At 65.2% G+C, this 81,937-nt stretch carries 75 protein-coding genes and 4 tRNA genes (1 of these 79 only partly in view); 40 read left to right on the top strand and 39 right to left on the bottom strand.

Annotated elements, in window-relative coordinates:
• Positions 1-384: 384 nt before the first annotated feature.
• From J7355_RS07175 to J7355_RS07130, 10 genes are all read right to left on the bottom strand, one after another.
• A tRNA-Arg gene (locus J7355_RS07175) sits at positions 385-461 on the bottom strand.
• A 14-nt stretch (positions 462-475) separates the two neighbouring features.
• A tRNA-Ser gene (locus J7355_RS07170) sits at positions 476-568 on the bottom strand.
• A gap of 164 nt (positions 569-732) precedes the next feature.
• The gene (locus J7355_RS07165) at positions 733-918 is read right to left on the bottom strand and encodes a carbon storage regulator (protein ID WP_209061237.1); all 186 of its coding nucleotides are present in this window, start codon (positions 916-918) and stop codon (positions 733-735) included.
• Positions 919-927: 9 nt separating this feature from the next.
• A complete protein-coding gene (locus J7355_RS07160) occupies positions 928-2,202 on the bottom strand; it encodes an aspartate kinase (RefSeq protein WP_209061236.1) in 1,275 nt (424 codons plus the stop codon).
• 95 nt (positions 2,203-2,297) lie between these two features.
• Positions 2,298-4,898, bottom strand: a complete 2,601-nt coding sequence (alaS, locus tag J7355_RS07155; RefSeq protein ID WP_209061255.1) for an alanine--tRNA ligase — start codon at positions 4,896-4,898, stop codon at positions 2,298-2,300.
• 96 nt (positions 4,899-4,994) lie between these two features.
• Entirely contained in the window at positions 4,995-5,291 is a 297-nt protein-coding gene (locus J7355_RS07150; protein WP_209061234.1) for an MTH1187 family thiamine-binding protein, read from the bottom strand.
• A 54-nt stretch (positions 5,292-5,345) separates the two neighbouring features.
• The gene (locus J7355_RS07145; RefSeq protein WP_209061232.1) at positions 5,346-5,822 is read right to left on the bottom strand and encodes a regulatory protein RecX; all 477 of its coding nucleotides are present in this window, start codon (positions 5,820-5,822) and stop codon (positions 5,346-5,348) included.
• Between the two features lie 24 nt (positions 5,823-5,846).
• Positions 5,847-6,932 (bottom strand): recombinase RecA, encoded by a 1,086-nt coding sequence (gene recA / locus J7355_RS07140; protein ID WP_209061230.1) that lies wholly within the window; start codon positions 6,930-6,932, stop codon positions 5,847-5,849.
• 82 nt (positions 6,933-7,014) lie between these two features.
• Positions 7,015-7,566 carry an RNA 2',3'-cyclic phosphodiesterase gene (gene thpR / locus J7355_RS07135; RefSeq protein ID WP_209061228.1) on the bottom strand — a complete coding sequence of 184 codons (552 nt, stop codon included), beginning with the start codon at positions 7,564-7,566 and terminating at the stop codon, positions 7,015-7,017.
• A gap of 15 nt (positions 7,567-7,581) precedes the next feature.
• On the bottom strand, positions 7,582-8,091 hold the full coding sequence (locus J7355_RS07130) for a CinA family protein (protein ID WP_209061226.1): 510 nt from the start codon (positions 8,089-8,091) through the stop codon (positions 7,582-7,584).
• A 414-nt stretch (positions 8,092-8,505) separates the two neighbouring features.
• Between J7355_RS07130 and mutS the strand changes: the two genes are divergently transcribed.
• Positions 8,506-11,097 (top strand): DNA mismatch repair protein MutS, encoded by a 2,592-nt coding sequence (mutS, locus tag J7355_RS07125; protein WP_209061224.1) that lies wholly within the window; start codon positions 8,506-8,508, stop codon positions 11,095-11,097.
• A 197-nt stretch (positions 11,098-11,294) separates the two neighbouring features.
• On the opposite strand, the gene J7355_RS07120 is transcribed toward mutS, so the two are convergent.
• From J7355_RS07120 to J7355_RS07070, 11 genes are all read right to left on the bottom strand, one after another.
• Positions 11,295-11,537 (bottom strand): DUF2970 domain-containing protein, encoded by a 243-nt coding sequence (locus tag J7355_RS07120; protein WP_348523005.1) that lies wholly within the window; start codon positions 11,535-11,537, stop codon positions 11,295-11,297.
• A 2-nt stretch (positions 11,538-11,539) separates the two neighbouring features.
• Complete coding sequence (locus tag J7355_RS07115) at positions 11,540-12,043, bottom strand: DUF2505 domain-containing protein (protein ID WP_209061222.1); 504 nt, start codon at positions 12,041-12,043, stop codon at positions 11,540-11,542.
• 71 nt (positions 12,044-12,114) lie between these two features.
• Positions 12,115-13,521: an AarF/ABC1/UbiB kinase family protein gene (locus J7355_RS07110; protein ID WP_209061220.1), complete on the bottom strand. Its 1,407-nt coding sequence runs from the start codon at positions 13,519-13,521 to the stop codon at positions 12,115-12,117.
• 189 nt (positions 13,522-13,710) lie between these two features.
• Positions 13,711-13,786 (bottom strand) — tRNA-Met (locus J7355_RS07105).
• 84 nt (positions 13,787-13,870) lie between these two features.
• Complete coding sequence (gene ychF / locus J7355_RS07100; protein WP_209061218.1) at positions 13,871-14,962, bottom strand: redox-regulated ATPase YchF; 1,092 nt, start codon at positions 14,960-14,962, stop codon at positions 13,871-13,873.
• A 7-nt stretch (positions 14,963-14,969) separates the two neighbouring features.
• A complete protein-coding gene (gene pth, locus J7355_RS07095; RefSeq protein WP_209061217.1) occupies positions 14,970-15,554 on the bottom strand; it encodes an aminoacyl-tRNA hydrolase in 585 nt (194 codons plus the stop codon).
• 51 nt (positions 15,555-15,605) lie between these two features.
• Positions 15,606-16,343 (bottom strand): 50S ribosomal protein L25/general stress protein Ctc, encoded by a 738-nt coding sequence (locus tag J7355_RS07090; RefSeq protein WP_209061216.1) that lies wholly within the window; start codon positions 16,341-16,343, stop codon positions 15,606-15,608.
• A 155-nt stretch (positions 16,344-16,498) separates the two neighbouring features.
• A complete protein-coding gene (locus J7355_RS07085) occupies positions 16,499-17,452 on the bottom strand; it encodes a ribose-phosphate diphosphokinase (protein ID WP_209061215.1) in 954 nt (317 codons plus the stop codon).
• Between the two features lie 257 nt (positions 17,453-17,709).
• Positions 17,710-17,784, bottom strand: a tRNA-Gln gene (locus J7355_RS07080).
• 287 nt (positions 17,785-18,071) lie between these two features.
• Positions 18,072-18,698: a lipoprotein insertase outer membrane protein LolB gene (gene lolB / locus J7355_RS07075; protein ID WP_209061214.1), complete on the bottom strand. Its 627-nt coding sequence runs from the start codon at positions 18,696-18,698 to the stop codon at positions 18,072-18,074.
• Complete coding sequence (locus J7355_RS07070) at positions 18,695-20,455, bottom strand: tetratricopeptide repeat protein (protein WP_209061213.1); 1,761 nt, start codon at positions 20,453-20,455, stop codon at positions 18,695-18,697. Before J7355_RS07070 ends, lolB begins: the two co-directional genes overlap by 4 nt.
• 80 nt (positions 20,456-20,535) lie before the next feature.
• On the opposite strand from J7355_RS07070, the gene hemA reads away from it, so the two are divergent.
• From hemA to J7355_RS07050, 4 genes are read left to right on the top strand one after another with little or no spacing between them, the layout of a single operon-like run.
• Positions 20,536-21,825, top strand: coding sequence for a glutamyl-tRNA reductase (gene hemA / locus J7355_RS07065; protein ID WP_209061212.1), 1,290 nt, complete (start codon positions 20,536-20,538; stop codon positions 21,823-21,825).
• A complete protein-coding gene (prfA, locus tag J7355_RS07060; RefSeq protein WP_209061210.1) occupies positions 21,822-22,907 on the top strand; it encodes a peptide chain release factor 1 in 1,086 nt (361 codons plus the stop codon). Before hemA ends, prfA begins: the two co-directional genes overlap by 4 nt.
• 11 nt (positions 22,908-22,918) lie before the next feature.
• Entirely contained in the window at positions 22,919-23,770 is an 852-nt protein-coding gene (gene prmC / locus J7355_RS07055) for a peptide chain release factor N(5)-glutamine methyltransferase (RefSeq protein WP_209061208.1), read from the top strand.
• Positions 23,767-24,456, top strand: coding sequence for a DUF3047 domain-containing protein (locus J7355_RS07050; protein WP_209061206.1), 690 nt, complete (start codon positions 23,767-23,769; stop codon positions 24,454-24,456). Before prmC ends, J7355_RS07050 begins: the two co-directional genes overlap by 4 nt.
• Before the next feature lie 17 nt (positions 24,457-24,473).
• Here J7355_RS07050 and J7355_RS07045 read toward each other — a convergent pair whose 3' ends face one another.
• Entirely contained in the window at positions 24,474-25,487 is a 1,014-nt protein-coding gene (locus tag J7355_RS07045; protein WP_209061205.1) for an isocitrate dehydrogenase, read from the bottom strand.
• A 256-nt stretch (positions 25,488-25,743) separates the two neighbouring features.
• On the opposite strand from J7355_RS07045, the gene J7355_RS07040 reads away from it, so the two are divergent.
• From J7355_RS07040 to J7355_RS07005, 8 genes are all read left to right on the top strand, one after another.
• Positions 25,744-26,274 (top strand): L,D-transpeptidase family protein, encoded by a 531-nt coding sequence (locus tag J7355_RS07040; RefSeq protein ID WP_209061203.1) that lies wholly within the window; start codon positions 25,744-25,746, stop codon positions 26,272-26,274.
• A gap of 22 nt (positions 26,275-26,296) precedes the next feature.
• Positions 26,297-27,283 carry a cation transporter gene (locus J7355_RS07035; protein ID WP_209061202.1) on the top strand — a complete coding sequence of 329 codons (987 nt, stop codon included), beginning with the start codon at positions 26,297-26,299 and terminating at the stop codon, positions 27,281-27,283.
• Between the two features lie 92 nt (positions 27,284-27,375).
• Positions 27,376-27,771, top strand: coding sequence for a M67 family metallopeptidase (locus J7355_RS07030; RefSeq protein WP_247739841.1), 396 nt, complete (start codon positions 27,376-27,378; stop codon positions 27,769-27,771).
• Between the two features lie 97 nt (positions 27,772-27,868).
• Complete coding sequence (locus tag J7355_RS07025) at positions 27,869-29,572, top strand: proline--tRNA ligase (RefSeq protein ID WP_209061200.1); 1,704 nt, start codon at positions 27,869-27,871, stop codon at positions 29,570-29,572.
• 241 nt (positions 29,573-29,813) lie between these two features.
• Complete coding sequence (locus tag J7355_RS07020; protein ID WP_348523004.1) at positions 29,814-30,344, top strand: lytic transglycosylase domain-containing protein; 531 nt, start codon at positions 29,814-29,816, stop codon at positions 30,342-30,344.
• Positions 30,345-30,410: 66 nt separating this feature from the next.
• Entirely contained in the window at positions 30,411-30,791 is a 381-nt protein-coding gene (locus J7355_RS07015; RefSeq protein ID WP_247739822.1) for an ArsC/Spx/MgsR family protein, read from the top strand.
• Between the two features lie 13 nt (positions 30,792-30,804).
• Positions 30,805-31,446 carry an NAD(P)H:quinone oxidoreductase gene (wrbA, locus tag J7355_RS07010; RefSeq protein ID WP_209061199.1) on the top strand — a complete coding sequence of 214 codons (642 nt, stop codon included), beginning with the start codon at positions 30,805-30,807 and terminating at the stop codon, positions 31,444-31,446.
• Positions 31,446-31,817, top strand: coding sequence for a DUF2069 domain-containing protein (locus J7355_RS07005; protein WP_209061198.1), 372 nt, complete (start codon positions 31,446-31,448; stop codon positions 31,815-31,817). Before wrbA ends, J7355_RS07005 begins: the two co-directional genes overlap by 1 nt.
• Before the next feature lie 10 nt (positions 31,818-31,827).
• On the opposite strand, the gene J7355_RS07000 is transcribed toward J7355_RS07005, so the two are convergent.
• Entirely contained in the window at positions 31,828-33,408 is a 1,581-nt protein-coding gene (locus J7355_RS07000; protein ID WP_209061197.1) for an FAD-binding oxidoreductase, read from the bottom strand.
• Between the two features lie 221 nt (positions 33,409-33,629).
• On the opposite strand from J7355_RS07000, the gene J7355_RS06995 reads away from it, so the two are divergent.
• Positions 33,630-34,802, top strand: coding sequence for a serine hydrolase domain-containing protein (locus J7355_RS06995; protein WP_209061196.1), 1,173 nt, complete (start codon positions 33,630-33,632; stop codon positions 34,800-34,802).
• A gap of 38 nt (positions 34,803-34,840) precedes the next feature.
• On the opposite strand, the gene hda is transcribed toward J7355_RS06995, so the two are convergent.
• The gene (gene hda, locus J7355_RS06990) at positions 34,841-35,542 is read right to left on the bottom strand and encodes a DnaA regulatory inactivator Hda (protein WP_209061194.1); all 702 of its coding nucleotides are present in this window, start codon (positions 35,540-35,542) and stop codon (positions 34,841-34,843) included.
• A gap of 28 nt (positions 35,543-35,570) precedes the next feature.
• Positions 35,571-36,608: an AI-2E family transporter gene (locus J7355_RS06985; RefSeq protein ID WP_209061192.1), complete on the bottom strand. Its 1,038-nt coding sequence runs from the start codon at positions 36,606-36,608 to the stop codon at positions 35,571-35,573.
• Positions 36,609-36,966: 358 nt separating this feature from the next.
• Between J7355_RS06985 and purM the strand changes: the two genes are divergently transcribed.
• The 3 genes from purM to J7355_RS06970 are packed head-to-tail and all read left to right on the top strand — an operon-like array spanning position 36,967 to position 39,471.
• Positions 36,967-38,037, top strand: a complete 1,071-nt coding sequence (purM, locus tag J7355_RS06980) for a phosphoribosylformylglycinamidine cyclo-ligase (protein WP_209061191.1) — start codon at positions 36,967-36,969, stop codon at positions 38,035-38,037.
• Positions 38,034-38,726 carry a phosphoribosylglycinamide formyltransferase gene (gene purN / locus J7355_RS06975; protein WP_209061190.1) on the top strand — a complete coding sequence of 231 codons (693 nt, stop codon included), beginning with the start codon at positions 38,034-38,036 and terminating at the stop codon, positions 38,724-38,726. The genes purM and purN overlap by 4 nt, the downstream gene beginning before the upstream one ends.
• Positions 38,695-39,471, top strand: a complete 777-nt coding sequence (locus tag J7355_RS06970) for a DUF3108 domain-containing protein (protein ID WP_209061189.1) — start codon at positions 38,695-38,697, stop codon at positions 39,469-39,471. The genes purN and J7355_RS06970 overlap by 32 nt, the downstream gene beginning before the upstream one ends.
• Before the next feature lie 192 nt (positions 39,472-39,663).
• Here J7355_RS06970 and dcd read toward each other — a convergent pair whose 3' ends face one another.
• Entirely contained in the window at positions 39,664-40,230 is a 567-nt protein-coding gene (gene dcd / locus J7355_RS06965) for a dCTP deaminase (RefSeq protein ID WP_209061188.1), read from the bottom strand.
• Between the two features lie 139 nt (positions 40,231-40,369).
• Here dcd and J7355_RS06960 point away from each other — a divergent pair, with 139 nt between their 5' ends.
• Positions 40,370-41,377: a zinc-dependent alcohol dehydrogenase family protein gene (locus tag J7355_RS06960; RefSeq protein WP_209061187.1), complete on the top strand. Its 1,008-nt coding sequence runs from the start codon at positions 40,370-40,372 to the stop codon at positions 41,375-41,377.
• A gap of 80 nt (positions 41,378-41,457) precedes the next feature.
• On the opposite strand, the gene J7355_RS06955 is transcribed toward J7355_RS06960, so the two are convergent.
• The gene (locus tag J7355_RS06955; RefSeq protein WP_209061186.1) at positions 41,458-41,751 is read right to left on the bottom strand and encodes a hypothetical protein; all 294 of its coding nucleotides are present in this window, start codon (positions 41,749-41,751) and stop codon (positions 41,458-41,460) included.
• Between the two features lie 150 nt (positions 41,752-41,901).
• On the opposite strand from J7355_RS06955, the gene J7355_RS06950 reads away from it, so the two are divergent.
• The gene (locus J7355_RS06950) at positions 41,902-42,807 is read left to right on the top strand and encodes a LysR substrate-binding domain-containing protein (RefSeq protein ID WP_209061184.1); all 906 of its coding nucleotides are present in this window, start codon (positions 41,902-41,904) and stop codon (positions 42,805-42,807) included.
• A 9-nt stretch (positions 42,808-42,816) separates the two neighbouring features.
• Here J7355_RS06950 and apbC read toward each other — a convergent pair whose 3' ends face one another.
• Positions 42,817-43,908, bottom strand: coding sequence for an iron-sulfur cluster carrier protein ApbC (gene apbC / locus J7355_RS06945; RefSeq protein WP_209061183.1), 1,092 nt, complete (start codon positions 43,906-43,908; stop codon positions 42,817-42,819).
• Between the two features lie 78 nt (positions 43,909-43,986).
• On the opposite strand from apbC, the gene metG reads away from it, so the two are divergent.
• The 9 genes from metG to J7355_RS06900 all read left to right on the top strand — a co-directional run bounded on the left by metG (position 43,987) and on the right by J7355_RS06900 (position 54,367).
• The gene (metG, locus tag J7355_RS06940; protein ID WP_209061182.1) at positions 43,987-46,110 is read left to right on the top strand and encodes a methionine--tRNA ligase; all 2,124 of its coding nucleotides are present in this window, start codon (positions 43,987-43,989) and stop codon (positions 46,108-46,110) included.
• Positions 46,111-46,114: 4 nt separating this feature from the next.
• Positions 46,115-46,771, top strand: a complete 657-nt coding sequence (locus J7355_RS17875) for an RnfABCDGE type electron transport complex subunit B (RefSeq protein ID WP_209061181.1) — start codon at positions 46,115-46,117, stop codon at positions 46,769-46,771.
• 17 nt (positions 46,772-46,788) lie between these two features.
• Positions 46,789-47,436 carry an endonuclease III gene (gene nth, locus J7355_RS06930; RefSeq protein ID WP_209061180.1) on the top strand — a complete coding sequence of 216 codons (648 nt, stop codon included), beginning with the start codon at positions 46,789-46,791 and terminating at the stop codon, positions 47,434-47,436.
• Positions 47,436-48,101: a fumarylacetoacetate hydrolase family protein gene (locus J7355_RS06925; RefSeq protein WP_209061179.1), complete on the top strand. Its 666-nt coding sequence runs from the start codon at positions 47,436-47,438 to the stop codon at positions 48,099-48,101. The genes nth and J7355_RS06925 overlap by 1 nt, the downstream gene beginning before the upstream one ends.
• A 44-nt stretch (positions 48,102-48,145) precedes the next feature.
• Positions 48,146-48,832: a phosphoglycolate phosphatase gene (locus J7355_RS06920; protein ID WP_209061178.1), complete on the top strand. Its 687-nt coding sequence runs from the start codon at positions 48,146-48,148 to the stop codon at positions 48,830-48,832.
• Between the two features lie 92 nt (positions 48,833-48,924).
• The gene (locus J7355_RS06915; RefSeq protein ID WP_209061177.1) at positions 48,925-50,031 is read left to right on the top strand and encodes a hypothetical protein; all 1,107 of its coding nucleotides are present in this window, start codon (positions 48,925-48,927) and stop codon (positions 50,029-50,031) included.
• Complete coding sequence (locus J7355_RS06910) at positions 50,021-51,397, top strand: hypothetical protein (RefSeq protein ID WP_209061175.1); 1,377 nt, start codon at positions 50,021-50,023, stop codon at positions 51,395-51,397. The genes J7355_RS06915 and J7355_RS06910 overlap by 11 nt, the downstream gene beginning before the upstream one ends.
• A 111-nt stretch (positions 51,398-51,508) precedes the next feature.
• Complete coding sequence (locus J7355_RS06905; RefSeq protein ID WP_209061173.1) at positions 51,509-53,164, top strand: phosphoenolpyruvate carboxykinase (ATP); 1,656 nt, start codon at positions 51,509-51,511, stop codon at positions 53,162-53,164.
• A 174-nt stretch (positions 53,165-53,338) separates the two neighbouring features.
• Positions 53,339-54,367 (top strand): putative solute-binding protein, encoded by a 1,029-nt coding sequence (locus J7355_RS06900; protein ID WP_209061171.1) that lies wholly within the window; start codon positions 53,339-53,341, stop codon positions 54,365-54,367.
• 100 nt (positions 54,368-54,467) lie between these two features.
• On the opposite strand, the gene J7355_RS06895 is transcribed toward J7355_RS06900, so the two are convergent.
• The 3 genes from J7355_RS06895 to J7355_RS06885 all read right to left on the bottom strand — a co-directional run bounded on the left by J7355_RS06895 (position 54,468) and on the right by J7355_RS06885 (position 58,163).
• The gene (locus J7355_RS06895) at positions 54,468-55,310 is read right to left on the bottom strand and encodes an FKBP-type peptidyl-prolyl cis-trans isomerase (protein WP_209061169.1); all 843 of its coding nucleotides are present in this window, start codon (positions 55,308-55,310) and stop codon (positions 54,468-54,470) included.
• Positions 55,311-55,447: 137 nt separating this feature from the next.
• A complete protein-coding gene (locus tag J7355_RS06890; protein WP_209061167.1) occupies positions 55,448-56,764 on the bottom strand; it encodes an MFS transporter in 1,317 nt (438 codons plus the stop codon).
• A gap of 190 nt (positions 56,765-56,954) precedes the next feature.
• Positions 56,955-58,163, bottom strand: coding sequence for an argininosuccinate synthase (locus tag J7355_RS06885; protein ID WP_209061166.1), 1,209 nt, complete (start codon positions 58,161-58,163; stop codon positions 56,955-56,957).
• A 212-nt stretch (positions 58,164-58,375) separates the two neighbouring features.
• Here J7355_RS06885 and rnt point away from each other — a divergent pair, with 212 nt between their 5' ends.
• The 3 genes from rnt (at position 58,376) to J7355_RS06870 (ending at position 60,696) form a co-directional block, all read left to right on the top strand.
• Positions 58,376-59,044, top strand: coding sequence for a ribonuclease T (gene rnt, locus J7355_RS06880; RefSeq protein ID WP_247739820.1), 669 nt, complete (start codon positions 58,376-58,378; stop codon positions 59,042-59,044).
• Between the two features lie 109 nt (positions 59,045-59,153).
• Positions 59,154-59,945 carry a GNAT family N-acyltransferase gene (locus J7355_RS06875; RefSeq protein ID WP_209061164.1) on the top strand — a complete coding sequence of 264 codons (792 nt, stop codon included), beginning with the start codon at positions 59,154-59,156 and terminating at the stop codon, positions 59,943-59,945.
• Entirely contained in the window at positions 59,881-60,696 is an 816-nt protein-coding gene (locus J7355_RS06870) for a lysophospholipid acyltransferase family protein (protein WP_209061162.1), read from the top strand. The genes J7355_RS06875 and J7355_RS06870 overlap by 65 nt, the downstream gene beginning before the upstream one ends.
• Here J7355_RS06870 and phaZ read toward each other — a convergent pair.
• The 3 genes from phaZ to J7355_RS06855 all read right to left on the bottom strand — a co-directional run bounded on the left by phaZ (position 60,656) and on the right by J7355_RS06855 (position 64,416).
• A complete protein-coding gene (gene phaZ, locus J7355_RS06865; protein WP_209061160.1) occupies positions 60,656-61,642 on the bottom strand; it encodes a poly(3-hydroxyalkanoate) depolymerase in 987 nt (328 codons plus the stop codon). The genes J7355_RS06870 and phaZ overlap by 41 nt on opposite strands.
• A gap of 235 nt (positions 61,643-61,877) precedes the next feature.
• Positions 61,878-62,726, bottom strand: coding sequence for an alpha/beta fold hydrolase (locus J7355_RS06860; protein WP_209061158.1), 849 nt, complete (start codon positions 62,724-62,726; stop codon positions 61,878-61,880).
• Positions 62,710-64,416, bottom strand: a complete 1,707-nt coding sequence (locus J7355_RS06855) for an alpha/beta fold hydrolase (protein ID WP_209061156.1) — start codon at positions 64,414-64,416, stop codon at positions 62,710-62,712. Before J7355_RS06855 ends, J7355_RS06860 begins: the two co-directional genes overlap by 17 nt.
• A gap of 133 nt (positions 64,417-64,549) precedes the next feature.
• On the opposite strand from J7355_RS06855, the gene J7355_RS06850 reads away from it, so the two are divergent.
• The 3 genes from J7355_RS06850 to J7355_RS06840 all read left to right on the top strand — a co-directional run bounded on the left by J7355_RS06850 (position 64,550) and on the right by J7355_RS06840 (position 69,414).
• Complete coding sequence (locus J7355_RS06850; RefSeq protein WP_209061154.1) at positions 64,550-65,920, top strand: YihY/virulence factor BrkB family protein; 1,371 nt, start codon at positions 64,550-64,552, stop codon at positions 65,918-65,920.
• A gap of 44 nt (positions 65,921-65,964) precedes the next feature.
• Positions 65,965-67,620 (top strand): AMP-binding protein, encoded by a 1,656-nt coding sequence (locus tag J7355_RS06845; protein WP_209061152.1) that lies wholly within the window; start codon positions 65,965-65,967, stop codon positions 67,618-67,620.
• 132 nt (positions 67,621-67,752) lie between these two features.
• Positions 67,753-69,414 (top strand): AMP-binding protein, encoded by a 1,662-nt coding sequence (locus J7355_RS06840; RefSeq protein WP_209061150.1) that lies wholly within the window; start codon positions 67,753-67,755, stop codon positions 69,412-69,414.
• A 60-nt stretch (positions 69,415-69,474) separates the two neighbouring features.
• On the opposite strand, the gene J7355_RS06835 is transcribed toward J7355_RS06840, so the two are convergent.
• The 5 genes from J7355_RS06835 to minC all read right to left on the bottom strand — a co-directional run bounded on the left by J7355_RS06835 (position 69,475) and on the right by minC (position 74,348).
• Positions 69,475-70,752 (bottom strand): putative manganese transporter, encoded by a 1,278-nt coding sequence (locus tag J7355_RS06835; RefSeq protein WP_209061148.1) that lies wholly within the window; start codon positions 70,750-70,752, stop codon positions 69,475-69,477.
• Positions 70,753-70,836: 84 nt separating this feature from the next.
• Positions 70,837-72,465: a choline dehydrogenase gene (locus tag J7355_RS06830; protein WP_209061146.1), complete on the bottom strand. Its 1,629-nt coding sequence runs from the start codon at positions 72,463-72,465 to the stop codon at positions 70,837-70,839.
• A 35-nt stretch (positions 72,466-72,500) separates the two neighbouring features.
• Positions 72,501-72,767 (bottom strand): cell division topological specificity factor MinE, encoded by a 267-nt coding sequence (minE, locus tag J7355_RS06825; protein ID WP_209061145.1) that lies wholly within the window; start codon positions 72,765-72,767, stop codon positions 72,501-72,503.
• 3 nt (positions 72,768-72,770) lie between these two features.
• On the bottom strand, positions 72,771-73,577 hold the full coding sequence (minD, locus tag J7355_RS06820; protein WP_209061144.1) for a septum site-determining protein MinD: 807 nt from the start codon (positions 73,575-73,577) through the stop codon (positions 72,771-72,773).
• Between the two features lie 3 nt (positions 73,578-73,580).
• Entirely contained in the window at positions 73,581-74,348 is a 768-nt protein-coding gene (gene minC / locus J7355_RS06815; protein WP_209061143.1) for a septum site-determining protein MinC, read from the bottom strand.
• A gap of 118 nt (positions 74,349-74,466) precedes the next feature.
• Between minC and J7355_RS06810 the strand changes: the two genes are divergently transcribed.
• The 6 genes from J7355_RS06810 to J7355_RS06785 form a co-directional block, all read left to right on the top strand.
• Positions 74,467-75,936: a circularly permuted type 2 ATP-grasp protein gene (locus tag J7355_RS06810; protein WP_209061142.1), complete on the top strand. Its 1,470-nt coding sequence runs from the start codon at positions 74,467-74,469 to the stop codon at positions 75,934-75,936.
• 4 nt (positions 75,937-75,940) lie between these two features.
• Positions 75,941-76,867, top strand: coding sequence for an alpha-E domain-containing protein (locus J7355_RS06805; RefSeq protein ID WP_209061141.1), 927 nt, complete (start codon positions 75,941-75,943; stop codon positions 76,865-76,867).
• 51 nt (positions 76,868-76,918) lie between these two features.
• Entirely contained in the window at positions 76,919-77,980 is a 1,062-nt protein-coding gene (locus tag J7355_RS06800) for a putative zinc-binding peptidase (RefSeq protein ID WP_209061140.1), read from the top strand.
• A 49-nt stretch (positions 77,981-78,029) separates the two neighbouring features.
• Positions 78,030-78,899, top strand: coding sequence for a DMT family transporter (locus tag J7355_RS06795; RefSeq protein WP_209061139.1), 870 nt, complete (start codon positions 78,030-78,032; stop codon positions 78,897-78,899).
• Positions 78,896-79,789: an alpha/beta hydrolase gene (locus J7355_RS06790; RefSeq protein ID WP_209061137.1), complete on the top strand. Its 894-nt coding sequence runs from the start codon at positions 78,896-78,898 to the stop codon at positions 79,787-79,789. Before J7355_RS06795 ends, J7355_RS06790 begins: the two co-directional genes overlap by 4 nt.
• A gap of 111 nt (positions 79,790-79,900) precedes the next feature.
• Positions 79,901-81,937: the 5' portion of an acyl-CoA dehydrogenase gene (locus tag J7355_RS06785; RefSeq protein WP_209061135.1), read on the top strand. Its footprint extends 435 nt past the window's final position; 2,037 of the gene's 2,472 nt are visible here — the first part of the coding sequence; the start codon lies at positions 79,901-79,903; its stop codon lies off the right edge, out of view.

Genomic DNA, 81,937 nt, shown 5'->3' with positions numbered 1-81,937 from the left:
AGGCTCTCCGTGTTTGGAGAGCCTCTCTGCTATGGCGGGCCCGGGAAGATTACTCGCGGCTGCGCCGCTCGCCCTTCGGGCTCGTGCAGCTCGCGCTGCACGATTCAGCCGCTGCGCGGCTGTCGAACAACTTGTTTATTTGTCGGGAGTTCGAATTGTGTCGTCAGATACAAAAAAGGCTCTCCGTGTTTGGAGAGCCTCTCTGCTATGGCGGGCCCGGGAAGATTACTCGCGGCTGCGCCGCTCGCCCTTCGGGCTCGTGCAGCTCGCGCTGCACGATTCAGCCGCTGCGCGGCTGTCGAACAACTTGTTTATTTGTCGGGAGTTCGAATTGTGTCGTCAGATACAAAAAAGGCTCTCCGTGTTTGGAGAGCCTCTCTGCTATGGCGGGCCCGGGAAGATTCGAACTCCCGACCTTGCGGTTCGTAGCCGCACGCTCTATCCAACTGAGCTACGGGCCCTTGACTGGTTGTCATGGCGGAGAGGGAGGGATTCGAACCCTCGAAGAGGCTATAAACCCCTTACTCCCTTAGCAGGGGAGCGCCTTCAGCCACTCGGCCACCTCTCCTGAAATTCTTTGTCCTTCAGAACGCAACCGCTGTTCTTTGGAGCCGTTTGCGTCGACTGTTCGAACAAACCGACTTACTGGAGTAGCGGCCTTGCGAGAGCGAACTCTCATTCGTTCAAGGCCGCGAATAATACCGGTGGAACCGGCCCGGGTAAACCCCTTGTCTACTTTTGATTTGCCCCGGTGTCCGGATCCTCTTCGGCGGGCGCCGCATCCACAGCCTGTATACGCACGTCGCGCGGCGCCTCGACCCCGATGCGCACCGTCTGCCCATCGGTATCGAGCACGCGCACCTCGACCTCGTCGCCCAGCTGCAGCGCTTCGCCCGCGCGGCGCTCGAACACGAGCACGGCCTGTACTCAGCCCTGCTCGGCCGAAGGCGTGAGCTCGCTTTCCACCTTCTTCGGTTCTTCGTCGAGATCGAACTCGTCGTGCAGCGCGCGCACCGCCAGCTCGAGATACTTGGTTTCGATCACGATCGAGATCTTGATCTCGGTGGTCGAGATCATGCGCACGTTGATGTTCTCGTTCGCCAGCACCTTGAACATGCGCGCGGCGACGTTCGCATGCGAACGCATGCCCACACCCACGAGCGAGACCTTGGCGATGCCGGATTGCCCCGAGACATCGCGCGCACCGAGATCCTTCGCGGCCTTTTCCAGCAGGTCCTTGGCCGCGTCGAAATCACGGGTGTGCACGGTGAAGGTGAAGTCGGTCAGCGTGAAATCGCTGCTCGAATCGCCCGAGACGTTCTGCAGGATCATGTCGACTTCGATGTTGTTCTCGCCGATCGGGCCCAGCAGGGCGTAGGCGATACCGGGCCGGTCGGGCACGCCGAGCACGGTGAGCTGGGCTTCGTCCTTGGTGAAGGCGATGCCGGAAATGATCGGTTCTTCCACTTGATTCTCCAATGTGATGAGCGTGCCGGGGCCGTCGTCGAAGGTGGACAACACGCGCAGCGGCACGCCGTACTTGCCGGCGAATTCCACGGCGCGAATCTGCAGCACCTTGGAACCGAGACTGGCCATCTCGAGCATTTCCTCGAAGGTGATCTGTTCCAGACGACGCGCGCCGGACACCACGCGCGGGTCGGTGGTATAGACGCCGTCCACGTCGGTGTAGATCTGACATTCGTCGGCGCCCAGAGCCGCGGCGAGCGCGACCGCGGTCGTATCCGAACCGCCGCGGCCGAGCGTCGAGATCTCGTTGCTTTCGGTCACGCCCTGAAAACCGGCGACAACGGCCACGTTACCGTCGTCCAGCGCGCTGCGCAGATTGTCCGGCTCGATGCTTTGAATACGAGCCTTGGCGTGCGATTCGTCGGAGACGATGGGCACCTGCCAGCCGGTGAACGAACGCGCGGACACGCCGGCGTGGCGCAAGGCCATCGACAGCAGCGCGATCGTGACCTGCTCGCCCGTGGACAGCAGCACGTCCATCTCGCGGGCGACCGGACGACCCTCCAGTTCGTCGGCCAGGCCCTGCAGGCGGTCGGTTTCGCCGCCCATGGCGGACACCACGACGACCACCTCGTCGCCGTTGTCGCGATAGCCCTTGATCTTCTGGGCGATGCGCTTGATCTTGTCGACCGTGCCGACGGAAGACCCGCCGTATTTCTGGACAATCAATGCCATGGAATATCGTCTTCCTTGCCGGGCACGCGCCCGCGCCGATGTGAAAATTCGATTGTACTAAGGAAACTCAGCAAGAGTCCTGCCAGCGTGTCGCGCTAGCCGAGTCGCTGTTCTATCCAACCGTAAACGCTTTCGAGAGCGGCATCGAGCTTGCCGGCGTCGCTGCCCCCGGCCTGGGCCATGTCCGGCCGGCCGCCGCCCTTGCCGCCCACCTGCTCGGCAACGAAGTTCACCAGGTCGCCGGCCGGAGCCGCCTTGCTCTGGCTCTTGGCCACACCCGCGATCAGTGCGACCTTGCCGTCGGCCGCCGCGCCGAGCACGACCACCGCGTTGTCGAGCTTGTTCTTGAGCGCGTCGACCGTTTCGCGCAGGACCTTGCGATCGGCACCGTCCATGCGCCTTACCACGACCTGCGCACCGCCGATTTCGCGCGCGCTGTCGGCCAGATCGTCACCCTGGCTGGCGGCAAGTTTCTGGTTGGCCTGGTCGAGCTGTTTCTCCAGCCCGGCGACCCGTTCGAGCATGCGCTCGAGCTTGTCCTCGAGCTCTGCCGGGGCCGCCTTCAGACGCGACGCCACACGAATCTCGCGTGCCGACGCATCCTGCACCCATTTGAGTGCGTGGCCGCCGGTGACGGCCTCCAGGCGACGCACGCCCGCGGCAACACCGCGTTCCTCGGTGATCTTGACCAGGCCGATTGCGCCACTGGCGGGCACATGCGTGCCGCCGCACAGCTCGACCGAGTAGTCGCCGAAGCGCACCACGCGTACCTCGTCGCCGTACTTCTCGCCGAAAAACGCCAGCGCGCCCTCGGCGATCGCCTCGTCGTAGCTGCGTACGTAGAACTCGCCCGTGATGTTCTCGCGAACCCGCGCATTCACCTGGGCCTCGATATCGGCGAGCGCCTCGGCGGTGACCGATTCGTAATGGGCAAAGTCGAAACGCAGCCGATCCGGCGCAACCATCGAACCCTTCTGGCGCACGTGCGTGCCCAGGGTCTCGCGCAGCGCGGCATGCAGCAGATGGGTGGCGGTGTGATTGAGTTCGATCGCCTGCCGGCGCTCGACATCCACCCTGGCCTCCACGGCGAGATCGGCGGCGAACTCGCCCGACTCGACGCGCCCGAAGTGCAGGAACACGCCGTTCTGCTTCTGGGTATCGGTGACGACGAATTGCGCGCCGTCGGCCTCGATAACGCCCTGATCGCCCACCTGACCGCCCGACTCACCGTAGAACGGCGTGCGATCGAGTACCAGCACCCCTTCGTCGCCGGCTGCCAGTCGGTCCACCGGCTGTTCGTTCTGGATCGTACTGAGCAGGCGCGCGCTGCCCTGCGTTTCGGTATAGCCGATGAATTCGGTGGCGTCGCTGACGTCCAGCCTGGCGTGATAATCCGCGCCGAACTGGCTGGCCGCGCGGGCACGCTCGCGCTGGGCGCTCATCTCGGCATCGAAGCCGCGAGTGTCCAGCGTCAGGCCGCGCTCGCGGGCCACGTCGTTGGTCAGATCGACCGGAAAGCCGTAGGTGTCGTACAGCTTGAACACCGTCTCGCCGGGAATTTCGGTGCCGCTCATCGCGCCGATGGCATCCTCGAGAATGCGCAGCCCCTGGGCCAGCGTGAGCGCGAAGCGCTGTTCTTCCTGCTCGACGACGCGCTCGATCTGCGCCTGCGATTCGGCCAGCTCCGGAAACGCCTCGCCCATCAGCTCGACCAGCGGCGCGACCAGCTTGTAGAAGAACGTGCCGGTGGCGCCCAGCTTGTGGCCGTGGCGAATGGCGCGCCGCATGATCCGGCGCAGCACGTAGCCGCGACCTTCATTGGCCGGCATCACGCCGTCGGTGATCAGAAACGCAGTGGCGCGGATATGATCGGCCACGACCTTGAGCGAAGCGTGTCGGCTGTCCGGGGCCATGCCCACGGCGTCGGCCGCCGCGGCCATCAGCGTCTTGAAGACATCGATCTCGTAGTTGTCGTGCGTGCCCTGCAGGACCGCGGCGATGCGTTCCAGGCCCATGCCCGTGTCGATCGACGGCTTGGGCAGATCCAGCATCTCGCCATCGGGCTGGCGGTCGTACTGCATGAACACGAGGTTCCAGATCTCGACGAAGCGATCGCCGTCTTCTTCCGGCGTACCGGGCGGCCCGCCGTCGATATGATCACCGTGATCGTAGAAGATCTCGGAACACGGCCCGCAGGGGCCGGTGTCGCCCATCTGCCAGAAGTTGTCCTTGGCCCCGATGCGCGAAAAGCTGTCCTCGGACACGCCGATCTCGTCGAGCCAGATGCGCGCGGCTTCCTCGTCTTCTTCGTAGACCGTGACCCACAGCTTCTCGGCCGGCAGTTCGAGTTCGACGGTGAGAAATTCCCACGCGAAATGAATGGCTTCGCGCTTGAAGTAATCGCCGAAGCTGAAGTTGCCCAGCATCTCGAAGAAGGTGTGGTGGCGTGCGGTATAGCCGACGTTCTCGAGATCGTTGTGCTTGCCGCCGGCGCGCACGCAGCGCTGCGAGGACACCGCGCGGTTGTAGTCGCGCTTGTCCCGGCCGAGGAACACGTCCTTGAACGGGACCATGCCGGCATTGGTGAACAGCAGGGTGGGGTCCGAAGCCGGGACCAGGCTGCTGGAGGCAACGAATCGATGCTTGTGCCGTTCGAAATATTCGACGAAACGCGCGCGCAACGCGTTGGTGGACATCATGGGCAGGCGCCTCTTGAACGTAATCAGCGTGGGCCAAACAGCCCGCTAGTCTAGCAGAGCACCCGCAGCCGCCCTACCGCCATTCGACACCGATCAGCCACCGGCGTGAATGCTGTCGATCTTGTCCTGGTTGCTTTGCGGGCGATCGGTGCGGCTCCCGACCTTGATGGTCGTAAACACCCGTGGCGCGCCCAGATCGTGGATCGTCTGGTGGCATTCCTTGAATGCGGCGAACACGTCGTCCCATTCGCCTTCCACGTTGGTGCCGTAGGCATGCAGCACGGGATTGAGCCCGGCCGCTTCCAGTATCGGGCGGCATGCCGCCACGAAGCGCGACACCGACACGCCGGCGCCCATCGGTATGACACAGATTTCGGCCGTTATCTTCATCCAGAACCTCCGCGCAAGCGATTTCCGCCATCTTCCGCCGACGCCCGGCGGTGATCAATCGTCGAACGCGGCCTGCAGCTGGTCGCCATCGAAGCCGCGCCGCTGCAGAAAACGCATCTGCTTGGCCTTGGCGGGAAAGTCCTGGGGCATCTCGGCACCGAAACGCTTGCGGCGCACCTGCTCGGCCAGGGCATGCCAGTCGACTTCGGCGTCTTCGAGTGCGCGGTCGATCTCGAAATCCGACACGTGAACGGCCGCCAGTTCCGCGCGAATACGTACCGGCCCCGTGCCGCGCGACGCACGCGAGGAAACCAGGGCGTCCGCATACCGGCTTTCAGACAGCAGACCATCGTCGATGAGTTCGTCGAGCACGGCCGCGACGATATCCCGGTCGTGATCGCGCTTGGCCAGCTTGGCCGAGAGTTCGGCCGGCGCATGCTCACGCCGGGCCAGCAGATCCATCGCCCGCTTGCGCACCGCAAGCCGCTCGGCGTCGGGGTCGAGCGGCTCGTTATCGTCGGCGTAGCTCACGATCGCGGGGTGATGCCGACGGCGCTAGCTGCTCTGGCCGCCGCTCTGCGCGGAGCCGAGCAGATCCGGGTTCTCGTCTTCGCCGGCTGCGGCGCCCGTGTCTTCGTCCTTCTTGCGGCGCTTGGGCGCCAAGAGTTTCTCGCGCAGTGCGTCTTCGAGCTGCTGGGCGATGTCGGGGTTTTCCTTGAGGAAGTTGCGGGCATTGTCCTTGCCCTGCCCGACACGGTCGCCGTTGTAGGAGTACCAGGAACCGGCCTTTTCGATGAGATTGTTGGCCACGCCCAGGTCGATGATCTCGCCCTCGCGCGAGCTGCCCTCGCCATAGAGAATCTCGAACTCGGCCTTGCGAAACGGCGGCGCCATCTTGTTCTTGACCACCTTCACGCGCGTTTCGTTGCCGATCACCTCGTCGCCCTTCTTGATCGCGCCGATACGGCGGATATCCAGTCGCTGGGAGGCATAGAACTTGAGCGCGTTGCCACCGGTGGTGGTTTCCGGGCTGCCGAACATCACCCCGATCTTCATCCGGATCTGGTTGATGAACATCACCGTGGTGCCGGTGCGCTTGATATTGGCGGTGAGCTTGCGCAGCGCCTGGCTCATCAGGCGTGCCTGCAGGCCAACATGCGAATCGCCCATCTCGCCCTCTATCTCGGCCTTGGGCGTGAGCGCGGCAACCGAGTCGACAACCACGATATCCACCGCCGCAGAACGCACCAGCATGTCCGCGATCTCGAGTGCCTGTTCACCAGTATCGGGCTGCGAGATCAGCAGATTCTCGATATCCACGCCGAGCGCTTCGGCATAGGTCGGGTCGAGTGCGTGTTCGGCGTCGATGAAGGCCGCCGTTCCCCCGGCCTTCTGACATTCCGCGATGGCCTGCAGCGTGAGCGTGGTCTTGCCCGAGGACTCCGGGCCGTAGATCTCGATCACGCGCCCGCGCGGATAGCCGCCGATGCCGAGCGCGATATCCAGCGTCAGCGAGCCGCTCGAGATGGACGGAATGTTGGTGGTGTCCTGATCGCCCATGCGCATCACCGAGCCCTTGCCAAACTGGCGCTCGATCTGGCTCAGTGCGGCGGCCAGTGCCTTTTTACGATCTTCGTCCATAGTTTTCGTCACTTTTCATGAGGATACGATTGCGGCCCGCAGCCGCAGGGCGTATCGAATTCGTTCAGTCGGGGCCATTATTTCATAACCCGCGCAACCCCACCGAGGGCGTCGAAAGCGGCCACTGCCGCAGTTGTATGTACGTGCCCGGCGCGCCGTTGTCGCCACTGGCAACCAGCGAAAAGGCACGTACGGACCATTGAATCGGCGAAATGGGCTGCGCCTTCAGGGCGGGCGACCGTCGGCTGATCGTGACATGCGGCCGGAAAACGGTGTTATCAATATCGGCGCGTGTATTTTTATACAGTTTCGCCGACAAATCCAGCAGTTCGACCGGCGGCGCGCTGGGGGCGAGCCAGTTGATACCAGCGCGGCGAAATGTGCCGGCCTGATCCAGAACCAGATCGAAACAGGACAACTGCACCGAATCGGCCCGGGCGATGAGCGCATCGAGCGCGGCGCGGTCGACGTTGCCCATGAAGGCCAGCGTGAGATGCAGACGCTCGCGACTGACCGCGCGGCCACCCACATCGAGCGCGCGAGCCCGGTCGACGATCTGCCGTGCGACCGGCTCGGGCGGCATCAGCGCGAAGAACACCCGAAAGCGGCGCGCAACCGGGCCCTGCGCATCCACGACCGGCTGACTGCGCTACTGGGCGTCGGCGCGTTCGCGCAGGCCGACCAGCGCTGCCACAACGCTCTGCCGACGTACTTCGGCGCGCTCGCCTTCGAACTGATAACGCACCACATCGGGACGTTGTCCCCGCGCCATCCAGCCGATGAACACGGTGCCGACGGGCTTGTCGTCGCTGCCGCCGTCCGGCCCGGCGACGCCCGACACTGCAATGGCCCAGTCTGCCGGGCTGTGGGCGAGCGCGCCTTCGAGCATGGCCGCGACAACCGGCTCGCTGACCGCACCGTGTGCGGTCAGCAACGCCTCGGGCACATCCAGACATGCCTGCTTGGCGGCATTGGAATAGGTCACGAAGCCGCGCTCGAACCAGGCGGAGCTGCCCGCGCGGTCGGTACAGGCCGCCGCAATCATGCCGCCGGTGCAGGACTCGGCCGTGGCCAGCGTCTGGGCACGGCCCGGCAGCAGGGTCGCGAGCTGTTCGACGAGGTTGGCGATGGATTTCTGGGCATCGTAGGCAGCGATCATCCGACGTAGTATGCCAACTCGTGCCTGCGAAGAGAGGCCCCGGCGTCTACAATTGCGCCCCCGCCGGCCACAGCCGGCCCCATACCTGGCGTTTTGCACGGATCAACACAGCTTCATGAGCGCATCCCGCACCGGCGAACAACGCAACGAGATATCGCCCGAGAGAGGTCCTGTTTACGTTTCATACAGCGCCGCGTTGCGGCCCAAAATCGTGCCAGTCAAGGCGCAGGGCGCAGGCCGCAGCTATTCTGCGGTCAAGCGCTGCAACGCCGGATGGCGCGGTTTTGGGCCGCAACCCGAAGGGACGACGACTATTTTTCTGCAATACCGCGTTACAGCTCGCTCATGTAGCGGAGCTACACCGCGCTCGCTGCGCCTTGTCTTGCAAAAAAATAGTCGTCGGCGCGTCGCTGTATGAAACGTGAACAGGACCTGAGTCAGCACACGCCGATGATGCGCCAGTATCTCGGCATCAAGGCGGACTATCCGCACATGCTGCTGTTCTATCGCATGGGCGATTTCTACGAGCTGTTCTTCGACGATGCGCACCGCGCCGCGGAACTGCTCGACATCACCCTGACCGCGCGCGGCGAGTCGGCGGGCCGCTCCATCCCGATGGCCGGCGTGCCCTATCACGCGGCGGAAAACTATCTCGCGCGCCTGATTGCGAAGGGCGAGTCGATCGCCATCTGCGAACAGCTCGAAGCGCCGGGTGCCAGTAAAGGCCCGGTCAAGCGGGAAGTGGTACGCGTGGTCACCCCGGGCACGGTCACCGACGATGCGCTGCTCGAAGCCCGGCGCGCCAATCTCATCGTCGCCCTCGCGCCGGCCAAGCGGGCCATCGGCATTGCCGTGCTGGAGCTGGCACGCGGCGATTTCGCGGTGACCGAAGTGGCCGACGAAACCGCGCTCGCCGCCGAGCTGGCCCGGCTCGATCCGGCAGAGATCGTGGTCGGCGAACAATCCACCCTGGCGCTGCCGAGCGACGGCGTGGCGATCACGCGACGGCCGAGCTGGCTGTTCGACGCCGTGAGCGCGCGCCGACGCCTGGAAGGCTTCTTCGAAGTCGCGCAGCTGGATGCCTTCGGCTGTGCGGATCTGCCGCGCGCGATTGCCGCGGCCGGCGCGCTGGTCGACTACGTCGAAGCCACGCAACAGGCTGCGCTGTCGCATATCAAGAGCCTGCGCACCTACGCCGTCACCGACACGCTGGTGCTCGACGCGGCTACCCGTCGTAATCTCGAAATCGAACACAGCGCCTCGGGCGACACGCGACACAGCCTGGTGGGCCTTCTGGACCGCTGCGCCACGCCCATGGGCGCCCGTGCGCTGCGCCGCTGGCTGGCCGAGCCGCTACGCAACTTCGATATTCTGCGGCATCGCCATCTGGCGATCGAAACGCTGCTGTCGGGCAGTCATGCCGGGTTGTCGGAACGGCTCAAGGAAGTCCCGGATGTCGAACGTATCGCCACCCGCATCGCGCTCGCCTCCGCGCGCCCGCGCGATCTGTCCGGGCTGACCCGCGCGCTCGCCGCGCTGCCGGCGATCCGCAGGACGCTGGCAAGCCTGGACGCCCCGTTGCTGACTGCCCTGCACGAGCAGATCGACCCGGCCGAAGACGTCCACGCCCTGCTCGAGCGCGCGGTGATCGACAACCCGCCCGTGGTGATTCGCGACGGCGGCGTGATCGCGCCCGGCTACGACGACACGCTGGATGAACTGCGCGACCTGTCGGCCAATGCCGACGGTTTTCTTGCCGAGCTGGAGACGCGCGAGCGCGAACGTACGGGCGTGGAAACGCTCAAGGTCGGCTACAACCGCGTGCACGGCTATTACATCGAGATGGGCCGCGTGCATGCCGACAAGGCGCCGATGGATTACCAGCGTCGCCAGACCCTCAAGGCCGTCGAACGCTATATCACGCCGGAACTCAAGAAGTTCGAGGATCAGGTGCTCTCGGCCCGCGAGCGGGCGCTGGCCCGCGAAAAGGCACTCTACGCCGAACTCGTCGAGACGCTCTCCGCGCATCTGCCCAAACTGCAGGCCATCGCGGCCGGGCTGGCCAGTCTGGACGTGCTCTGCGCGCTCAGCCGCTGCGCGCTCGACTATCACTGGGTCGCGCCCACGCTGACCGACACGCCGGGCATCCAGATCACCGGCGGCCGGCATCCCGTCGTGGAGCGCTTTTCCGATACGCCGTTCGTCGCCAACGACACCGAACTGAACGACGACTGCCGCCTGCTGCTGATCACCGGCCCGAACATGGGCGGCAAGTCCACCTATATGCGCCAGACCGCGCTGATCGTGCTGCTCACGCATATCGGCAGCTTCGTGCCGGCCGAGGCCGCGCGCGTCGGCCCGCTGGATCGCATCTTCACGCGTATTGGCGCGGGCGACGATCTATCTGCCGGCCAGTCGACCTTCATGGTCGAGATGAGCGAGACCGCGCAGATCCTGCATCACGCCACCGATCGCTCGCTCGTCCTGCTCGACGAGATCGGGCGCGGCACCTCGACCTACGACGGCCTCGCACTGGCGCGCGCGGTGGCCGAGCGGCTCGCCCGGCACAATCAGGCCTATACCCTGTTCGCGACCCATTACTTCGAGCTCACGCAGCTTGCCGAGGACTGGCCGGCCAGCCGTAACGCGCATTTCGAGGTGGCCGATTACAACAGCGGCGGCGAGCAAAAACTGGTGTTCCTGCACGCGATCCGACCGGGGCCGGCCTCGCGCAGCTTCGGCCTGCAGGTCGCCGCACTCGCCGGCGTGCCGCGTACGGTGATTCGCCAGGCAGAGAAACACCTGGCCGAACTCGAAGCGCAGTCCCGAGCCGAGAGTGGCCCGCAGATGGGCCTGTTCGAACCGGCGCCGGAGGTGACGACACCCGCCGAGCCCGATCCGCTGCATGAGGCGATTATCGATCTCGACTGCGACGACATGACGCCGCGCGAGGCGCTCGATCTCCTTTACAAACTCAAACGGCTGGCTGCGCAGCCGGGTTCCTGACAGGTCTCACGCAAAGACGCCAAGACGCAAATTGAGCCGCGCCCGCGGTTTGCCAAAGAGTCGAGCGCGCGCGCCCCGAGACTTAATAGTCTTCGAATGCGCCCAAGGCCTACGCCCCACCGTAGTAACGCGCCACAGAAAATCTCTTTCTTTGCGTCTCTGCGCCTTTGCGCGAGGCACAACGAACAGCGCCCCACTCAGCCCAAGGACATGGCGAGCTTGACCAGGCCGATGATCACTGCGATCAGGACAACGGTCGCCAGCAACCCCAGCAGGATGAAGTGACTTGCCTTGCCGCGGGTGAAATCGCGTTCGCGGTTGGCACTGGACTGGACGCCGAAGAATGCGGCCATCACGCTCATCCAGCTCTGCCAGAGCGTGGGCGGGCCTTGGGTGTCGTCCTCGTGCGGCGCGGGTTCCTGCTGGCGATCGTCGGTCACGATCAGGCCGCGGCGTAGTCGCTCGCCATCTCGTTGGACAGCACCATGTCGCGATGGAAGCGATCGGTAATCGGGCCGGCGATCGCTTTCTCGATCTTGCCGCCGACCAGCGGGACCTGGGCATCGATATCGAAATTCAGGGTCAGGCGCGCCTTGCCGTCGTGCTCGCTCAGCCGCAGATCGATGGCGATATCCACCGGAGTCTTCTCGATATCGATATCGATACGCCCGCTCTGCTTGGCAATCTCCCAGACGTCGGTCTGGCGCAGCATGACGCGGTCACCGATGCGCTTGCGCACGATGTCCGGAAACGACAGCTTGTTGGCGTCGAGCGCGTGGCGGACCGTGATAGAGAAACGCGCGTCACTCTTCTGCGTATCGACGAGCTCGGGCTTGCGGCCGCCGCCCAGGCGCTCGTACTTGTGCAGAAAGTAATCCTGGTCGGTGAACATCCGCATCATGGTGGCGGCGGAATGATCGAAATCGAAGGTTTCCTCGAACTTCATCTACGGTTTTCCTCGTGAAATGAATCGCGGCGCGATGTCCGGGCCGGGGTCGCTTGCCGCGTCGTCTGGATTCAGGGCCGCTCGGCAGGCGCTTCGTCCGTTTCGCGATAGAGATATTCGGCCAGCATGTCGCGGGCGTCGACCTCGGCTTCGAGTACGGCAAGCAGCACGAACACGCCGCCCATGCGCCGATGCAGGAATACGATCTCGCGCGGCGGAATGCGGAACCACCGGGAAATTGCGGCATCCGATACGGCACGGGATACCCGAAACGGCAGATCCGACTCGCCCCAGCGATAGGCCCCGTCGGCAGTGGCGAGTTCGTCGGGCGGGTCGTCGGCGAACGGCTCGATCATGAGCATGCCCACACGCGCAAAGGCATCGAACACATGCTGCGGGGAATCGCGACGCAGCAGATTGATGCCGATGGCGCCGTCGATCAGTCGCTTGGCGTCTTTTTCGAAGGCCCCGGCGACCACGTCGTAATAGGAGCCCAGAAAGCGCGGAGCAAACTCGCGGGTGGCGCCGAAATCCAGCAGCACCATCTGATCCGGGCCATCATCCTGCAGCCGGATCTTGTAGTTGCCGAAATGCGGGTCGGTCTGGACGATGCCCCAGACGAAGAACTCGCGAAAGAACAGATCCAGGGCCTGCCGGCCGAGCGCATTGCGCCGCGATTGGTCGAGCTGCTGCACAGCCTCGCTCTGGACGTGATGCGCGGACTCGAAGGACGTCACCAGCACGGTCTCCGTGGAGTACTCCGGAAAGACCTGCGGCACCACATAGCGATCGTCGCCCTCGAGCCGACGCGCGAACTCGCGCGTCATGCGCAGTTCGCGGTCGTAATCCACCTCGCGGTAGATCATCTCGCGAACCTCTTCCATGATCGCGTTCAGCTCCATGCCCTTGGGCACGAGGCGCGCCAGGCGCACGATCTGCGTGAGCGTGCGGATATCGCTGTCGATAGCATCTGCCAGCCGCGGGTACTGGATCTTCACGCACAGCTCGAGGCCGTCCGACCGGCGTCGCGCACGGTGGACCTGACCCAGCGAAGCGGCGGCCAGCGGCTCGGGGTCGATATCCAGCTCGGACAGGCGCTTCTTGCCCAGACGCTGGACCACGACCGGCTCGAGCTCTTCCCACGCCACCGGCGGGCTGTCGTCCTGCAGGCTGCGCAGCACCTCGATAGCCTCGGGCGGCATGAAGTACTGGCCGTAGACAGACAGCATCTGCCCGACCTTCATCACGCTGCCCTTGAGCTGGCCGAGTTCGTCGGCGAGAAACTGGGCCTGCTTGACGTAGAAATCGCGGTTGCGGCGCTCCTTGCTTTCCTTGCTGCGGAACATGTTGCCGAGCGTGTGGCCGGCGAACGAGGCGCCGGCCATCACGCCCATGCGTGCCATCGCCGCATTGCGATCGAAGGAGCCTGTCTTGAGCTTGAGCGGTTTCCGGTCTCTACGGTCGGAAGAATTGGCCATACGTCGGGTGGACTGCCGCATAAAGGTTGAAGTCTATCAGGTCACCCCGGCTCGGCAGACCCGTGGAATCACGGTGCGCGCCGGATTGGGCGGCGCTGACAGCGCCTCGCGGGCATGAGCCAAAAAAAAAGGACCCGGCGCCTTGCCGGGTCCCTTTCAACCTCCGACGAATCGAAGGTGCACGTCGCCTGGTGGCTATGGGTGGATTTGAACCACCGACTCTCGCATTATGAATGCGATGCTCTAACCCCTGAGCTACATAGCCGGAAAGCCGCGTAGTTTCTTCGCCGACGGCCGCCGTGTCAACCCTTGCGGGACAACGGCTGGCACGTATTTCGCAGCGCCGGTTTCAGACGTTGAAACGGAAGTGCACGACGTCGCCTTCCGTCATCACGTATTCCTTGCCCTCGAGCCGCTGGCGGCCGGCTTCCTTGGCCCCCTTCTCGCCCTTGAGCTCGACATAATCGTCGTAGCCGATGACCTCGGCGCGGATGAAACCACGCTCGAAATCGGTATGAATCACGCCGGCGGCCTGTGGCGCCGTCGCGCCGCGGCGCACGGTCCATGCCCGCACCTCTTTCGGCCCCGCAGTGAAGAACGTCTGCAGGCCAAGCAGTTCGTAGGCCGCACGGATCACGCGATCCAGGCCCGGCTCGTCGAGGCCGAGATCGGCCAGGAACTCGTTCTTGTCGTCGCCGTCGAGCTGGGCAAGCTCGCCTTCTAGTGCGGCGCACACCGCGACCACCGGCGCATTCTGCGCGGCGGCGTGTTCGGAAACACGATCGAGCAGCGGGTTGTTCTCGAAGCCTTCCTCGTCGACGTTGGCCACGAACAGCGCGGGCTTCGCGGTGATCAGATGCAGCTCGCGCAGCGCGAGCCGGTCGTCGTCGCCCAGATTCATGGCCCGCACCGGCGCGCCCGTGTCGAGATGTTCGCGCACCCGCTCGAACAGCTCGGCGTTGCGCTTCGCGGTCTTGTCGCCGGATTTCGCTGCCTTGGCCGTGCGCTCGGCCGCGCGCGTGACCGTGGTCAGGTCGGCGAGCGCCAGTTCGGTATCGATGGTTTCGATATCGGCGATCGGATCGACCCGGCCCGAGACGTGCATGACGTCGTCGTCGTCGAAACAGCGGACCACGTGCAGGATGGCGTCGGTCTCGCGAATGTTGGCAAGAAACTGGTTGCCCAGGCCTTCGCCGGTGGAAGCGCCCGCCACGAGGCCGGCGATATCGACAAACTCGATGGTTGTCGGCAGCGTCTTCTCGGGGCTGGCGATTGCTGCCAGGGCGTTGAGCCGGGGATCCGGCACGGTCACAACACCCACGTTCGGGTCGATGGTACAGAACGGATAGTTCTCGGCCGGGATTTCGGCCGCGGTAAGCGCGTTGAAGAGCGTGGACTTGCCCACGTTGGGCAGTCCGACAATACCGACCTGAAGTGCCATAGCTGTCCTAGGAAGCCTTGCGGGAATTGAGTTGCTGGGCGCCGTGATCCCAGCCCTTGTCGAGCACGACTTCGAGCGCCGCGATACCGGCATTGATGGCGTTGTCGATCTCGATACGCTCGTCGGGCGCGGGCGTGCCCAGAACATGCGACAGCACGCGTGCGCTGTCGCCGGGGTGACCGATACCGAGACGCAGACGCCGGTACTGGCTCCCGATAACGCGGGTGATGTCGCGCAGGCCGTTGTGGCCGCCGTGGCCGCCGGATTGCTTCAGCCGCGCGGTGCCGGCCGGCAGATCCAGATCGTCGTGCACGACGAGTACGCTTTCAGGCGCGATCTTGTGGAATGCACAAAGCGGCTGCACCGCTTCGCCACTCTTGTTCATGAAGGTCAATGGTTTGAGCAGCCAGACCGTGGCGTCGCCCATGCCATGGCGTGCGAGTTCGCCCTTGAACTTGCGTTCTACCGCCGGTGAGACACGCCAGCGGTCGGCGAGTCGGTCAGCCAGCCGGAAACCGACATTGTGCCGGTCGCTGACGTGCTCGGCGCCGGGATTGCCCAGCGCCACGATGGCGCGAATCGGATCGCTCACGCTGCACCGTGGTGCCGGGCTCGCACGACGATAGTCAGCGAAGAACGAAGACTACTTGTCTTCGTCGTCGCTGTTGTCGTCGCCGGACTCGTCGGAATCGCCGTCGCTGGCGCCTTCCTCGGACTCGCCTTCTTCGCCTTCCTCGGCTTCGGCGGCGGCCGCTTCGGCTTCGGCCTCTTCCTCGGCTTCCAGCTCGATGGCGGCGCGCGGAACCTGCACGGAAACCACGGTGCGGTCGTGCTGGTCTTCCTCGTCGCCCATCAGTTCGACGATCTCGACGCCTTCGGGCAGCACGAGTTCGCTCAGGTGCACCGAGTCGTGCAGATGCAGCTTCGAGCAGTCGACCTCGATGTACTCCGGCAGGTTGCGCGGCAGACACTCGATCTCGATGTCGTTCATGTTGTGCTGAACGACGCCGTCTTCGTCGGCCACACCCGGGCATTCGTCTTCGCCGACGAAGTGCAGCGGCACACTCATGCGCAGCGCTTCACCCGCAACGATGCGCAGGAAATCGGCATGCTCGATGAAGGGCTTGGCCGGATGACGCTGCAGATCACGCAGTACGACTTCCTCGGTCTGGCCGCCGTTAACGTGAATCTTGATGATGTGCGAAAAGAATGCCTCGTTGTCCAGATGATGCTCGAGGTCGTTGTGCTCGAACGTCAGCATCACCGGCTCGCCGTTACCGCCGTAAATGATGGCCGGCACACGGCCTTCACGACGCAGGCGACGGTTCTCGGCGCGGCCCTTCGCGGTACGTTTTTCCGCATTCAGCTCGAAAGCTTCCATATCGATTCGCTCCAATAATAAGGACGGCCGCCGGGGTTCCCGCCGGTCGCTCGATCGTTGTTTTCATGGCGGGCCGCCGCCCACCGATCTCAAAAGACCGCGTAGTATACGCGCTTGAGCGTCAAATGCACGACCCGTAAGGCCGGAAATTCACGCTAGTCGACATAAAGCGTGGACACCGACTCCTCGTTGCTGACCCGGCGGATGGTTTCAGCAAGCAGCGCGGCGATATGCAGCTGGCGAATCTTGCCGCAGGCCGCGGCATCCGGCGAGAGCGGGATGGTGTCGGTGACCACCAGTTCGTCCAGGCGCGAGTTGCTGATGTTTTCGATCGCCTTGCCCGACAGCACCGGGTGCGTCACGTAGGCCTTGACCTTGGTCGCGCCCTGGTTCTTGAGCGCGTCGGCGGCCTGGCAGAGCGTGCCCGCCGTGTCCACCAGGTCGTCGACCATGATGCAGGTCTTGCCGCTGACGTCGCCGATGATGTTCATCACCTTGGCTTCGTTGGCCTTAGGCCGGCGCTTGTCGATGATCGCCAGATCCGCGTCCTCGAGACGCTTGGCAAGCGCGCGTGCACGCACCACGCCGCCGACGTCCGGCGAAACGACGATCAGCTTCTCGTCCTTCTGGCGCCAGATATCGCCGAGCAGCACCGGCGAGGCATAGACGTTGTCCACGGGCATGTCGAAAAAGCCCTGGATCTGGTCGGCATGCAGATCCACCGTGAGCACGCGATCGGTACCCACCGCGCCGAGCATGCTGGCGACCACCTTGGCCGAAATCGGTACGCGGGCGCTGCGCGGGCGCCGATCCTGGCGGGCATAGCCGAAATACGGGATCACCGCCGTGATGCGCCCTGCCGATGCACGATGCAGTGCATCGATGAGCATCAGCAGCTCCATGACGTTGTCGTTGGTCGGCCGGCAGGTGGGCTGGACCACGAACACGTCGCGACCGCGCACGTTTTCCTCGATCTCGACCGTGATTTCACCGTCGGAGAACTTGCCGACATTCGCCTTGCCCACGGGCAACTTGAGGTAACCGGCCACATCCTTGGCCAACGCCGGATTGGCGTTGCCGGTAAAGACCATCAACCTGGAATCCGCCATGGGTTCGTGCTGCCGTGCTGTCGATTGAAATGAGCAACGGCCGACGCCTGGCACGTCGGCCCCATGCACCGCGCTGCACGCGGGCATTCGATTGGCTGGGGCGGCAGAATGACTCGGCATCTTACGATGCCTCACCCTGCGGGCTCGTGCCGCTGCGCGTCACGATTCTTGCGCGCTTCGCGCGCGGCGTCGAACCTGCAGGTTCTCTTCCAGCCGCCCCCGGCTGTTTTCGTGTCCGCCTAGCGGACATCCAACTATGGCTGGGGCGGCAGGATTCGAACCTGCGGTACACGGGATCAAAACCCGATGCCTTACCACTTGGCTACGCCCCATTTAACTTGTCGTCTTCGTTCCTTCGAATCCTGCCGCTACACGCCAGGCTGCGAACCTGCGGTACACGGGATCTATTATCTTAAAAGGGCCGATGCCTTACCACTTGGCTACGCCCCATCTAACTTTTTCGCTATCGCTTGCAGCAATAATAGATGCGTACAGAACTGCAAACGCCGGCGCTTTGCCGCTCCATACAGGCCAAAGCGACGAGCCCACCGGGAAGAGACTCTACGAGCCGTGCCCCTCCAACGAAGGCCGCGTATTTTCTTGGCTGCCCGGGCCGCTGTCAATTCGCGCGCGATACACCGTCGACGTCGAACCAGCGATCGACGACCAGGCGAATTCGGGTTTCCCCGTTATCCAGCACGATACGTCGCGGCACGGGCGGCGCGCCCTCGGGCTCCACGTAATCCGGAAAGGACAGCGCCCAGCCCTGCTGCTCCAGCGCGATCATGCGCCCCTGGTCGTCCACGCTGATGCGTTCGTAGTCCCCCGGCGCGGGCACGCCACGCGCCCAGAAGCGCAACGGCTCCAACGGGAAGGTCCAGCCCAGTGTCTGCTCGACGAGCGCATCCGGCTCGGTCGTGACGAAGCGATCGTCGCGGGTCTGGATGATCACCTCGTCCTCGAGCGCACCCTGCGCGCGAAATCCGCCGGCGCCCAGCGGCCCCGACAGGCGCACGTCGAAGGTTTCGCCCTGCTGACGCCAGCTCAGATTGCCGGTCCAGCCCAGCAGTTGCCCCGTCGCCACACGCCCCTGCAGGGACCAGACATTGAAATCGGCGAGCGCCTCTTTATGCGCCGCCCAGGCCGATGCGTTCACGACCCCGGGTTCGGTTTCCGCCGGCTTGCGGATGATCGCGCAGCCGCTGAGTACGCCGAGCACGACGAGAGACAGAAGAAGTTTTTTCATGGATCGAGACGGTTCACGGTTTCGCGTAGAACCGGGTGGTCGGGGTTGTCGTCGAGCGCACCCTGCCAGAGCTGGCGGGCGGCTTCACGCTGGCCCTGTTGCCAGAGCACTTCGCCGAGATGGGCCGCGACTTCGGCGTCCTGGAAGTCCTGGTACGCCCGTTCGAGATACTGGCGCGCCTTGGCCAGGTGGCCGAGCCGATACTGCACCCAGCCCATGCTGTCGAGAATCGCCGGGTTTTCCGGATCGGCCTCGAGCGCGCGTTCGATATAGCCCAGCGCTTCCTCGTAGCGGTCGGAGTGGTTGGTGAGCAGATAGCCGAGCGCGTTGAGGGCGCGCACGTCATTGGGCTCGCGGGCGAGCACGTCCCGCAGGTCGGTCTGCGCCGCCTCGATGTTGCCAAGGCGTTCGTGGGCCATCGAGCGGCCATAGCGCAACTCGGTGCTGCTAGGTACCGCCTCCAGGCCGTGGTTGTAGATATCCAGCGCCGCGCGCGGCTCGTCGGCCTCGTAGAGCAGCTGCCCTTCGGCGGCATAGAGCTGGTCGACCAGTTCGGGGTAGACGTCGCGCAGTTCGGTAAGCCGCCGCTGCGCGCCGGGCAGATTGCCCTGCATGTAGATCATGCGCGCGGCGCGGACCTGTGCATCGAAGGCATGGCCGCCGTTCTCGACACGCTGGTACCAGCGCTGCGCCGCGACGAAATCCTCCCGCTGTTCAGCGACGGCGCCCAGATAGTAGGCGGCATCGTCAGCGCGATCGTTGTTCTCGTAGAGCCGGGTGAGCGCGATCTCGGCGCGGTCGAGATCGCCCACGCTCAGTGCCAGAATCGCCAGCCCATAGCGGGCGTCGGCATTGTCCGGCTGCAGCGCGATCGCGCGCTCGAATTCGGTGAGCGCCGCGTCGTCCTCGTCGGCTTCGATAAGCAGGCGGGCCAGCGCGAGATGATACTGGGCCCGACTTGCATCGTTGCCAGGCAAGCCATTGACCAGGGCCTGGGCACGCTCGGTCTCGCCGGAGCGGATCCACACCCCGGCCTGGAGCAGCACCGCGTCGTTCCAGTCCGGATCGAGCGCGAGCGCCCGCTCGGCCGCCCGGGCGGCGATCTCGTTGCGGTCGTAGCGCATCGCGATCACACCGAGCGCGTACTGGGCAGGGGCGCTGTCGCTGTCCTGCTGGGCCAGTGCGCTGGCCGCCTCGATAGCGATATCGGCGGATTCCGGCTCGCCACTGATCACGTCGGCCAGCAGCCGATAGCCCATGTCCGGCGAGGCGGCGGCTTCCACGAGGGCCGGCGCATAGACGCGAAGGCCCTCGGCGTCGCCGTTTGCGATCGCCATGCGCGTGGCGGTGCGCTGGGCATCGAGTGAGTCCGGGGCCGCTTCGGCCCAGATGCCGGCCGCGCGATAGGCCAGCGCGGGTTTGTCCGCGAACAGCGCAATACGGGTGGCGCGCTTGGCCAGCGACGGGTCGTTGGAATATTCGAGAGCGGCCACATATTCGCGAGCGGCGAGCGCGCGCTTGTTGCGCTGAATCGCCATTTCGCCGGCAAGGACATGATATTCGTACGCTTCGCGCCGACTGACCTGTGACGGCTTCACGGCATTCGCATCGATGCGCACATCGGACGCGGGCCGCTCGCCGATCGGCTGGCTCGCACAGCCGCTGGCCAGCAGCACGACGAACGCCGCCGCGAGCGCGGCACGCCCGAGCCGCCGCACCGTGGCCGGGCCGGCACAATTCACGTCGTTGATATGCATGACGCGATGATAGCGCGACGATCGAACCAGGGGCTATGCAAACGCCACGCGGTACGTGACGGGAACGGTAGAATGACGCCATGACGCTGCTGACCGTCGGCCTGAACCACATCACCGCCCCGCTATCGGTCCGCGAGACCGCGGCGTTCCCGCCCGAGCAGTTCGACTCGGCGCTGGACGACTTCCTGCGCCTGCCGCATGTGCATGAAGGCGCAATCCTGTCGACCTGCAATCGCACCGAGCTGTATGCGGTCACCGACGCGCCCGGCGACGCCGAGCTGCGCCACTGGCTGTGCGCCCAGCGCGGCCTCAACGACGACGCGATGGCGCGCTATTTCTATATTCATCGCGATCGCGACACCGTGCGCCACAGCCTGCGAGTGGCGGCCGGGCTGGATTCGATGATCCTCGGCGAGCCGCAGATCCTCGGCCAGATGAAAAACGCCTATCGCAGCGCGCGTGCGGCGCGCGGCGCCGGGCCCTTGCTGACAAGGCTATTCGAACACAGCTTTGCGGTCGCCAAGCAGATCCGCAGCCAGACCGAGATCGGCGCCAATCCCGTATCGGTCGCCTACGCCGGGGTCAGCCTGGCGCGCCAGATCTTTGCCGATCTGTCGGAAACCTGCGCGATGTTCATCGGCGCGGGCGAAACGGTGGACCTGGCCGCGCGTTATCTGGCCGAAGCCGGCGTACACCGCATGATCTTCGCCAATCGCAGCGTCGAACGCGCCCAGTCGCTGGCCACCCGCTATCACGGCTATGCCATCGCGCTCGACGACGTGGCCGCGCATCTCGCGGAAGCCGACATGCTCGTGTCTTCCACCGCCGCGCCGGGCTATCTCGTGCACTACGACCAGCTGCGTGGCGCCGTGAAGAAGCGTCGCCGCAAACCGATGTTCGTGCTCGACCTGGCCGTACCACGCGATATCGATCCGGCCGCCGGCGAGCTCGAGGACATCTATCTCTATTCGGTGGATGACCTGCAGAGCGTGATCGACGACAATCGGCGCTCGCGCGAAAAGGCCGCCGCGCTGGCCGATGGCATGCTCGATGTGCGCATCGAGGAATACATCGACTGGCTGGATTCACGCCAGGCCACCGATACCATCCGCCAGCTGCGCGACCGGGCACATGCCACGCGTGAGGATGTGCTGGCCAAGGCCCAGCGCCGGCTCGCGCGCGGCGAGAACGCCGAGGACGTGCTGACCTTCGTCGGACGCACGCTCACCAACAAGCTGATGCACGAGCCGAGTGCGGCGCTGCGCAAGGCGCGCGGCGCGCATCAGCAGGAACTGCTGACCAGTGCCCGTCATCTGTTCTCGCTCGATGACGGTGACTCTTCCAAAACGACTACAGAAGACAACGAATGAAAGATTCCCTGCGCGCCAAACTCGAGGAACTGGTCGAACGCCACGAGGACCTCGCGCATTCCCTGTCCGATCCGGAGGTGATCAACGATCAGGACAAGTTCCGGCGCATGTCCCAGGAATACGCCCAGCTGGAATCGCTGGCCGAGGACTATCGCGCCTGGCGTGCGCTGGTCGACGAGATCGCCGATCTGGAAGACATGGAAAGCGCAGACGAGACCGAGCTGCGCGAGATGGCCGAGGCCGAGCTGGGCGATGCCCGCGAGCGCCTGGTGGAACTCGAAGCTGCGCTGCGCAAGCACCTGATCCCGCGCGACCCCAACGACAACGCCAATCTCTACCTGGAGATCCGGGCCGGCACCGGCGGCGACGAAGCCGCCCTGTTCGCGGGCGATCTGCTGCGCATGTATTCCACCTATGCCGAAAAACAGGGCTGGCAGGTCGAGATCCTGTCGGCCAGCGAAGGCGAGCACGGCGGCTACAAGGAAGTGATCTCGCGGCTCATCGGCACCGGCGCGTTCTCGCGCCTGAAGTTTGAATCCGGCGCGCACCGCGTACAGCGCGTGCCCGCGACCGAGTCCCAGGGCCGTATCCACACGTCGGCGTGCACCGTCGCGGTGCTGCCCGAGCAGGACGAGGTCGAGGCGATCAAGATCGAGCCCAACGACCTGCGCGTGGATACCTTTCGCGCGGCCGGCGCGGGCGGCCAGCACGTCAACAAGACCGATTCGGCGATCCGCATCACCCATATCCCCACCGGCGTGGTGGTGGAATGCCAGCAGGAGCGTTCGCAGCACAAGAACCGGGCGCGGGCGATGAGCCTTTTGCAGACGAAGCTCATGACCGCCGAGCAGGACAAGCAGGACAGCGAACAGGCCGCCGCCCGCAAGAAGCTGGTCGGCAGTGGCGACCGCTCCGAGCGCATCCGCACCTACAACTTTCCCCAGGGCCGCGTGACCGATCACCGCATCAACCTCACGCTCTACAAGCTCGACGACGTGATGGCCGGCAACCTCGAGGAAATCGTCGACGCGCTTACCAGCGAGCACCAGGCCGACCTGCTCGCCGAAATGGGCGCGGCCTGACCGGGCGAACCATGCCGGCCACCATCGATGCGACGCTGCGCGACGCGCGGGTACGGCTGGCACAGACGAGCGACAGCCCGGACATCGATGCGCGGCGTCTGCTCGAGCACGTGCTCGAGCGCAGTGCGACCTGGCTGATCGTGCACGGTGGCGACCGTCTCGACGACGCACCACGGACACGCTTCGACGCCCTCCTCCAACGCCGCCTGGCTGGCGAACCGCTCGCCTATGTGATCGGACGCGCCGGCTTCTGGACGCTCGATCTCACCGTCACGCCGGACGTGCTCGTGCCCCGTCCGGATACCGAAACCCTGATCGAAACCGTACTTGCCCATCACGACAGCGCGCCGTTGCGGGTCGCTGACCTCGGCACCGGCAGCGGCGCCATCGCGCTCGCGCTGGCCAGCGAGCGTCCGCAATGGCGGCTCACCGGGACCGACGCCAGCACGGCCGCGCTCGCCTGTGCCGCGGCCAATGCCGAGCGCCTGGGCCTGGCCAACGTGAACTTCGCCGCCGGGCACTGGTATGCGCCGATCACAGGGCAGCGTTTCGACGTGATCGTGTCGAACCCGCCCTATGTCGCGCCCAACGACGTCCATCTCGACGCCCCGGCTTTGCGCCACGAACCACGAGCCGCGCTCGTTGCGTCGGCGCAGGGCCTCGCCGATATCCAGCAAATCACCCGCGATGCACCGGCCCACCTCACCGGCGGCGGTGCCCTCTATCTGGAACACGGCGCCGACCAGGGCGCCGCGGTACGCACATCGCTCATCGCCGCCGGCTTTTCAGGTGTGCTTACCCAGCGCGACCTCGGCGGCAACGATCGGGTCACCCACGGACGGCTCGGCGAGGACAGACAATGACCCGTATTCCGGCGCTCCGACAGGCGGCGCTTTCGACGACGCTGGGCCTTGCCCTGTCGACGGCCGCGCTCTCCTTCTCCGGCCAGGCTGCATCGGCCGCCGAACGCGTCGACGTGGGCTTATTCGCGCCGGGCGCGCTGTCGGCCTGGGAAAGCCGCGGCTTCGAGGGCGAAACCGCGTATCGCCTGACCGGCACGGGTGCGACGCGCGTGCTCGAAGCCCGCTGCGACGGCACCGCCTCCGCGATTGCCCGGCGGGTGCCGGTCGACTTGAATACGACCCCGGTACTGCACTGGCAATGGCGCGTCGCCGGCGTCCATCAGGGCCTCGACGAGCGCAGCAAGGGCGGCGACGACTTCGCCGCGCGGGTCTACGTGATTCACGACGGCGGACTGCTGAAATGGCGCACGCGGGCGATCAACTATGTGTGGGCCGGATCAAGCGAGGCCGGTACCCACTGGCCCAATCCGTTCACCGATCAGGCGATGATGGTGGCCGTACAGTCGGGCGCGCCGCGCGACGCGACCACCTGGGTGAGTGAATCACGCGATGTGCGCGCCGACTTCAAGCGCTTCTACGATCTCGACCTGGATGCCATCGACGCGGTCGCGATCATGACCGACTGCGACAACGCCGGCGGCCAGGCGACCGCCGCGTATCGCGATCTCCACTTCGCGCCCGAGTGAGCGCTAGCCACTAGCCACTAGCCCAGCCGTTCGATCACCGCGTCGGTGAAGCGTTCCGTCGTGGCGTTGCCGCCCAGATCGGGGGTGACGCGATCATGCTCGGCGACGACCGAGCGCACGGCGCGACGCAGGCGGTTGGCGTTCTCCACCTGGCCCACATGCTCGAGCATGAGCGCGGCAGCCAGGATCACCGACGTCGGGTTGGCAATGCCCTTGCCGGCGATATCCGGCGCGCTGCCGTGCACCGCCTCGAACATCGCGCAGCTCTCGCCGATGTTCGCACCGGGCGCCAGCCCCAGACCGCCGATCAGTCCCGCGCATAGGTCGGAAAGAATATCGCCGAACAGATTGGTGGTCACGATCACGTCGAAGCGCTCGGGATGCATGACGAGCTTCATCGCACAGGCATCGACGATCACCTCGTCGTGCTCGATGTCGTCGTATTCCTCGGAAATCTGGCGGCCCACTTCCAGAAACAGCCCGGAGGTGGATTTCATGATGTTGGCCTTGTGCGCCAGCGTGACCTTGCGCCGACCGCGCGCCCGCGCCATCTCGAAAGCGAAACGGATGATGCGCTCGCATTCGGAACGGGTAATCACCGACAGTGCCTCCGCGCGGTTGCCATCTTCCGAAACCTTCTGGCCCTGGCCGGAATACATGCCGCCGGTGTTCTCGCGCACGGTGATGATGTCGAGATTGTTGTAACGCGACTGCGTGCCCGGCATCGACAGCGTCGGCCGTACGTTGGCGTACAGATCGAAATGCTTGCGCATCGCCACGTTCACCGAGCGATAGCCCTTGCCCGACGGCGTGGTCACCGGCCCCTTGAGGACCAGCCCGGTCTTTTCGATCGACTTCAGCGCCGATTCCGGCATCACTTCCGATTCGCCGGCATCCAGAGCCGCCTGGCCGACGACGACTTCCTGGTAGTCGAGCCCGGTATCGAGACAATCGAGCACGCGCAGCGTGGCGTTGACGATATCCGGCCCGATGCCGTCGCCCTTGATGACTGTAACCGGCGTTTTGCTCATGACGATTCCTTCCACCTCGAAGTGTGTGGCCGCCTGCGCGCAGAGAAACGGCGGCGCTCGTGATTCCATTCGATATGGCCCTAATCCTAGCACCCGCCCGCTACCGCCATCCGTACGCCCATGGCAGGCTTGCAAATTGGCGCGGGCCGGCCCGGCACGGCAGAATTGCGGATCGCGGCGTTGCCGCCCTGACAACATGGCGTGCGATCGGCGCCGCCAGTCGCGTTATTCGATACCCACAACACCCGAGCCGGCCATGCGCTTGAAAGCCCTTTGTCCACGTCGCCCGCTTGTCCTCGGTCTGGTCGGCGCACTCCTGCTCGCGGTGTCCGCCACCGGGGTCGCACAGGATGTCCATGACGACGGCAGCCAGGCGCCGGTGGATCTGGTCGTGGTGATGAAGGCCAATCGCGTGCTGTATCTGTATGCCGATGGTGAGATGGTCGATCAGTTCCCCATCGCGCTCGGCAAGAACCCGATCGGCACCAAGCGCCAGCGCGGCGACAACCGCACCCCGGAAGGCCTTTACCGGCTCGACTGGCGTAATCCGGACAGCATTTTTCATCGATCCATCCACGTGTCGTATCCGAACGAGCAGGACCGCGCCCAGGCCGAGGCGCGCGGCGTCGACCCCGGCGATCTGATCATGATCCACGGCCAGCCGGACTATGACGATCGCGAACGCGAAGGCGACTGGACCAACGGCTGTATCGCCGTATCCAACGAAGCGATCAACGAGATATGGGATCGCGTCTCCGACGGCACGCGTATCCATATCTACCCCTAGCCGCGGGCCCGCGGCCGCCGGCATGACCCATCTCAAGCCGCGCAACCCCGACGCCCTGCCCGAGGACAAGCGGCTCGCGCTCCGCGACGCGCAGCGCCTGGAATGGCTCACGCTCGGCCTGCGTATGAGTGTTGCGGGCGCGCTGTATCTCGCGCTCGGCGGCACCCAGGCACTTACGGCGGTATGGCTCAAGAGCCTTTGGGCGTTGCTGCCCCCGGTGGCCTTTCTGGTCGCGTGTCGGGTAGAGCAACGCGCGCCTCGGCCACGCTTTCCCTACGGCTTCTACCGTGCCGGCACCATCGCCTTTCTCGCCGGCGCACTCGCGCTCGGCGCGATGGGCGTCTTCCTGTGCTACACCGGCCTGCATGGGCTCGTCACCGCTCGCACGTCCGCGCTGGCCACACTCTGGGCCAGCCCGTTCGCGCAATGGCACGGCTGGCTCGTGATCGCCGCCCTGGCCTACAGCATCGCCGTGCCGATGATCACCGGCGGCGCGCGGCAACGCCTGGCGATCGCCCTGCACGACAAGGGGCTGTACGCAGACGCCACGATGGGGCGAGCCAACTGGCTGGCCGGGACTGCGGCCATCGTCGGGGTACTCGGCATCGGCCTCGGGCTATGGTGGGTCGACTGGGTCGCCACGCTCGTCATTGGCGCCGATATTTTGCGCTACGGCGCGCGACATACCCGCACTGCGGTCTGCGATCTCATCGACGAAGTACCGCGCCGGCTCGATACCGGCGCCGTGGACCCGCTGGGCGCCAGGATCCACAGCCATCTGGTGGCGCTCGACTGGGTGGCCGACGCGCGGGTACGGCTGCGCGAGGAAGGCCGGCGACTGACCGGCATGGCTTTCGTGTGCCCCCAGGCGGACACCGCCGCCCTGCTGGATCGCCTGGCGCAGACACGGGAGGAGATCGAACGCCTCGACTGGCGGCTGCTGGACTTCGAACTCGTGCCGGTCGACGCCCGGCGCTGCGCCGCGCAGATGCACATACCGGGCGCCTGACTGCACCACGGCGCTCGTCGCCGGCCGCTTCGGACGCTATGATGCGCGTCGATTTTTCGAGGGCGGGAGCAACAGGCGTGACACCTTTGAAGATGAGTCGGCCGCTGGCCACCCGGCTGCTGTTCGAAGCACAGAAACAGCCAGACTTGGAAGTCTGCGGATTTCTCGGTGCGCGCGACGGCGAACCCTGCGAGATCTATCCGGTGACGAATGTCGCCGCCGACCCGGCCCGTCGCTTCGAAATGGACCCGCGCGACCAGATCGCCGCGATGAAGACCATGCGCGAGAACGGCGAAACCCTGTTCGCGATCTATCACTCGCATCCCAGCGCACCGCCCGAACCATCGATCCACGATCTCGAAGGGCTTGGCTATCCCGACGCGCTCTATCTGATCATTTCTCTCAACATCAAGGGCGTACTCGAGATGCGCGCCTGGCAGCGCGCCGATGGCGAAATGGCCGAACGCGTGCTCACGGTCATGGATTGAGCGCACGCACATCGCAGCGCCGGTCTTCTCGGCCGGGGCCTTTTCTTTTTTGTAGAATCGCGGCCTGATCCGTTCACCCGCTCAACCGGCCTAGCCCATGCGTCTATCCGCCTTCGCGCTGTCCACCACCAAGGAAACCCCGGCCGATGCCGAGATCGTGTCGCACCAGCTGATGCTGCGTGCCGGGATGATCCGCAAGCTGGGCGCCGGGCTCTACACCTGGGCGCCGCTGGGGATGCGCGTGCTGCGCAAGGTCGAACACATCATTCGCCAGGAAATGGACGCCGCCGGCGCGCTGGAAGTGCTCATGCCCGCCGTGCAGCCGGCCGAGCTCTGGCAGCAGTCCGGTCGCTGGGACGCCATGGGCGACCTTATGCTGCGCATGAACGACCGCCTCGGCCGCGAATACTGTTTCGGGCCCACGCACGAGGAAGTGATCACCGACTACGCCAAGCGCGACCTGTCCAGCTACAAGCAGCTGCCGGTGAACTACTATCAGATCCAGACCAAGTTCCGCGACGAGATCCGGCCGCGCTTCGGCCTGATGCGCGCACGCGAGTTCATCATGAAGGATGCCTACTCCTTCCACATGGATGACGCGGATCTGGATCGTGAATATCACGCCATGCGCGCCGCCTACACGGCGATTCTGGACCGCATCGGCCTGGATTATCGCGTCGTGGCCGCCGACTCGGGCGCCATCGGCGGCGCCAAATCCGAAGAGTTCCACGTCCTTGCCCACGCCGGTGAAGACGAACTCGCGGTCTCGGAAGACGGCCGCTATGCCGCCAACATCGAAGCCGCGATCACCACGGCGGGCGACGGCGAGCGCCCCGCCCCGTCCGGCGAGCTGCGCAAGGTGGAAACCCCCGGCGTGGCCACCATTGCCGACCTGTGCAAATCGCTCGATCTGCCGGTCGAGACCACCGCCAAGGCGATCGTGGTGATGGGCGACGACAACAAGCCGGTGCTGATGGTGCTGCGTGGTGACCACACGCTCAACGACATCAAGGCCGAGGCCATCGACGGCATCGCCACGCCGTTGCAGTTCGCCGAGGAAAACGTCATCCGCGAACACTTCGGCGCTGGGCCCGGTTCGCTCGGCCCGGTCAACGTCAATATCCGCGTGATCGCGGACTATGCCGTACAGAACGCCGCCAACATGGCCGTGGGCGCCAACTACGACGGTGCCCATTTCGTGAACTTCAACTGGGGCCGCGACGCCGTCGAGCCCGAGTTCGCCGATCTGCGCAACGTCGTCGCCGGCGACCCCAGCCCGGACGGCTCGCCGCTTTCGATTTTGCGCGGCATCGAGGTCGGCCACGTCTTCCAGCTCGGCGACAAGTACAGCACCGCACTCGATCTGACCGTGCTCGACGAGAACGGCAAGGCGGTGACGCCGCAGATGGGCTGCTACGGCTTCGGCGTGTCGCGCATCGTCGCGGCGGCCATCGAACAGTGCTACGACGACGCCGGCATCTGCTGGCCGACCGCGATCGCGCCGTTCGAGCTGGTGATCATCCCGATCAAGGCCGACAAGTCCGCGGCCGTGCGCGAGGCCTGCGAAAAACTCTATACCGAATGCCGCGAGGCCGGTATCGACGTGGCCTACGACGACCGCGGCCTGCGCCCCGGCCCGATGTTCGCCGATGCCGAGCTGATCGGCATCCCGCATCGCGTGGTGGTTTCCGATCGCGGCATCGAGGCCGGCACGCTGGAATACAAGGGCCGCCGCGACAGCGAGAACAGCCAGATCGAGTTCAGCTTCGAGGCCCTGCGTCAGAAACTCGCGCAGGGCTAGCGCGCCGCCCGTGAGGCCTGCGGGCTAAGCCTTCGCGGCCCGCGGCCGATATTGTCGATACGCCGTGGCCACGCGGGGCACGGTGTCTGAACGCTTGACGGTCGCCGGGCCGTCGGCTCAGATGGGGTTTCGGGGGCGACAGAATTTGTTCATCAAGGCTTCAAAACGGCGCGCGGCTTTTCGGCGCCTTGCACACGGCTTTTGCCTGCTTGTAGCGCTGGGCGTTGCCGCGGGTACCGGCGTGCAGGCCCATGCCGCGGCCGCGCAGCCTGCGACCGTCGATCCCGCGCTGCGCCGCGCGCTGGTGGCGGCCGTCCAGGAATCCGCCACGTTTTCGAATCGCTTCGAGGCGGAAGTCTGGCTCATGGACATGTCCACCCGGCTGGCGCGACAGGTGCCGGACGTGGGCCGGCGCATGGCGCTGCTCAAGACGGTGCACGCCGAAGCGACCCGTGCCGGGCTCGACCCGCAGATCGTGCTATCGCTGATTCAGGTGGAATCCGCATTCAAGCGCTTTGCCGTGTCCTCTGCCGGCGCCATGGGGCTGATGCAGGTGATGCCGTTCTGGATCGACGAGATCGGCCGCCCCGACGACAATCTCTTCGACATGCGTACCAACCTGCGATATGGCTGCACGATCCTGGCGCACTATCTCGACCGCGAAAACGGCGACCTCACCCGTGCCCTGGCGCGCTACAACGGCAGTCTGGGCCAGTACTGGTATCCCTCGCGCGTGGCCACCGCGCTGCAGACGCGCTGGTACGCGCGCTAGCGAAGAAATCCGTTCGACGATTGCGTCCGCGTGGTCCGGGCCGCAGGATATGCCGCCGGTTCACACTTGTCCGCTGCCATGCGCCTGTACTACAACCCGCGCTGTTCGAAGTCGCGTGCCGCCCGCCAGCTGCTCGAAGACGCGGGCCATGCGGTCGAGATCGTGGCCTATCTCGACACGCCGCCCGATACACCCGAACTCGCCGCGCTGATCGACCGCCTCGACGTCGAGCCGACCGCGTTGGTGCGTACCACCGACAAGGCATTCGATAGCGAGGCAGGGGCACCGCTCACCCGCGAGGCGGTGATCGATGTGTTGCAGCGCACGCCGGCGTTGATGCAGCGGCCGGTGCTCGACACCGGCGAGCGCGCGCTCATCGCCCGGCCGCCCGAACGCGTATTCGAACTCGTCGACCGTCCCGCGAATCACCATCCCGCGAATCACTAGAGAAGCGCAGCGCATGAGCGATCAGCCCGCGACCGACCGTCCAGCGTCCGGTGAACACCGCGACATCCTGGTGCTCTACTACAGCCGCAACGGAGCGACAGCCGCGCTCGCCAACGAGGTCGCGCGGGGCGTGGCCCGCGCGCGGCCGATGCAGGCCCGGGTGCGTACCGTGCCCGAGGTTTCGCCGGACACCGAGGCCAGCGCAGCGCCGGTACCGGACAGCGGCGCGCCCTATGTCAGTCACGACGATCTCGAGGAATGCGCCGGGCTGATCATCGGCTCGCCGACGCGTTTCGGCAACATGGCCGCGCCCCTGAAATACTTCATCGACACGCTGTCGGGCCAGTGGTTGTCGGGCACGCTGGCCGACAAGCCGGGCGCGGTGTTCACCTCCACCGGCAGTCTGCACGGCGGCCAGGAGACCACGCTCACGAGCATGATGCTGCCGCTAATCCACCACGGCATGCTGCTGGTCGGCCTCACCTATACCGCCGATAATCTCCTGGCGGAGACCGACAGCGGCGGCACACCCTACGGCGCCAGCCACGTATCCGGCGTGTTGGGCGACAAGGGGCTCACCGATATCGAAAAGCAACTGGCGCGCAATCTCGGCGAACGCGTTGCGCGTACCGCGCTCAAACTGGGAAGCCACTGATGCGCTGGTCTCGCTATGCACTCGGCCTCGCCGTTGCCGGCAATCTGGCGCTGATCGCCAGCCTGTTCCTGCTGGCCGGCACGGATACCGGCGCGCGACTCATTCTGGCGGTCGTATTCAGCCTGCCGCTGCTCGCGTCGCTCAACGGGCTCTGCCGGGCCCGTGTATACACCGCAGCCTGGGCCTCGATGGCCGCGCTGTTCTACATGGCCTATGCGATGGTCGAATACATCGCCGGCGCCGGCACGCTGGCCGTCGATATCTGTCTTGCCGGCAGTATCGCGATGTTCGTGGGCACGGTCGTGTTCGCGAAGTGGGATGCCCGCGAGCGCGAGGCCGGCGCCGAAACGGACACGCCCCCCACCGACTGACCGCGCCGCGTCAATCGTCGAACCAGAGCCCGGGATTGAGCATGCCGCTCGGATCGAGCGCTGACTTGGCGCCGCGAATCGCACTGCGAAAGGCGGCCGGTATTTCGGTGCGCGCATGGTCACGATGATCGCGCCCCATGGCGTGGTGATGGCTCATCGTGCCGCCGCCGTCGACGACCGCTTCCGACACCGCGGCCTTGAGTTGCTGCCACTGAGTCAGTAGCGCGGCGTGTTCGCCGGGGGCGTAGAACGAGAAATACAGCGCCACGCCGTCGGGGTAGGCATGGGTGACGCGGCAGGCCACGCCGCCGTGCCCGCAGACGTCTTCCAGGGCATCGCCGGTCGCTTCCATGACGCTGTGATAGAACGCCGGCACCGCGGACCAGGGCAAGGCAGTCTCGAAGGTGTCGACGATCACGGCGTGATCCAGCAGCGCGTCGCGCAGGTAGGGCTGGCGAAAGAAGGCGTCGCGCCAGTTGCCCGCGCCCTGGTCGCCCGACGCCCGCGGGGTGCCGCCATGAGCGCGCGCGATGTCGACCGCGGCATCACGCGCGTGGGACACGTCGTACTCACCCTCGAAGCCGAGAATCATCAGCGCGCCCTCGCCTGCGCTGCCGGCCAGCGCGGTAGAGACCATATGCTCGAAGGGGTCTAGCACGCGCATCTGGGCCGGCCAGATCTCGGCCTGGGCGATCGCGCGGGTGGCTTCCAGCGCACTCTCGAAATCGTCGAAACCGATCGCAGCCGACAGCTTGTGCGCCGGATTCGCGACCAGACGCAGGCGCACATCGGTGATCACGCCCAGCGCGCCTTCGCTGCCGCACCAGAGCCGGTTCGGGTCGGGCCCGATGCTCGAGGCCGGCAGGGCACGCGTCGTAGCCGTGCGCCCGTCGGGCAGCATCACCGACAAGGCCTGTACGCGATCCTCGATCTTGGCCCGCAGGGTGGAGAAATGCCCTGCCCCGCGGGTGGCGACCCAGCCGCCGAGCGTGGAATGAAAATACGACTGCGGGTAATGGCGTACGGCCAGCCCTGTACCCACGAGTGCGTCCTCCAGCGCGGGGCCGAGAATGCCGGCCTGGGCATGAACCACGCGATCGCGCTCGTTGATTTCGATGACCTGATCGAGACCTTGAAGATCGATCGTCACCGCGCCTGGCCAGTCATCCATATCTTCGGGATTGATGCCGCCGACCACGCTGGAGCCGCCGCCGAAAGGGATCGCGGCCAGTCCGCGATCGGATGCCCAGGCCAGCGTATCCGCGAGTTCGTCCGTGCTGCGCGGCGTGGCTACCGCGGCCGGTGCGGGTAACGCCGCGCCGGCGCGCAGGTTGGCGAGATCGCGAAAACTGCGCCCCGCGGCGTGCAGCAGGCGGGTTTCATGATTGGTGGACACGAACGCCGCCAGCGAGGCCGGTGGTTCGATCGCCGGCGTGGCCAATCTGACGTCGGACGGCTTCGGCGACGGGCGCGCCTCGGCAGGGGCACCACCGAGCAGCGGTGCCATGACGTCCAGAATCGGCCGCAGCTCGGCGCGATCGATCGCGTCTTCGCTATAGCCCCAGCCCATGGGGTTGCGGGTCTTGTTCAAGCGCTTCTCCTCCGAGGCCGCCGCACGGCGGCGCCGACTCGATTTTCGATTTTGTTATCGTTGTTTTTCGTTTTCGGGCGCTGCGGTTCGCGCATCCGGCGGGCGCGCTAGCCGCCGGGGCTTTCCGGAGTGTACAAAAACCAAAGGCGGATCGAACGCGCCGCGCTTCGCGCCCCAGGCGCGACGGATATAAAGACAATTACAACAACGAGGAGAACGACATGACGTCCCTACACGACACCACAGCGATCGACCGGGTACTGCAACAGGCCGTGGACGCCGGCGACGTGCCGCACGTCGTGGCCCTGGCCGCGGACGAGAACGGACCGATCTATGAAGGCGCGGCCGGGCCGCAGGCTGTCGGCAGCAATGAGCCGATCAGCGCCGACACGATGTTTCGAATCGCCTCGATGACCAAGATGGTCGCCACCGTCGGCGCGCTCCAGCAGGTCGAGCGCGGCAATCTGGATCTCGACACGCCGGTCGAGGAGCTGCTGCCCGAATTCGCCGATCTGCAGGTGCTCGACGGCTTCGAGGGCAAGGCGCCGATCCTGCGCCCGCCGGCGAGCAAGGCCACGGTCCGGCAGCTGATCACGCATACCGCCGGGCTCGGTTACTGGTTCTTCAACGAAGACCTCAAGCGCTGGGAGGAAGCGACCGGCAACCCCAACGTGCTCAGCGGCAGCAACGAGGCCTTCAAGGCGCCCCTGGTCGCGGACCCGGGCACGCGCTTCGAATACGGCATCAATACCGACTGGCTCGGCCGCGTTGTGGAAGTCGCCGCCGGCGAATCGCTGGACCGCTACCTGCACGACAACGTGCTCCAGCCCTTGGGTATGGACAATACCGTGTTCCTGATGGACGACGCCCAGCGGGCCCGTTCGACCCCGATCCATGTCCGCGACGACGACGGCCAGTGGGTGCCTACCGAGGTGGACTGGTCCCAGCAGCCCGAGTGGTGGGCCGGCGGCCACGGCCTGTATGCCACCCCGCGCGACTACCTGGCGTTTCAGCGCATGCTGCTCAACAACGGCCAACTCGACGGCGAACGGATTCTGTCGGCCGAGAGCGTACGTGCCGCTTTCACCAACCAGATCGGCGATCTCGATTTCCCCGAGACCATCCCTACCGCCGAACCGCAGACCACCGCGGCCTTTCATGGCGGGCCGGGGCTCAAATGGGGCTTCGGCCTGCTGCTCAACACCCGCCAGGCGCCCGGCATGCGGGCGGCAGGCAGCGGCGCCTGGGCCGGACTGTTCAATACCCATTTCTGGGTCGACCAGGCCAGCGGCGTGACCGGCGCGATCTATACCCAGACGCTGCCGTTCGTGGAGCCGCGGGTGTTCGCGGTCTATACCGACTTCGAAGAGGCGCTGTATTCAGCGCTGAGCTGAAGTCACGGGCGTCGGCACGCCGCGGCGTGCCGGCGTCTTCAGCCGTCGGCGGCCGCGCCCAGCGTCTGCTTGACGAAGGGAATGGTCAGACGGCGGTGGGCCGCAAGCGATGCATGGTCGAGCGTATCGAGTGCGCGCATCAGTGCCGGCACGTCGCGCTCGCCGTGCCGTAGCAGCCAGCGGGCTGTCGCATCGGGCATTTCCATACCGCGCTGGGCGGCACGCTCGACGAGCAATGCATGCTTGTCGGCATCATCGAGTTCGGCGGTCGCGATCACCCCGCCCCAGACCAGTCGGCTGGCCAGATCGGGTAGCGCCAGACCCAGTTCCGCCGGCGGCTGTCGATCGGCTGCCAGCAAACGTCCGCCGCGCGCGCGCAGTCCGTCTGTGAGACTCAATAGCGCGATTTCAGCGTCGCGGTCGCCTGCGATCGCCGCTACATCGTCGATACAGACACAGTCCATATCCTGTAACCCGGCCAGTAGCGACTCGGCTTGATCGGCGACCTGATCCAGCGGCACATAGACACTGCGATCGCCGGCATCGCCGGCTGCACGACACACCGCCTGGAGCAAATGCGTCTTGCCGCTGGCTTCGGGGCCGTGCACGAACAGGCGCTCGCTGCGGCCATCGGCAATCTGGGTCACGGCTGCGCGTACGGGCGCGTTCGTTTCGCCCACGAATGCGTCGAGCGTCGCGCTCTGCGGCAGCTGAACCCCCAGAATGAGCTGTGTCGCCATTATCGCGACCTCGTCGAACACACAGACATCAATGGTCGAGATAGGCTCGGCTGGAGCGCCATTGTCGACCACCGTAGCGCACGATCACAGCCACGGCCGCGGCCACCGGCAAGGCAATGAGCACACCGACGAAGCCCAGGATCTGACCGCCGGCCAGTACCGCGAAAATGACCCACACCGGATGCAGGCCGATGGCATCACCCAGCAGCAGCGGCTGCAGAATCACCTGTTCGAGCACCTGACCGATACCGAAGACGATGAAAACCCAGACCAGCTGGAACGGGTCGCCGGTCTGTACGAGCATCGCAATGCTCGATACCAGCAAGCCGCTGATCACGCCAACATAAGGCACGAAGCTCACCAGCCCCGCGCCCAGACCGATCACCAGCGCCAGATCGAGGCCCGCCAGCCACAGACCGACGATATAAATCGAGCCGAGCACGGTCATCACCAGAAGCTGGCCACGGATGAACTGGCCCAATACCTGGTCGGTTTCCTCGGCGAGTTCGGTGATCGTGCCGACGTAACGACGCGGCAGCTGCGACTTGATCCAGGCCACCATGTGGTCCCAGTCGCGCAGCAGGTAGAACATGATCACCGGAATCAGCAGCACGTTCATGGCGATCGCCATGAGCGCGGTGCCCGAGGAAAAAGCCTGCTTGGCCACCGAGGAGGCAAAACCGCCGGCCGTGCCCCAGTTCTCGGCGATCAGCGTCTTGATGGATTCGATATCCAGCGCGCGCCCGCCCAGATAGGGGGCCGTGGCGCGCTGGATCCAGTCCACATAACGCGGCAGGTTCTGAACCAGCGTATTGGCCTGCTGTTGCAGCTGCGGCAATAACAGCAACAGCAACAGCGTGAACACCACGACGACCACCGCGAACACGACCACGACGCCGCCCGTACGGGACAAACGCAGCCTTTCGAGACGATCGACGATGGGATCACAGACATAGGCCAGACCCGCGCCGATCAGAAACGGCGTGAGCACGGAACCGAGCAGCCACACCGAGACGAATACGAACACGAGCGCGCCGATCGCCAGATTGCGCTGACGCTTCGTCATGGCGAGACGACCTCCGCCCGGCGCGCGGCCACAGGCAAGGGCGCGCCTTCAACAACGAACGCGCTGACGCGGGCGGGGCGCGGTGAAAAAGACATGCAGCGGCTGCCTTCGGCGTCTGTTGTCATGAACGTCCTCGTTGCCGCACGCGCCTGCCCCTGTTGCCGGATCGCCGAACGGGTCTGTCGCTTTCGCACCCGCGACGCGCCGCGGGCGGCGTGGTTGCGGCGCGAGCCCGGCCGGAAAATCGCGCCCGAAACACTTGAAATCACGGCGTGCCGGCACTCGGATGGCAACGAATCGCGGCAGACCCCGACTGCCGCGTTACAATAACACGCGCTCCTGCCGTTCGGCGGGGCTAATGCTTTCAAACACGAGCGATTTCGACGTGAGTCAACGCCCTTCTCTGACCTATGCCGATGCCGGCGTGGATATCGACGCCGGCAACCGCCTGGTCGACGAAATTCGCGAGCCGGTCGAGGCCACGCGCCGTCCGGAAGTGATCGGCGGTCTCGGCGGCTTCGGCGGCCTGTTCGAACTGCCGGTCGATCGCTATCGCCGTCCGGTTCTGGTGTCCGGCACCGACGGGGTCGGCACCAAGCTGCGTCTGGCGATCGACGCGCAGCGGTATGACGGCATCGGCATCGACCTGGTCGCCATGTGCGTGAACGATGTACTGGTCACGGGCGCCGAGCCGCTGTTCTTTCTCGACTATTACGCCACCGCACATCTCGATGCCGCGGTGGCCGCCCCGGTGATCAAGAGCATCGCCGAAGGCTGTCGGCAGTCCGGCGCCGCGCTCATCGGCGGTGAAACCGCGGAAATGCCCGGCATGTATGCCAGCGGCGATTTCGACCTCGCCGGCTTCTGCGTGGGCGTTGTGGAATACGACCGCCGTATCGACGGCAGCCGGATGACCGAGGACAGCGTGGTGCTCGGCCTTGGCTCCTCGGGCCCGCACTCGAACGGCTACTCGCTCGTGCGCCGGATTCTCGATGTGGCCGGCGCCACCCTGGATACGCGGCTCGGCGACCAGAGCCTGGGCGACGCCCTGCTCGCGCCCACACGAATCTATGTGAAGGCCATCCAGCAGCTGCTCGAGGTGGTGGATGTCCAGGGCATGGCGCATGTCACCGGCGGCGGGCTGGCCGAGAATTTCGCGCGCGTCATGCCCGAGCATCTGGCGGCCACGCTGGAGCACAGCGCCTGGCAGCGCCCGGCAATCTTCGACTGGCTGGCCGAGGCCGGCAACGTGACTGACGCCGAGATGGCGCGCACCTTCAACGGCGGCATCGGCTTCTGCGTGGTCGTGCCGGCCGATCAGGTCGCGCAGGCGATCGACGTTCTCAGCGGTGCCGGCGAACAGGTCTTCACGCTCGGCCATATCCACGCGCGCGAAAGCGCGAGCGACGACGCCGTTCGCCTGGTTTGATCGGGCCGAACGAAGGCGCCCGCGATACGGCGCCACGTCTTGTCGTTGTCATCTCCGGGCGCGGACGCAACCTGCAGGCGATCATCCGCGCTATCGAAACCGGCGATCTGAACGCGCAGATCGCGCTGGTGATCAGCAACCGCAGCGATGCGCCGGGCATGCAGATCGCCCGCCTGGCGGGGCTGAACTGTGTCTGCATCGAACCCAAAGGGTTCAAGCGCCGCGATGACTTCGACCGTGCCCTGGGTGCGCGTATCGCGGCCGCTCGGCCGGACTGGGTGGTGCTGGCCGGCTACATGCGCATCCTGAGTTCAGCGTTCGTCCAGCGTTTCGAGTCCAAGCTGGTGAATATCCATCCCTCGCTGCTACCGCGCTACAAGGGACTGAACACCCACGAGCGAGCGCTGTCGAACGGCGATGCGCGTCACGGGGCCAGCGTTCATTTCGTGACCCCGGATCTCGACGACGGGCCGCTGATTCGTCAGGCCAGCATCGCGATCGCCCACGACGACACGCCCGAAACGCTGGCCGACCGGCTCATGGCCGACGTCGAGCAGCGGCTCTACCCGGCGGCGCTTGCGGAGTTGATCGCCGGCACGGTGCGGTTCTACGACGGTGTCGTGTGGCGCGATGGCCAGATACAGGAGCAGTGCCCGCATGACGACTACGACTCGATCGCCACGACCTGATACCCGCCGGGGGCTCGCGGGCGCGGCCCTATTGGTCGGCGCCCTGTTCAGCAGTAGCGCCGGCGCGGCGGTCACCGATCCGTTCACGGCCCATTTCAAGGTCAACCGCGGCTCGATCGGACTCGGCACCACGACCTTCAGCCTCGCCCGTGCGCAGACCGCCGACTGCTATGTCTATTCCGGGCGCGCCAACCCGAACGCGCTCGTGCGGGTGTTCATCGGCGATGTCAGCGACGAGAGCCGGTTCTGTATCGAGGACGACGCGCTGCGCCCGAGCCGCTTCTCGCATCACATGCAGGGCGACGCCGAGGACAGCTATACGCTCGATTACGACTGGGACACACGCCAGGTCGTATATCGCAGCGAAGCCGGCCGACAGGAAACGATGGCGCTGGGCGAACAGGGCCTCGATCCGCTTTCGATCCAGATCGCGGCGCGGCGCTGGGTCGCGGCCGCCGCCGATCCCGACAACCTCGGCACGGCAGATTTCACCCTCGTCGACGAAGACGAAACCAAGACCTACACCCTGCGCGCCCGCGACGGCGGCACCATCGACACACCGGCCGGGCGTTACGACACCCTGCTGGTCGAACGCGTGGACGACGACAAGCGCCACCTGCGCTTCTGGCTGGCGCGCAACGCCGACTGGATTCCGGTGCGCGTCGAACACCAGAAAGGCGACGACGGCATATTCCGCATGTCGCTGACCAGCCTCGACCGGCCGGGCGCGCGGACTGCGCAGTAGCCCCGCGTCAGACCTCGCGGATAAAGTCTTGTCGCCCGGCCGTCCTGCAACACACAGACCGGTCGCACGCAAAGCCGCCCGGGCGCGACCAACATATGCCTTCTTTCAGGCCCGCGCCCTGGCGTGATCCTTGTTCGGGCGATTCCGGGCCGCGCATTCAAGCCGGCGTTGTCGCGCTAGTGAATCCGGGTTCTAGGTACGCGGCAGCGTGACCCCGCGCTGGCCCTGGTATTTGCCGCCGCGATCCTTGTACGAGGTCTCGCAGATTTCGTCCGACTCCAGGAACAGCATCTGCGCCACGCCTTCGTTGGCGTAGATCTTGGCCGGCAGCGTGGTGGTGTTGGAGAACTCCAGCGTCACGTGGCCTTCCCATTCCGGCTCCAGCGGCGTCACGTTCACGATGATGCCGCAGCGCGCATAGGTCGACTTGCCCAGACAGATCGTGAGCACGCTGCGCGGAATGCGAAAGTATTCCACCGTCGAGGCGAGCGCGAACGAGTTGGGGGGAATGATGCAGGTCTCGCCCTCGAAGTCCTGAAAGCTCTTTTCGTCGAAGGCCTTGGGGTCCACCACCGCGGTGTTGATGTTGGTGAAAATCTTGAAATGCGGCGAGCAGCGCACGTCGTAGCCGTAGCTCGACACACCGTACGACACGATGCGCCCTTTCTCGTTTTCCTTGATCTGGCCGGGCTCGAACGGCTCGATCATGCCGTGGTCGGTGGCCATGCGGCGGATCCACTTGTCGGACTTGATGCTCATCGGGGTCGGCTCTGCGCGGCGGGCAAAGCGCGCAGTTTAGCGTCTCGAAGCGCTGTGCGCCTACGCCGGGGCTGAGCCATGCGACGCGATGGCGTATCGTTGCCACATCAATGCTTCAACCGTTTCCAGGAGCCCAGCCATGAAGGTTCAACTTATCCGCGAATTCGGCACGCCCGATGTCTTCGAGGCCGCCGATATCGATACGCCCTCCCCCGGCGCCGGCCAGGTTCTGGTGCGCCAGATCGCGTCGAGCGTGAACCCGGTCGATACCAAGCTGCGCGCGGCCGGTCCCCCCATCGCGCCCGAGCTGCCGGGGGTGCTCGGCTGCGACGTGGCCGGCGTGGTCGAAGCGGTCGGCGAAGGCGTCACGCGGCTGAAGAAAGGCGACGCGGTCTATGGCTGCGCCGGCGGGCTGCGCGGACGCGGCGGGGCCTACGGCGAATACATCGTGGTCGACGCCGCCTTCATGGCCTTCAAGCCGGAGGCGCTCGACTGGCGCGAAACCGCCGCCCTGCCGCTGGTCACGATCACGGCCTGGGAAGCGATGGTGGATCGCACGCGCGTGATGCCGGGCGATCATGTGCTCATCCACGGCGGCGCCGGCGGCGTAGGTCATATCGCCATCCAGCTGGCCAAGGCCCAGGGGGCGCGCGTTGCGGCCACGATATCGTCGGCCGCGAAAGCCGATATCGCGCGGCGCATGGGTGCCGACGACATCATCAACTATCGCGAGGAAAGCGTCGAAGACTATGTCGAACGTCTGACCGGCGGGCGCGGTTTCGACGTGGTCTTCGATGCGACCGGCGGTTCGGATATCGCCACCTCGTTCGCCGGCGCGCGGGTCAATGGCCAGGTCGCGACCATCGTGTCGCAGTACGAGGCCGATCTCACGCCCATGCATACCAAGAGCCTGACGCTGCACACGATCTTCATGCTCACCAGCATGCTCCACGGCATCCACCCGCAGCACCACGGCGAAATTCTCACCAAGGCCGGTCAGCTCGCCGCGACGAACCAGCTCAAGCCACTGCTCGACGAGCGCCGCTTCACCCTCGACGACATCGCAGCTGCGCATTCGCACCTGGAAGCGGGTGCCGCGGTCGGCAAGATCGTGATCGATATCGGCAACGAGGCCCGCAACGCCTGAGACGGGCGCCTGGCGGCCCGGCGCGTGCCCGGGCCGCCATGATGTCGATCCAGCGACCGAGAATTCCGGCAGCAACGATTCTAGGGGCCGCTGCGTGCCGCATGGTCGCGAAGACGGGCATCGTGCGGCCCGGGCTCGTGCAGGCGTTGGCGCAGCCGGGCCCGGCTATGGCCGAGATCGCACAGGATATGGTCGTCGCGTTTCAACAGCGCCTTGATCGCCCGGCGTTCGCGCCAGCGCTGTACAACGCGCCCGATCAGCGCGAATAGCCAGAGCGGCGGCATGGCCGGCATGTACAGCCGCTCGAGCGCGGCATGTTGCCGTTCGACCTGCTGCGCAGTCGGCGGTGTGGATCGGCTGGAATAGTCACGCATAGCTGCTCTCCATATGGCGTGCCGTCGAAGGCCGCCGAGGTACATCGCGTGCCCCGTTATTCGAGGCACGGGATCAGCCTGCGCTTGCCCAACTGTTCAATCCAGCGAAAAGATTTATACTATGCGTTCACTATTTCTTAACGAAAGCTCATGACCCAAGCCCCCGCACCGCGGGCATCGAGCACTCAGCCACTGCTGGATACCGATGTGCTGCGTAGCTTCGTCGCCATCGCTGAGTACGGCAGCTTCACGCACGCGGCAAAGGCCGTGTTTCGCACGCCATCGGCGTTGAGCATGCAGATCAAGCGACTGGAGACCACGCTGGACAAGAGCCTGTTCGTGCGCGAAGCGCGACGCGTGCAGCTCACCGAGCACGGCGAGCTGCTGCTGCGCTACGCGCGCCAGCTTCTCCAGCTCAACGCCGAGACGGTCAACGCGTTTCTTGCACCGACGCTGGAAGGCACGGTACGCATCGGCACACCGGACGACGTGGGCACACGCATCCTGCCGCGGGTGCTGGCGGCGTTCGCACGCTCGCATCCCGCGGTCCAGGTCGACGTGATGACCGGCGCGAGCCGCGACATTCTGGCCCGTCTCGACGCCGGCGAGATCGACCTCGCCCTGATCACCGCCGGCAACCGCGACGTACAGAGCGAGCGCGGCGAGATCGTGCATACCGAGCCACTGGTGTGGGTCGGGCGCGCCGACGGCACGGCGCGTCTGCGCGAACCATTACCCGTGGCGTTGGCGGATCACGGTTGCGCGTGGCGCGCCAGCGCGGTCGACGCGCTCGATCGTGCCGGGCGTACCTATCGCGTGGCGTACAGCAGCGAACACAGCGCGGGACAACGCGCGGCGGTACAGGCCGATCTCGCGGTGGCGCCGCTGCCGCGATCGCTTGCCGGCTCGCCGCTGCTGGAGCTCATCGACGAACCGAAGATGCCGGCACTGCCCGACACGCATGTCGCGCTCGTGGTCGGCGCCCAGTGCGCCGAAGCCGGCAAGGCGCTCACGCAGCATGTGCGCGCCGCATTCCAGGCGCTGCGACCGCGCTGAGCGGCCGGATCAGCTGTTCTCGACCTTGATGTTCGGGAACTTGCTGGCGTAGTCCTTCTTCTGGCGCGCCAGCCGTGCGGCGGTCTTGCGCGACATGTCGAAATAGGCGCTGGCGATATTGCCGTCGGGCTCGGCGACCACGCTCGGGTGGCCTGCATCCGCGTTCTCGCGGATGGAAATATCCAGCGGCAGTTCGCCGAGCAGATCCACGCCGTATTGCTCGGCCAGCTGGCGCCCGCCGTGGGCGCCGAAGATCGCCTCTTCGTGGCCGCAGTTCGAGCAGATATGGGTGCTCATGTTCTCCACGATGCCCAGCACCGGCACGTTGACCTTCTTGAACATCTCCACGCCCTTGCGCGCGTCGAGCAGGGCCAGATCCTGGGGCGTGGTCACCACCACCGCGCCGGAAACCGGCACCTTCTGCGACAGCGTCAGCTGAATATCGCCGGTGCCCGGCGGCAGGTCGATGATCAGATAATCCAGGTCGTCCCAGGCGGTCTGAAACAGCATCTGCTGCAGCGCGGAGGTCACCATCGGCCCGCGCAGGATCGCCGGGGACTCCTTGTCGATGAGGTAACCGATCGACATGGTCTGCATGCCGTGGGCTTCCATCGGGATCAGTGTCTTGCCGTCCTTGGCCTGGGCGCGGCCCTCGATACCCATCAGGCGCGGCTGGCTTGGGCCGTAGATATCGGCGTCCAGCAAGCCCACCGACGCGCCGTCCCCCTTGAGCGCGAGCGCCAGATTGGCAGCGACCGTGGACTTGCCGACCCCGCCCTTGGCCGAGGCCACGGCGATGATGTTGCGTACGCCCTCGACCCGCTTGAGCGAGGGCTGGACCGCACGGGCGGCGACCGAGAAACCCACCGTCACGTCGGCGCGCTCGATGCCGTCGACGGCTTCGAGCATGGCGCGGACCTGCTCGGCGAGCTTCTGGCCGTAGTTTCCGCAGGGAAAGCCGAGATCCAGTTCGAGCGTAACGCGCTCGCCGGTCACCTCCAGCGACCGGACCGCGCGTGCGCTCATCAGATCGGTATCGAGATAGGGTTCGTTGAAGCGGCCGAGTTCGGTCTCGACGGTCTTTTTCAGGGAATCGCTCATGGCGTGCACCCGGTGATTGTCTGCGCAAATTGAAACGGTGGCGATGATAGCAAGTACAAGCGGGCCACCGGGGTGCGTATGGCATACTGGCCGGCTTCCAAAAGCCACGAACACGCTCGGGAAAACCTAGCCATGGCGCGCGATATTCTTGTCACCTCCGCCCTGCCCTACGCCAACGGGTCGATCCATCTCGGCCATCTGGTGGAGTACATCCAGACCGACGTGTGGGTGCGCTTCCAGAAGCTGCGCGGCCACAACTGCGTCTATGTCTGCGCGGACGACGCGCACGGCACGCCGATCATGCTCAAGGCGCGCGACATGGGCATCGAACCCGAGCAGCTCATTGCCGACGTCGGCGCCGAGCACAAGCAGGATTTCGATGACTTCCTGATCGGCTTCGACAACTACCACTCGACCCATTCGGACGAAAACCGCGAGCTGGCCGCCGAGATCTACACGCGCCTGGAAAAGGCCGGTCATATCGCCCGTCGCACCATCTCGCAGGCGTACGACGAAGAAAAACAGATGTTCCTGCCGGATCGCTTCATCCGCGGCGAATGCCCGAAATGTGGCACGGCAGAGCAGTATGGCGATGCCTGCGAAGTCTGCGGCGCGACCTACCAGCCGACGGAACTGATCAATCCGGTCTCGGTGCTCTCCGGCGCCACGCCCGTCGAGCGCGACTCCGAACACTATTTCTTCCAGCTCGCCGATTTCGAGGCCTTCCTGCACGACTGGACCCGCAGCGATCATCTGCAGGAAGCCGTGACCCGCAAGCTCGACGAATGGTTCGAGGCCGGACTCAAGGACTGGGACATCTCCCGTGACGCGCCCTATTTCGGCTTCAAGATCCCGGGCACCGAAGACAAGTATTTCTATGTCTGGCTGGATGCGCCGATCGGCTATATGGCGAGCTTTGCCAACCTGTGCAAGCGGCGCCAGGCCGAGGGCAAGGCGCTCGACTTCGACCATTTCTGGAAGGCCGATTCCGACGCCGAGCTGTACCACTTCATCGGCAAGGACATCGTCTATTTCCATGCCCTGTTCTGGCCGGCGATGCTGGAAGGCGCCGGCTATCGCACGCCCACGGCGATCCATGCGCACGGCTTTCTCACCGTCAACGGCGAGAAGATGTCCAAGTCGCGCGGCACCTTCATCAAGGCGCGCACCTGGCTGAAACATCTGCCGGCGGAATTCCTGCGCTACTACTTCACCGCCAAGCTGTCGGGCAAGGTCGAGGATCTCGACTTGAACCTCGACGACTTCATGGCCCGGATCAATTCGGACCTGGTGGGCAAGTACGTCAACATCGCCAGCCGCTGCGCGAACTTCATCACCAAGCGTTTCGACGGCCAGCTGGCGGATACGCTGGACAAGCCCGAGCTGTTCGAGCGCTTCGCCGCGGCCGCCGACGAAATCGCCGAGCACTACGAGCAGCGCCGCTTTGCCCAGGCGGTTCGTCAGATCATGGCGCTGGCCGACGAAGCCAACGCCTATGTCGCCGAGCGCGCCCCCTGGCAGCTGGCCAAGGAAGAGGGCCGCGAGGACGAGCTGCAGCAGATCTGCACGACCGCGCTCAACCTGTTCGCCCAGCTCACGATCTATCTCAAGCCGGTGCTGCCGGAGACGGCCGAGCGCGCCGAAGCGTTCCTGCAGGTCGGCGATCTGACCTGGGCCGATCTGGCCACGCCGCTGACCGGCCACGAGATCGCCAAGTTCAAACCGCTGCTGCGCCGTGTCGAACAGCCGGCCATCGACAAGATGATCGAAGCCAGCCAGGAAGACCTGGCGGCCAAGGCCGCGCCGCAGGCCGAAGCGGAGGCGCCAAAGAAAGCCGCCACGAAGCCGGCAGATAAAAAGCCGGATACGGCCGATGGCGACGACAAGATCGAAATCGGCGATTTCGCCAAGGTCGACCTCCGCGTGGCACGTATCGCCGCCGCCGAACATGTGGAAGGCGCAGACAAGCTGCTCAAACTCACGCTCGACGTGGGCGCATTGGGCACCAAACAAGTCTTTGCCGGCATCAAGTCCGCCTATGCCCCCGAGACACTGGAAGGCCGGCTGACCGTCATGGTCGCCAACCTCGCCCCACGCAAGATGCGCTTCGGCCTGTCCGAGGGCATGGTGCTTGCCGCCGGTGACTCACCGCATATCCTGTCGCCCGACGACGGCGCCCAGCCCGGCGACAAGATCAAATAGCCCCATGAGCGCGCCGTCTGTCGACGCCATCGACGCCCTCCTGCCGCAGACGCAGTGTCGGCGCTGCGGCTATGACGGCTGTCGGCCCTATGCCGAAGCGATCGCCGCGGGCGAGACGGATATCAACCGCTGCCCGCCCGGCGGCGACGCCACCGTCGAGCGGCTCGCCACGCTGACGGGCGCGTCGATCAAACCCATCGATCCGGAGTGCGGCGATGCGAGCGTGGCCAAGGTCGCGTTCATTCGTGAAGACGAATGCATCGGCTGTACGCGCTGTATCCAGGTCTGTCCGACCGACGCGATTATTGGTGCGGCCAAGCAGATGCATACGGTGATCGAGTACGACTGCACCGGCTGCGAGCTGTGCGTGCCGGCCTGCCCGGTCGACTGTATCGACATGCCCGAATCGGATGCCGAGAGCGGGCAGCCGCTATGGCCGCCCGAGCGCGACGTCGACGCCGAACGCGCCGCACGGGCGCGCGAGCTGTTCGAGGCCCGCCAGAAACGCCTGAACCGCCAGACCACAAGACGGCGCCGCGCGAACCGACACGACGCCACCGTCGATGCCCGCGAGGACGCCGCGGCGGGTGCCGAAGCCAAGAAATCGACCATTGCCGATGCCATCGCCCGGGCCAAGGCAAAACGCGAACAGCGCGACTGACCGATGTCCCCACGTCCATGAACAAGGCCAAGCGAACCGAAATCTTCACGCGTTTGCGCGATGCGAACCCCAGCCCGAAAACCGAGCTGCAATACGACTCCTCGTTCGAGCTGCTGGTCGCGGTGATCCTGTCGGCCCAGGCGACCGACGTCGGCGTGAACAAGGCCACCGCCAAGCTCTTTCCGGTAGCGAACACGCCGCAGGCGATTCTCGATCTCGGCGAGGACGGCCTGAAGTCGTATGTGAAGACGATCGGCCTCTACAACAGCAAGGCCGCGAACATCATGAAGACCTGCCGCGCACTGGTCGACGAACACGAGGGCCGTGTACCGGACACGCGCGAAGCACTGGTCGCCCTGCCCGGCGTGGGTCGCAAAACGGCGAACGTGGTACTCAACACCGCCTTCGGCAAGCCGGCCATGGCGGTGGACACGCATATCTATCGGGTCTCGAACCGCACCGGCATCGCGCCGGGCAAGACCGTGCGCGCGGTCGAGGACCGGCTCATGCGGCTGGTGCCCAAGGAATTCCTGCTCGACGCGCACCACTGGCTGATCCTGCACGGACGCTACACCTGCCGTGCCCGCAAGCCATTGTGCGACGACTGCATCATCGTCGACCTGTGCGAGTATCGGCACAAGAATCTCACCGAGGAATCCGTCTGATGGCCACCCACTCCGCCCGTCCCGCCGACGCCTTCGCCGCGCGCAACACGCCGCGCATCTTCTGCATCGGCCGCAACTACGCCAAGCACATCGAAGAACTCGGCAACACGCTCAGCGGGCAGGAATCTGTGGTCTTCATGAAGCCGGCCAGCGCGCTGATCGCGCCAGGCGAAGCCATCACCCTAGCCGACGATGTCGGCGCGATCCATTACGAGACCGAGCTGGTAATCGAGATCGGCAGTGGCGGCCGCGACATCGCCCCCGAACGGGCACGCGAACATATCGCCGGTATCGGCCTCGGCCTGGATCTGACCCTGCGCGACGTCCAGACCGATCTGAAAAACACCGGCGAGCCGTGGGAAAAGGCCAAGGCGTTCGATCACAGCGCGCCGCTCGGCCCGCTCATTGCACTGACCGACGATATCGACCTGGCCGATCTGCATTTCGAGCTCACCGTCGACGGTGAAACCCGCCAGCGCGGCCACACCGCCCACATGCTGGTCGGCGTGGCCGATCTCATCGCCATGCTCAGCCACCACTGGCTGCTGCTGCCCGGCGACCTCATCTTTACCGGCACGCCCGAGGGCGTGGGCCCGGTGCATCCGGGCATGCATCTGGCACTGTCGTCCCCGCAGCTCGCGCCGGCTGAATGGACGATTGCCTGAGCGAAGCGGCAAGGCGCAGCCCCTCACAAGAAAAAGGACAGGCCATGCATCCGGCTCTTACCGATATCGCCCTCGTGGTGTTCGACCTCGACGGCACACTGATCGATTCGGCGCCGGATCTGGCCACCGCGGTCGACGCCACGCTCGGCGACCGCAACCTGCCGCCCGCCGGCGTGGACAAGGTACGCCGCTGGGTGGGCAACGGCTCGTACAAGCTGGTCGAGCGCGCGCTTGCAGACGCCCGTGATGTGGCGGGCGATACGCTGGACAAGGCCGAGGTCGACGCGGCGCACGAGCGCTTTCTCATCCACTACGCGGCCGCGCCCTGCGACCGCACGCTGCTCTACGACGGTGTGCGCGAGTGCCTCGAGGCCATGCAGGCACGCCACATCGCCTGTGTACTGGTGACCAACAAGCCGTCGGCGTTTCTGCCGGCGATCCTGGAACGCTTCGAGCTTGGGCCCTTCTTTGCGCTCACGCTCGGCGGCGACAGTCTTCGCGAAAAGAAGCCACACCCGGCACCGCTACTGCATGCGGCCGAACACACCGGCATCGTCCCGGCGCGGGCATTGATGGTGGGCGACTCGCGCCATGACGTGCAGGCCGGCAAGGCCGCCGGATTCAGAACACTGGCGGTGACTTACGGCTACAACCACGGCGAACCGATCGCCGATAGCGCGCCCGATCACGTGACGGATTCACTCGCCGTTCTGGCGTCGAACGCGCCCTGAGCACCGCAACGCCAAATCTAAAAAGACCTGTTGTCATTTATGCGGCGTTACGGGAGGATGCGCTGAATTGACGACGTGCGCGGAGGACGTCGATGGCAAAAAAGAAAAAGGCCCTGTTTACGGGTGGCGGCATTATGCTGCTGCTCATCGTGGCGTTGGTCGCGATGCGGCTCGCGCAAAGCGTCGACGACTCGCCCCCGCCGATGATCGCCGAGAAACAGGCCCAGCTCGCCGCGCTCGACGAACTCACGCAGGCCCACGAAAACTACGCCGGCGAGTTCAACCCCCGTGAACGCGAGCCCACGCTGCGCGATTCGGGCCGCGCCGCCGTCGGCCTGTTTATTCACAACACCTATTTCCGTATCGCCGGCGATATCGCCTTCGATACCGAGCACCTGTCGGCCCTGCTCGTACCCAAGGACGCTTCGCAGCCGGTCATCCTCGACGATCCCGGCTCTTTCGTGTTCCATCCGCTCAATGGTTCGGTGACCATGCCGCCGAAGGCCTTGGCGGCGCTGTTCAATCAGTATCTGACCGATTACGACGGGACCCAGCTGCGCAATACCACGGTACGGACGACGCCGGGCAAGCTGATCGTCGAAGGCGAGACCGCCAAGGTGCCCGGCCTGTGGCTGCCCTTTCACATGGAGGGCAGCGTACGCGTCGAACAGGGCCATCTGTTCGTGTACGAGCCGAGCAAGATCGAGGTCGCCAAGATCGAAGCCAAGGGGCTGCTCGAAAGCATCCGGCTGCAACTGTCGAGCCTGCTCGATATCGAGACACAGGGCGCCGAATTCTCGGGCAACAACGTCGTGCTCGATCTCAATCATTCGCTGCCGCCGCCCGCGCAGGACGTGAACGTCGCGAACATGTCGATCGACGAGGCCGGCGTGCATCTGACGTTCTCCAGCGATTTCAATCCCGAGTTCCCGCCCACGATCGTGGATTCCGACAGCTACGTCATGATCCAGGGCGGCGATATCAAGACGTTTCGCGCGGTAATCACCGAAGCGCGCCTGCAGATGGTGGCCCAGGACGGCGGCAAGCTCGACGCCTCGCTCTACAGCTATCGCGAACAGATTCTGGCCGGCCTGTTCGATGCCACCCCGGCCGGCGAACTGGTGGCCTATCTGGGCCCCTACCAGCCGGCGGACTACCTGCCGCCTGCCCAGCCGGAGGATGACGACGATGCGTCCTGATTTCATGCGCCTGTCGGGCGCGGCCGTCGATCGCAACAGGGCGAACAAAGGCGGACCGGCTTGCGCACTGGCCGTACTGCTTTTCGGTCTGGTCGCGGCAACCGCCAACCCGGCGCTCGCCCAGGGCCAGATGCGTCAAACCGAAGGGCCTTCTTCAGCGGCCAGCGAAACCGCCGAGCCCGCCGGGTCGACCGAGGCCGAAGATGAAACGCAGGCCGACGAACAAGACGACGACGAAGCCTCGGATAACGAAGAGGCCGCGGAAACCGACGGCGGCCCGCCGAGTACCGGCGGGCCGGACAATCAGCTCGACCCGGACGATCGCATCGTGCCCTCGATCGTGCGCGAGCAGCGACAGCAGTACCAGGCGCTCGAGAAGGTCTGGGGTCAGCGCCGGGTCCCATCCGGTCTGGCCGGCGATATCGGCGCCGCCCGGCCCAGCAATTCCGGCGTGAGCTCGGTCGCGCTCGAGGCCCGCAACGTCGATTTCTATCTCGACGACGAGGTCGGCTACCACGTCAAGCATCTTAAGGCGGCACTGGAGCCGGTCGAGCCCGGGGAACCGGTCGATTTCGACGATCCGGAGCAGTACGTCATCCATATCCTGTCGGGCGAGGTGCTCATCCGGCCCCAGGATCTGGACGCGCTGTTCAACAACTACGTACTCACCTACGAACCGCGCGCCCTGTCGTCGGTCGAGAACCACACCCGCAAGGACACACTGGAAGTCACTGTCGGCGCGCGGCTGTTCCGTTTCATCCCGCCGGTCGGCGGATTGCCCACCACGCTCAGTGGTCCGATCAAGGTCGCCGAGGACAACTGGCTCGTCTATACGCCCGACTCCGTCAGCCAGTTCGGCATGCCGGTTAAAGGCCTGATCGACACGGCACAGCTGTCGCTGGCGGCTTTGACCCCCTTCGACCGGACGGGCGTGAAGCTGGAGGGCAACCAGCTGTTGATGAATCCGGAAACACTGTTCCCGCCGCCCCGGCTCAAGATCGACCGGATCACCGACGCGCAACTCGGCGACGAGGGGCTGACCCTGACCTTTGGCAGCGATACCAGCGACGCCGGCTATGTGGACCCGCCGGAACCGGCCGACAGCTATATCTGGCTGCAGTCCGGCGATGCGCGCTTCTATTCCACGCTCCTGGTCAACGCCAATCTGCAGCTGATGAGCGATAGCGACGAGCCGCTGGACTTCCATCTCTACCACTACCGCGCCCAGAGCGCGGCCGGCACGATCCGCTCGAAGCGCGATGGCGCTTTGATAGTTCGTGTTCCCAACACGTTCGAAGAGGATGATGTCGATCCGCAGCAGAACAGCGGATTGACGCCGCGCTCGTCAGACAGCAACGGCGGCTAGCACGGCGCCTGCCGGTCTCGCGCGCGCCCGTATGTTGCCACGGTATGGCCTTATCGGTAATCTGCGCGTTTTTGCCGGCCCGGCAGGCCCGCCAGTCCAGGACGAGTGCACATGAGTTTGAATGCCGAGTTGAATACGACACTGGGCCTGGACGGCCTCGAGTATCGCCATAATCTCAGCAAGGACGATCTCTTCCGCGAAGCGCTCGCCAATGACCGCGGCCGTATCCGGGCCGACGGGCCGGACGACGAACCCAAGGCCTATGAAACCGCGCTCGGTCTTGAAGGGCCGCTGGTCTACTACTCGGACCCGAGCTGCACCGGCCGTCCCGTCCAGGACACCTTCGCCGTGGCCTGGCCCGAAGTACAGGACAAGGTCTGGTGGAAGTCCGACTTCCAGCAATTCGATCCGGCCCATTTCGGCCCGCTGCTCGAGCGCGTCGCACAGCACCTGAACGAACGCGGTCGCCATCTCTACGTACAGGACGTCTACTGCGGCTGGGATCCGTCCTATGCCGTGCCGTATCGCTTCGTGGGCGAATTCGCCACCCACGCCCTGTTCGCGACCAACATGTTCGCCGACGGCGTGGACGTCGCGAACCCGGACGACAAACGCTGGACGCTGCTCAACGTCCCCAGTTTCCACTGCGACCCGGAACGCGACGGCACCAAATCCGGCCGCGCGGTCATCGTCGACATGCGCAACCGCATCGGCCTGGTTCTCGGCCGCGCGGATTATTGCGGCGTGGTCAAGAAGACCATGTTCACGGTAATGAACTACATGCTGCCGGAAATGGGCGAGATGCCCATGCACTGCTCGGCAAACGTCGGCGCGCGCGGTGATGGCGCCATCCTGTTCGGCCTGTCCGGTACCGGCAAGACGACCCTGTCGGCCGATCCCGCCCGCGAACTGATCGGCGACGACGAACACGCCTGGACCACCGACGGCGTCTCCAATTTCGAGGGCGGCTGCTATGCCAAGCTCATCGATCTGGACAAGGAGGCCGAGCCGGTGATCGCAGCGGCCCTGTCCACCCCCGGCTGCGTGATCGAGAACGTGCCGCCGCTGCCCGGCAAGGCCATGGCCGAAACCGATCCGCAGGATCTCGATCTGACCGACGGATCGATTACCGAAAACACGCGCCTGTCCTATCCGTTGTCGGCGAACCCCAACGTGGCCGACGGCGCCTGCGGACCGCATCCGGAAACCATCGTACTGCTCACCGCCGATGCCTTCGGCGTGCTGCCGCCGGTCTCGCTGCTGGACACCAAGGACGTGATGTATCACTTCGTGTCCGGCTTTACGGCGAAGCTCGCCGGCACCGAAGTCGGCGTGACCGAGCCCAAGGCCGCTTTTTCGGCCTGCTTCGGCGCACCGTTCATGGCGCAGAAGCCTTCGGTCTACGCCGAAATCCTGGCCGAGAAGATGAAGACGCACCAGGCGCGCTGCATCCTGCTCAACACCGGCTGGTCGGGCGGGCCGCACGGTGTCGGCAAGCGTATCTCGATCAAGCACACGCGCGCGTTGCTCAACGCCGCGCTGGCTGGTGATCTGGACCCGGGCAAGGTCGAGTACGAAAACCATCCGATCTTCAATCTCGCCATGCCCACCAGCTGCCCTGGTGTGCCGAGCGAGATCCTGAACCCGCGCAACACCTGGGACGACAAGGCCGCCTACGACAAACAGGCGGAAATGCTGCGCGACATGTTCCGCGACAACTATGCGGCCAAGGGCTTCGACCAGCTGGGTATCGAAGCCGTCATGTAACGCTCGCCCCGGCCGTCGGCCGAGGCCGCGCCTAAGCACTTTCGGCGACGATCGAAGCGGTATCGCGAAGCATCGGAGCCGGCGTTTCAGGCGCGATGTGAACAAGTGTTGACTTGATGACGAGGCGGCCCTAATGTGTACAACTGTTCACATTAGGGAATGGTACTCGCCGTCATGACACACCTGATCCGTTCCGGCCTCGCGCTGCTGATCGCCCTAGCCGCGACCACCGCGCCGGCCGCTTCCGACGACACTCGCCAGGCCTGCGTTTTCGACCCGGTCGGCGCCGATGGTTTCGTCTACGACCTGTTCCGCGATTACGCCGTTCAGGCACGCGAATGGGGCTATGATCTCGACATCCGCGCCTACACGGACGAAGCCGTCGCGGCCAACGACCTGAAGGCCGGCAAGTGCGACATGGCCGTTCTGTCGGGCGTGCGCACCCGTCAGTTCGTGAAGTTCGCCGGCAGCCTCGACATGGCGGGCGGCCTGCAACACTACGCGGATATGCGCAAGGCGATCGGTGCAATGTCGGGTCCGAAGGCGGCGCCGCTGATGCGCGCGAACGGCTATGAAGTCGCCGGCGTCGTACCGCTGGGCAAAGTGTTTCTGTTCGCGCGCGACCGCGCGCACCTCGCCAGCCTCGACAAGCTGGCCGGCAAACGTATCGCGATTCTCGAGTACGACCGCGCATCGCGTCTGATCACCGAAGAAGCCGGGGCCTCGCCCGTGCCCGCGAGCATTGCCTCGCTGGGGCCGCTGTTCAACAACGGCAGCGCCGATCTGACCTATGCGCCGGCTATCGCTTATGCGCCGCTCGAACTCGGCCAGGGCGTGACGCCCGATGGCGGCATGGCTAACTTCGTGCTCGCCATGCTCTCGGGCCAGATCGTTATCCATCGCGATCGCTTCGATGCCGACTTCGGCGCACGTTCGCGTGCCTGGGTGTTCGATACGCTGTTCGACACCACGCTGGCACGTGCCCGAAAGGCCGAAAACGCGTTGGACGACGACCTTTGGGTGGCCGTCAGCGAACAGCAGACCACCCAGTACCGCGCGATGTTTCGCCGCGTACGCGAACAGCTCTGGCGCGAAGAGTGGTACAGCCACCGCATGCAGCGCCTGCTCAAGAAAATCCGCTGTGCCGGAGATGCCGGGCTTGCCGAATGCAGCCAAGAGTCGGAAGGCGGCACGGTCTACTGAGGGCCGCGCATCATGCAGCCCGCACGAAAAAGGCCGCCGGCGTTCGCGCCGGCGGCCTTTTTCATCGCGATGATCGACCGGGGCCGATCATCCAGCAGCGCTACTCGCTGGCGTTACCGCCCTGCTCGCCCTGCGACGTGGCGTCGTCGCCGCTGGCGCCATCGCTCTTGTCGACGCTGATGAGCTCGACGTCGAAGATCAGCGTTTCGTTCGGGCCGATCTGGGCACCGGCACCACGCTCGCCGTAGGCGAGATCGGCCGGAATATAGAGCTCGTACTTGGCGCCCTGCTTCATCAGCTGCAGCGCTTCCGTCCAGCCGGGGATCACGGCGTCGACCGGGAAGGTGACCGGCTCGCCACGTTTGCGCGAGCTGTCGAAGACGGTACCGTCGATAAGCTTGCCGGTGTAATGCACAGTCACGCTGTCACCGGCGTCCGGGCTCGGCCCGTCCCCTTCCTCGACGACCTTGTACTGCAGGCCGCTATCGGTGGTTTCGACGCCGTCCTTGCCCTTGTTCTCTTCAAGAAACTGCTTGCCCTTGTCGAGATTGGTCTGCGCCTGCTCGTCGACCTTCTTCTGCTGGGCCGCTTCCATGTCCTGCACGAAGCCCTGCATCACGCCGTCGAGTTCCTTCTGGCTAAGCCGGGTTTCGTCGCCGTTGACGGTGTCACGCACGCCCTCGGCCAGCGAATCGACGTCGATGTCGACCGGCAGCTCCTTCAGCGAATTGCCGATATCCATGCCCAGCGCATAGCTGCGACGCGCTTCCGGGCTGTCGAAATCGCCGCTCTTGTCACCGCTGCCGGCCTGGCCGTCGGCCTGGGCGCTGCTGTCGCTGCCGTTCGAGGCCGACGCATCGCTCGAGGCATCGCCGGAATCAGACTGGTTACCGCATGCCGTGAGCGCGAACAGGCACGCCAAAAGAGCAACATATCGTTTCATTGAAATCATCCATGTCCATTTCTTGGAACCCGCAAGCCTACGCTAAAGCCCGAGGGAGAAAAAGGCGCTTTCACGATCCCGAAATGCCCGGCCGGCCGGCGCTCGCGTCGTCCGAAGACGACGTTGCCGGCGCCCGCTCAGCGGGCGGCGTCACCACCCCCGGCATCGGCCGTTCGGGTACCGGCAGCGACCGACTCGTCGAGAAAATGCGGGGTCTCGATATACACGTCGTGGCGCGGATCGAGTTCCAGGATGGCGGGGCTGGTGTTCGCCGCCACGATCGTGACGTAGCGGCCCTGTTCTCCCACGGGTACGGCCGGCGTGGTGAAGCCCCGCCAGAACACGTAGAGCGAATAGCAACCGAACACGGCCGCAAGGAACACGAACAGCCCCGCCGGGCCGAGCAGTTCCATGGCATAGGCGCCGGCCACCGGGCCGATACAGGTTCCCAGGCCGTAGGCCAGCAACAGGCCCGCGCTCGCGGCGATGGGGTCGCCGGTTTCCATGTAATCGTTGATCATCGCCAGGCTGATCGGATACAGGCAGGCCGCCAGCCCGAACAACGGTGCCGTCGCGACATACAGTACGCGCACATCCAGCGCACCACCCCAGGCCGCGGCCACTGCGGCGAGTGTGGCCACCGTGCTGATCACAGCGATCGTCAGACGACGGTCGAAGTGATCGGATAACCGTCCCACCGGCCACTGCACCGCCATGGTGGCCAGCACCGCGAAGGCCATGTAGCGCGAGACTTCGCCGAGACTCATGCCGATTTCGCTGGCGTAGACGGGCGCGAGGCTGCTGAACCCCGCCACGAGCGCCCCGCCGGCGATCCCGCCAAACAGACCACTGGGCGAGAGTGCATAGATCTGGCGAAACCGCAGCCGCTGTGCGGCACCGGGCGCCGGCGCCTCAGAGCGCGTCAGCGCGAGCGGCACCAGCGACAGGACGATCAGCATCGCCACCACGCTGTATATCGGATAGTCGTCGGTATCACCCAGCGCGACCAGATACTGACCGAGCGCCGCGGCGAAGAAGAAAACCACCTGGTAGACCCCCAGCAACGCGCCACGAATCGCGGGCGTGGCCCGGCCCGATATCCAGCTCTCGAGAACCATGATCAATCCAGCCGCGCAGAAGCCCACGAGCACGCGCAGCACCGCCCAGAGACCGCCGTCGAAAAGCATGGGGTGTATCAGCGAGGCCGCGCAGGCCACCGCGGCAAAGGCAGCGAACGAGCGAATCTGGCCGACCCGCCGCACCACGCGCGTCGCGAACAGCGAGCCGAACACGAAACCGACGCTGTGACAGCCCAGAATGAGGCCGACCTGGGTCGTGGTCAGGCCGTCCGAGGCCAGTTCCACGGCGACGACGGTCGTCAGCAGCGCGGTGCCCGCAATGAACAGCGTGAGGCTTGCGAACATCGCAGCCAGCGATATGACGACCTGACCCATGGGCTGCACCTCCAGCGTGTGACGCTGGCAGAGGCGAAAGCCGCGCGCAAGCGTGTTTAGGGCGCGATATTCTATGCCTGCTCAACGCATTGCGACAGTGTTTCTTCGCACAAAAAAGCGCGTGCCGCGACGGCGACACGCGCTTTGTTTGCTTCGCCTGCCGCGCAGGCAGGCCCGGCGCTAGCAGGCCCTAGCGCTGGCGATGCCCAAGACGTAGCCGCAGCGCGTTCAGGCGAATGAAGCCGGCCGCGTCCTTCTGGTCGTAGGCGCCGCGATCGTCCTCGAAGGTGGCGATCGCCTCGTCGAACAGGCTGTCCTTCTCCGAGGCCCGGCCGACCACGCTCACGCTGCCCTTGTAGAGCTTTACGCGCACGGTGCCGTTGACATGCGTCTGCGAGCGGTCGATCGCGGCCTGGAGCATCTCGCGCTCGGGCGAGAACCAGTAGCCGTTGTAGATGAGCTTGGCGTAGCGCGGCATCAGCTCGTCTTTCAGATGCGCGGCCTCGCGATCGAGCGTGATGGATTCGATGGCCCGATGCGCGCGCAGCATCACCGTGCCGCCGGGCGTTTCGTAGCAGCCACGCGACTTCATGCCCACATAGCGGTTTTCGACGATATCGATCCGGCCGATGCCGTGCGCGCCAGCCAGTTCGTTGAGTTTGGCCAGCACCTGATACGGCGTCATCGGGTTGCCGTCGATCGCGACGATATCGCCTTTCTCGAAGGTGAGGTCGATTTCCTGCGGGGTGTCCGGCGCGGCTTCCGGGGCCACGCTCCATTCCCACATCGCCTCTTCGGCCGGTGTCCACGGGTCTTCCAGCACGCCGCCTTCATAAGAGATATGCAGCGCGTTGGCGTCGGTGGAATACGGCGAGCCGCCGTCGGCCTTCTTGCGGATATCGATGCCGTTTTCCTCGGCATAGGCGAGCAGCTTCTCGCGCGAGTTAAGATCCCATTCGCGCCACGGGGCGATCACCTGGATGCCCGGCATCAGCGCATAGGCGGACAGCTCGAAGCGCACCTGGTCGTTACCCTTGCCGGTAGCGCCGTGGGCGATCGCGTCGGCGCCGGTTTCCTGGGCGATCTCGACCAGGCGCTTGGAGATCAGCGGACGCGCGATCGAGGTACCGAGCAGATACTCGCCCTCGTAGATCGCGTTCGCGCGAAACATCGGGTAGACGAAATCGCGCACGAACTCCTCGCGCAGATCGTCGATGAAGACTTCCTTCACACCGAGCGCCTCGGCCTTCGGTCGGACTTCGTCGAGCTCCTCGCCCTGGCCGATATCGGCGGTGAACGTGACCACCTCGCAGTTATAAGTGTCCTGCAGCCACTTGAGGATGACCGAAGTATCCAGGCCGCCCGAATAGGCCAGCACCACTTTGTTGACGTCGCTCATAGGCTTCGATTTCTAACGGTTGCGAGATGAATGGCTGAAACAGCCAGGCATTATACGCACGGGCCTGCCGCGCAGCACGATGGACGGGCGTGCGCCGTACCGCGTCTCGGGCTGCTCAGGGTCATCGACGGCGCATCGCGCGGCGGCACACAGCGCGTATGCAGGCATAGCCGCTCCGCCACGCCTGTTCGGCAGGCTGCTAGTATCGCGCCATGACAGAACTCGAACACCCCAACGACGGGGCCGAAACCGGCCTGCCTGCCATCGCCCAGCGCTTCCGAGGCTTTCTGCCTGTCGTCATCGACGTGGAGACCGGCGGTTTCAACAACGCGACCGACGCATTGCTCGAAATCGCGGCCGTCACGGTCGACTTCGATGCCGAAGGCGATCTCGAGCTGCGTGAATCGGTGTCGTACCACGTCGAACCCTTTGAAGGCGCGAACATCGAACCGGCCTCGCTCGAAGTCAACGGTATCGACCCGCACCATCCGTTGCGCCCGGCGCTGCCGGAGCGCGAGGCGCTTGCCCGCGTATTCAAGGTGGTACGCGCCATGCTCAAGGAAACCGGCTGCAAGCGCGCCGTCCTGGTGGGCCACAACGCGCATTTCGATCTCGGTTTCTTGAACGCCGCGATTGCCCGTACCGGCATCAAGCGCAGCCCCTTCCACCCCTTTTCCTGTTTCGATACGGCCACCCTGGCCGGCGTGGCACTCGGACAGACCGTACTCCGGCGCGCCGCCACAGCCGCCGGCATGAGCTGGGACAACGACGCCGCTCACTCGGCGCGCTACGACACCGAACAGACCGCGCGGCTGTTCTGCACCATCGTCAACCGCTTTCGCCCGGTCTACGAGAACATTCCGCCGCTGCCGCAGGAATAGGTAAAGACGCCGACGACCGCGCTGTCATCGGGCGGTCACCGAAACATCATCGTTCCTCAATTTGGCCTGCCTAGCCTGCGCATGACATCTACCGGCGAAAGGTCATGCCATGGCAGTTGCTGTACGCGCATTGCGCCTCCCCCAGACGGCGCGCACACCACAGGTTCGTCTTGCCCGTTCGACGGCCGATATCGAGGCCAGCCTGCGACTGCGCTATCGCGTGTTCGTCGAGGAAATGGGCGCCGACATCCCCCTGCAATCCGGCGGTCTGGAAAGCGACGCGTTCGATCGGCATTGCCAGCATCTGCTGGTGCATGACGGCGCCAGCGGCGAGCTGCTCGCCAGTACACGGCTTCTCGACAGCGCCACGGCCGCACGCCTGGGCGGCTTCTACTCCGAGTCCGAGTTCGAAATGGGCGCCGTGCTCGATCGCCCCGGCCGTTTCCTCGAACTCGGGCGCACCTGTGTGGCCCCGGCCGCGCGCCAGGGCGCGGTGATCGCCGCGCTCTGGTCAGGCGTGGGCGCCTTTGTGCGTGAAGGCGGCTATGCCCACCTGATCGGCTGCGCGAGTATCGACGCGCGCGACGGCAGCGACCGCGCCCACAGTCTGTACGCGGGCCTGCGCGGCGACGAACGCTCCGACGCTAACGCATGCGTGCGCCCGCGCCGGCCACTGCCGCCGGCGAGCGCGGCGAAAGCGCACTTCACGCGCCCGCCGCTGCTCAAGGCATATCTCCGGCTTGGCGCAACGGTCGGCGGCGCACCGTACTGGGACGCCGATTTTCATGTCGCGGACTTGTTCATGCATCTGCAAGTCGCTAACTTGTGCCCGCGATATGCCCGACACTTCCTTCACCGCCCCGCCGCGGCCGCTGATCGGTCGTCTTTCGCTGTGCCTTAAAGGCCTGCGCCTCGTCGCGCTACTGCTGCTCGGCGTGCTGCTGCTGCCGGTCGTGCCGTTGATCGGCAACCGATCCTGGAAGCTGGTGCGCTGGTGGCACGGGCGCATGCTGCGTGTGCTCAACGTCGAGATCGAGATCGACGGCGAGGTTCCGGTCGGCCCGACGCTTATCGTGGCCAATCACTGCTCCTGGCTCGATATCGTCGTGCTCGGCCACGCGTTCAACGCGTCGTTCGTCTCCAAGGCCGAAATCGGCGGCTGGCCGCTGGTCGGCTCCTTCGCCCGCGCGGCCGGCACGCTGTTTCTGGCCCGCGGAGCCGGCAAAACCTCGGAGACATCGGAAAAGATCCGTTCGGTGCTGGCGGCCGGGCGCTCGGTGCTGTTCTTTCCCGAGGGCACGACCACCACCGACCCGCAGCCGAAGCGCTTTCACGCGCGTCTGTTCGCGGCGGCCATCGACGGCGGTTATCCGGTGCTACCCGTGGCGCTGCGCTACTGCGACGACACCACACCGGCCGAGATGCACCATGCTCTCGCGCCCTGGGTGAACGAAGCGGCCCTGTGGCCGCACTTCCGGGACCTGTTTCGCGTGCACGACATGCGCGCCCAGTTGCGGTTGTGTGCACCCATCGACCCGCGCGGGTTCGATCGTCGCAGCCTGGCCGAAGCCAGCTACATGGCGATCAGCCACCGGCAATCGATGGCCGCGATCAAGTCCCGGCGGGCGGCAGCGAGTCGGCCGCCGCGGTGAGCGGCCTGAGAACGCCGTCCGGCGGCAGATTCTGCGCCGCGTAGTAATCCTGGCCATCGGTGCCGTCGTAGCGGCGCTCATTGATGAAGCGCTTGATCACCGCCGCACTCTCGTTCGCGCGCACCAGCAGGAACAGATGCCCGCCCCCGCGCACGATGTGCAGATAGGATTTCGGGATCAGCCAGTACAGCAGACGAATATTGACCAGCGGCATGACCGGGTCGTCGTCGCCCCCCATGATCAGCGTCGGACATCGCAGGCGATGCAGCCGATGCACGCTGGTCCAGCCCAGCCCGGCCAGCAGCTGGTTGATATAGCCACGGGTCGACGGGTCGGGCGAGAAATGCCCGTTGCGCTCCAGCAGCTCCGGACGACGACGCATGAGGCCCCCGTAGAGCGCCGGCGCAAGCTGGGCCAGCGTTTCGTTTTTCTGGAATCGGCGTGCGTTGGTCAGGCGCTTGAGCACGTTCGAGCGGGCCGGCAGCGCCAGCATGCCCGTCGAAGTGGCGGCCAGAACGAGGCGATTGGTGCGCTCGGGAAAATCCAGCGCGAACTGCTGCGCGAGTGCGCCCCCCCAGGACACGCCCGCCACGTTCACCGGCATGTCGTAGCCAAGCCGATCCAGCAATCGGGCCGACAGTTTCGCCAGCCAGCCAAAACGATGTGGCATGTTCAACGCCGGCGAATCCCCGGCCCCGGGTACGTCGAAAACGATGACTTCCACATCGTCGAGCGCGTTGACCAGCGGCAGCGTCATGTCGAGATTGGCCCCGATGCCGTTGAACAACAGCATCGGCCGCCCGCGGCCCCGCCGCACGCCGACACGTACCCGCACGCCGTCCACGTCGACGAATTCGACGTGCATGCGCGTGCGCTTGCGCAGCACGCTCAGGCTCGGCGGCAGGTTGCGACGTGGCGCCGGTTTTTCAGCGATAACTGCGCTCACCGTGGTCTTCGTCCTCCAATCCCCGACTTCGAGTATGCCGCAGCGGCACGCTCATGCAGATACGACCTTTGCCGCACTGCAATATAGCGAGTCTTTCACACGGTCACTGACCGCGTCCAGGGTCTCGTGCCGTCTCGTACGAGCCCCCGCCAAAAGCTTCCGGAAATGTTCGTTGGCGGAACACAAGGCGTCGCCCGTCTTGATCGCGGCGCGCGGTCGAGGTGGCAAAAGCCCTCTAGAACGTACTGTCCTGATCGGCTGCGCTGGGGGCAAACCTGGATTCGAGAAACTCGTCGAGAATCCGGACCACTTCATCGGTGCGTTCGAGCACGAACCAGTGGCCGCCGCCACGAATGATCTTGAGCTTCGCCTGCGGCAGCAGAAGCGCGAGCACGCGGGCGTTGACCATGGGCACGATGGCGTCGTCGTCGCCCGCCATGATCAGCGTGGGCACGTTCAGCCGGTGTAGCCACGGCAGGCTGCTGTAACCGGCCAACGCATAGAGCTGGGCCGCATAGCCGCGATTGGTTGGCGCGGTTGCGCGCGCCATGGCCTGCGCGATCGCGCCGCATTCGTCGTTGCGCCGACCACCGAAGACGCTTCGGGCATTCTGGCCATCCGGCGCGATCGCGCCCAGTGCGCCCGGACGCGCGAGCCGCATGAGGCTCGCTAGCCGGCCCGGAAACATAAGCTGCCCGCTCGAGGTTCCCGCAAGCACCAGGCGCCGCACCCGATCGCGATGCCCGTGCGCGAACTGCTGGGCGAGCAGCCCGCCCCAGCCGATACCCATGACGTCCACCGGCGTGTCGAGCCGATAATGATCGAGCAGCCTCGCCAGCAGACGGGTAAGAGCGGACATGCGCCGAAAGCGGCTGACATCCGCCGACGTGCCGATACCGGGCAGATCGAAACACAGCACCGGCCGATCGAGCGCGGCGACGAACTCGTCGAGCACGTCGAGATTGGCGATGAAGTCGTTGCACAGCAGCAGCGGCGTGCCGCGACCGGGCGTGAACACCGTATGCAGACGCTCGCCGTCGAGCGCCACGTGCTCGAGCAGACGCGGCTCAGATCTGGCGGACATAGCGCCCGGGGGCCGGTTCGACGGGACCGTAGTCATCGTTGCCGTAGACCTCGGGCGCCGGGATACGTTCGCCGCCGTGGCTTTCGCACCAGCGGACCCACGCCGGCCACCAGGATCCCCGCTGCTCGCGCGCGCCACGGCGCCAGGCCGCCGGATCGAGGCTGTAGTCGTCGTTCACGTAAAAACGTGCGCTGTCGTCATCCGGCGGACACAGGATCGACTGCACATGGCCTGCCGCACCGAGCACGAACCGCATGTTCGCGCGAAACATCTGCATCGAGCGGTAACACGCCTGCCAGGGCGTGATGTGATCGCGCGCGCCGGCAACCACGAACACGTCACGGTCGATACGACGGATATCGATTTCCACCCCGTCGATGGCGAAGTCGCCCCCGCTGCGCAGCCGATTGTTGCGATAGATCATCAGCAGATCGGCGTGCAGCGCGGCCGGCAGGCGGGTCGTGTCGCTGTTCCAGTAAAGCACGTCGAAGGCAGGCGGTTCGTTGCCCAGCACGTAATTGTTGACCACGAAATGCCAGATCAGCTCGTTGGGCCGCAGCCAAGCGAAGGTGCGCGCCATGTCGCCCCCGTCGAGCACGCCGGAGAACTGGGAGCGCGCGAGCGCGGCGGTCACGGCCGTGTCGTCGGCCACCCGCGCCAGCCGGCGGCTGCGCGGCGAGTCGAGCATGGTCACCAGAAGCGACAGGCACGACAGTTTCGATTGCTCGCCGCGACCGGCCAGCCAGGCCGCGGTGACCGCCGCGGTAAGACCACCCGCGCAGGCGCCGAGCAGTTTCACCGGCTGGTCGCCGCTGATATCGCGCACGACGTCGATCGCCCGCGCGGTGGAACGCACATAGGTCGCCAGATCCCAGTCGCGCTTGGTCGCGGTGGGGTTGCGCCAGGAAATCGCGAAAACCTGCTGGCCGGCCTCCAGGGCGTGGCGTATGAAACTCTTTTCCGGCGACAGATCGAGCACGTAATACTTGTTGATCTGTGGCGGACACACCAGCACCGGCTGCGCATCCACGGTCGCGGTGCGCGGGCTGTACTGGATGAGCTCGAACACCTCGTTGCGAAAAATCACCGCCCCTTCGGTCGTGGCCAGATTACGGCCGACCCGAAAAGCGCTCTTGTCCACCTGCCGCGGCAATCCGCGGTTGTGACGCAGATCCTCGATCAGATGACGCACGCCGGCCAGAATCGAACCGCCGCGCGAGCGCGCGGCCGCATCGTAAAAACCGGGATGGGTCACGAACAGATTGGTCGGTGCGCCCGCGGCCACCAGATGTTCGGCCACGAACAACAGCCGCCGGCGCTGATCGGCGCCGATACGCAGGCCATGCACCAGCTCGAGCAGCGCGCTCGACCAGGCCAGATAACCCTGCAAAAGCCGGCGAAATACCGGATTGTCGCGCCAGGCGGGGTCGGTGAAGCGGCGGTCCTCCGGGTCCGGACGCAGACGTGAGCGCCCGAGGGTGATGCGCGTCATCTCCAGCGACAGACTGGCCTGGGCCCGTGCCAGCGCCACCGGATGCGAGGCCAGCACCTTGAGCAACTCGCCCCCGGAGGAAAGCGCCTCGCCCCAGCGCGAACCCACGAACGCGTAGGCGCCGGTGAGATCGCGCAGCGCGCGCGGCGAGCTGTCACCGCTGCGGGTAATATCCTGATCCGAAGCGACTGCATTCATGGCGGGTCGGGTATCCAGTGGCCGCCGGGCGGTCTCGGCGACGGCGAAGCGAAATCCGGGCGTGGACCATACGAAATGGTATGGCAGACATGGTTACAATGCCGCTTGACCGACTTCAAGGGCAACTCGACGCATGCTCAGTGGGATAAGCACCCGTTTCAACGCCGCCATCTGGGAGCCCGAGCTCGAGAACATGAAGGCGCCCAGGCGCTGGGGCGTGACGGCCGTGCGTCTTGGCCAGGTCCTGCTGCGCGATATCCAGAACGGCGAGATTACCATGCGGGCTATGGGGCTGGTTTACACCACCCTGCTGTCGCTGGTGCCGCTGCTCGCTCTTGCCTTTTCCATGCTCAAGGCGTTCGGCGTCGACAACGCGCTGCGCCCGGTGCTGCATCGGTTTCTCGCGCCGCTCGGGCCGCAGGCCGACGACATCATCGACAAGGTGGTCGGCTTCGTCGAGAACGTGCAGGTCGGCGTGCTTGGGGCCATCGGCGTTGTACTGCTGATGTATTCCGTGATTTCGCTGATCCAGAAGGTGGAGAACGGCTGCAACTACATCTGGCAGGTCCGCAAGCCGCGTTCGCTCGGACGTCGTTTCACTGAATATCTGAGTGTGCTCATCGTGGGGCCGATCGTCGTGCTCGCAGCCAGCAGCATGACCGCCTCGCTGTCGAGCAACACGGTGGTGTCGTATCTGAGCACCATCGAGCCGTTCGGTACGTCGTTGTACGTGGCCGGGCGGCTCGTGCCCTATTTCCTCTACAGCATCGGCTTCACGTTCCTGTTCGCGTTCATGCCGAACACGCGCGTGAACCTGCTGCCCGCAATCGGCGGCGGGGTGTTCGCCGGCGTGCTCTGGCAGACCGCCAGCCTCGGGTTCGCCGTGTTCGCGGCCAATTCGAGCAACTACAACGCCATCTACTCGAGTTTCGCCATCATCATCCTGCTGCTGGTCTGGCTGTATGTCTCGTGGCTGATCATGCTCACCGGCTGTCGCGTGTCGTTTCTGCTTCAACACACCGAACAGCTGACCCGCAAACCCTACCCGCCACGCCTCGGTGCGGCCGATCGCGAGCAGATCGCGCTTCTGATGATGGGCCTGATCGGCTATAACTTCATGCAGGGCAATCCGCCGTGGCAGGTGGCGCGGCTGTCGCGCTACCTGCGCACGGCACCGGACCATGTCTACGCGATTGTCGACCAGCTTGTCGCGAAGAACATGCTGATAGAAAGTGGGGACACGAGCGTGACGTTGCTGCCGCGCCAGGACATTGAATGCCTGAAGGTCAGGGACATCATCGAAGCGGTACGCAGCGGCGACGCCGCCGCGGCGCCAGGCCCGCGCGATGACCGGCTCCACCGCGAAGTGGGTCGGTGGGTCGAGCGCAATGCGCAGGCGCGGGCCCAGACATTCGGGACGCTGTCGCTCAGGGAACTGGTGATCGAGACCATGCGCGACGGCGAGATTGACGATGCAGCCAAGGGGGCACAGCCGGTGCGCTGACGGGGATCCGTATCCGGCTGAACCAGATGCCGAAGGGAGGGCACATGGAAAAGAACTGGTTCGAAAACTATCCGATTGGGGTTCGGAACACTATCGATACCGAGGCTTTCGCGTCGGTGGCGGAAATTATCGACAAAAGCTGTCGCGAGTACGCCGATCGCAATGCGTTCTCGAACATGGGCACCACGCTGACTTACGCCGAGATTGCGGCCGAGTCGGAGGCGTTCGCGGCCTACCTGCAGCAGACGCTGGGCATGCGCAAGGGCGAGCGCATCGCGATCATGATGCCCAACTGCCTGCAGTACGCGACCGCCCTGTTCGGCGCCCTGCGCGCCGGGCTGATCGTGGTCAACGTCAACCCGCTCTACACCGCGCGCGAACTCGAACACCAGCTGTCGGATGCCGAGGTCAAGACGCTGGTCGTGATGGAAAACTTCGCGGCCACTCTGGAAAAGATCTACGACAACGTCCCGGTCGAGACGGTCATCACCACCCAGCTGGGCGACATGCTGTCGCCGATCAAGCGGTTACTGACCAATTTCGTGGTCAAGCGCGTCAAGAAGATGGTGCCGAGCTGGAATCTGCCGGGCGCGACCGATTTCAACACCGCCTTGGCCAGCGGCCGGCGCCAGCAGTTCGAGCCGGTGGACATCAACCGGGACGATCTCGCCTTCCTGCAGTACACCGGGGGCACCACGGGCCCGGCCAAGGGCGCGATGCTCAGCCACGGCAACGTGGTCGCCAACGTGCTCCAGTGCCAGGAATGGTTCAAGCCCGAAATGAGTGCCGAGGGCGAGCTGATCATCACGGCGCTGCCGATGTATCACATCTTCGCGCTCACGGTGAACACGCTGGTCTATTTCTCGGTCGGCGGCCACAACGTGATGATCACCAACCCGCGGGACATGCCGGCGTTCGTGAAGACGCTCAGCCAGTACCCCTTCTCGGCGATCACCGGCGTGAACACGCTCTATAACGGGCTGATGAACACCGACGGTTTCGCCGACCTGGATTTTTCCACGCTGAAGTTCTCGATGTCGGGTGGCATGGCCACCCAGCAGCCGGTCGCCGAGCGCTGGGCGCAGACGACCGGCAAGCCGATCATCGAAGGGTACGGTCTGTCCGAAACCTCGCCGGTGGCCACCTGCAACGCGCTCAGTATCAAGAGTTTCAACCACTCGATCGGCATGCCCATGCCTTCCACGGATGTCGATATCCGCGACGACGACGGCAATTCGCTGGCCCTTGGCGAGCCGGGCGAGCTGTGCGTGCGCGGCCCGCAAGTCATGCAGGGCTACTGGAACAAGCCCGATGTCAACGCGGAAGCCTTCACCGACGACGGCTTCTTTCGCACCGGCGACGTCGCGCGCCAGGACGAGAACGGGCTGTTCTATATCGTCGACCGCAAGAAGGACATGATCCTTGTGTCCGGCTTCAACGTGTATCCGAACGAGATCGAGGACGTCGTCGCCGGCCATCCCGACATTCTTGAGGCCGCCGCCGTGGGCGTACCGGACGAGAAATCGGGCGAAGCGGTGAAGCTGTTCGTGGTGAAGAAAAACCCCGGTCTCACCGCCGATACGGTGCGCGACTACTGTCGTGAAAATCTCACCGGCTACAAGGTGCCCAAACACTACGAGTTCATCGACGAAGTGCCGAAATCCAATGTCGGCAAGATTCTTCGCAAGGAACTGCGTTAACCGGCTGCCATTGGCAGCGAACAGGCCGCGATCCCGCTGCTGCGGCGGGATCGCGTGTGTGGCTGATATACTTTTCCCAAGCGTTCGCACCCAAGTCGTGCGGACCAATCTTGCCGATCATGAGGAGAATTCGTGGATAAAATCTGGCTAGACCGTTACCCCAAGGGCGTCGCCGCCGAAATCGATGCAAACGCGAGCGAGACGCTCGTCGACATCATCGAGGACGGTTGCCGGAACTTCAGCGACCAGGTCGCGTTCAGCAACATGGACTGCGACATCACCTACGCCGAACTGGAACGGCGCAGCCGCGATTTCGCCGCCTATCTCCAGAACGATCTCGGCTTCGCCAAGGGCGATCGTGTCGCGATCATGATGCCCAACCTGCTGCAATACCCCATTGCGCTGTTCGGCATTCTGCGGGCCGGCATGGTCGCGGTGAACGTCAACCCGCTCTATACCGCTCGCGAACTCGAGCACCAGCTCACCGACGCCGGCGCCCGCGCGATCGTGATCGTCGAGAACTTCGCCGCCACCCTCGAGCAGGTGGCGGACAAGGTCGCCCTCGAGGCGATCATCACCACGCAGATTGGCGATTGCCTGCCCACGGTCAAGCGCACGCTGGTCAACTTCGTGGTCAAGCGCGTCAAGCGGATGGTGCCAAGCTTCAACCTGCCCGGCGCCACGACGTTCAACGATGCGCTCAAGAAAGGCGCGAGCCAGACGTTCAAGCCGGCGGACGTCAAGCCCGACGACATCGCCTTCCTGCAGTACACCGGCGGCACCACGGGCCTCGCCAAGGGCGCGACCCTGCTGCACCGGAACATGGTGGCCAATATCGCCCAGGCCAGCACATGGCTGGACCCGTGGACCGAGCGTGGTAAGGAGCTGATCATCACGCCGCTGCCGCTCTATCACGTGTTCGCGTTGACCGCGAACTGCCTGGTGTTCTTGCAGCAAGGCGGCAAGAACGTGCTGATCACCAACCCGCGTGACATCCCGGCGCTGGCCAAGGAATTCGAAAAGCACCAGCCGACCGCCTTCACCGGCGTGAACACGCTGTTCAACGCGCTGGTCAACGACGAACACTTCGCCAAGCTCGACTTTTCGCGTCTCAAGCTCACCCTCGGCGGCGGGGCCGCCGTGCAGAAGGCGGTGGCCGAGAAGTGGAAGAAGATCACCGGCATCCCGTTGATCGAGGCCTACGGTCTGACCGAGACATCGCCCGCGGCCTGCATCAATCCGCTGGATCTCGAGGATTACAACGGTTCGATCGGCCTGCCGATTCCCTCCACGGAAGTCGTCATCCGCGACGACGAGGGCAATGACCTGCCCCTCGGCGAACCCGGCGAGCTGTGCATCCGTGGGCCGCAGGTCATGCATGGTTACTGGAACAAGCCCGAAGAGAACGAAAAGACCTTCTTCCCGGACGGCTTCCTGCGCACCGGCGACGTCGCGAAAATGGACGACAAGGGCTTCTGCTACATCGTCGACCGCAAGAAGGACATGATCCTGGTGTCCGGCTTCAACGTGTACCCGAACGAGATCGAGGACGTTGTTGCCCAGCACCCGAAGGTGCTCGAAGCGGCCTGTATCGGCGTCGACGACGAAAAATCCGGCGAGGCCGTGAAGATCTTCGTGGTCAAGAAGGACGACAGCCTGACCGACAAGGAGCTCATCGACTTCTGCCGCGAGCAGTTGACCGGCTACAAGGTGCCCAAGCAGGTGGCCTTCATCGATGAACTGCCGAAATCCAACGTCGGCAAGATTCTGCGCAAGGATCTGCGCGGCAAGTAAAGCCGCCTTCGTGGCGACAAAGCCGCCGGTCCGCACGGGCCGGCGGCTTTTTTTGGGGGGCTAGTAGCCGAGCGCGAAGGCGGTGTAGCCGACCAGCAACGCCGGAACGGCCGAGTAAGCGGTCGCGAGGATGGCGGCCTTCGGCGTCAGTGCGATCGCCGGGAACAGCGCGTCGCCGTCGTTGCTGATGGCGTTGGCAAGCAGCGCCGACATCGGCACTGCACCGCTCAGATAGAGCGTGGTCAACAGGATCTGCGGCCCGCAGCCCGGAATGAATCCAACCAGGACGCCGGCGAGCGGCATCAAGGGGCCCGCAATATTGAACCAGCTTTCCGGCTCAGCGCCCGTCAGCGCGACACCAAGCTCGAATACCAGAAAAGCCGCGATCACCCACACGGTCACGAAATTGGTGTCGGTGCGCGCGCGTCGCCCCCAGGCCATGAGACCACCGGCGGGCTTGTCGTCGCGCGTATCGTGGCCTGGGTTGGTCAGCGCCGAGACCTTGAACGCCGAATCGTGGATATCGCCCGGGCCGTTGCCGCCGATCCGCGCGGCCCACATGCCCATGGCCAGCATGGCGCCGCCAAAGCCCAGCCAGGTCACCGGCTCGTAGCCGGCCCACGTACCAAACCAGTCGTTCGGTTCCTGCTGGAAGGCAATCGCCAGCGCGAAGGGCACGCCCATCGCCCACACCAGCATCCAGCCGCGATCCAGCCAGGCCGGCGCCTCTCGTCCCGAAGCGAGCGCATCCGGCCCACGCGTTGCGGGCTGGCCCGACGGCGCGGCCTCGTGACGCATGAAGCCAGGACCATGTACGGCGTCGACCACCCAGCCACAAACGATTGCGGCCACAAGACTGATACCCAGCACCACGCCCGCCGTTTGCGGCGCCGCCGCGATCAGCAGAAACGCCGCATCGCCCATGGTCGCGACCAGCACGGCCACCAGCGCGCCAAAACCAATACGCCCGTTGACGAACTGGGTCACCACCACGATAGCGCCGCCGCAACCCGGCAGCATGCCGAGCAACGCCGCGATCGGCACCTGGGCGCGCCCGGCGTTGGCCAGCCGGGTGTCGAGATCGATGGCGAAGCGCTGTTCCAGCGCGTAGAGCAGGATCAGCGTCGCGGCCACGAAGACGCTGACCTGGAGATAGGCCTCGGCCAGGGTGTCGCGCACGAGGAGCCCGATATCGCTGCCACTGAATACGACGGCCAGGATGAGCACCGGCACGCCCCAGCGCAGACCATCACGGCCGAACAGCGCCGGCAGGCGTCGGCGCGCGGTGAATATGGCAGCCTGCGTCATTTCTTTCATGGGCGGCTCAAGTTTAGCCATGGCTAATTCCTGAAGCCAAAGCTATACGATCGCCCAGCGCCTGACAAGCGCCGCGCCGATTTTTTTCGACCGAGAAAAACGCCGCTAGGCGGCGGCGTCTTCCAGAATCATGTCCGCTGCCTTTTCGGCGATCGCGGTGGTGGGCGCATTGGTGTTGCCGCCCACGAGCGTGGGCATGATCGATGCATCGACCACGCGCAGCCCCTGCATGCCGTGAACCCGCAGCCGGTCGTCCACGACGGCCTCGTCGTCGTGTCCCATACGGCAGGTGCCTACCGGATGATAGATGGTTTCGGCACGCTCACGGATGAAGGCTTCGATGGCTGCATCGTCGTCGACGCCCTCCCCCGGCTCGAACTCCCGCTCACGATGTCGCGCCAGGGGCTCGGCCCGCATGATCTGGCGACCGACCTTCACGGCTTTCACCAGCTGGGCGAGGTCGTCCGGATGGTCGAGATAGTTGGGATCGATCAACGCATCGGCCATGGGATCTGCGCTCTTCAGGCCGATATGCCCGCGGGATTTCGGCCGCAGATCACAGACACGCAGCGTGTAACCGTGATGCTTGATCGTGTTCCAGAGGTTGTGGCCGTGATCCTGCTCGATCGTCGCAATGAAATGCAGCTGCAGATCGGCCAGCGCGTTCGAGGGGTCACTCTTGGCGAAACCGCCCGCCTCGGCGACGTTGCTGACCAGCTGGCCACGGCCGTGCACGAAATACTCGTAGGCCGCCTTGGGCGCATCGATGAGCAGGAATTTCGGGCTCAGGCGCAGGCTGATCTTCGTTTTTTCCAGTTCGATAACGCTGACATCGAGATGGTCCTGGAGATTGCGCCCCACGCCCTTGAGCTCGTGGATCAGCGGAATGCCGTGCGGCTCGATCTCTGCGGCCGGGCCAATGCCCGACAGCAGCAAAAGCTGCGGCGAATTGATCGCTCCGCCAGACAGCAGCACCTCGCGCCGTGCGGTCAGTGTGCGATCGCCGCCGAACCACCCTTTTTTGTAGGTCACGCCGGTCGCGCGCTTGCCTTCGACGAGGATTTTCTTGGCGCGCGCACGGGTAATGACCGTCAGGTTGTCGCGGTGGCGTACCGGGTGCAGGAAAGCGTCGGCGTTGCTGCAGCGACGGCCGTTGTCTTGGGCGACACTGTAGAGACCGAAACCTTCCTCGGTGGCGCCGCCGAAGTCATCGTTGCGCGGATAGCCGCAGCCGACGGCGGCATCGACAAAGGCATGGCTGAGCGGGTTAACGTGGCGCAGCGCACTGACGCAATAGCCGCCACTGGCGCCGTGGTACTCGCTCTCGCCGCCCTCGTGCTTTTCCGACTTGCGGAAATAGCCCAGCATGTCGCGAAACCCCCAGCCGCGGTTGCCGAGCTCGGCCCAGTGATCGTAATCCCAGGCGTTGCCACGGGTGTAGCACTGGGCATTGATCGAGCTGGAGCCGCCCAGCGTCTTGCCGCGCGGCCAGAACATCTCACGCCCGTTCATGTGCTTCTGCGGCGCGGTGTAGTACGCCCAGTTGAACATCTTCGACCACATCAGGCCGATGATGCCGATCGGGATATGGATCAGCGGATTCCAGTCACCGGGCCCGGCTTCGAGCAGACACACGGACACGTTCGGATCCGCGCTCAGCCGGTTGGCCAGTACACAACCAGCGGAGCCGCCCCCCACGATGATGTAGTCGAACGTCTGCTCTTCCGTGGGCATCGCGGCTCCTCCTGGTTCGTGTTGTCTTTTATGTTTTAGTGACGGGCGTCTTCAGGCAGCGTGATATTGAGTTCCAGCACCTCGAGATCGCCCTCGCGCTCGATCTCCATCTGCACGGCATCGTCGCCGACCTGCACATACTTGCGCAGCACGGCCAGCAGATCCTGTTGCAGCTGCGGGAAGTACGCCGGATGATCGCCACCCCCGGTACGACGGTGGGCCACCACGACCTGAAGCCGTTCCTTGGCCATCTGGGCCGAGGTCTTCTTCTCGTTGTTACGAAATACGTCGAGCCAACCCATGGTTTACCTCCCCATCAGCCGGTCGAGAAACTTCTTCTTGGCCTCGGTGAACCGCATCGGCCGGTTCTCGCCGAGAAAACGCGCCACCAGATCCAGATACGCCTGGCCCGCGTCCGCGTTCTCTTCCATGGCAACCGGCATGCCCGAGTTGGACGCGTTGAGCACCTTCTCGGACTCCGGAATCACGCCGAGCAGTGGAATGCCGAGAATGTCGTTGATGTCGTCCAGCGACAGCATCTCGCCCTTGCCCACACGGTTTGGCGCGTAGCGCGTGACCACGAGATGCTCCTTGACCGGCTCGCCGCCTTCCTTGGCGCGCTTGGTCTTGCTCGACAGCATGCCGAGCACGCGGTCGGAGTCGCGCACCGAGGACACCTCGGGATTGGTGACCACCAGTGCCTCGTCGGCGTAGTACATCGCCATGATCGCGCCGGTTTCGATGCCGGCCGGCGAATCACAGATGATGTAGTCGAAATCCTCGGCGAGCTTGTTGAGCGTGCGCTCGACACCTTCCTGGTTGAGCGCGTCCTTGTCGCGTGTCTGCGAGGCGGCGAGGATATAAAGATTCTCGTGCCGCTTGTCGCGGATAAGGGCCTGCTTGAGGTTGGCCTCGCCGCTGATCACGTTGATGAAGTCGAACACCACCCGGCGCTCGCACCCCATGATCAGGTCGAGGTTACGCAGACCGACATCGAAATCGATGACGACGGTCTTGTGCCCCCGCATGGCAAGCCCGGCTGCGAAAGAGGCGGCGGTCGTGGTCTTGCCGACCCCACCCTTGCCGGACGTGACGACGATGATCTTTGCCACTCTTTACTCCTGCAATTCGATGCTCAAGTTATCGTTGTCCAGGCGAACCGCAACGGCCCTGGAACGTACCCCCTCTTCTATCGCATCGGCCACCTTGTAGCAGCCCGCGATCGCGACCAGATCGGGTTCGAAACGGCGGCAGTAGATCCGCGCTTCGGTGTCTCCGGTGGCGCCCGCCAGCGCGCGCCCTCGCAGTGCACCATAAATATGTATGTGGCCGTCCGCCAGTACTTCCGCACCTTCGCTCACCGACGTGGCGATAACGAGGTCGCCGCCGCGCGCGTAAATCTGCTGGCCGGAACGTACGGGCTTGGTCACGAGCCGGGTCGGCGTACGCGGCGGCTCTTCGCGCGCGACCGGGGCGGCCTGTGCCTCCGCAGACGCCTTTTTGTCGGCATCGGCGCTGGCCGCTTCCGGCTCGCGCGTCTTCGCGGCATCTGCGCCGCTACCGCCACGGGCCGGCGAGGCCATGACGCCCAGACCGGCGGCCTCGGCCGCCGTGCGCGCCTGCGGACCGGGATCGAGAATACCCACCGGAACCATGCCCGCCTGGCGCACGATCTCGCTGACTTCGGCCAGATCCGGCACCGCGTCCGGAATCGACAGCAGCACCGGCATCTGCTCGAAGAAACCGGGGGCGCGTGCGAGCTGCGCCTCGATCTGACTGGCGATGCGGCTGCCGTCTGTTTCACGGACTTCGAGTACTGTAAGGGTCATCATGCGACCCTTGAACACGACGCCGGTACCGGCCGCGGTGGTTGTGTCCGCCATGCCCGAACTACTCTGAAAACAAGCCGGCGAGTCTAGCATGCTGCTTGCGCATTACGGTCTGCCTCTTGCATAGAAATAGGCGCCAAACCGCCCTCTCAACGATTGGAAGAAGCTATTCATGAATCAACTCTGGCAGGACTATCGCAGTCCCGGCTTCTTCGACGAAGTCTTCGACGACTCGGGGCAACCGCGGCCCGCCGCCAACGCACTCGTGCGCTACCTCGGCGAGTTCAGTACACAGGAGATCGACAGTCGCCGGATGGCGGCCGATCTGTCGATCAAGTCGATGGGCATCACCTTCACCGTCTACTCCGACGCCGGGATGATCGACCGCGCCTGGCCGTTCGACGTGCTCCCACGCACGATCGGGCGCCGCGAGTGGGATCGCGTTCGCGAGGGGCTGCAACAGCGGGTGACTGCGCTCAATCTGTTCATCGCCGATCTCTATGGTAAACAGCAGATCATCAAGGACGGCGTGTTCCCGCGCGAAGTGCTCGCGCAGTCGGTGAACTTTCGGCCCGAATGTGTCGGCGTGCGTCCGCCCGGCGATATCTGGGCGCATATCTGCGGCTCGGACCTGGTGCGCGATGGCGCCGGCGATTTCTATGTGCTCGAGGACAACCTGCGCGTGCCCTCCGGCGTGTCGTACATGGTCGAGAACCGACTGGTGTCCAAGCGCGTGTTCCCCGAGCTGTTCGCGCAGAGCGATATCCTGCCGGTGGATGACTACGCCAGTGAATTGCTGGATTCGCTCAACGCCCTGTCGCCGCGCCAGGACGTCACGCCCAACGTCGCGCTGCTCACGCCGGGCGTGTTCAATTCCGCTTTTTTCGAGCACGTCTGGCTGGCCGGCCAGATGGGCGCCGAGCTGGTCCAGGGCAGCGATCTCTACGTGGACAGCGACGACTGCGTGTATTCGCGCACCATCTTCGGCCCGCAGCGGGTCGACGTGATCTATCGGCGCGTGGACGACGCATTCATCGACCCGGAGGTCTTTCGTGCCGACTCGGTGCTCGGCACGCCCGGGCTCATGCGGGCCTGGCGCGCCGGCAATGTGGCCATCGCCAATGCGCCCGGGGCGGGCGTGGCGGACGACAAGGTGGTCTACGCTTTCGTGCCACAGATCATCCGCTACTATCTGGATCAGGACGCGAAACTCCCGAACGTGCCCTCCTGGCTGTGCATGGAGGACACGCAGCGCGATCACGTGCTCGCCAATCTGGATTCGCTGGTGGTCAAACCCGCCAACGAATCCGGCGGCTACGGCATGCTCATCGGCCCGCGCGCCACGCCAGGCGAGCGCGACCAGTTCGCCCAGCTCATTCGCCGCAACCCGCGCAACTACATCGCCCAACCCACCCTGGCGCTGTCCACCGCACCGACACTGATCGAGAACACGGCACGGCCACGGCATGTCGATCTACGGCCGTTCATCGTCTCGCGTCCGCACAACGACGCCTTCGTGACCATGGGCGGGCTGACCCGCGTCGCGTTGCGCGAGGGCTCGCTGGTGGTGAACAGCTCCCAGGGCGGCGGCAGCAAGGACACCTGGATCGTCGAGGACGATCTCGGCGGCAACGAGGGCTAGGACGATGCTTTCAAGACTCGCACAGAACCTGTTCTGGACCGGCCGTTATTTAGAGCGCGCCGAATCGACCGCCCGGCTCATCAACGCGACCACGCTGTTGCTGCTCGACATGCCGCGTCAGACCGAATTCGACTGGCGTGCGCTGGTCGAGATCGTCGGCGCGGACGATGCGTTCGCGCAGCGCTATCCGGACGACAGCGAAGCCAGCGTGATGCGGTTTCTCGTCGCCGATCGCATGCACCCCAGCTCGATCGCCAGCGCGCTGGCGATGGCCCGCGAAAACCTGCGCAGCGCGCGTGACCTGGTCCCGCGCGAGGTGTGGGAAGAAATCAACGGCCTGCACCTGTTCATTGCCGATGAAGGCCAGCACATCGAACGGCGACTGGCCCGATCGCGGGTCATGGAGCGCGTGGTCCACAGCGCGCGCCAGATCGCGGGCATGATCGAATCCGGCATGAGCCGGGATGCGGCCTACGACATGCTCACGCTGGGGCTGTCGCTGGAGCGGGCGGACATGACCACCCGCATCATCGACGTGCGCAGCAGCGACCTGCTGGTCGACGAAAACAGCGATCTGCGTCCGTACCAGACGGTGCAATGGATCAGCGTGCTCAAGTCGCTCAGCGCGTTCCAGATGTATCGGCGGCACGTGCGGGTACGCGTCACCGGCCCCGGCGTGGTGCGTTTTCTTCTCGCCGACACCGCCTTTCCGCGCTCGGTGCGCTTCTGTCTGCAACGGGCGAGCCAGCGTCTGTCGCGCCTGCCGGCACCCGGGCGTTGCAGTGCGTCGATCGACGCGGCCATGCACGTGCTTGGCGATGCCGACCTGAGCACGCTCAAGGGCCACCGGCTGAGCGAGTTTCTCGACCGCATTCAGATCGAGCTCAACGGCATCAACAACGCCATTCAGGATCGCTACTTCCAGCATTGAACCCGACCATCATCACGATCCGCTCGAATTCAGGGGCTTCGAACACACGCCATGCGCGACTTCTATTGCCAATGCGGCAACTCGATCTTCTTTCGCAATACCCAGTGCCTGGTGTGTCGCCGCAGACTCGGCTTCGCGCCGGAGGCCGGCATCATGACCGCGCTCGACGCACTCGACGACGCGCGGTGGCAGGTGCCCGCCTCGGGTCGAATCGAGGGCCGCATCTATCGTCGCTGTCGGAACGACACCCAGTACGATGTCTGTAACTGGCTCATCCCGGCCGAGTCGACGCACCATTTCTGCCCGTCGTGCCGATTGACCCGCACCATTCCGGACCTTGATGCACCAAGACACATCGAACTCTGGAGCCGACTCGAGAACGCCAAGCGGCACCTGATCTTCAATCTGCATCAGCTGAGGCTGCCGATCGTGGGCCGTGACGCAGACCCCGATTTCGGCCTGGCTTTCGATTTCCTTGCCGACGCGGACGCCGAGACCGAGTTCACCGAGCCGCTGGCCGGGCGCGCGCAGGTCACCACCGGCCACGCCAATGGCGTGATCACGATCAACATCGCCGAAGCCGACGACGTGGCGCGGGCGCGCATGCGCGAGCAGATGGGCGAGCACTACCGCACCCTGATCGGTCATTTCCGTCACGAAATCGGGCACTACTACTGGGCACGGCTGATCGACGGCCGCGCCTGGATCGACGAATACCGCACGATGTTCGGCGACGAGCGCGCCGATTACAGCGCGTCTCTGCAGGCCCACTACGCCAACGGCGCGCCGCCCGACTGGCAGGATCGCTTCGTCACCCCCTATGCTTCGGCCCACCCTTGGGAGGACTGGGCCGAATCGTGGGCACACTATCTGCACATACGCGACACGCTGGACACCGCAACCGAGTACCAGCTCGTACGCTCACCGCCGTGGCAGCAGAATCCGCGCGACTTCGACGCCCTCATGCACCGATGGACACATCTGGCGATCGGCATGAACGCGGTCAACCGCAGCATGGGCCTGGCCGACGCCTACCCGTTCGTGCTCAATGCCGGCGCCCGCGCCAAGCTCGAGTTCATTCACCGCGTGATCGAGCCCTTCGAGACCGCCTGACCGACCGCGCCGACACCACGCGGGCAACACTGCATTCGGGCGCGCTGTCTTGAGCCCGCGCATTGTCGGCATGGCGCTGACCGGCACGGGCGTGCTCGTCCTCAGCCCGGACTCCATCCTGATCCGGCTGCTCGATGCCGACGTGGCGACGACGCTGTTCTGGCGCGGCATCGCCATGGCTATCGGCCTGGGCGGATTTCTTCTCGTGCGCGAGCGCGGGCGCACGTGCGCCATTGCCGCGCAGATACGCAGCCCACTCGGCTGCGGGCTGGCCTTGCTGTTCGCGATGAGCAATATCCTGTTCGTTTTCACCGTCGAGCACACGACCATTGCAGATACGCTCGGCTGCCTGGCCACCGCGTCGATCTTCGCTGCGCTGTTCAGCGTGATCTTTCTCGGCGAGCGCGCACCGCGGCGTACATGGATCGCGGCCGCCGCCATTGCCGGCGGCCTGCTCCTGATCGCACTCGACGGTGCCGGCAGCGCGATCGGGCGTGTCAGCGGCATCGCGACGGCGATCGTGTTCGGGGCCACCTTCGTGGTCATGCGCGCCACCGGACACGGCGACACCCTGCCGGGCCTGGCCCTGGGCGGCGCGCTGATCGCGGCGACCACGGCCGTATTCGCCACGCCATTCTCACTTTCCGCATCGGGATTCGCCGCGCTCGCCGGCCTCGCCCTCGTGCTGCCCACCGCGTTCGCCCTGATCGGCCAGGGCCCGCGCTATCTGCCAGCGCCGGAGGTCAGTCTGCTGATGTTGCTGGAAACGGTGTTCGGCACGATCTGGGCCTGGCTTTGGCTGGCGGAAGTGCCGAGCCGGCCGACGCTGTTCGCCGTGGCCATCATTCTCGTCGCACTCACATTATTCTACTGGCGCGAGGCGGTTGCCGCGCGTCGCCCGCAGGGAATCGCCCCATGAGCCTGATCGACAACATCACCTTTCACACGCTCGGCCCGCTGCATTATGCGGTACGCGAGGCCGGCAATCCCGAGGGCGAACCGGTCCTGCTGTTGCACGGCCTCATGGATACGGGCGCCGGGTTCGACGCCCTGGTGGCCGCGATCGAGAAGCGATCGCCCGAACGCTATCGTTTCATCGCGCCGGACTGGCGCGGTCACGGCGCCACCGAGGCGATACACGACAGCTACTGGTTTCCCGACTATCTGCTGGATCTCGAACGCCTGCTCGACAAGCTGACCGGCCGCGGCAGCGCCAACCCGGTCACGCTCGTTGCACACAGCATGGGCGGACAGATCGCAAGCCTCTATGCCGGCACCCGGCCCGAACGCGTGGCACGCCTGATCACGCTCGATAGCCTGAACGTGCCCGACAGCGACCCGGCGAACGTGCCCGACCGCTATCGCGGCTGGCTCGACGCCCATGCCAACCCGCCAATCACGAAGGTCTACGAGGATCTCGAAACCGCGATCTCGCGCATCGGCCGTCGCTACCCCGAACTCAGCGCCGAACAGACCGATTTTCTCGCACGCCAATGGACGGCCGAGGAGAACGAGACGGGACGCCGGCAGATGCGTGTCGATCCCTGGCACCGGGTCGCATTGCCCTACGCGTTTCGCGCCAGCGAGGCGATGGCGCTCTGGCGTGAAGTCACGGCGGCGGTGCTGTGTATCGACGGGGGCGACTCGCCGGCACGCTATTTCTGCGACGACGCGGAAATGCAGCGCCGCCGCGCCTGTTTCGCGAATGTCACGCGCGTGGTGGTCGACGGATGCGGCCATATGCTGCACCTTCAGAAACCCGAGGCCGTGGCCGCGGAAATCTGCGCGTTTGTCGACGCACATCCCTGAGCGGCCGCGCCGCCGCCCCAGCACAGCGCAGTTTGCCGGGGCTCCGCGCTTGGCCTAGGCTGCGGTTAAAGTCCGATGCAGGCCGGTTTGGCCCGGCCCTGGAGCCTTGTCATGACCGCAATCGTCTGGATCGTCGTGTTCCTTGGCGCATTCGTCGCGCTGGCCTACAACCGCGTGGGGCTCAAGACCGCCACGGCCGTAACCGCCCTGCTGCTGGCCGCCTGCACGCTCACCAGCACCGGCTGGGCCGGAGGCCTCGTGCTCTGGCTGGTGTTTCTCGCCGTCGCGGTTCCGCTCAACGTGACCGCAATACGCCGGCCCTACATCACACGTCCGGTGCTCGATATCTTTCGCAAGGTACTGCCGACGCTCTCGGCCACCGAACGCACCGCGCTGGATGCCGGCACCGTCTGGTGGGAAGGCGAGATGTTCTCCGGCGCGCCGAACTGGCGTCGGCTCGAGCGCCTGCCCGCGGCCGAACTTTCCGCAGAAGAACAGGCGTTTCTCGACGGCCCGGTCCAGCAGCTGCTGGACCTGTGCGACGAATGGCAGATCACGCACGAAGACGCCGATCTTTCGCCCGAGGCCTGGCAGTTCATCAAGGAAAACCGGTTCTGGGGCATGATCATCCCCAAGCGCTATGGCGGTCTGGAATTCTCGGCGTATGCGCATTCCTGCGTGCTGGCCAAGGTCGGTAGCGGTCCGGCCGGCGGCACCGTCGGGCCGATCGTGGCAGTACCCAACTCGCTGGGGCCGGCCGAACTGCTGATGCACTACGGCACCGAATCGCAGAAAGACCACTACCTGCCGCGACTCGCCGTGGGCGACGAAATTCCCTGTTTCGGCTTGACCAGCCCCCATGCGGGCTCCGACGCGGGCGCGATTCCCGACCGGGGCGTCGTCTGCAAGGGCGAATGGAACGGCGAAGAGATCCTGGGCATGAAACTCACCTGGGAGAAACGCTATATCACGCTCGCGCCGGTAGCGACCGTGCTCGGGCTGGCCTTCAAGATGTACGACCCGGACGGACTGCTCGGCGGCGAGACCGAACTCGGGGTGACCTGTGCACTGGTTCCAACCGACACCCCCGGCGTGCATAGCGGGCGCCGGCATTTCCCCGCCAGCGCGCCGTTCCAGAACGGCCCGACCTGGGGTACCGACGTGTTCGTGCCGCTCGACACCATCATCGGCGGCCCGGACATGATCGGCCAGGGCTGGCGGATGCTCATGGAGTGCCTGTCGGTCGGCCGTTCCATCTCGTTGCCGTCCGGCTCGACCGGCGATGCGATCTCCAACGCGCGCCTGACCGGCGCCTACGCGGTCGTGCGCCGCCAGTTCAATGTCTCCATCGGCGCGTTCGAGGGCATTCAGGAAGCACTCGCACGGATCGGCGGCAAGACCTATGCCTGCGAATCCGTGCGCCGGTTCACGTCGAACGCGGTCGATCTGGGCGAGAAACCGTCCGTGGCCTCCGCGATCGCCAAATATCACGTGACCACTATGGCCCAGGACGTCGCCAAGGATGCGATGGATGTCCACGCCGGCAAGGCCGTCATGCTCGGGCCCGGCAATCCGGTAGCACGCAGCTTCCAGGCCGCGCCGGTCAACATCACCGTCGAAGGCGCCAACATCCTCACGCGCAGCATGATGATCTACGGCCAGGGCGCGATCCGCTGTCATCCCTACGTGCTCGACGAGATCGAGGCCGCCAACAACCCGGATCGCGACGCCGCACTCGCCGATTTCGACGACATCTTCTACAGCCACATCGGCCATGACCTTGCCGCCGCGGCACGATCGCTCGTCATGGGGTTCACCGGCGGTCGCGGCACGACCGCGGGCAAGGTCGCCGAACTCGCGCCCTATTACCGGGCCATGAATCGCTACTCGGCCAACCTCGCCCTGCTTTCGGATATCGCGATGGCCACGCTGGGCGGCAGCCTGAAGTTTCGGGAAGCGTTGTCCGCACGTCTGGGCGACGTGCTGTCACAACTGTATATCGCCAGCGCCACACTCAAACGGTACGCCGAAGACGGCGCCCACGCCGAGGACCTGGCGCTGGTGCAATGGGTGTGCGAAGACGCCTTTGCCACCATCGAATCACGCATGGCGGGCGTGATACGGCATCTGCCGAACCGGCCCGCCGCC

Origin of the sequence: Endozoicomonas sp. G2_2, from assembly GCF_017744135.1 — a bacterium.
Classification (GTDB): Bacteria; Pseudomonadota; Gammaproteobacteria; order Nevskiales; family Salinisphaeraceae; genus Salinisphaera.
The sequence above is the reverse complement of the archived record's forward strand: the minus strand, read 5'-3'. Positions and strand labels throughout refer to the sequence as shown.

Bases quoted from the DNA above. Each gene is read 5' to 3' on its own strand.
- prfA (WP_209061210.1), top strand. From the start codon at position 21,822: ATGAAAGATTCCCTGCGCGCCAAACTCGAGGAACTGGTCGAACGCCAC.
- minC (WP_209061143.1), bottom strand. From the start codon at position 74,348: ATGGCGGACACAACCACCGCGGCCGGTACCGGCGTCGTGTTCAAGGGT.
- J7355_RS07025 (WP_209061200.1), top strand. From the start codon at position 27,869: ATGCGTCTATCCGCCTTCGCGCTGTCCACCACCAAGGAAACCCCGGCC.
- alaS (WP_209061255.1), bottom strand. From the start codon at position 4,898: ATGTCCACCAACGCGTTGCGCGCGCGTTTCGTCGAATATTTCGAACGG.
- J7355_RS06970 (WP_209061189.1), top strand. From the start codon at position 38,695: ATGACGACTACGACTCGATCGCCACGACCTGATACCCGCCGGGGGCTC.
- J7355_RS07045 (WP_209061205.1), bottom strand. From the start codon at position 25,487: ATGAGCAAAACGCCGGTTACAGTCATCAAGGGCGACGGCATCGGGCCG.
- J7355_RS06915 (WP_209061177.1), top strand. From the start codon at position 48,925: ATGGCAAAAAAGAAAAAGGCCCTGTTTACGGGTGGCGGCATTATGCTG.
- lolB (WP_209061214.1), bottom strand. From the start codon at position 18,698: ATGAAAAAACTTCTTCTGTCTCTCGTCGTGCTCGGCGTACTCAGCGGC.
- J7355_RS07090 (WP_209061216.1), bottom strand. From the start codon at position 16,343: ATGGAAGCTTTCGAGCTGAATGCGGAAAAACGTACCGCGAAGGGCCGC.
- J7355_RS06995 (WP_209061196.1), top strand. From the start codon at position 33,630: ATGACGTCCCTACACGACACCACAGCGATCGACCGGGTACTGCAACAG.
- J7355_RS06910 (WP_209061175.1), top strand. From the start codon at position 50,021: ATGCGTCCTGATTTCATGCGCCTGTCGGGCGCGGCCGTCGATCGCAAC.
- J7355_RS06960 (WP_209061187.1), top strand. From the start codon at position 40,370: ATGAAGGTTCAACTTATCCGCGAATTCGGCACGCCCGATGTCTTCGAG.
- J7355_RS07070 (WP_209061213.1), bottom strand. From the start codon at position 20,455: ATGCATATCAACGACGTGAATTGTGCCGGCCCGGCCACGGTGCGGCGG.
- dcd (WP_209061188.1), bottom strand. From the start codon at position 40,230: ATGAGCATCAAGTCCGACAAGTGGATCCGCCGCATGGCCACCGACCAC.
- J7355_RS06805 (WP_209061141.1), top strand. From the start codon at position 75,941: ATGCTTTCAAGACTCGCACAGAACCTGTTCTGGACCGGCCGTTATTTA.
- J7355_RS06850 (WP_209061154.1), top strand. From the start codon at position 64,550: ATGCTCAGTGGGATAAGCACCCGTTTCAACGCCGCCATCTGGGAGCCC.
- metG (WP_209061182.1), top strand. From the start codon at position 43,987: ATGGCATACTGGCCGGCTTCCAAAAGCCACGAACACGCTCGGGAAAAC.
- J7355_RS07130 (WP_209061226.1), bottom strand. From the start codon at position 8,091: ATGATCGCTGCCTACGATGCCCAGAAATCCATCGCCAACCTCGTCGAA.
- ychF (WP_209061218.1), bottom strand. From the start codon at position 14,962: ATGGCACTTCAGGTCGGTATTGTCGGACTGCCCAACGTGGGCAAGTCC.
- J7355_RS06860 (WP_209061158.1), bottom strand. From the start codon at position 62,726: ATGTCCGCCAGATCTGAGCCGCGTCTGCTCGAGCACGTGGCGCTCGAC.
- J7355_RS06800 (WP_209061140.1), top strand. From the start codon at position 76,919: ATGCGCGACTTCTATTGCCAATGCGGCAACTCGATCTTCTTTCGCAAT.
- J7355_RS06870 (WP_209061162.1), top strand. From the start codon at position 59,881: ATGCCCGACACTTCCTTCACCGCCCCGCCGCGGCCGCTGATCGGTCGT.
- apbC (WP_209061183.1), bottom strand. From the start codon at position 43,908: ATGAGCGATTCCCTGAAAAAGACCGTCGAGACCGAACTCGGCCGCTTC.
- J7355_RS07150 (WP_209061234.1), bottom strand. From the start codon at position 5,291: ATGAAGATAACGGCCGAAATCTGTGTCATACCGATGGGCGCCGGCGTG.
- J7355_RS07115 (WP_209061222.1), bottom strand. From the start codon at position 12,043: ATGAAGTTCGAGGAAACCTTCGATTTCGATCATTCCGCCGCCACCATG.
- J7355_RS06955 (WP_209061186.1), bottom strand. From the start codon at position 41,751: ATGCGTGACTATTCCAGCCGATCCACACCGCCGACTGCGCAGCAGGTC.
- minE (WP_209061145.1), bottom strand. From the start codon at position 72,767: ATGGGTTGGCTCGACGTATTTCGTAACAACGAGAAGAAGACCTCGGCC.
- J7355_RS06875 (WP_209061164.1), top strand. From the start codon at position 59,154: ATGGCAGTTGCTGTACGCGCATTGCGCCTCCCCCAGACGGCGCGCACA.
- J7355_RS06895 (WP_209061169.1), bottom strand. From the start codon at position 55,310: ATGAAACGATATGTTGCTCTTTTGGCGTGCCTGTTCGCGCTCACGGCA.
- J7355_RS06925 (WP_209061179.1), top strand. From the start codon at position 47,436: ATGGCCACCCACTCCGCCCGTCCCGCCGACGCCTTCGCCGCGCGCAAC.
- J7355_RS07030 (WP_247739841.1), top strand. From the start codon at position 27,376: ATGAGTCGGCCGCTGGCCACCCGGCTGCTGTTCGAAGCACAGAAACAG.
- J7355_RS07035 (WP_209061202.1), top strand. From the start codon at position 26,297: ATGACCCATCTCAAGCCGCGCAACCCCGACGCCCTGCCCGAGGACAAG.
- hemA (WP_209061212.1), top strand. From the start codon at position 20,536: ATGACGCTGCTGACCGTCGGCCTGAACCACATCACCGCCCCGCTATCG.
- wrbA (WP_209061199.1), top strand. From the start codon at position 30,805: ATGAGCGATCAGCCCGCGACCGACCGTCCAGCGTCCGGTGAACACCGC.
- J7355_RS06890 (WP_209061167.1), bottom strand. From the start codon at position 56,764: ATGGGTCAGGTCGTCATATCGCTGGCTGCGATGTTCGCAAGCCTCACG.
- J7355_RS06950 (WP_209061184.1), top strand. From the start codon at position 41,902: ATGACCCAAGCCCCCGCACCGCGGGCATCGAGCACTCAGCCACTGCTG.
- J7355_RS07040 (WP_209061203.1), top strand. From the start codon at position 25,744: ATGCGCTTGAAAGCCCTTTGTCCACGTCGCCCGCTTGTCCTCGGTCTG.
- J7355_RS06835 (WP_209061148.1), bottom strand. From the start codon at position 70,752: ATGGCTAAACTTGAGCCGCCCATGAAAGAAATGACGCAGGCTGCCATA.
- rnt (WP_247739820.1), top strand. From the start codon at position 58,376: ATGACAGAACTCGAACACCCCAACGACGGGGCCGAAACCGGCCTGCCT.
- J7355_RS06900 (WP_209061171.1), top strand. From the start codon at position 53,339: ATGACACACCTGATCCGTTCCGGCCTCGCGCTGCTGATCGCCCTAGCC.
- J7355_RS06885 (WP_209061166.1), bottom strand. From the start codon at position 58,163: ATGAGCGACGTCAACAAAGTGGTGCTGGCCTATTCGGGCGGCCTGGAT.
- J7355_RS07110 (WP_209061220.1), bottom strand. From the start codon at position 13,521: ATGGCCAATTCTTCCGACCGTAGAGACCGGAAACCGCTCAAGCTCAAG.
- prmC (WP_209061208.1), top strand. From the start codon at position 22,919: ATGCCGGCCACCATCGATGCGACGCTGCGCGACGCGCGGGTACGGCTG.
- nth (WP_209061180.1), top strand. From the start codon at position 46,789: ATGAACAAGGCCAAGCGAACCGAAATCTTCACGCGTTTGCGCGATGCG.
- J7355_RS17875 (WP_209061181.1), top strand. From the start codon at position 46,115: ATGAGCGCGCCGTCTGTCGACGCCATCGACGCCCTCCTGCCGCAGACG.
- mutS (WP_209061224.1), top strand. From the start codon at position 8,506: ATGAAACGTGAACAGGACCTGAGTCAGCACACGCCGATGATGCGCCAG.
- recA (WP_209061230.1), bottom strand. From the start codon at position 6,932: ATGGACGAAGATCGTAAAAAGGCACTGGCCGCCGCACTGAGCCAGATC.
- hda (WP_209061194.1), bottom strand. From the start codon at position 35,542: ATGGCGACACAGCTCATTCTGGGGGTTCAGCTGCCGCAGAGCGCGACG.
- J7355_RS07160 (WP_209061236.1), bottom strand. From the start codon at position 2,202: ATGGCATTGATTGTCCAGAAATACGGCGGGTCTTCCGTCGGCACGGTC.
- J7355_RS06985 (WP_209061192.1), bottom strand. From the start codon at position 36,608: ATGACGAAGCGTCAGCGCAATCTGGCGATCGGCGCGCTCGTGTTCGTA.
- J7355_RS06845 (WP_209061152.1), top strand. From the start codon at position 65,965: ATGGAAAAGAACTGGTTCGAAAACTATCCGATTGGGGTTCGGAACACT.
- J7355_RS07005 (WP_209061198.1), top strand. From the start codon at position 31,446: ATGCGCTGGTCTCGCTATGCACTCGGCCTCGCCGTTGCCGGCAATCTG.
- J7355_RS06830 (WP_209061146.1), bottom strand. From the start codon at position 72,465: ATGCCCACGGAAGAGCAGACGTTCGACTACATCATCGTGGGGGGCGGC.
- J7355_RS07050 (WP_209061206.1), top strand. From the start codon at position 23,767: ATGACCCGTATTCCGGCGCTCCGACAGGCGGCGCTTTCGACGACGCTG.
- J7355_RS06855 (WP_209061156.1), bottom strand. From the start codon at position 64,416: ATGAATGCAGTCGCTTCGGATCAGGATATTACCCGCAGCGGTGACAGC.
- J7355_RS06905 (WP_209061173.1), top strand. From the start codon at position 51,509: ATGAGTTTGAATGCCGAGTTGAATACGACACTGGGCCTGGACGGCCTC.
- J7355_RS07085 (WP_209061215.1), bottom strand. From the start codon at position 17,452: ATGGCGGATTCCAGGTTGATGGTCTTTACCGGCAACGCCAATCCGGCG.
- J7355_RS06790 (WP_209061137.1), top strand. From the start codon at position 78,896: ATGAGCCTGATCGACAACATCACCTTTCACACGCTCGGCCCGCTGCAT.
- purM (WP_209061191.1), top strand. From the start codon at position 36,967: ATGCTTTCAAACACGAGCGATTTCGACGTGAGTCAACGCCCTTCTCTG.
- J7355_RS06920 (WP_209061178.1), top strand. From the start codon at position 48,146: ATGCATCCGGCTCTTACCGATATCGCCCTCGTGGTGTTCGACCTCGAC.
- J7355_RS06810 (WP_209061142.1), top strand. From the start codon at position 74,467: ATGAATCAACTCTGGCAGGACTATCGCAGTCCCGGCTTCTTCGACGAA.